At 35.4% G+C, this 115,343-nt stretch carries 90 protein-coding genes, 10 tRNA genes and 1 pseudogene (2 of these 101 cut by a window edge); 73 read left to right on the top strand and 28 right to left on the bottom strand.

Going from position 1 to position 115,343, the window contains the following annotated elements; genetic code table 11:
- The 15 genes from WHC90_RS04705 to WHC90_RS04635 form a co-directional block, all read left to right on the top strand.
- Positions 1-34, top strand: a tRNA-Thr gene (locus WHC90_RS04705) (it extends 40 nt beyond the left edge of the window).
- A gap of 46 nt (positions 35-80) precedes the next feature.
- Positions 81-162: transfer RNA gene (locus WHC90_RS04700), tRNA-Tyr, on the top strand.
- Positions 163-214: 52 nt separating this feature from the next.
- Positions 215-287: transfer RNA gene (locus WHC90_RS04695), tRNA-Gly, on the top strand.
- An 89-nt stretch (positions 288-376) separates the two neighbouring features.
- Positions 377-449 (top strand) — tRNA-Thr (locus tag WHC90_RS04690).
- 168 nt (positions 450-617) lie between these two features.
- The gene (gene tuf, locus WHC90_RS04685; RefSeq protein ID WP_188597338.1) at positions 618-1,802 is read left to right on the top strand and encodes an elongation factor Tu; all 1,185 of its coding nucleotides are present in this window, start codon (positions 618-620) and stop codon (positions 1,800-1,802) included.
- A 60-nt stretch (positions 1,803-1,862) separates the two neighbouring features.
- A tRNA-Trp gene (locus WHC90_RS04680) sits at positions 1,863-1,935 on the top strand.
- 15 nt (positions 1,936-1,950) lie between these two features.
- Entirely contained in the window at positions 1,951-2,139 is a 189-nt protein-coding gene (gene secE / locus WHC90_RS04675; protein ID WP_188597337.1) for a preprotein translocase subunit SecE, read from the top strand.
- 2 nt (positions 2,140-2,141) lie between these two features.
- Positions 2,142-2,693, top strand: a complete 552-nt coding sequence (nusG, locus tag WHC90_RS04670; RefSeq protein ID WP_188597336.1) for a transcription termination/antitermination protein NusG — start codon at positions 2,142-2,144, stop codon at positions 2,691-2,693.
- 70 nt (positions 2,694-2,763) lie between these two features.
- A complete protein-coding gene (gene rplK / locus WHC90_RS04665) occupies positions 2,764-3,201 on the top strand; it encodes a 50S ribosomal protein L11 (RefSeq protein WP_188597335.1) in 438 nt (145 codons plus the stop codon).
- A 19-nt stretch (positions 3,202-3,220) separates the two neighbouring features.
- The gene (gene rplA / locus WHC90_RS04660) at positions 3,221-3,910 is read left to right on the top strand and encodes a 50S ribosomal protein L1 (RefSeq protein ID WP_188597334.1); all 690 of its coding nucleotides are present in this window, start codon (positions 3,221-3,223) and stop codon (positions 3,908-3,910) included.
- A gap of 23 nt (positions 3,911-3,933) precedes the next feature.
- Positions 3,934-4,449: a 50S ribosomal protein L10 gene (gene rplJ, locus WHC90_RS04655; protein WP_188597333.1), complete on the top strand. Its 516-nt coding sequence runs from the start codon at positions 3,934-3,936 to the stop codon at positions 4,447-4,449.
- 49 nt (positions 4,450-4,498) lie between these two features.
- Positions 4,499-4,876: a 50S ribosomal protein L7/L12 gene (gene rplL / locus WHC90_RS04650; protein WP_188597332.1), complete on the top strand. Its 378-nt coding sequence runs from the start codon at positions 4,499-4,501 to the stop codon at positions 4,874-4,876.
- Positions 4,877-5,001: 125 nt separating this feature from the next.
- Positions 5,002-8,817: a DNA-directed RNA polymerase subunit beta gene (rpoB, locus tag WHC90_RS04645; RefSeq protein ID WP_188597331.1), complete on the top strand. Its 3,816-nt coding sequence runs from the start codon at positions 5,002-5,004 to the stop codon at positions 8,815-8,817.
- A 100-nt stretch (positions 8,818-8,917) separates the two neighbouring features.
- Entirely contained in the window at positions 8,918-13,192 is a 4,275-nt protein-coding gene (gene rpoC / locus WHC90_RS04640; protein ID WP_188597330.1) for a DNA-directed RNA polymerase subunit beta', read from the top strand.
- Between the two features lie 50 nt (positions 13,193-13,242).
- Positions 13,243-13,554, top strand: coding sequence for a DUF3467 domain-containing protein (locus WHC90_RS04635; RefSeq protein WP_188597329.1), 312 nt, complete (start codon positions 13,243-13,245; stop codon positions 13,552-13,554).
- A gap of 407 nt (positions 13,555-13,961) precedes the next feature.
- Here WHC90_RS04635 and aroC read toward each other — a convergent pair whose 3' ends face one another.
- Both aroC and WHC90_RS04625 read right to left on the bottom strand, forming a co-directional pair.
- Positions 13,962-15,026 carry a chorismate synthase gene (gene aroC, locus WHC90_RS04630; protein WP_188597328.1) on the bottom strand — a complete coding sequence of 355 codons (1,065 nt, stop codon included), beginning with the start codon at positions 15,024-15,026 and terminating at the stop codon, positions 13,962-13,964.
- 46 nt (positions 15,027-15,072) lie between these two features.
- Positions 15,073-15,816 carry a sulfite exporter TauE/SafE family protein gene (locus WHC90_RS04625; RefSeq protein WP_188597327.1) on the bottom strand — a complete coding sequence of 248 codons (744 nt, stop codon included), beginning with the start codon at positions 15,814-15,816 and terminating at the stop codon, positions 15,073-15,075.
- Positions 15,817-15,964: 148 nt separating this feature from the next.
- On the opposite strand from WHC90_RS04625, the gene WHC90_RS04620 reads away from it, so the two are divergent.
- The 28 genes and pseudogenes from WHC90_RS04620 to WHC90_RS04490 all read left to right on the top strand — a co-directional run bounded on the left by WHC90_RS04620 (position 15,965) and on the right by WHC90_RS04490 (position 46,237).
- Positions 15,965-16,049 (top strand) — tRNA-Ser (locus WHC90_RS04620).
- 555 nt (positions 16,050-16,604) lie between these two features.
- Positions 16,605-16,679: transfer RNA gene (locus WHC90_RS04615), tRNA-Val, on the top strand.
- Positions 16,680-17,274: 595 nt separating this feature from the next.
- Complete coding sequence (locus WHC90_RS04610) at positions 17,275-17,706, top strand: hypothetical protein (RefSeq protein ID WP_188597326.1); 432 nt, start codon at positions 17,275-17,277, stop codon at positions 17,704-17,706.
- Positions 17,707-17,915: 209 nt separating this feature from the next.
- On the top strand, positions 17,916-18,215 hold the full coding sequence (locus tag WHC90_RS04605) for a hypothetical protein (RefSeq protein ID WP_188597325.1): 300 nt from the start codon (positions 17,916-17,918) through the stop codon (positions 18,213-18,215).
- A gap of 13 nt (positions 18,216-18,228) precedes the next feature.
- Entirely contained in the window at positions 18,229-20,142 is a 1,914-nt protein-coding gene (locus WHC90_RS04600; protein ID WP_188597324.1) for a KAP family P-loop NTPase fold protein, read from the top strand.
- A complete protein-coding gene (locus tag WHC90_RS04595; RefSeq protein WP_188597323.1) occupies positions 20,139-20,639 on the top strand; it encodes a 3'-5' exonuclease in 501 nt (166 codons plus the stop codon). Before WHC90_RS04600 ends, WHC90_RS04595 begins: the two co-directional genes overlap by 4 nt.
- Before the next feature lie 8 nt (positions 20,640-20,647).
- A complete protein-coding gene (locus tag WHC90_RS04590; RefSeq protein ID WP_188597322.1) occupies positions 20,648-21,694 on the top strand; it encodes a restriction endonuclease in 1,047 nt (348 codons plus the stop codon).
- 143 nt (positions 21,695-21,837) lie between these two features.
- A complete protein-coding gene (locus WHC90_RS04585) occupies positions 21,838-22,548 on the top strand; it encodes a hypothetical protein (RefSeq protein ID WP_188597321.1) in 711 nt (236 codons plus the stop codon).
- 191 nt (positions 22,549-22,739) lie between these two features.
- Positions 22,740-23,744: a helix-turn-helix transcriptional regulator gene (locus WHC90_RS04580; protein ID WP_188597320.1), complete on the top strand. Its 1,005-nt coding sequence runs from the start codon at positions 22,740-22,742 to the stop codon at positions 23,742-23,744.
- Between the two features lie 65 nt (positions 23,745-23,809).
- Positions 23,810-25,078, top strand: coding sequence for a DUF2130 domain-containing protein (locus WHC90_RS04575; RefSeq protein ID WP_188597319.1), 1,269 nt, complete (start codon positions 23,810-23,812; stop codon positions 25,076-25,078).
- Positions 25,079-25,087: 9 nt separating this feature from the next.
- Complete coding sequence (locus tag WHC90_RS04570; RefSeq protein ID WP_188597318.1) at positions 25,088-25,438, top strand: hypothetical protein; 351 nt, start codon at positions 25,088-25,090, stop codon at positions 25,436-25,438.
- A gap of 49 nt (positions 25,439-25,487) precedes the next feature.
- Positions 25,488-26,999 carry a type I restriction-modification system subunit M gene (locus WHC90_RS04565; protein ID WP_188597317.1) on the top strand — a complete coding sequence of 504 codons (1,512 nt, stop codon included), beginning with the start codon at positions 25,488-25,490 and terminating at the stop codon, positions 26,997-26,999.
- Positions 26,996-28,126, top strand: a complete 1,131-nt coding sequence (locus tag WHC90_RS04560; RefSeq protein WP_188597316.1) for a restriction endonuclease subunit S — start codon at positions 26,996-26,998, stop codon at positions 28,124-28,126. The genes WHC90_RS04565 and WHC90_RS04560 overlap by 4 nt, the downstream gene beginning before the upstream one ends.
- Positions 28,123-28,473, top strand: coding sequence for a hypothetical protein (locus WHC90_RS04555; RefSeq protein WP_188597315.1), 351 nt, complete (start codon positions 28,123-28,125; stop codon positions 28,471-28,473). The genes WHC90_RS04560 and WHC90_RS04555 overlap by 4 nt, the downstream gene beginning before the upstream one ends.
- 88 nt (positions 28,474-28,561) lie before the next feature.
- On the top strand, positions 28,562-29,212 hold the full coding sequence (locus WHC90_RS04550; RefSeq protein ID WP_188597314.1) for a hypothetical protein: 651 nt from the start codon (positions 28,562-28,564) through the stop codon (positions 29,210-29,212).
- A 72-nt stretch (positions 29,213-29,284) separates the two neighbouring features.
- Positions 29,285-29,707 carry a hypothetical protein gene (locus tag WHC90_RS04545; RefSeq protein WP_188597313.1) on the top strand — a complete coding sequence of 141 codons (423 nt, stop codon included), beginning with the start codon at positions 29,285-29,287 and terminating at the stop codon, positions 29,705-29,707.
- A gap of 37 nt (positions 29,708-29,744) precedes the next feature.
- A complete protein-coding gene (locus WHC90_RS04540; protein WP_188597312.1) occupies positions 29,745-31,541 on the top strand; it encodes a GmrSD restriction endonuclease domain-containing protein in 1,797 nt (598 codons plus the stop codon).
- The gene (locus WHC90_RS04535; RefSeq protein ID WP_188597311.1) at positions 31,541-34,987 is read left to right on the top strand and encodes a DEAD/DEAH box helicase family protein; all 3,447 of its coding nucleotides are present in this window, start codon (positions 31,541-31,543) and stop codon (positions 34,985-34,987) included. The genes WHC90_RS04540 and WHC90_RS04535 overlap by 1 nt, the downstream gene beginning before the upstream one ends.
- 78 nt (positions 34,988-35,065) lie before the next feature.
- Complete coding sequence (locus tag WHC90_RS04530; protein WP_188597310.1) at positions 35,066-35,293, top strand: hypothetical protein; 228 nt, start codon at positions 35,066-35,068, stop codon at positions 35,291-35,293.
- Between the two features lie 3 nt (positions 35,294-35,296).
- A pseudogene (locus WHC90_RS12380) lies at positions 35,297-35,668 on the top strand (DUF1998 domain-containing protein); the annotation flags it as partial.
- A gap of 117 nt (positions 35,669-35,785) precedes the next feature.
- Positions 35,786-36,085, top strand: a complete 300-nt coding sequence (locus tag WHC90_RS04525; RefSeq protein ID WP_229664859.1) for a hypothetical protein — start codon at positions 35,786-35,788, stop codon at positions 36,083-36,085.
- Positions 36,086-36,470: 385 nt separating this feature from the next.
- The gene (locus tag WHC90_RS04520) at positions 36,471-37,916 is read left to right on the top strand and encodes a reverse transcriptase domain-containing protein (RefSeq protein WP_188597309.1); all 1,446 of its coding nucleotides are present in this window, start codon (positions 36,471-36,473) and stop codon (positions 37,914-37,916) included.
- Complete coding sequence (locus WHC90_RS04515; RefSeq protein WP_188597308.1) at positions 37,903-39,144, top strand: hypothetical protein; 1,242 nt, start codon at positions 37,903-37,905, stop codon at positions 39,142-39,144. Before WHC90_RS04520 ends, WHC90_RS04515 begins: the two co-directional genes overlap by 14 nt.
- A complete protein-coding gene (locus WHC90_RS04510) occupies positions 39,141-41,354 on the top strand; it encodes a response regulator (RefSeq protein ID WP_188597307.1) in 2,214 nt (737 codons plus the stop codon). Before WHC90_RS04515 ends, WHC90_RS04510 begins: the two co-directional genes overlap by 4 nt.
- A 68-nt stretch (positions 41,355-41,422) precedes the next feature.
- The gene (locus WHC90_RS04505; protein ID WP_188597306.1) at positions 41,423-43,549 is read left to right on the top strand and encodes an ATP-dependent DNA helicase; all 2,127 of its coding nucleotides are present in this window, start codon (positions 41,423-41,425) and stop codon (positions 43,547-43,549) included.
- Positions 43,539-45,095, top strand: coding sequence for a DUF7017 domain-containing protein (locus WHC90_RS04500; protein ID WP_188597305.1), 1,557 nt, complete (start codon positions 43,539-43,541; stop codon positions 45,093-45,095). The genes WHC90_RS04505 and WHC90_RS04500 overlap by 11 nt, the downstream gene beginning before the upstream one ends.
- 18 nt (positions 45,096-45,113) lie before the next feature.
- Positions 45,114-45,617 (top strand): hypothetical protein, encoded by a 504-nt coding sequence (locus WHC90_RS04495; protein ID WP_188597304.1) that lies wholly within the window; start codon positions 45,114-45,116, stop codon positions 45,615-45,617.
- Positions 45,617-46,237: a hypothetical protein gene (locus tag WHC90_RS04490; RefSeq protein ID WP_188597303.1), complete on the top strand. Its 621-nt coding sequence runs from the start codon at positions 45,617-45,619 to the stop codon at positions 46,235-46,237. Before WHC90_RS04495 ends, WHC90_RS04490 begins: the two co-directional genes overlap by 1 nt.
- A gap of 436 nt (positions 46,238-46,673) precedes the next feature.
- Here WHC90_RS04490 and WHC90_RS04485 read toward each other — a convergent pair whose 3' ends face one another.
- From WHC90_RS04485 to WHC90_RS04465, 5 genes are all read right to left on the bottom strand, one after another.
- Positions 46,674-48,293 carry a sodium:solute symporter gene (locus WHC90_RS04485; RefSeq protein WP_188597302.1) on the bottom strand — a complete coding sequence of 540 codons (1,620 nt, stop codon included), beginning with the start codon at positions 48,291-48,293 and terminating at the stop codon, positions 46,674-46,676.
- A gap of 2 nt (positions 48,294-48,295) precedes the next feature.
- The gene (locus tag WHC90_RS04480) at positions 48,296-49,375 is read right to left on the bottom strand and encodes an aldose epimerase family protein (RefSeq protein ID WP_229664858.1); all 1,080 of its coding nucleotides are present in this window, start codon (positions 49,373-49,375) and stop codon (positions 48,296-48,298) included.
- 118 nt (positions 49,376-49,493) lie between these two features.
- The gene (araA, locus tag WHC90_RS04475; protein ID WP_188597300.1) at positions 49,494-51,002 is read right to left on the bottom strand and encodes an L-arabinose isomerase; all 1,509 of its coding nucleotides are present in this window, start codon (positions 51,000-51,002) and stop codon (positions 49,494-49,496) included.
- 18 nt (positions 51,003-51,020) lie between these two features.
- Positions 51,021-51,722 (bottom strand): L-ribulose-5-phosphate 4-epimerase, encoded by a 702-nt coding sequence (locus WHC90_RS04470; RefSeq protein ID WP_188597299.1) that lies wholly within the window; start codon positions 51,720-51,722, stop codon positions 51,021-51,023.
- A complete protein-coding gene (locus tag WHC90_RS04465; protein WP_188597298.1) occupies positions 51,715-53,397 on the bottom strand; it encodes a ribulokinase in 1,683 nt (560 codons plus the stop codon). The genes WHC90_RS04470 and WHC90_RS04465 overlap by 8 nt, the downstream gene beginning before the upstream one ends.
- Before the next feature lie 123 nt (positions 53,398-53,520).
- Between WHC90_RS04465 and WHC90_RS04460 the strand changes: the two genes are divergently transcribed.
- Positions 53,521-54,210: an NUDIX hydrolase gene (locus tag WHC90_RS04460; RefSeq protein WP_188597297.1), complete on the top strand. Its 690-nt coding sequence runs from the start codon at positions 53,521-53,523 to the stop codon at positions 54,208-54,210.
- Between the two features lies 1 nt (position 54,211).
- Here WHC90_RS04460 and WHC90_RS04455 read toward each other — a convergent pair whose 3' ends face one another.
- Both WHC90_RS04455 and WHC90_RS04450 read right to left on the bottom strand, forming a co-directional pair.
- Positions 54,212-56,365, bottom strand: a complete 2,154-nt coding sequence (locus WHC90_RS04455; RefSeq protein ID WP_188597296.1) for a family 43 glycosylhydrolase — start codon at positions 56,363-56,365, stop codon at positions 54,212-54,214.
- An 18-nt stretch (positions 56,366-56,383) separates the two neighbouring features.
- The gene (locus WHC90_RS04450; RefSeq protein WP_188597295.1) at positions 56,384-59,071 is read right to left on the bottom strand and encodes a DUF5695 domain-containing protein; all 2,688 of its coding nucleotides are present in this window, start codon (positions 59,069-59,071) and stop codon (positions 56,384-56,386) included.
- Positions 59,072-59,577: 506 nt separating this feature from the next.
- On the opposite strand from WHC90_RS04450, the gene WHC90_RS04445 reads away from it, so the two are divergent.
- From WHC90_RS04445 to WHC90_RS04415, 7 genes are all read left to right on the top strand, one after another.
- Positions 59,578-59,997 carry an HYC_CC_PP family protein gene (locus WHC90_RS04445; RefSeq protein ID WP_188597294.1) on the top strand — a complete coding sequence of 140 codons (420 nt, stop codon included), beginning with the start codon at positions 59,578-59,580 and terminating at the stop codon, positions 59,995-59,997.
- A 93-nt stretch (positions 59,998-60,090) separates the two neighbouring features.
- Entirely contained in the window at positions 60,091-63,807 is a 3,717-nt protein-coding gene (locus WHC90_RS04440; protein ID WP_188597293.1) for an efflux RND transporter permease subunit, read from the top strand.
- Positions 63,797-65,014, top strand: a complete 1,218-nt coding sequence (locus tag WHC90_RS04435) for a TolC family protein (RefSeq protein ID WP_188597292.1) — start codon at positions 63,797-63,799, stop codon at positions 65,012-65,014. Before WHC90_RS04440 ends, WHC90_RS04435 begins: the two co-directional genes overlap by 11 nt.
- A gap of 3 nt (positions 65,015-65,017) precedes the next feature.
- Complete coding sequence (locus WHC90_RS04430; protein ID WP_188597291.1) at positions 65,018-66,745, top strand: efflux RND transporter periplasmic adaptor subunit; 1,728 nt, start codon at positions 65,018-65,020, stop codon at positions 66,743-66,745.
- A 44-nt stretch (positions 66,746-66,789) separates the two neighbouring features.
- Positions 66,790-67,212 (top strand): heavy-metal-associated domain-containing protein, encoded by a 423-nt coding sequence (locus WHC90_RS04425; RefSeq protein WP_188597290.1) that lies wholly within the window; start codon positions 66,790-66,792, stop codon positions 67,210-67,212.
- Between the two features lie 124 nt (positions 67,213-67,336).
- A complete protein-coding gene (locus tag WHC90_RS04420) occupies positions 67,337-69,226 on the top strand; it encodes an ATP-binding protein (protein ID WP_188597289.1) in 1,890 nt (629 codons plus the stop codon).
- The gene (locus WHC90_RS04415; RefSeq protein WP_188597288.1) at positions 69,219-69,863 is read left to right on the top strand and encodes a response regulator transcription factor; all 645 of its coding nucleotides are present in this window, start codon (positions 69,219-69,221) and stop codon (positions 69,861-69,863) included. Before WHC90_RS04420 ends, WHC90_RS04415 begins: the two co-directional genes overlap by 8 nt.
- Before the next feature lie 308 nt (positions 69,864-70,171).
- Here the strand turns inward: WHC90_RS04415 and WHC90_RS04410 are convergent, their stop codons facing one another.
- Positions 70,172-72,574, bottom strand: a complete 2,403-nt coding sequence (locus WHC90_RS04410) for an outer membrane beta-barrel family protein (protein WP_188597287.1) — start codon at positions 72,572-72,574, stop codon at positions 70,172-70,174.
- 204 nt (positions 72,575-72,778) lie between these two features.
- Between WHC90_RS04410 and WHC90_RS04405 the strand changes: the two genes are divergently transcribed.
- The 8 genes from WHC90_RS04405 (at position 72,779) to WHC90_RS04370 (ending at position 80,354) form a co-directional block, all read left to right on the top strand.
- Positions 72,779-73,825, top strand: a complete 1,047-nt coding sequence (locus WHC90_RS04405; RefSeq protein ID WP_188597286.1) for a sensor histidine kinase — start codon at positions 72,779-72,781, stop codon at positions 73,823-73,825.
- A 4-nt stretch (positions 73,826-73,829) separates the two neighbouring features.
- The gene (locus WHC90_RS04400; protein WP_188597285.1) at positions 73,830-74,543 is read left to right on the top strand and encodes a LytR/AlgR family response regulator transcription factor; all 714 of its coding nucleotides are present in this window, start codon (positions 73,830-73,832) and stop codon (positions 74,541-74,543) included.
- A gap of 45 nt (positions 74,544-74,588) precedes the next feature.
- Positions 74,589-75,191: an alpha-ketoglutarate-dependent dioxygenase AlkB family protein gene (locus tag WHC90_RS04395; RefSeq protein WP_188597284.1), complete on the top strand. Its 603-nt coding sequence runs from the start codon at positions 74,589-74,591 to the stop codon at positions 75,189-75,191.
- A gap of 33 nt (positions 75,192-75,224) precedes the next feature.
- Complete coding sequence (gene rluF, locus WHC90_RS04390; protein WP_188597283.1) at positions 75,225-76,115, top strand: 23S rRNA pseudouridine(2604) synthase RluF; 891 nt, start codon at positions 75,225-75,227, stop codon at positions 76,113-76,115.
- Between the two features lie 54 nt (positions 76,116-76,169).
- Positions 76,170-77,300, top strand: coding sequence for a tRNA guanosine(34) transglycosylase Tgt (gene tgt / locus WHC90_RS04385; protein ID WP_188597282.1), 1,131 nt, complete (start codon positions 76,170-76,172; stop codon positions 77,298-77,300).
- 1 nt (position 77,301) lies between these two features.
- Positions 77,302-78,390, top strand: coding sequence for an LptF/LptG family permease (locus WHC90_RS04380; protein ID WP_188597281.1), 1,089 nt, complete (start codon positions 77,302-77,304; stop codon positions 78,388-78,390).
- Positions 78,377-79,279 (top strand): DMT family transporter, encoded by a 903-nt coding sequence (locus WHC90_RS04375; RefSeq protein WP_188597280.1) that lies wholly within the window; start codon positions 78,377-78,379, stop codon positions 79,277-79,279. The genes WHC90_RS04380 and WHC90_RS04375 overlap by 14 nt, the downstream gene beginning before the upstream one ends.
- Before the next feature lie 121 nt (positions 79,280-79,400).
- Positions 79,401-80,354 (top strand): acetyl-CoA carboxylase carboxyltransferase subunit alpha, encoded by a 954-nt coding sequence (locus WHC90_RS04370; RefSeq protein WP_188597279.1) that lies wholly within the window; start codon positions 79,401-79,403, stop codon positions 80,352-80,354.
- A gap of 70 nt (positions 80,355-80,424) precedes the next feature.
- Here WHC90_RS04370 and WHC90_RS04365 read toward each other — a convergent pair whose 3' ends face one another.
- Entirely contained in the window at positions 80,425-81,477 is a 1,053-nt protein-coding gene (locus WHC90_RS04365; RefSeq protein WP_188597278.1) for a TlpA family protein disulfide reductase, read from the bottom strand.
- A 110-nt stretch (positions 81,478-81,587) separates the two neighbouring features.
- The gene (locus WHC90_RS04360) at positions 81,588-84,143 is read right to left on the bottom strand and encodes an ATP-dependent Clp protease ATP-binding subunit (protein ID WP_188597277.1); all 2,556 of its coding nucleotides are present in this window, start codon (positions 84,141-84,143) and stop codon (positions 81,588-81,590) included.
- A 260-nt stretch (positions 84,144-84,403) separates the two neighbouring features.
- On the opposite strand from WHC90_RS04360, the gene gyrA reads away from it, so the two are divergent.
- On the top strand, positions 84,404-86,911 hold the full coding sequence (gene gyrA / locus WHC90_RS04355) for a DNA gyrase subunit A (protein ID WP_188597276.1): 2,508 nt from the start codon (positions 84,404-84,406) through the stop codon (positions 86,909-86,911).
- A gap of 38 nt (positions 86,912-86,949) precedes the next feature.
- Positions 86,950-88,191: a tetratricopeptide repeat protein gene (locus tag WHC90_RS04350; RefSeq protein ID WP_188597275.1), complete on the top strand. Its 1,242-nt coding sequence runs from the start codon at positions 86,950-86,952 to the stop codon at positions 88,189-88,191.
- A gap of 51 nt (positions 88,192-88,242) precedes the next feature.
- Here WHC90_RS04350 and WHC90_RS04345 read toward each other — a convergent pair whose 3' ends face one another.
- Both WHC90_RS04345 and WHC90_RS04340 read right to left on the bottom strand, forming a co-directional pair.
- A complete protein-coding gene (locus tag WHC90_RS04345) occupies positions 88,243-89,013 on the bottom strand; it encodes a C40 family peptidase (RefSeq protein WP_188597274.1) in 771 nt (256 codons plus the stop codon).
- Positions 89,014-89,057: 44 nt separating this feature from the next.
- Positions 89,058-90,233, bottom strand: a complete 1,176-nt coding sequence (locus WHC90_RS04340; protein ID WP_188597273.1) for an acetyl-CoA C-acyltransferase — start codon at positions 90,231-90,233, stop codon at positions 89,058-89,060.
- A 165-nt stretch (positions 90,234-90,398) separates the two neighbouring features.
- Here WHC90_RS04340 and WHC90_RS04335 point away from each other — a divergent pair, with 165 nt between their 5' ends.
- From WHC90_RS04335 to WHC90_RS04320, 4 genes are all read left to right on the top strand, one after another.
- Positions 90,399-92,462: an HD family phosphohydrolase gene (locus WHC90_RS04335; protein WP_188597272.1), complete on the top strand. Its 2,064-nt coding sequence runs from the start codon at positions 90,399-90,401 to the stop codon at positions 92,460-92,462.
- 102 nt (positions 92,463-92,564) lie between these two features.
- Positions 92,565-92,648 (top strand) — tRNA-Ser (locus WHC90_RS04330).
- Between the two features lie 75 nt (positions 92,649-92,723).
- Positions 92,724-92,798: transfer RNA gene (locus tag WHC90_RS04325), tRNA-Pro, on the top strand.
- Between the two features lie 190 nt (positions 92,799-92,988).
- Positions 92,989-93,062, top strand: a tRNA-Arg gene (locus WHC90_RS04320).
- Between the two features lie 328 nt (positions 93,063-93,390).
- Here WHC90_RS04320 and WHC90_RS04315 read toward each other — a convergent pair.
- The 3 genes from WHC90_RS04315 to WHC90_RS04305 form a co-directional block, all read right to left on the bottom strand.
- Positions 93,391-93,696 (bottom strand): hypothetical protein, encoded by a 306-nt coding sequence (locus WHC90_RS04315; protein ID WP_188597271.1) that lies wholly within the window; start codon positions 93,694-93,696, stop codon positions 93,391-93,393.
- 99 nt (positions 93,697-93,795) lie between these two features.
- Positions 93,796-94,242, bottom strand: a complete 447-nt coding sequence (locus tag WHC90_RS04310) for a hypothetical protein (RefSeq protein ID WP_340820319.1) — start codon at positions 94,240-94,242, stop codon at positions 93,796-93,798.
- A 79-nt stretch (positions 94,243-94,321) separates the two neighbouring features.
- Positions 94,322-94,717: a hypothetical protein gene (locus WHC90_RS04305; RefSeq protein ID WP_188597269.1), complete on the bottom strand. Its 396-nt coding sequence runs from the start codon at positions 94,715-94,717 to the stop codon at positions 94,322-94,324.
- 572 nt (positions 94,718-95,289) lie between these two features.
- Here WHC90_RS04305 and WHC90_RS04300 point away from each other — a divergent pair.
- The 7 genes from WHC90_RS04300 to WHC90_RS04270 all read left to right on the top strand — a co-directional run bounded on the left by WHC90_RS04300 (position 95,290) and on the right by WHC90_RS04270 (position 101,606).
- Positions 95,290-96,693, top strand: coding sequence for an arginine decarboxylase (locus WHC90_RS04300; protein WP_188597268.1), 1,404 nt, complete (start codon positions 95,290-95,292; stop codon positions 96,691-96,693).
- A gap of 60 nt (positions 96,694-96,753) precedes the next feature.
- On the top strand, positions 96,754-97,695 hold the full coding sequence (speB, locus tag WHC90_RS04295; RefSeq protein WP_188597267.1) for an agmatinase: 942 nt from the start codon (positions 96,754-96,756) through the stop codon (positions 97,693-97,695).
- Between the two features lie 143 nt (positions 97,696-97,838).
- Complete coding sequence (locus WHC90_RS04290) at positions 97,839-98,807, top strand: deoxyhypusine synthase family protein (protein WP_188597266.1); 969 nt, start codon at positions 97,839-97,841, stop codon at positions 98,805-98,807.
- Positions 98,808-98,809: 2 nt separating this feature from the next.
- Complete coding sequence (locus tag WHC90_RS04285) at positions 98,810-99,097, top strand: hypothetical protein (RefSeq protein ID WP_188597265.1); 288 nt, start codon at positions 98,810-98,812, stop codon at positions 99,095-99,097.
- Positions 99,098-99,231: 134 nt separating this feature from the next.
- Positions 99,232-99,558 carry a YegP family protein gene (locus tag WHC90_RS04280; protein ID WP_188597264.1) on the top strand — a complete coding sequence of 109 codons (327 nt, stop codon included), beginning with the start codon at positions 99,232-99,234 and terminating at the stop codon, positions 99,556-99,558.
- 3 nt (positions 99,559-99,561) lie between these two features.
- The gene (locus WHC90_RS04275) at positions 99,562-99,996 is read left to right on the top strand and encodes a hypothetical protein (RefSeq protein WP_188597263.1); all 435 of its coding nucleotides are present in this window, start codon (positions 99,562-99,564) and stop codon (positions 99,994-99,996) included.
- A gap of 74 nt (positions 99,997-100,070) precedes the next feature.
- On the top strand, positions 100,071-101,606 hold the full coding sequence (locus WHC90_RS04270; RefSeq protein ID WP_188597262.1) for a helicase HerA-like domain-containing protein: 1,536 nt from the start codon (positions 100,071-100,073) through the stop codon (positions 101,604-101,606).
- 65 nt (positions 101,607-101,671) lie between these two features.
- Here WHC90_RS04270 and WHC90_RS04265 read toward each other — a convergent pair whose 3' ends face one another.
- The 10 genes from WHC90_RS04265 to WHC90_RS04220 all read right to left on the bottom strand — a co-directional run bounded on the left by WHC90_RS04265 (position 101,672) and on the right by WHC90_RS04220 (position 113,010).
- Positions 101,672-102,985, bottom strand: a complete 1,314-nt coding sequence (locus WHC90_RS04265; RefSeq protein ID WP_188597261.1) for a dipeptidase — start codon at positions 102,983-102,985, stop codon at positions 101,672-101,674.
- 58 nt (positions 102,986-103,043) lie between these two features.
- Entirely contained in the window at positions 103,044-104,591 is a 1,548-nt protein-coding gene (locus WHC90_RS04260) for a hypothetical protein (RefSeq protein WP_229664856.1), read from the bottom strand.
- Between the two features lie 7 nt (positions 104,592-104,598).
- Complete coding sequence (locus WHC90_RS04255) at positions 104,599-106,893, bottom strand: FdhF/YdeP family oxidoreductase (protein WP_188597260.1); 2,295 nt, start codon at positions 106,891-106,893, stop codon at positions 104,599-104,601.
- On the bottom strand, positions 106,890-107,684 hold the full coding sequence (fdhD, locus tag WHC90_RS04250) for a formate dehydrogenase accessory sulfurtransferase FdhD (protein WP_188597259.1): 795 nt from the start codon (positions 107,682-107,684) through the stop codon (positions 106,890-106,892). The genes WHC90_RS04255 and fdhD overlap by 4 nt, the downstream gene beginning before the upstream one ends.
- Before the next feature lie 62 nt (positions 107,685-107,746).
- The gene (locus WHC90_RS04245; protein ID WP_188597258.1) at positions 107,747-108,922 is read right to left on the bottom strand and encodes a THUMP-like domain-containing protein; all 1,176 of its coding nucleotides are present in this window, start codon (positions 108,920-108,922) and stop codon (positions 107,747-107,749) included.
- 12 nt (positions 108,923-108,934) lie between these two features.
- Positions 108,935-110,017, bottom strand: a complete 1,083-nt coding sequence (locus WHC90_RS04240) for an AI-2E family transporter (RefSeq protein ID WP_188598557.1) — start codon at positions 110,015-110,017, stop codon at positions 108,935-108,937.
- A 3-nt stretch (positions 110,018-110,020) separates the two neighbouring features.
- On the bottom strand, positions 110,021-111,295 hold the full coding sequence (locus tag WHC90_RS04235; protein WP_188597257.1) for a hypothetical protein: 1,275 nt from the start codon (positions 111,293-111,295) through the stop codon (positions 110,021-110,023).
- Positions 111,296-111,327: 32 nt separating this feature from the next.
- Entirely contained in the window at positions 111,328-111,990 is a 663-nt protein-coding gene (locus WHC90_RS04230; RefSeq protein WP_188597256.1) for a pyridoxamine 5'-phosphate oxidase family protein, read from the bottom strand.
- A 1-nt stretch (position 111,991) separates the two neighbouring features.
- On the bottom strand, positions 111,992-112,510 hold the full coding sequence (locus tag WHC90_RS04225; RefSeq protein ID WP_188597255.1) for a DinB family protein: 519 nt from the start codon (positions 112,508-112,510) through the stop codon (positions 111,992-111,994).
- On the bottom strand, positions 112,507-113,010 hold the full coding sequence (locus WHC90_RS04220; protein ID WP_188597254.1) for a GNAT family N-acetyltransferase: 504 nt from the start codon (positions 113,008-113,010) through the stop codon (positions 112,507-112,509). Before WHC90_RS04220 ends, WHC90_RS04225 begins: the two co-directional genes overlap by 4 nt.
- An 84-nt stretch (positions 113,011-113,094) precedes the next feature.
- Between WHC90_RS04220 and WHC90_RS04215 the strand changes: the two genes are divergently transcribed.
- Entirely contained in the window at positions 113,095-114,585 is a 1,491-nt protein-coding gene (locus WHC90_RS04215; RefSeq protein ID WP_188597253.1) for a PLP-dependent aminotransferase family protein, read from the top strand.
- On the opposite strand, the gene WHC90_RS04210 is transcribed toward WHC90_RS04215, so the two are convergent.
- On the bottom strand, positions 114,554-115,343 hold the 3' portion of the coding sequence (locus tag WHC90_RS04210; protein WP_188597252.1) for an RluA family pseudouridine synthase. The gene runs 80 nt beyond the window's last position; the window shows 790 of its 870 coding nt (coding positions 81-870); its start codon lies beyond the right edge, outside the window; it ends in the stop codon at positions 114,554-114,556. The two genes, WHC90_RS04215 and WHC90_RS04210, sit on opposite strands and share 32 nt — an antisense overlap.

Here is a 115,343-nt window from a genome sequence, read left to right as displayed (position 1 = left end):
CAGCAGGTCGGGGGTTCGAGTCCCTTCATCGGCTCAAAAAACAATAAGGGCTAGAAATAGCTTAGGTTCATTGAAACTATGGTGAGATACTCAAGTGGCCAACGAGGGCGGACTGTAAATCCGCTGCATTATGCTTCGAAGGTTCGAATCCTTCTCTCACCACATTAAAAATTGTTTTTCAGAATAGAAAGACAATCGATTTAAAATGGATAATGCGAAAGTAGCTCAGTTGGTAGAGCGTCAGCCTTCCAAGCTGAATGTCGCCGGTTCGAACCCGGTCTTTCGCTCAAAGGGTAGATGTATTGCTTAGTGAATAAAGTAAAAAATCTATCAGGGGCAAAGTAAAGGAATGCCGGTCCTTTGCTCAAAGTTTTAAGCCGGTGTAGCTCAGATGGTAGAGCGCATCCTTGGTAGGGATGAGGTCACGGGTTCAACTCCCGTCGCTGGCTCAAAAAGAAATTGGCTGTGCCAAGGGAAAGAGTTAATGAGTAAATAAGGAGTGACCTAGGTCACGCCTGCCTGCCGAAGGCAGGGGTTCAACTCTCGTCGCTGGCTCAATAAAAAAAGTATAAAATAAACACTAAATATATTTAACTAAGAATTAAAATTTAACAATCATGGCAAAAGGAACTTTCGATCGTTCAAAACCACACTTAAACATAGGTACTATTGGACACGTAGATCACGGTAAAACAACTTTAACAGCTGCTATTACAAAAGTATTAGCTGATGCAGGTTTTTCAGAAGCAAGATCATTTGATCAAATTGATAATGCTCCAGAAGAAAAAGAAAGAGGTATTACAATTAATACATCTCACGTAGAGTATCAAACTGCTAATCGTCACTACGCTCACGTTGACTGTCCAGGTCACGCGGATTACGTAAAGAACATGGTAACTGGTGCTGCTCAAATGGACGGTGCTATCTTGGTGGTTGCTGCGACTGATGGTCCAATGCCACAAACTAGAGAGCATATCTTATTAGGTCGTCAGGTAGGTATTCCTAGAATCGTTGTTTTCTTGAATAAAGTAGACATGGTTGATGATGAAGAATTATTAGAATTAGTAGACATGGAAGTAAGAGACTTATTGTCTTTCTATGAATATGATGGTGATAATGGACCTGTAATTTCTGGATCTGCTTTAGGAGCATTGAACGGAGAACAAAAATGGGTTGATACTGTATTAGAATTAATGGAAGCTTGTGACAATTGGATCGAAGAGCCAAAAAGAGAAGTAGACAAAGATTTCTTAATGCCAATTGAGGATGTATTCTCTATTACTGGTCGTGGAACTGTTGCAACAGGTCGTATCGAAACTGGAATCGCTAACACAGGAGATCCTGTAGAGATTATCGGTATGGGTGCTGGAAAATTAACTTCTACTATTACTGGTATTGAAATGTTCCGTCAAATCTTAGATAGAGGTGAGGCTGGAGATAATGCAGGTATCTTATTAAGAGGTATTGATAAAGAGCAAATCAAAAGAGGAATGGTAATCTGTAAGCCAGGTTCTGTAACTCCACACGATAAATTCAAAGCTGAGGTTTATATCCTTAAGAAAGAAGAGGGTGGTCGTCATACTCCATTCCATAACAACTATCGTCCACAGTTCTACGTTAGAACAACAGACGTTACTGGAACAATTACTTTGCCTTCAGGTGTTGAAATGGTAATGCCAGGAGACAACTTAACTATTACTGTTGAATTACACTCTACAATTGCAATGAACGTAGGTTTACGTTTCGCAATCCGTGAAGGTGGTAGAACAGTAGGAGCTGGTCAGGTAACAGAAATTCTATAGTTAGAATTTTAGTATAAATTTTCAAGGTGCTTCTCTATTTCGAGGAAGCACCTTGTCTTTACGGGCGTAGCTCAGTTGGTAGAGCACTGGTCTCCAAAACCAGGTGTCGGGAGTTCGAGTCTCTCCGCCCGTGCAAATAACTAATAATATGATAAAATATATCAAAGAATCGTTTGAAGAACTAAGCAATCATGTAACATGGTTGTCTAGAGAAGAAGCTCAAAAATCAACCGTAGTTGTAGCAGTTTTCACTGTATTGTTCGCAATAGCTGTGTTTGCTGTAGATTATGTTTTTCAATTAGGTTTAGATAACTTTTTTACCATGTTTAATAATTAATTATGGCTGATTCTGTAAAAAAATGGTACGTTGTTAGAGCAATCGGAGGTCAAGAAAATAAAGTGAAAGCTTATATTGAAACTGAGATTTCTAGATTAGGCTTGTCTGACTATGTTGATCAAGTGCTTGTACCTAAAGAAAAAGTTATACAAATTAGAAACGGGAAGAAACTCAACAAAGAAAGAGTATATTTTCCTGGTTATATTATGGTTGAAGCTAATTTGGCTGGAGAAGTACCTCACGTAATCAAATCGGTTACTGGAGTAATTGGCTTCTTAGGAGAAACTAAAGGAGGATCTCCGGTGCCTTTGCGTAAATCAGAAGTAAACAGAATGCTAGGTAAAGTTGATGAACTTTCTGTTCAGAATGAAAACGTAGCGATTCCTTACACTATTGGTGAAACTGTAAAAGTTGTAGACGGACCATTTAATGGATTCGACGGAACTGTAGAGAAGGTAAATGAAGAGAAGCGTAAATTAGAAGTAATGGTGAAAATCTTTGGACGTAAGACTCCATTAGAATTGAGCTATATGCAAGTAGAAAAAATTTCATAATTGTTACATAATAGGAATTGTTTTTTTAGTGAGCTTCCAAGAACTAAAAAACTAAACTAAAGTTTAAAAAATGGCAAAAGAGGTAAGTAAGGTTGTAAAATTACAAGTGCGAGGAGGATCTGCAAATCCTTCACCACCAGTTGGACCTGCTCTAGGTGCTGCCGGAGTAAACATCATGGAGTTCTGTAAGCAGTTTAATGCTAGAACTCAAGACAAACAAGGAAAAGTTTTACCAGTAGCAATTACTGTGTTTAAAGACAAATCTTTTGATTTTGTTGTGAAAACTCCACCAGCTGCAGTACAATTATTAGAAGCAGCAAAAATTAAAAAAGGTTCTGGAGAGCCTAACCGTAAGAAAGTTGCAAAAGTTTCTTGGGATCAAATTCGTGTAATTGCAGAAGACAAAATGGTAGACTTAAATGCCTTTACCGTTGAATCAGCAATGCGAATGGTTGCAGGAACTGCACGTTCAATGGGATTAACAGTAACAGGAGACGCTCCAGCTTAACTTTATAACATTTACAAAAATGGCAAAATTAACAAAAAAGCAAAAAGAAGCGAATGCTAAGTTAGACGCAACACATGTGTATGGCTTAAACGAAGCTTCTGCTTTAATAAAAGAAATTACCAATGTAAAGTTTGATGCATCAATTGATCTAGCGATACGTTTAGGAGTAGATCCTCGTAAAGCAAATCAAATGGTTCGTGGTGTAGTAACATTACCTCACGGAACAGGAAAAGATGTAAAAGTACTTGCATTAGTAACTCCAGACAAAGAAGCTGAAGCTACAGAAGCAGGAGCTGATTATGTTGGATTGGATGAGTACCTTCAAAAAATTAAAGGAGGTTGGACAGACGTTGATGTGATTATTACCATGCCAAGTGTGATGGGTAAATTAGGTCCTTTAGGTCGTGTTTTAGGACCAAGAGGTTTAATGCCTAACCCAAAAACAGGTACGGTAACAATGGATGTTGCAAAAGCTGTTGCAGATGTAAAAGCTGGTAAAATTGACTTTAAAGTTGATAAAACTGGTATTGTACACGCAGCGATTGGAAAAGCATCTTTTGACGCTGAAAAAATTGCAGAAAATGCAAATGAATTAATTCAAACAATTGTTAAACTAAAACCAACTACCGCAAAAGGTATATACATTAAGAGTGTATTTATGTCTAGTACTATGAGTCCTAGTATTGCAGTAGATGTTAAATCGGTTTAATACGCAGTTAAAACTTAGAAATTATGACTAGAGAAGAAAAATCACAAGTGATTCAAGATTTAACAGCGAAGTTAGCAGAGAATAACACCATCTATTTAGCAGACATCTCAGGTTTAGACGCAGTTGCGACTTCAAACCTACGTAGAGCCTGTTTTAAAGCAGATGTTAGACTAGCAGTTGTTAAAAATACCTTGCTTGCAAAAGCAATGGAAGCTTCTGATAAAGATTTTGGTGAGTTACCAAATGTTTTAAAAGGAAATACATCTATCATGATTGCTGAAGCATCTAATGCACCAGCAAAAGTGATCAAAGAATTCAGAAAAAAGTCTAAAAAGCCTGTATTAAAAGGTGCATTTATCGAAGAGGCTATCTACATTGGCGATGATCAATTAGATGCTCTGGTAAATATCAAGTCTAAAGAAGAATTACTTGGAGAGATTATTACCTTGTTACAATCGCCAGCTAAGAATGTTATTTCAGCATTGCAATCAGGTGGTAACAAATTATCAGGTATCTTAACTACCTTATCAGAAAAATAATTACGCGCACTAATAAACTAAATAAATAAAATTTTTAAAAACAATTAAAATGGCAGATTTAAAAGATTTCGCAGAGCAATTAGTTAACTTAACAGTAAAAGAAGTTAATGAGTTGGCTACTATTTTAAAAGACGAGTATGGTATCGAACCAGCAGCAGCAGCAGTAGTAGCTGGACCTGCAGCAGGTGGTGGTGCAGATGCTGGTGAAGAAGAAAAATCAGAATTTGATGTAATCTTAAAAGCAGCAGGTGGTTCTAAATTAGCAGTTGTAAAACTAGTTAAAGAATTAACTGGATTAGGATTGAAAGAAGCAAAAGCTATCGTTGATAGCGCGCCTGCACCAATTAAAGAAGGTGTATCTAAAGATGAGGCTGAAGGTCTTAAAGCATCTTTGGAAGAAGCAGGAGCTGAGGTTGAGCTTAAATAAGCTTTAAAAGCTTAAACAAACTTAGGTTTAGGTCTTTAGAACACGCGTTCTAAGACCTAAACCATTTTGTGTATATATTCGTTCTATATTAGAACATCGATTTTAATCAAAAAAAAATTTCTCTTTTGACAACGATAAACACTACTGAAAGAATAAACTTCGCGTCAGCAAAATTGGGAACTGATTATCCAGACTTTTTAGATATTCAGGTAAAATCTTTTCAAGATTTTTTCCAATTACAAACAAAGGCTGAAGAGCGTGGAGAAGAAGGTTTGTACAAAACTTTCATGGATAATTTCCCAATTACAGATACACGTAATAATTTTGTGCTTGAATTCTTAGACTACTTTGTAGACCCACCGAGATATAGCATTCAAGAATGTATCGAAAGAGGATTGACATATAGCGTACCGCTTAAAGCACGCCTTAAATTATTTTGTACAGATCCAGAACACGAAGATTTCGAAACGATCGTACAAGATGTGTATTTAGGAACGATTCCTTATATGACCAATTCTGGTACTTTTGTAATTAATGGAGCAGAACGCGTTGTCGTTTCTCAGTTACACAGATCTCCAGGGGTGTTCTTTGGACAATCATTCCACGCAAACGGAACCAAGTTATACTCTGCTAGAGTAATTCCTTTTAAAGGATCTTGGATAGAATTTGCAACAGATATCAATCAAGTAATGTATGCTTATATTGATAGAAAGAAAAAATTACCTGTAACTACTTTATTCAGAGCCATTGGTTTTGAAAGAGATAAAGACATCTTGGAAATTTTTGATTTAGCAGAAGAAATTAAAGTTTCTAAAGCTGGATTGAAAAAAGTACTAGGACGTAAATTGGCTGCTAGAGTTTTAAAAACGTGGCATGAAGATTTCGTTGATGAAGATACAGGAGAAGTTGTTTCAATAGAAAGAAATGAAATTATCTTTGATCGTGACACGATCATAGAAAAAGATTATATCGATGAGATTATTGAATCGGGTGTAAAAACAGTGTTGTTACACAAAGAAGATAATCAAATGGCAGATTATGCAATTATTCATAATACGCTACAAAAAGACCCTACAAACTCAGAAAAAGAGGCTGTAGAGCACATTTACCGTCAATTGCGTAACGCGGAGCCGCCAGATGAGGAAACTGCACGTGGTATTATTGACAAATTGTTCTTCTCTGAGCAACGTTACAATTTAGGTGAGGTTGGTCGTTTTAGAATGAATACCAAATTAGGTTTGGATATTGATATCGATCAAAAGGTATTGACCAAACTTGATATTATTACCATTATCAAATACTTGATCGAATTGATCAATTCTAAAGCAGAAGTAGATGATATTGATCACTTGTCTAACCGTCGTGTAAGAACCGTTGGTGAGCAATTAGCTGGTCAGTTTGGTGTAGGTTTAGCAAGAATGGCACGTACCATCCGTGAGCGAATGAATGTTCGTGACAACGAGGTATTTACCCCTATTGACTTGATCAACGCAAAAACATTATCTTCTGTAATTAACTCATTCTTCGGAACCAACCAGTTATCTCAATTTATGGATCAAACCAATCCATTAGCAGAGATTACGCATAAGCGTCGTTTATCGGCACTTGGACCAGGTGGTTTATCAAGAGAAAGAGCAGGATTTGAGGTTCGTGATGTTCACTATACACACTACGGACGTTTGTGTCCAATTGAAACACCAGAGGGACCAAACATTGGTTTGATTTCTTCGTTATCTGTGTTTGCAAAAGTTAACAACCTTGGATTTATAGAAACTCCATATGTAAAAGTTGTTGAAGGAAACGTAGATGCTAAGAAAGAGCACATTTATTTAAGTGCAGAGGAAGAAGAAGGAATGAAATTTGCGCAATCTAATATTGAGGTTGATGCAGATAGAAATATTGTTGGAGATAAAGTTATTTCACGTGAAGGTGGTGATTTTCCAGTAGTAACTCCAACTGAGATAGACTATATGGACGTTGCTCCAAATCAGATAGCTTCTATATCAGCTTCTTTAATTCCGTTCTTAGAGCATGATGATGCCAACCGTGCATTGATGGGATCAAACATGATGCGTCAAGCAGTACCTTTATTGCGTCCAGAGTCTCCAATTGTTGGAACAGGATTAGAGCGTAGAGTTGCAAAAGACTCTCGTATCTTAATCAACGCAGAAGGAACAGGTGTTGTTGAGTATGTAGATGCCAACAAAATTACCATTAAGTACGATAGAACCGATGAAGAGAGAATGGTTAGTTTTGATACTGATGAGGTTTCTTACAACTTAATTAAATTTAGAAAAACCAACCAAGGGACTTGTATTAACCTAAAACCGATTGTAAAAAGAGGTGATAGAGTAACAGAAGGACAAGTACTTTGTGAAGGATATGCAACTCAAAAAGGAGAGTTGGCTTTAGGTAGAAACATGAAAGTAGCCTTTATGCCTTGGAAAGGGTATAACTTTGAGGATGCGATTGTGATTTCTGAAAAAGTAGTTCGTGAAGATATCTTTACCTCTATCCACATTGATGAGTATTCATTAGATGTTAGAGACACCAAATTAGGAACAGAAGAATTGACTAACGATATTCCAAACGTTTCTGAAGAGGCTACAAAAGACTTAGACGAAAACGGAATGATCCGTATTGGTGCAGAAGTAAAACCTGGTGATATCTTAATCGGGAAAATTACACCAAAAGGAGAATCAGACCCTACACCTGAAGAAAAATTATTACGCGCAATCTTTGGTGACAAAGCAGGAGATGTAAAAGATGCATCTTTAAAAGCTTCGCCATCGTTAAGAGGAGTTGTGATTGATAAAAAATTATTTAGAAGAGCAGTAAAAGACAAATCAAAAAGAGCTAAAGATAAGGATGCTATTGCAGGCTTAGAAGCTTCTTTTGTTTCGAAATTTGCCGAATTGAAAGATCAATTGGTAGAGAAATTATTTGCTTTGGTAAGTGGAAAAACTTCTCAAGGAGTTTTCAATGATTTAGGAGAAGAAGTATTGCCTAAGGGTAAGAAATTCACCTTAAAAATGTTGAACTCTGTAGAAGACTATGCTCACTTAACTCAAGGTTCTTGGACCACTGATAAAGAATTGAATGATCTCGTTGGAGAATTGGTTCACAACTACAAGATTAAAGTAAATGACTTGCAAGGAAACTTGCGTCGTGAGAAGTTTACCATTTCTGTAGGAGATGAATTACCAGCAGGAATTTTAAAACTTGCCAAAATTTATGTTGCTAAAAAACGTAAGTTAAAAGTAGGGGATAAAATGGCTGGACGTCACGGTAACAAAGGTATTGTTGCACGTATCGTTAGAGCAGAAGACATGCCATTCTTAGAAGATGGAACACCTGTAGATATCGTATTGAACCCATTAGGGGTACCTTCTCGTATGAACATTGGTCAGATTTATGAAACAGTTCTTGGATGGGCTGGTCAAAAATTAGACACTAAATATGCAACACCAATTTTTGATGGAGCATCTTTAGATCAAATCAATGAATATACAGACAAGGCTGGTGTACCAAGATTTGGACACACCTACTTATATGATGGTGGTACCGGTAAGCGTTTTGACCAACCTGCAACAGTAGGGGTTATTTATATGATCAAACTAGGCCATATGATTGAAGATAAAATGCACGCGCGTTCTATCGGACCTTACTCATTGATTACGCAACAACCATTAGGAGGTAAAGCTCAATTTGGAGGTCAGCGTTTTGGAGAGATGGAAGTTTGGGCATTAGAGGCTTATGGTGCATCTAGTATCTTAAGAGAAATCTTAACAGTAAAATCGGATGACGTATTAGGAAGAGCTAAAACGTACGAGGCTATTGTTAAAGGTGACGAAATGCCAGAACCAGGATTGCCTGAATCATTTAATGTTTTGATGCACGAACTAAAAGGTTTGGGCTTAAACATTCAATTAGAAGAATAAAAACAGTGAGTTGTCATCGAGCTTTCGGGCTCGATGGCCTTCATGATCATTATAAGCCTCGTCGAGGTCATTTTTACAATTTAAATTCGAATCCATTACCATGGCAAGAAATAACGAGAAATACACTGTAAAAAAGTTTAATAAAATCTCAATCGGATTAGCATCTCCAGAATCTATTTTAGAAGCATCTAAAGGAGAGGTGTTAAAGCCAGAAACTATCAACTACCGTACACATAAACCAGAAAGAGATGGGTTGTTTTGTGAGCGTATCTTTGGTCCTGTAAAAGACTTTGAATGTGCGTGTGGTAAATATAAAAGAATTCGTTACAAGGGGATCGTTTGTGATCGATGTGGAGTAGAAGTAACAGAAAAGAAAGTACGTAGAGACAGAGTAGGACACATTAATTTGGTAGTTCCTGTTGCTCATATTTGGTACTTTAGATCTTTGCCTAATAAAATGGGGTACCTTTTAGGATTGCCTTCTAAAAAATTAGACATGATCATTTACTACGAAAGATACGTAGTAATACAACCAGGGATTGCTAAGAACGCCGAAGGTGAGCCATTGCAAAAAATGGACTTCTTAACAGAAGAAGAATACTTAGATATTTTAGAAACCATCCCTGCAGAAAATCAATATTTAGATGATTCAGATCCAAACAAATTCATCGCTAAGATGGGTGCAGAATGTTTGATTGATTTGTTGGCTAGAATTGATTTAGATGCTTTGTCTTATGAATTGAGACACAAAGCAAACACAGAAACCTCTAAACAACGTAAGACAGAAGCCTTAAAACGTTTAAATGTTGTAGAAGCGTTTAGAGATTCTAACAAAGAAAGAGACAATAAGCCAGAGTGGATGATAATGAAAGTAGTTCCGGTGATTCCACCAGAATTACGTCCATTAGTTCCTTTAGATGGAGGTCGTTTTGCAACTTCTGATTTAAATGACTTATACCGTAGAGTAATTATCAGAAACAATCGTTTAAAGCGATTGGTAGAGATCAAAGCTCCAGAAGTTATTTTGCGTAATGAAAAACGTATGTTACAAGAATCAGTAGATTCATTGTTTGATAACACACGTAAATCATCAGCAGTAAAAACAGAATCAAACAGACCATTAAAATCACTTTCTGATTCATTAAAAGGTAAGCAAGGACGTTTCCGTCAAAACTTACTTGGTAAACGTGTTGATTATTCTGCACGTTCTGTAATTGTTGTTGGACCAGAATTAAAGTTGTTCGAGTGTGGTATCCCTAAAGAGATGGCAGCCGAATTGTACAAGCCTTTTGTGATTCGTAAATTAATCGAAAGAGGAATTGTAAAAACTGTAAAATCTGCAAAGAAAATTATAGACAGAAAAGAGCCTGTAGTATGGGATATTTTAGAGAATGTTTTAAAAGGACATCCTGTATTATTAAACCGTGCTCCAACGCTTCACCGTTTGGGTATCCAAGCTTTCCAACCAAAATTAATTGAAGGAAAAGCGATTCAATTACACCCATTAGTGTGTACGGCATTTAACGCCGATTTTGATGGGGATCAAATGGCAGTACATTTACCATTAGGACCAGAGGCTATTTTAGAAGCACAATTATTAATGTTGGCTTCTCACAATATCTTGAATCCTGCCAATGGTGCTCCGGTAACCGTTCCTTCTCAGGATATGGTACTTGGATTGTACTATATGACCAAAGAAAGAGTTTCTACACCAGAAGTTCCGATTAAAGGAGAAGGTTTAACCTTTTACTCACCAGAAGAAGTAAACATTGCTTTTAACGAAGAAATGGTTGATCTGAATGCGGGTATTAAAGTAAGAACTTTTGATGTTGATGAAAACGGAGAACAGGTTCAGAGAATTATTAAAACAACAGTAGGTAGAGTATTATTTAATGAAGTAGTACCTGCTAAAGCTGGATATATTAACGACGTATTGACTAAAAAATCTTTACGTGGTATTATTGGTAATATCTTAAAGTCAACAGACATTCCTACTACAGGAGAGTTCTTGGATAATATCAAAAACATGGGATACAAATTTGCATTCCAAGGAGGTTTGTCATTTAGTTTAGGGGATATCATTATTCCAGAAGAAAAAACAAAAATGATTGCTGACGCCAATGAAGAAGTAGATGTGATCATCGCCAACTATAACATGGGGATGTTAACCAATAAAGAGCGTTACAACCAGGTAATTGATATTTGGGGATCTACAAACAACCGTTTGACAGAATTGTCTATGAAACGTTTGCGTGAAGACCAACAAGGATTTAACTCAGTATATATGATGTTAGATTCTGGAGCTCGTGGATCTAAAGAGCAGATCCGTCAGTTAACCGGTATGCGTGGATTGATGGCAAAACCTAAAAAATCGACAGCAGGTGGTGGAGAGATTATTGAAAACCCGATTCTATCGAACTTTAAGGAAGGATTATCAATTTTAGAATACTTTATCTCAACGCACGGTGCTCGTAAAGGTTTGGCCGATACAGCATTAAAAACAGCCGATGCAGGGTACTTAACTCGTCGTTTGGTAGATGTCTCTCAAGACGTTATTATCAACGAAGAAGATTGTGGTACTTTAAGAGGATTAGAAGTAATGCCATTGAAGAAAAATGATGAGATTGTAGAATCTTTATCAGAAAGAATCGAAGGGCGTGTTTCTTTACAAGATGTATATGACCCAATAACTGATGAATTATTAGCCTCTGCAGGACAGGAGATTTCTTCTAAAATTGCAGCAGCGATTGAAAAATCAGCTATTGATAGAGTTCAAGTACGTTCTGCTTTGACTTGTGAGTCTGATCGTGGAATTTGTGCTAAATGTTACGGACAGAGTTTATCAACTCGTAACAAGGTTCAAATTGGTGAGGCAGTAGGAGTTATTGCAGCACAGTCTATTGGAGAGCCAGGAACACAGTTAACCTTAAGAACGTTCCACGTTGGAGGGGTTGCTGGAAACATTTCTGAAGCCAATAAATTAACAGCTAATTTCTCTGGTAAAGTAGCCATTGAAGATTTGCGTACTGTAAAAGGTAAAGGAGCTAACGGAGAAGAAGTAGATATCGTTATTTCTAGAACTGCAGAGATTAAAATTATAGACAAGAAAACAGGAATCACCCTAAGTACTAATAATATTCCTTATGGATCTTTCGTATTTGATATGGATAGAACCACAATTAACAAAGGAGATGTTGTATGTCAATGGGATCCATTTAACGGTGTGATTGTTTCTGAATTTGCTGGTAAAGTTCGTTTTGATGACTTAGAGCAAGGAATCAACTTCCAAGTAGAGATTGATGAGCAAACAGGTTTCCAAGAAAAAGTAATTACTGATTCTAAGAACAAAAAGATGATTCCTTCGTTAATCATTGAAGACAAGGATGGAAACGCATTGCGTTCTTACAGTTTACCAGTTGGCGCTCACTTGATGATCGAAAACGGAGAAGCTGTTGAATCTGGAAAAACTTTGGTAAAAATTCCTCGTAAGTCTGGTAAAGCAGGTGATATTACAGGAGGTCTACCACGTGTAACAGAATTGTTTGAAGCGCGTAACCCATCTAACCCAGCTGTAGTAGCAGAGATTGATGGAGTAGTAACCTTTGGAAAAATAAAACGTGGTAACAGAGAGATCATCGTAGAGTCTAAGACTGGAGATGTTCGTAAATATTTGATCAAGTTATCTAACCAAATTTTGGTACAAGAAAATGACTTTATCAAAGCTGGAATGCCATTGTCTGACGGAGCGATAACGCCTATTGATATTCTTAAGATTCAAGGGCCGTCTGCGGTACAAGAATACTTGGTAAATGAAATTCAAGAGGTATACCGTTTACAAGGGGTAAAAATTAACGATAAGCACTTTGAGGTAGTTGTACGTCAAATGATGCGTAAAGTTAGAATTATTGATTCTGGAGATACTTTATTCTTAGAAAATCAATTGGTTCATAAGAACGAATTTATTCAAGAGAATGACGCTATCTACGGTATGAAAGTAGTAGAAGATGCTGGAGATTCTGAGAATCTTAAACCAGGTCAGATTATTAGCTCTCGTCAATTGAGAGATGAGAACTCTATCTTGCGTAGAACAGATAAGAACTTAGCAACTGCTAGAGATGCACAACCTGCAACTGCTGAGCAAGTATTGCAAGGTATTACAAGAGCTTCGCTACAGACTAAGTCATTTATTTCTGCTGCATCGTTCCAGGAAACAACCAAAGTATTGAACGAGGCTGCCGTTAACGGTAAAATCGATGAATTAGAAGGCTTGAAAGAGAATGTTATTGTTGGTAAGCGAATCCCTGCTGGTACAGGAATGCGCAAGTACGACAACATCATTGTTGGACCGAAAGAAGAAATAGAAGAAAATCTATAACAACCAAAAAGCCTACAATTTATTTGTAGGCTTTTTTTATACACATAAGTATGGAAGATCAAAAAGCACAAGACGGACAGATCAATATTGAGTTGGATGAGAGTGTGGCAGAAGGAACCTATTCTAATCTAGCCATCATTAACCATTCAGTATCTGAGTTTATTGTTGATTTTATCAACATTATGCCAGGGGTACCAAAAGCCAAAGTAAAATCAAGAATTATATTAACACCTCAGCACGCCAAGAGATTGGCTAAGGCCTTGTTAGATAATGTACAAAGATTTGAACAAGCGCATGGTGAAATCAAAGATTACGAGCAACCGCCGATTCCGATGAATTTTGGGCCGACCGGTGAAGCCTAGGGCCAAAAGGTAATTGGATGTTGCTCGAAATGTCGTGCTCTCCAACCGCCGATTCCGATGAATTTTGGGCCGACCGGCGAAGCCTAGGGCCAAAAGGTAATTGGATGTTGCTCGAAATGCGTTGCATTCCAACCGCCGATTCCGATGAATTTTGGGCCGACCGGTGAAGCCTAGGGCCAAAAGGTAATTGGATGTTGCTCGAAATGTCGTGCTCTCCAACCGCCGATTCCGATGAATTTTGGGCCGACCGGCGAAGCCTAGGGCCAAAAGGTAATTGGATGTTGCTCGAAATGCGTTGCATTCCAACCGCCGATTCCGATGAATTTTGGGCCGACTGGTGAAGCCTAAGAATAAAAAAAACCGAAACTGATTAGTTTCGGTTTTTTTATGGATTATCGTTTTATTGCTTAAAAAGCACGTCTGGTTTTGTTTAGCAAATAGAAATCAGCAAGCACAAGCGCAGTAAGCGCCTCTACAATAGGAATAGCTCTCGGAACCACACATGGGTCATGACGTCCTTTTCCTTGAATCTGAGTGGCGTTTCCGTCAGCATCTATGGTGTCTTGATTTTGCATAATGGTGGCAACCGGTTTAAAGGCAACTCTAAAATAGATGTCCATACCGTTGCTGATACCGCCTTGTATTCCTCCAGACAGATTGCTTTGGGTACTGCCATCAGGATTAAAAATATCATTGTGCTCACTACCTTGCATTTTGGCGCCACAAAAACCGCTACCAAATTCAAAACCTTTAACGGCATTGATAGACAGCATAGCAGCTCCTAGAGCAGCGTGTAATTTTTTAAAGATGGGTTCACCCAAACCAACGGGTACTCCTTGTGCAACACAGGTTATGGTACCACCAATGGTATCACCTGCTTTTTTAATAACTTTAATTTTTTCGATCATCTTTTCTGCCACAGCGGCATCAGGACAACGTACCACATTGTCTTCTGTTTTCGAAAAATCAAGATCTTGGTAAGGCTTTTCTAAAAATAGATCACCAACCGATGAAGTATAAGCATTGATCTTTATCTGACCGATGAGTTGTTTAGCCAAGGCACCAGCAACCACCCAATTGGCAGTTTCTCTGGCAGAAGTTCTACCACCACCTCGGTAATCTCTGGTTCCGTATTTTTTATCATAGGTATAATCAGCATGAGAAGGCCTGTATACATTGGTATTGTGTGCGTAATCTTTTGATTTTTGATTGGTGTTTACAATCTGAAAACCAATAGAAGTTCCTGTGGTAACCCCTTCAAAGATCCCAGATAAAAAGACCACTGTATCGGGCTCTTTTCTTTGGGTAACAATGTTGGATTGCCCAGGTTTACGACGGTCTAACTCTTGTTGAATCGCTTGGAAATCAACAGTGATACCTGCTGGGAAACCATCGATGATTCCTCCAATAGCAGGGCCGTGAGATTCTCCAAAAGTGGTGAGTTTTAAAAGGTTTCCAAAGCTGTTAAACATGCCGTTAAAATTTTAAAAGATTGTAAAGCGAAGTTACTTTATTTTATTAGAAAAACCACAATTTAACCGCCATAAAACTAACGGCAATCACCAAGAATAGCTTAATAAAACCATCCCCTTTTTTAACAGAATACCGACTGGCTACCCAACCACCTAAAGAAGTTCCGATGGCCATGGTTAGCCCCATAGTCCAATCAATTTTATCATTTAAAACAAAGACCAGCAAGGCCGCTGACATATAGATGCTAATGACAACTGCTTTGGTTGCATTTGATTTGACTAATGAAAAACGATTAAAATGATGCAAAAATAAAATCAAAATAAAGCCCAATCCCGCATTGAGAAATCCGCCGTAAATACCAAAAAGAAAAAAGGCTATACAGCTAATCCACAGATGTTTTCCGGTAGTTCTTTCGGCTAGGTTTTGCAGCGATAATTTGGGCTTAAATACGATGATTAAGACCACTGCAATCATCACAAAAGAAAGAATTTTGGTAAAAGTTTCTCCTTTAATATCAATGGCTATTTGCGCGCCGATGATGGCACCCAGCAAAGCTGATATACCCAAATAGATGCTAAAAGGAAAACTAACCACGCCCTTACTTTTAAAACCAGCAGTACCTGCCAACATTTGCAAAACAATGCCAACTCTGTTGGTTCCGTTTGCCACACTAGGAGGGAGGCCCATAAAAATAAGCAAGGGTAGGGTAAGCAGCGAACCACCTCCGGCTAAGGTGTTGATAAACCCAGCAATAAAACCCACTACAATTAATAAAAGACTGTCTAGCATGTCTGTTTTTTTGGAGGATCAAAAGTAAGAGAAATGGGTTAGATAGCCTCAATAAAAATTATTTGAAAAAATGTAAAAAAAACTTTTCTGAAACAGAAAAAGGTTACTATATTTGCATCCGCATTCAGGGAATACCTGATGAGACCCTGGAGAATTGGCAGAGTGGTCGAATGCGGCAGTCTTGAAAACTGTTGACTGTAACAGGTCCGGGGGTTCGAATCCCTCATTCTCCGCAAAAGGAAACCCACAACGAACGTTGTGGGTTTTTTGTTTTTAAGCCCACGACAAGAGCTCGCTCTTGTAAGTGGGCGTAAAACAAAAAACCCAGCGCACCTGAAAGGTGCGCTTGAGGTTGCCCTACCTACGGCAGGCAGGTATGCTTGCTCAGGATACCTTTTTGGGATGCCCGACTGGGGCCGTTAGGCCCGAAGGGAATCCCGTTTATCACCCCGAAGGACAGCGAAGCGCCTCCTTCGAACCTGCGCATCCTGCCTGCAATATTTTAACCTTGGGTTAAAATATTGCCACCCACAACCCGCCCACAAATTTTAATAGAAACCCCGAGCAACAGCAAAGCGCCTTCCCGAATCCATCCTTTGAAGAACTACCAACCACCTTTTTGATAGATGGAGAAGGAGGTGGTAGCTAAGCTATTCATTTTTAGAAGGTTTGCTGTTTTATGATTGAGAGCAGGAGCTAGGGAGACAAGAAGCCCTAAAAAAAGTAGAAATAAAAAATAAAAAATTATTGTTAGAAGCAAAAAGTATATTATATTTGCAACCGCTTAAGGGCAATTAGCTCAGTTGGTTCAGAGCACCTCGTTTACACCGAGGGGGTCGGGGGTTCGAATCCCTCATTGCCCACATCACTCACAATCCTGATGAATTTCGATTCATCAGGATTTTTTTTGCCCCAAAATGCGGCATGCTCGCATGCTGGCATTTTGGGACAAAAAAATCCAAGCAGAGCGACTAGCTCTGCAGGATTGTAATTGCAGCCGTGGTCTCCAAGGGATGCCCGCAGGGAATCCCGCTTATTACTCCCGAGCAACAGCGAAGCGCCTTGCTCGTTTTCCTCGAATCCGTCCTCGAAGGACAGCAAAGCGCCTCCTTCGAACACGCGAATCCTGCCTCCAAACAACAGCAAAGCGCCTTGCTCGCCCAAACGCATCCTGCCACCCGCATCCTTCCCCCCGAGGAAGAGCAAAGCGATTTCCGAGCCTCCCCGCATCCTTCCTTGAAGGAAAGCAAAGCGTCTCCTTCAAGCACCCCGCATCCTGCCACCCAAACCCATCACTCAAAGCAAAGCACCCTCACCAAAGAAACCCCATCATAGCAGCAGCCCAGGAAAAGCAAAGCGCCTTCCGACTTTAGAACCACAAATTAACTTCCTTGCTCGCCCACCCACCCCCCTCACCCAAATAAAATCCCTATATTAGTAACACAACTATAAAAGAATATGCGTCGAATACTCTACTTACTATGCATGCTACTAGGAACTTCTGCATTTGCGCAGACAGCCAAATTTGAACGTAAATTGGAGTTTGTATTTACAATACTGCAAAAAGAGACAAAGACCCTAATGCCAGGCTCAATCGTTGAAGTATTTTCTGGGGATAAAAGAATTGATGTCGGAATCTCAGACTATTCAGGACGTCAATTTGCCTACCTACATCCAAAAGATATTATAGATAACAAAATCCGAATAAAAGTTTATGGGATCAAGTGCAAACCTCATGAGCAAAGCATCATTGTAAAGCCGGGCCTAGCTAGGACTATTTATTTAAGCTATGGCAACACCGAGTATACCAAAGCTTCAGATATTGGAAAATTGATTAAAAAGTTCAATTTTCCAGCGCCTCCTCCTTTTTTCTGTGGAACGGTTGATTGATGCAAGACGCTACGTACTAAAAATAAATTTTTAGTGCTGTGATGCCAAGGCAGCTAACCATTTCTCTCTTTCTGTTTAACCACAAACCATATTTGTAGAACATTCAGAACATAAGCTTCCTTATTATCGAAAAAGATTGTTACATTTAGGAATTGTGAAAGGAGTTTAATTATTACGACTAGAACAAATTCTTACAAAAAATAAAAATTATGATTGCAAGAGTTAAAGTTGATGGAAATTATCTTGAGACAATTGATAGTAAAGGGAAAAGAATTAAAAGAGCATACATCAATGGAGTTTTTTTAGGTAATTCTTCAGAAATAGTAATAATTCAAGAGAGAAGTTATATTGAAGTGTTAGACGAGAACCTTAAAAGATTATCAAAATTTTATAAAAAAACGGATAGCTTTCTAGGTGCTTCTGGTGATACTTTTTCGATCCAAGATGGAAATTATGCGGAAACCTTAGATTCAAAAGGAAAACGAATTAATAGAAAATTTTCAAAATAGTTCTTCTGAAATTATGATAAAATCGAGTATAACTGATAGCCCAAGAAATATATCAAAAGGAGAAAAAGACAATTTTGGAATTGAACCATTTGAAAACGGATTAACTAAGTTTATTAATAATAGCAATACGCCCATAACGATAGCGCTTCAAGGAGAATGGGGAAGTGGAAAAACTTCCTTGATGAATAGTCTTAAAAGAAATTTAAGCGATTTAGAAGAATCAAAATATCATTCTATTTGGTTAAATACATGGGAATATGCTTTAATGAAAGATGCTCAATCAACATTAATAGATATTATTACGGGATTAATACAAGAAACTTCAAAAATCGCAAAGGTTGATGAAACCAAAATAAACAAGTTGTTAAATACGCTTTGGTCTGGAGTTAAAGAAACATCAAAAGTAGTAGCTAAAAATGCATTAAATAAAGGGTTTGACGGTGCAGGAGAAATTGTTAATACTTTTTCTTCAAACGGGAAATCTTCAATTGGGGAAATTAGAAACGAGCTTGAAGTAATTATAGAAAATTGTATAATAAAAGACAATAAACAAGGCTTTATTTTTTTTATAGATGATTTAGATAGAATTGATCCACCAGTAGCCGTTCAACTTTTAGAATTACTTAAAAACATCTTTACATTAAACAATTGCGTTTTTATTCTAGCAATAGATTATGATGTTGTGATAAAAGGACTTGAGCCGAAATTTGGAAAGTTGTCAGAATCCAATGAAAGAGAATTTAGGTCATTTTTTGACAAAATTATACAAGTCCCTTTTTCTATGCCAGTTTCTGGATATGAAACAGATAAGTTTTTAAAAGAAAGTCTGTTGTCAACTAATTACTTAGATGTAGAGAGTTCAAACAATATTGACTTAATCAGTAAGTTTTCTGAAATTTCAAATTTATCAGTAGGTAAAAACCCAAGAGCCTTAAAAAGATTAATGAATTCACTTTCATTAATAAGTTGTATAAATTCTGCAAAAAACCAAACAGATGAAAATGACCAATTAAATAGTGAATTAGAGTTGTTGGTAAATTTTGCTTTGGTAAGTATTCAAATTGCTTATCCACCTGTCTACAGGCTTTTGTCACTTTATGCTGGGTTTGATAAATGGAATGAAAATATTGCTCTTCAAATGAATTTAAAACCACTTGATCAGCAGAGTATAGAAAAGTTAAATAAAACGGAAGAATTTGATGAAGAATGGGAAAAAGTTTTATTTAGGCTTTGTGAAAATGATTTTTATTTAAAAAAACGAGCACTAAATATATCTAGACTTCTCAATAGTTTAAAAGAAACAATCACGAACAGCAAAGAAGAGATTGAAGATGTTATAGGTGCGGTAATTTCACTATCGTCAGTAACAAATCTTGAAGCATTTGATAAGCCTGTTGTTGACTATCACAGAGGTTGTTTACTAAAAGAGATAAGGGAAAGGCTCTTTCCGGTTTTAAAAAACAAACTACCTGATCAAGAAATTTCACAGATAGGTAAAAAGGTTGTTACCAATTTAAACTTTCATTTGTCTCAAGACGTGCAATTTAAATTCACTTCGTTTCCAAAAGATGGAAAAATTAATCTTTATATGAATACAAATGTTTGGTATGGTAATGATATTGGTGATTTTAGAAAAGATTTAAAAGATCATAATTTATTTTCAGAATTTGAAACAATTGTAAATGAATATGATGCTCATTTTAAAACGGAAAGCAGTATAATTACCCATAATCTTTTTGATGTTGGAGAATGGAAATATAAAAAGATTAACCATTTTCATGTGAATTTTCATAGTGATTTACTATTGCCAAAACCTGAAGATTTTTATACAGAAGATTCAATTGAGAAAATTAGCGAGCATATTATAAAATTGAGCGAGTTTAGAAGCAGGGTTCAAGAAATTTCAAATAAAAGAAATAGCAAATGATAGATTCTTTTGTAGCCATTGATTTTGAAACGGCAACCAAACATCATATTTGTTCCGTTGGTATTGTAACTGTTGAAAATGGTGAAATTATTGATGAATATCATGCATTGATCAAACCGCCAAACAATATTTATAATTGGCATAATATTCAAGTACATGGGATTACAGAAAAAGACACAGTAAATGGACCTGCTTTTTCGGATGTATTTCCCGAAATTAAGAAACGTGTTTTTGGTAAAATTCTAGTAGCTCATAATGAGAGTTTTGATAGAAATGTATTGTCTAAAACAATGCAAGATTATAATATTTCTTATTCAGAATTGAACATTTCTAATCGATGGGAATGCACGTTGAAAATATATAGAACAAAAGGATATAAGCCTGCAAAACTAAACGCTTGTTGTGCTATTCATAACATTGAGCTTAAACATCATGAGGCCTTGTCTGATGCTCGTGCCTGTGCAAAATTGTTTTTAATCGCGCAACAAAATAATTAAAAATAATAATGAATTATTGGTTACATAGAATATCACATCACGCAGAAGTTTCATACCCTCTTTTAGAGAAAAATATTTTAACCATAGGTTTTTCAGATTTTGCAAATCAAAAATTTATTGATGATTTGCTGAAAGATGAATCTTGGGAAAAAAGATGGAATGTAATAGAAGAATATTTTCAGACCCTTTGGGGTAATAAACCACGAACAAGGCATAATTTATGGAGATTTGTTGAAGGTTTTAAAAAAGGAGACAGGATTATAGTTCCTAGTTGGGGAGTTTTTTCAATTTATGAAATTGTTTCGAATAAGCCACAACCAATTTCAAATTTGGAAATTAAAAACTTAAAAGATTGGAATGAAAAGACTGTCACTTTAAAAAATGGTTTGCTTCATCGAGGGGAACAGGGAATTGATTTAGGGTTTTATTGGCAAGTAATGCCATTAGCAAGAAATATGTCACGTAAGGACTTTGCAGATGCACCCTTAACTGCACGAATGAAAATAAGAACAACTAATGCTAATATTTTTAATTTAAAAGATAGTGTTGAGAAAGCAATGAGCTCGTTTAAAAACAATAGACCTATTAATTTATATGGAGAAATTATTGAGAAAATTGCGCCGCAAGTTTTAAAATCTCTAAAAACAAATCTTAACCCAGATAAATTTGAGAGTCTTGTTAAGTTCTATTTTGAACGAAATGGTGCTACAGAAGTGTTTATTCCTTCGAAGAATGAAAGAGGAAAAGAAGGGGATGCAGATATAGTAGCGATATTTGAGCCAATCAAGACAATTATTTATGCTCAAGTAAAGTTTCATAAAATCCAATCAGAAACTAATCGATGGGCAGTTGATCAAATAAAAGAATATCGCAATAACAGGGAGCTTTTGGATGATGATTATTCGAAAATCGGTTGGGTTATTACTACTGCAAATAGCTTTACTCAGACATGTAAAAAAATAGCCCAAGAAGAAAAAGTACAATTGATAGATGGTAATAGATTTTCGGAAATGTTAATTGAAGCAGGGATACTGGATTTGAATAAAGCCATTTGAAAAATTGAAAAGCAAAATAAAAGTTTAAAATTAATACTTAGTTCTAAACTTCTTTAAGAATCTTATTGGGAATTTTCAATGTGAATACATTTGCAAAATGAAATTCTTAAATCACTCTGGCAGTAATTAATAAATGTTCATCTATGAAATTTGAATTAAGTGAAATTGAAAATATAATAATTAAAAATGAAAGGCTACTAAGCCATAGAATTGGTTGGAGATTCATCAATTCTTCCATAGAAACAGTTTTAGATAACAGCGGAATAGCAATTATAACGCTTAACCCAGGTGGAAATATATACGAACAACCAGTCTTTGCTTTAAATAATAGGAAAAATGCTTATTTAGATGAAAATTGGGGTGATTTTCCTAAAGGACAAGATCCTATACAAATCCAAATCAAAGCTCTATTCAAGGAAATAAACAAACGATGGTCTTATAATTCAGATTACAAAGAATTAATTAGGGATTCATTTATGGCTCATTTAATCCCCTATAGATCTAATTCTTATGATGATTTAAGTAATAAAAAGGAAACTATTTTTTTATCAAAATATATTTGGTCTTCCTTTATTAATTCCAAATTCTTTGATTTTAAAATTATAATATGCATTGGGAAAATACAATTTGAGATACTTGAGGAAATTCTAACGAATGAGACTAATTTTGAAAAATTGGATAGCAAACTTATTTCAACAGGGTGGGGTAATTATAAATCTGAAATAATTACATTTTCAAATATAACAAAAAAGTTTAAACTTGTTTATTTGCAACACTTATCCAGATTTAAAATATTCAACAGAAAGGAAGGGGAAGATAGTGTTAAAAAATTAATTGATTATATTTCAGATTAATTACTGTCTTTTACATGGTGTAAAAAAAAACCAAGAAAACCTTTCGTCGAGAATCTTAACTTTTCATTCAACCAAACTCTCATTTAGGCATGAAATTACTTTTCCAATAAAAACTTAGCTAAAAATATTATTTTTATGCAAAAGAAAAAAAACTCTAGTACAAATCTCTATTATCAATTCAATCCAACTATATGGCAAACAGTAAACATGCACATCTAAGATATAATATACTAGATTATTGTTTTAAAAACAAAGCTTTTACTTTTAATCAATTGTTAGAGTTTGTCAATAATAAAATTGAAGAACTTTACCCAGCAGAAGGAATATCTATTAGAACATTAAGAGAAGACCTTAAATTATTTAGAGATCCAGTAAATGGATTCGGAGCACCTCTGGTTGAAATGTCCAGAACTTATCGATATACAGACCCAAAATTTTCTATAGCACAAAAACCTTTATTAGAATATGAACAATATCTAATTTACGCTTCACAGCAACTTTTAGAGCGTTTTGAGAATCATCCTAAGTATGATAAATTGGCAGAGGCCTTGATTAAATTTCAAGATGAAGAAAACCAAGACGATTCTGAACAAGAGCAAATTTTGTTCTATGATCATAATGAAGAATACAAAGGAATCAAGTATTTAAAGCCCCTTTATTTAGCCATCCAAAAAAAGCAAGTGCTTCAGATTTCCTATAAAGGGTTTAAGGATGGAGCGACCAGTGTTTATGAATTTCATCCTTATGTGTTGAAACAATATAACAGAAGGTGGTTTGTGTTTGGATTGAATAAAGATCAAAACAATTATGAGTGGAGTATCCCATTAGATGAAAGACTTTTAGATTTTCAGATTATAGAAGACAAAGAATACTTAAAAACCCAAACGGATTGGTCTGCCTTTTTTAGAGCTTTAGTTGGTGTGGTAAAACCTCCTAAAGCAGAAGTGGTAAAAGTTGTATTACGTTTCTATAATGGAAGAGAACATTACTTTAAAACGAAACCATTTCAGCCAGATTATGAGGAGTTTTTTGAACAGGAAAAACAAGACCAAGTTTGGTTTGAAACAATAATCAATAAAGAATTGGTGCAACAAATATTGTCTTTTGGCGGAGATGTTGAGGTTATGGAGCCAAAACAGTTAAAAGTAGCATTAAAAGTGCATACAAATATAATGAATGAGTTTTACAAAAATTAAAATATATGCAATTATATCGCACACATTAAATTTACATTTGTAGCATAATCATTAAAAAGAAAGTTATGAAAGACAATACTGTAAAATGCCCAAACTGTAAAGAAGTTTTTAAAGTAGACGATTCTGTATATACAGATATCGTAAAACAAGTGCGTGACCAGCAATTTCAAGACGAATTAAATAATCGTTTAGAATCAGCTAAAAAAGAAAGGGAAAATGCGATCGCTTTAGCGGAGTCAAATCTAAAAAGAACTTTTCAAGAAGAACTGGCACAAAAACAGCGTGAAATAGATGCTTTAGAGGCAAAAAGTAAATCAGAGTTGATTGTAGAGGTTTCTAAAAAAGAAACCACAATTAGTGAGTTGGAGTCTAAATTACAACAGGCTGAAAATGAAAAGAAAATAGCCTTACAAGATGCTATTAGAGATATTGAAAAACAACGAGATCAATTAGTGAATGATGTTAAACTTAAAGAAGCTGAAAAAGAAAACATAGAAAAATCATTAAAAGAAGATTTTCGTCGTGAATTCGATCACGTAGCCAAAGATTTAAAGCTAAAAGACGAAGAAATCGAACGCTTAAAAGATTACAAACAAAAGCTTTCTACAAAAATGCTAGGTGAAACTCTTGAACAGCATTGTGAAAATGAATTTAACAAATTAAGAGCAACCGCTTTCCAAAATGCGTATTTCGAAAAAGACAACGATGCTTCTGGTGGCACAAAAGGAGATTATATTTACAGAGAAGAGGATAACAATGGAAATGAAATCATTTCTATCATGTTTGAGATGAAAAATGAAAATGACCAGACAGCTTCTAAAAAGAAAAATGAAGACTTCTTTGCTAAGCTCGATAAAGACCGAACCGCAAAAGGTTGTGAATATGCTGTATTGGTAACTATGTTAGAAGCTGATAACGAGTTTTACAATACCGGTATTGTAGATGTGTCTTATAAATATGAAAAAATGTATGTTATTCGACCACAATTTTTCATACCAATTATTACCTTGCTAAGAAATGCAGGAATGAAATCTTTAGAGTACAAAGCTGAGTTAAGCATTATAAGAAATCAAAATATTGATATTATTAATTTTGAAGACAAAATTAATGACTTTAAAACAGGTTTTGCAAGGAATTATGATTTGGCAAGCCGTCAGTTTGGAGATGCAATCAAAGAAATTGATAAAACGATGACTCATCTTCAAAAGACCAAAGAAGCTTTATTGTCCTCTGTAAATAATTTACGTCTAGCAAACAACAAAGCAGAGGATTTAACCATTAAAAAGTTAACCTATAACAATCCGACGATGAAAGAAAAATTTGATAATCTTTAAAAATTAATCATGGCAAATTATCCTGAAACAGAACAAACATATCAAGCACTTATAAACCTTAGAGCCGTTAATAGTTTTGTGTCTTTTAAAATGATATTTGAAGAAGTGCAACAAATTCGACGGTCAAGAAATTTAAAGCCAAACCCTTCTAATTTAATTGGAAGGGTCAGAAGAAGTTTAATTAACAATGAAGAAACTTTTAAAGTCAACTCTTCAGAACAAAGCAATAAATTATCAATTGCAAAACAATTTCCAAACTATGCTGTAAAGCCTAAAAGGACAATCCCAGTCAATGAAAAAAGATTGGCTATAAGTACAAAAGATATTGAAGAAAACAGTTTTTGTTTGATTCAAAAATAATACGATTTTAAATTAAAAATATAACCGATTATCAAAAGTAAATTAATCAATGATCACAGGAGAATTAAAATCACAAGTAGATAAAATTTGGGATGCCTTTTGGACAGGCGGAATTTCGAATCCCTTATCTGTTATAGAACAGTTTACCTACTTACTATTTATAAGAAGGTTGGACGAGCGCCAACTTCTAGAGGAGAAAAAAGCGAATACCGTTGGTATTCCTATTCAGAATGAGATATTCTCACCTGCACAAAAAGAATTAAGATGGAGCTCTTTTAAGAACAAAGACCCACAAAGCATGTTTGATGTATTTACCAAACCTATGGTAGATGAAATGACAGTCTTTGACCACATGAAACAAGTAGGAAATACAGGAGGTGTCTTTGCTGAGTTTATGAGTAAAGCCAACTTTATAATTGCTACTCCAAGATTGTTAGACCAAGTGGTTCAGTTGATTGATAAAATCAACATGAACGATAGGGATACTAAAGGAGATTTGTACGAGTACATGCTCTCTAAAATTGCATCTGCAGGTACTAACGGACAGTTTAGAACACCAAGACACATCATTAAAATGATGGTAGACATGACACAACCTAAAAAGGATGATGTTATTTGCGATCCTTCTTCTGGTACAGCAGGTTTTTTAGTTGCAGCAGGAGAATACTTTAGAGAAAACCATGAAGACTGGTTTCTAGATAAAACCTTTAGAGATCATTTTAATAACGAAATGTTTAATGGTGTAGAAATAGATGATACCATGATTCGTATTGGAGCGATGAACTTGCAATTGCACGGTATAGAAAGCCCTAATTTAATGAAGAATGATGCACTAAGTGAAAGTGCCGGAGATATCAGAAACAAATACTCTCTAATCCTTGCTAATCCGCCTTTTAAAGGAAGCTTAGACTATGATGCTGTTGAGAACTCGATACTTAAAACAGTGAAGTCTAAGAAGACAGAGCTGCTCTTTTTAGGTCTAATGCTTAGGATGCTAAAATCTGGTGGTAGATGCGCTGTAATTGTGCCAGATGGTGTTTTGTTTGGTAGCTCTAACGCTCACAAACAAATTAGAAAGGAAATTATAGAAAAGCACAAATTAGATGCTGTTATTTCTATGCCAAGTGGGGTTTTTAAACCCTATGCAGGGGTAAGTACTGCAGTGCTCTTTTTTACCAAAACTGGAACAGGAGGTACAGATACGGTTTGGTTCTATGATATGCAAGCAGATGGTTATAGTTTAGATGATAAGCGTAACGATATAAAGGACAATGATATCCCTGATATTTTAACACGCTACACGTCATTGCGTGAGCCTGCATTGAGCGCAGTCGAAATGAAGCAATCTCAAGAACAAAACCGCAAAAGAACAGATAAAAGTTTCTTAGTGCCTTTTGATGAAATTAAAGAAAACGACTGGGATTTATCTATAAACCGATACAAGGAAATTATCTATGAAGAAATAGTATATGAAGCTCCTACGGATATTATAAAAAATATTGAAACATTAGATACAGAGCGTAACCAAGCATTGGCAGCTTTAAAAGAGATGTTGAGATGATGTTGGAAGTTAAATTTAAAGATACTTTTGATTTTCAAAAAAAGTCAAAAATAAAAGCAGGGGATGGTTTGAAATTTGATGAAGGTGAATATCCTTTTTATACATCAAGTAATACATTGACAAAATCTATTAATGAATATTTATTTAAAAAGGAAAGTTTAATTTTTGGAACTGGTGGTTTAGCGAGTATTCATTATTGTGATGAGAAATTTGCCGTATCAACAGATTGCTTTGTAATACAACCAAAAAATCGTGAAGAAGTATTTTTAAAATATGTCTACTACTATTTAAGTGGAAATATCCATATTTTAGAAAATGGTTTTAAAGGTGCTGGATTAAAACATATCTCTAAAGGTTACATATCAGATATAAAAATCCCTCTCCCACCAATAGAACAACAAAAAAAGATTGCAGCAATTTTAGATGCAGCAGATACCTACAGACAAAAAACAAAAGCACTCATTACTAAGTATGATGAGTTGACACAAAGTTTGTTTCTTGATATGTTTGGGGATCCTGTTAGGAATCCTATGAAGTGGAAAGTTAAGAGTTTGGGAAATTTAACCAATCTTGTTACTGATGGTAAACATGGTAATTGTAATGATGAAATAGACTCAGGGTATTATTTTGTAAGTGCAAAGAATATTAAAAATAACAAAATCTACTTTGAAGAGTCAAGGCAAATCCCTAAAGAAGAGTTTGAAGAAGTTGATAAAAGAACCAATTTACAAGCTGGTGATTTAGTTATGATTAATACTGGTGCTACAATTGGTAGAATGGCTATTGCGGAAAATATTCCCGAAACAAGAAGATGTACTTTTCAGAAAAGTGTAGCCATTATTAAAGTTAAACCTGAATATTTAACTAGTGTATTTTTGATGTATGTTTTTGAATTAAGGTTAGCTTCATTTGCAAGTAAAGGTTCTGGATCAGCAATAAAAAACTTATTATTATCAGCAATGAAAAGGTTTAAGATTATTATACCTCCAATTGACCAACAAAACCAATTCGCAGAAAGAGTAAAAGCTATAGAAACACAAAAAGCACAAGCGCAAGCCAGTTTAGTACAAGCAGAAAATTTGTTTCACAGCCTTTTACAAAGAGCGTTTAAAGGAGAGTTGGTATGAGAAGTAAAAAGGAATTAGAAGATTTGGTAAAATTGCTTCCTAAGGAGCTGAGTTATACTGTTGCTGCAAGTGGTGATTATATTTACTCCGGAATTAATTTACCAATATCATTTGAGCTCTTTATTTCAGAAAATAGTTTAGGTCTTAAATATCCAATAGGGAATCTTAATATTTCTAAGATTGACGCTATTAATACAATTCTTGAGAACATTCCTTTCGGTGAGTTTAAACATAGAACTTATGGAATCAATACTACAAAATGGTCTATTTGGGAGTTAAGTTTAAAAGGAGTATCTAAAGAAGAGATTCCTAATGTTGTTCAACAACTTAAAAAGGTAGTGTTATAAATAGAGTAACAAGTAAATAAAATTTGTTTAACAGCCTTTTACAAAGGGCATTCCTGCCTGCCGGCAGGCAAGGTAAATGTGAGTTGGTATGAGTTCTGTAATTTTTAAATACAAAAAGCAAATTGAAACATTAAATCCTTTGCAAGATTCGTGTTTTTTATATGACAGTAAGAGATGGAGTAAATTAAATACTGAATCCAAAAAGTTAGTAGCTGTTTATGAAAACAAGGTAATAAATAGAAAAGATGTTATTGATGCATTTATAAAATACTATCAAGGAGAAAAAGAGTATTTGTATCCTTTTATCTTGACAATGATTTGGGGTTTTGCCGATACAGGGTATGGAACTTACAGAACAAATAAATACTTAAGCTCCCATGAAAATAAAAACCTTATAGAAGATGCCTTTGGTGCAATAAGAGATAAGGACATTGAAAAAGCTTACAAGCTATTGATGAAAATTAAGGGTTTAAACATTAGCTATGTATCAAAACTTCTTTATTTTGGTACTAGAGCGAGAGGATATAAAGACCATGCCCTCATTTTTGATATTAGAGTAGCTAGGTCATTGGTAAAATTATTAGATGTAGATGGCGACATTTCAGGTCTTTTAGACATTACTCCATCTAATAAGTATAAAGATTTTGACAACTACAATAAGTTAATTCATCGTTGGGCTAAAGAACTAGATGTAGCAGCTGAGAATGTTGAAATGTTTTTGTTTGACGGGAAGTTTTAGTATTGAGTATTATTTTTTAAGCAGCTCATTATATCTATTATTTAAAATGAAGTAGTTTTAGGTTAAATTATTATGAAAAGAAACACCGTATTACCAAAACTTGTAATCTATAAAAATGAACAACATTTGTATAGGCATACCTTTAAGTTATTAAAGTTCTTGTTTCCGAGTGCAACAATTACTGAAAATACTATAGCGTTTCAAGATTCCAAACATAAAGGAATTTCTATTAGTGTTTCTTCGGGTTCTTTGTATCCTTTTTTAAGTGAATCTTTTAGAAAAGAACACCCAACTTTTTTTAAAAATGGTTTTATTAAATTTGAAAAAACAAATACTCCTTTTCAATGGACAGGAAGTACAGGTAAAGGATATATGTCTCCCTGGGATAGAGATACCTTTGAAGATACAGAAATGGGTATGGAGCAAAAAGCTTATTATTTTATTGTAATTATACAAGTATTGTTGCACTATTTAACGACTGAAGAAAGCTTATAAAAAAACGTGTTTAAAAGGGTTGTCAAAAGCATAAATTATGGATATACAAAAATACAGTGTTAACCAACATCTTATAGAAACCCTATTAGCATGGGTAAAAAGTGGTGAAATTGCAATACCAGAGATTCAAAGGCCTTTTGTTTGGGATGCATCAAAAGTGAGAGATCTTATGGATAGTTTGTACCAAGGCTATCCAATAGGTTATATTATAACATGGTTAAACCCAAACGTTCGATTAAAGGATGGAACTACAGCTACTGGTAAAAAAGTATTAATAGATGGCCAACAAAGAGTTACTGCTTTAACCGCTGCAATTTTAGGCCAATATGTTGTCAATAAAGATTATAAGAGGGTTCGTATTAAAATAGCCTTCAATCCTATTGCTGAGAAATTTGACGTTCAAACACCTGTTATTGTAAAGGATAAAACGTGGATTCCAGATATTTCTGAAATATTGGATGGAAAGTCAAATTCATTCAGTTATATCAATACCTATTTAGCCACAAATCCTGAAATTGACCAAGAGCATGCCGTTAAATCGATTTCTAAATTATTTGACTTAACAAAAAAGCAAGTAGGCTTAATTGATCTAGCAGCAGATCTAGATATAGAAACCGTTACAGAGATTTTTATTAGAATTAATTCACAAGGAGTCGTACTAAGCCAAGCAGATTTTGTGATGAGTAAAATTGCTGCGAATGAAGAATATGGAGGTCAGGAGTTAAGAAAGGCAATTGATTATTTTAGTCATTTAGCAGTCGCTCCAGAATTCTTCCAGTTTATCGCAGACAATGACAAGGATTTTGCGAAAACAGATTTCTTTCATAAAATGACTTGGTTAAAAAATGAAAATGAAGATTTGTATGATCCAAAATATACAGATGTTTTGCGTGTTGCCTTTTCAACGCAATTTAATAGAGGTAAACTTTCTGATTTAGTAAGTTTACTCTCTGGAAGAAATTTTGAAACCAGAACTTTTGAAGCAGAAATTGCAGAATCATCCTTTCAAAAATTATCTGATGGAATTCATCAATTCATTAATGAAACCAATTTTAAGCGTTTTTTAATGATTATAAAGTCTGCAGGTTTTATCCATAATAAGATGATTCGCTCTCAGAATGCAATCAACTTTGCTTACATCGTTTATTTAAGATTAAGAGCAAAAGGAGAAAATCAAGCAAACATAGAAAGTTATGTGCGTAGATGGTTTGTTTTTTCAGTGTTAACAGGAAGGTATTCTGGATCACCTGAATCTATGTTTGATTTTGACGTAAGACAAATGGATTCAAGGCCATTTGCAGAATATCTTCAAGAAAAAGAAGAAGCTGAATTGTCAGAGGCTTTTTGGAACGCTTCGCTGGTTCAGAGTTTAAATTCCTCTGTTTCTAGTAGCCCTTATTTCCATGCATATTTAGCCAGTCAAGTAAAAGCAAATGACAAGGGCTTTTTATCCAAAGAAATTACAATAGGTGATTTAATTACCTATAGAGGAGACATACATCATATCTTTCCAAGAAACTATTTAAAGAAAAATGGATTGCCAAGAGGAAAGTACAATCAAATAGCCAATTACGTATACATGCAGCAAGAGGTAAATATCCAGATTGGTGATAAGGCTCCAGAGGTCTATTTTTGTGAAATGTTAGAGCAGTGCAATGGGCAAGAATTAAAATATGGCGCCATTGATAGTGTTTCTGAGTTGCATAGAAACTTGAAAAGTAATTGCATACCAGAATCTGTATTTACAATGAATATTGAAAATTATGATGAATTTCTTTTGGAAAGGAGAAAATTGATGGCAGAAAAAATGAAACTTTATTATTTTAGCCTATAATGAGTAACTTCCATTTTCTACATAAAGAGTGGCCTGCCATATACAAAGAAGCCCAAGAAGCAGAAAAGCTTACGCTCACTTCTCCAAAAGCCGCTGCCATGATTGCCAGATCTGCCTTGGAAAAAACTGTTCAGTGGTTGTATCAAAACGATGAGGAATTAGAATGGCCTTATGATACCAAGCTCGCGAGTTTGATACACGAACAATGTTTTAGAGAAATTATTAAACCCTCTATGTTTAGAGAGGTAAATTTAATCCGCTTAAACGGGAATGCAGCTGCCCATGGGAAATCCATTTCTCATGATCAATCCATTGCCAGTATTAAAAACCTATTCCGCTTTTTAAGTTTCTTAAGTATTTATTACAGTGAAGAAGAGGTGATGATTCCATGCTTTAACATGGAATTAATTCCAGATGGAAATGAACAAAAAGAAAGCCTAAAAGCACTTCAAGAACTAGAGAGACAATTAGATGAAAGAAGAGAAAAAGAGAATGAAGAGCGTTTAAAATTAGAAGCACAGGCAGCAGAAATTGCCCTGTTGAAGAAACAATTAGAAACGCAACAAAAGGCAACTACTCAAAGAAGAGTAGCGAGAGAAAAAGTAAAAGATCCTAATAAAACGATTCCTATTTTAATACCAGAATCTGTTACTAGAAAACTGTACATAGATGTATTATTGAAAGATGCTGGCTGGGAGCATTTATCTGAAGGAAGAGATTTAGAATACGAAGTTACAGGTATGCCAAAAAGCACCAACCCTTCAGGTATTGGTTATGTAGATTATGTGCTTTGGGGTAAAGACGGTAAACCCTTGGCAGCGGTGGAAGCTAAAAAAACCATGGCAGATGCCAGAGAGGGTAGACATCAGGCAGAATTATATGCAGATTGTCTAGCGCAAATGCACGGGCAGCGGCCGGTTATTTTTTATACCAACGGTTTTGAAACCTTTATCTGGGATGATGCAATTTATACAGACAGAGAAATCTCAGGTTTTTATTCCCAAGATGAGTTACAACTCCTCATTGATAGAAGAAGCACCAGAAAAGATCTTCGAAAATTTAAAGTAAATACAGAAATTGCCGGAAGAGATTATCAGATAGAAGCTATTAATAGGGTTGCCGAAAATTTAACAATTACTGATAAAAAAGGAAAACTTAGAGGGGCAAAAAGAGAAAGTCTCTTAGTCATGGCAACGGGGAGCGGTAAAACCAGAACCGCTGCTGCAATTGTAGACATGCTTACCAAATGCAATTGGGCAAAGAGAGTCTTGTTTTTAGCAGATAGAAATTCCTTAGTAACACAAGCTAAAAATGCCTTTAAGGAACATTTAGAGCATTTGTCGGGCATAGATTTAACCAAAGAAAAAGAAGATGGCAATACACGGTTGGTATTTTCAACCTATCCTACCATTATTAATAAAATAGATAAGGTAAAAACAAATGACAATCGTTTTTATGGTGTGGGTCATTTCGATCTTATTATTATTGATGAAGCCCACCGTTCGGTATATCAAAAATACAAAGCCATTTTTGAGTATTTCGATGCCATGTTAATTGGATTAACAGCCACTCCTAAAAAGGAAATTGATCACAATACCTATGGTTTGTTTGGCATAGAGGATGATAATCCAACTTTTGCATATGAATTAAATGACGCCGTTAAACAAGGATATTTAGTACCACCAAAATCGATAAGTGTACCCTTGAAGTTTCAAAGAGAAGGCATAAAATACAAGGATTTGTCGGCATCGGAAAAGCAAGAATATGAAGAAAAATTTGGCGATCCAACCAATGAAGAGAATCCAGATGAAATAGGGAGTGCTGCTTTAAATAAATGGTTGTTCAATACCGATACCGTAGATAAAGTGTTGGAGCATTTAATGAATGATGGGATTAAAGTTGATGGAGGAGACAAATTAGGTAAAACCATCATTTTTGCGAAAAATCACAAACACGCTGTTTTTATTGAGGAGCGTTTCAATTTGAATTACCCTGAATATGGAGGTAAATTCCTTAGGGTGATAGACAACTACGAAACCAAAGCACAGAGTCTTTTAGAAAAATTTACAGATCATTTTGTAGAGCAAGATCCACAAATAGCGGTTTCTGTTGACATGATGGATACAGGGGTTGATGCTCCTAGAGTGGTAAATTTGGTGTTTTTTAAAATGGTAAAGAGCTCTTCAAAATTTTGGCAAATGATTGGTAGAGGTACACGTTTGTGTCCAAATTTATTTGGTCCAGATGAAGATAAAAAAGAATTTTTGATTTTTGATTATTGTCAAAATTTTGAGTTTTTTGATGAATTTCCTGACGGAGCTTCAAGTAATAACTCTAAGCCACTAATGCAACAAATTTTTGAAGCAAAATTACAAATCACACAACTCATAGTCAACTTACCGAGCAAAAATGAAGAAGAAGTTGAAGTAAGAGATTTATATCTTACAGAGTTGCATAAAATTGTACAAAATCTTGATAAAAAAAGATTCATGGTTCGAAAAGAATTGCGATATGTAAAAGAGTTTAGTAACAAAAGTAAATGGAACAACCTTTCTAAGAGTGATGTTTTGGAAATAAACACACATCTTTCTCATTTGCAAACTCCCATTAAAGGAGATGATGAACTAGCAAGAAGGTTTGATATGTTGGTCTTAGTGTATCAAATTGTATTGTTAACAGGGAGTGGAAACCCTGTTAAGTACAGAGATCGTATTTACCGCACTGCAATGGCTTTAGAAAAAAAGGATGCCATACCAGAAGTGGCAACACAGATACCATTTCTTAAAAAATTGCAAACAGATCATTATTGGGAAAAAATAAATATTAAAAAGTTAGAGGACGTCCGTTTAGCATTAAGAGAGCTAATCAAATATTTAGAAATAGAAAAGCAAGCACCAGTATATACTCATTTTGAAGATTTTATTGACTATGACAATATTGTTGTTAGAGAACCGGTGAAAAGTTATGTAAGTCTGCAATCTTATAAAGATCGTGTTGAAAGTTACATACGGAAAAATAAAAACCACTTAACAATTCATAAGCTTTCCAATAATATTGCAATTACAAAACAAGAATTAGATAGTTTAGAAAAAATATTATTTACCGAAAGTGTTGCTGGTACAAAAGAAGAATTTTATAAAGAATATGGTCAAAGACCCCTGGGTAGCTTCATTAGGAGTATTACAGGTCTTGAAAAACCTGCATTAAATGAAGCTTTTGCAGAATTTTTGCAAGTGGGTAATCTTAGAGCAGATCAAATGACCTTTGTAAAAACCATTATTTCTTATTTATCTAAAAATGGAACGATTGATAAATCCATGTTGTATGAACCTCCTTTTACTGATTTAAACGACCAAGGAATTAGTGGTGTTTTTGAGAACGATGCTGATTTAATTAAAGTGGTAAGAATTATAGATATTATAAATCAGAATGCGGATGTGGGGTAAAACCGTGTAGTTTGATTGCATAGTTTAAGTGTAGTTTTGTTTTTATTAAAAATTGCTATTAAAAAAAGATAGAGAAATATGAATTCAAAACCAGAAGTATCATGTAACTCACAAAATTATGTGAAATGGAATGAAGCTTTCGTTCGTCATTTTTTTAATGAAGGAAACTTTGGCAAAGAAGTTATTTTATATAATGAAAGAACTTCTATTAATAGATTAAACGGCGTTAATACAGAAGGAATTGAATTTCAACCTAATTTTATTTTAACGAGGTATTTATCCGATTTTGATCATGAAAGCGTTTAGAATATCGCAATTAGAGCGCAAAAGTCAACAGAAATAATAAAAATTCAGCTCTCAAATATTCCAGCAGAATTAAATATAAACTTTGCTACTGGTAATGTTCCTGCAATAAAATCAGCATTTTATTCAGCAGCTTTTATACTCCAAAGAGTTACTGCCGACATTTTAGATGTTGAACCTCAAGAAATAGAAGTCAGCGAACTGAAATCAGAAAATGGTAATCCCTATTTATTTTTAAGTGATGCTGCACCTAACGGTTCAGGTTTTGTAAATTATTTATATGAGAATTTTGACCAGATATTAAATCAAATATTAAATTTTGACCATAAATTTATTAAATCAATTATTGATCACAAAGACTCATGCTATTCATCTTGTCAAAAATGTTTAAACTCATATAAAAATTCTGGTTATCATCATGTGTTAGATTGGAGATTAGGTCTAGGTTTATTAAGGTTAATGAGAGAAAAGGAATATACTTTTGGTTTAAAACATATGAATCCAGATCATAAAGAAATCACTGATGTGTTTGAAATTATTAATAAATGTGTAGAAACCTATTCAAAAGTTGATACTAATACTGAAATGGTTATTGGAGATAAAATAAATTATTTAAAAACAGTAAAAGGTGATCCATTGGTTGGAAAAAGAACTGAATACAAATTGATAAAACATCCTTTTTGGCATGAAGAGCAAACTATGAGAGAGTCAGAAACACTTTTCGGTGAAAATAGTATTAATTCATTTCATAAAACTGAATCAATTTTCGATACGTTAAGAATCGTTAAATTATAATTTCTTAATATAACTGATGAATTTTGAATTTTTCATTTTATATTAGATGAATAGCTTTTTATTATTAAATTATATAAAATATGCAATTACATTGCACATAAGCAAATTATATTTGCATAGTTCTTTGAAAAACCTGCTGTACAATATTGATTTTTGCTAACTGGAAACTGATTTTTATTTGTTTCAATGATCGGTTGGTGTTCCAAATTTATTTGGAATGAATGTTTTTAAGGTTATTCTTTAGAGTTTTTTCTGAAGTTTTAACTTTGAATATAATCTCTTTTGAGACTTTTTTTTAAAAGATAACATTTTTGAATTATTTTATTATATCAAGATTATCATACACAAAGAATACAGCAGCGGGTTTTAGAAGAATATATAAGTTATGAAAATAGAAAAAGAACATATTAATTATATTCAAGATGAGTTTGCCTTAATGCAATCTCGTCAAGATTTTTTAGACCTATTAAATTATACCAAACCTTTAATTTATGGCAAAGAAGCGATCCCTTTTGCTTTAAAGCAAATTACCTATTACGCCAACCCAAAGCGTTCTAAAAAAGCATACAAAGAATTTCAAATAAAAAAGAAATCTGGAGGTACAAGAACTATTTATGCTCCAGAAAATGGCTTAAAAGCAATACAAAAGACAATCGCTTTTATTTTACAATGTGTTTTTGAACCCCATAATGCTGTAACAGGTTTTGTAATAGGGAAATCTATTGTAGATAATGCAAAAGTACATACCAATCAAAATTATGTTTTTAATATAGATTTAAAAGATTTTTTTCCGAGTATAGAGCAAGCTAGGGTTTGGACCTGTTTAAGGTTAAAACCTTTTAATTTAATAGAGGTTACAGAGGTTATAGAATTTGATTACTTAAAACTTCAAACGGGTATTAGAAAATTTACCACAGAGCTTAATGAACAAATCTTCTATAAACTAGATAAAGGAACATTCTCTATTGTAAATGATAAAAAGGGTAATTATAAAGCATACAAGAAAAGACTAACTAGTTTAGGAATAGATATTTTTAAAGATGCTGTAAATTATATAACTACAGATTCAAATTTAAAAGAATTAGAGAATCTGATAATAAATAGAGGAAAAATCGCAAATATCATAGCTGCAATTTCATGTACAGAAATGTTAGTAGAGCGGGAAAAAAATGGCAATTGGCAGAAAGTAAAAAGAAATGTGTTACCACAAGGAGCACCAACTTCGCCAGTATTTTCTAATATTATATGTCAGAAATTAGATAGAAGGTTATCTGGTGTTGCCAAAAGATTTAATTTAAATTACACAAGGTATGCAGACGATATTACCTTTAGTTCTATGCATAATGTGTATCAAGAAAATAGCGAGTTTTTAAAAGAACTAACAAGGATTATCAAAGATCAGAACTTTGAAATCAAAGCAAGTAAAACGCGTTTACAAAAAACAGGTTACAAACAAGAGGTAACAGGTTTGGTTGTTAATGAAAAAGTAAATGTTCGAAAACGCTATATCAAGCAAATTAGAATGTGGTTATATTATTGGGAAAAGTATGGCTACAACAAAGCTGAGTCTATTTTCTTAAGGGATTATTTTATTGATAAAGGTCATGTTAAAAAAGCAAAGCCTAATTTTAAAAATGTTCTCTCAGGGAAGTTAGAATATTTAAAAATGGTAAAAGGGTTTGAAAACACTACCTATTTATCTTTGAATAAGCGTTTTGATAAATTAATTGGCTTTAAAAATCCTTTGAATACTATTTTAACGGAGTGGGAAAATAAAGGAATAGAAAGTGCTATGGAAATATATAATTTTAAAGAAAATGAACAAGTTTAAATTTATTCAACATCTTCTCGAAAATGAAAAATTTGATTTCAATCAAAAAGAAAGGTTTTTTAAGTTGGTTTCTAAAGAGTTAGAGAAACCTTCTGAACTTGACATATTAAACCTTAAACAAGACATTGATGATATAAAAAAAAAATTAGGGATTAGTAATTTACCAAAAAAAGAAGAAACAGAAAAAAGTAATGGTCTTAAAATTTTTGAAGAGGCCTTGAAAAATGAAAAGGAGACTAATATCCCGAAATATATAGATCCTTTTTCCGAAAAAGGAATTTCAAAATTCTTAAAAGCATATAACGAAAATCCTATACTTAAAACAACATGTCATGAGATTGACAGTGAAAGTAGTTTAAAAATAATTTTGGAGTATTGTAAAGAAGATGAGTATAATTTTTCTACACACCTTCAATTTATAAAGTTTGAATTTGATAAATTAACAAAAGAGTATAATATTAATAAGAAATTATACTCTTTAATTAGGGCGTATATTTATGGTGGTATTAAATGGTCAACAGATAAATTACAGATGTCATGGTCTGATAAGGAGCTACTAGATTGGTCTGATAATAACCCGAAAATAATTCCTAACCCTGGATTTAACTTAATAGAAAAGTATGAGACAGAAGGTTATAGTTTATCAACTCCTTTCAGATCAACACTTACAGGTAAGAATATTATTACTTTCTCTGATTTTGTTTTATTATTTAAATCAATGTTTCATATTAATTCTAATAATTCTCTCAAGAAGCATTTAGTTAGGGTTATTAGAAAAATGGAGTTTAAGGAATGGTTTGATATTGAAATTAATGAAAATAAGTTTGGTGAGAATATTCATATATATACTGATGTAGATAAACTAATACAATCTTTTGTAAAGATTGTTGAACTTGTTAAATCAATCAATAAAGAGTACAGTGTGGTTGAAAGACCTCAATTATTAATTTCTTTTTTTGAGCAAGAAAATGACGTTATATTTTCAATACATCATTTAAATTCAATATACAAAAAAAGTTTGATGTCAACATTAAGTCATCCCTTTGGTGAATCTACGACTCCAATTATAGAAAAACAAATAAATGGGTTATGTAATTTAGAGTTAATAGCAAATTTTGATAATAATGATTTTGCAAGAATAAATTTATGGAACGGTTCAAAAGTAAAAATTTTGGAAAAGTTTGAAAGTTTTGAAGGAGTAGAATATGTTTTAAAGTTTAAAAGATGATATACTTAATAGATGATAAAAGTGATCGGCAAAATGATTTTGGCTGGGACAAAAATAAAATAGATTTTTTTAAGGATATTTTTATTTCAATAACTAGTTATAGCCAAATTGAAAAAAGAGAAGAAAGAGAATTAATATTTTCTGATGGGAACATGGTGTTATTTCATGAATCTTTTTTTGACAATGTAGAAAATAAGCACAAGAAAGATGGTAATGAAATAAGAAATGCTTTAGTTAAGAATAGTGAAGAAAAACAAAATTTTAAAGTCGTTTTTTTTAGTGGTAGTTATAATTCAAGAGAATTAAATGAAACAGGAGGAAGTATGCCAGTTTCTATCCTTTACCAAAATTTAGATTTTTTTTTAAATAACTTTAAGGATAATAACTTAGTTGACTTGAACTATCTTTTTTATGGTGAAAACCCTAACATTGAAAATGAATTACTTCAGAGTCAAGAAAGATCAAATTCACTATTAATTGATGAAATATTTAATGATAAAATTGAATCTTGTTCTAGTAATTTATTAATTGCTGGAAATGGACAAGGCTTTCCAAATCCTTTCAAAAGTTCAATTAATTTTACTTTTTACAATAAGAATATTAGCGACTCTGGTATGAGTTCTAAAATTGAAGAATGGTTTTCAGAAAAGGAATATGATAATATTTTTATTCCTCTTTGTTTTGGTTCAACTTTGTCTGATTTTAATGGCCTTAGATTAGTTTTACATATTCGTTGCTCGGACTCAATCAATAGCTTAAAAAACATTTTCTTATATAGTTTTATTGAAGATAAATCTATGCTTTGGGGCAATGAGTATTTTGATGTTTTAAAAACAAAGAATATACAGATTATAGATTATAAGAAAGTTGATTTTCAAAAAGCAGTGGACAACGAATTAAATGATTTATCAATAGAAGAACTTCCCTTTGAGATTAAAAAAGTTAAACTAAATCCACCCAAAAATTATATAGACTCTCATAGTATTGCAAATGAGTGGGCCATAAATCGTTGGTCTAAAACGATAAACGTATCTGATGATAGAATTGAGGCTATTGAAAACAAGATTGAAAGTAACTTGTACTTTAAATATTTAAATACAATATACCCAATAATTAAATCCGATGTTATTACTGATGACAAACTAAAAATCACATATTCAGGAACACCTAAAGTATTATATATAGATGATGAAGTTGAGAAAGGATGGGGTGAGATTTTTGCACACTTTTTTGATGATATAAATGAAATATATTTTGACTATTTGGTTGAAGATTTTAAGAATATTAATCAAGAGCAATTAATAAAATCTGCAATTCAAAAAATAAAAGACGATGATATAGATTTGGTTTTGTTAGATTTTCGATTATTACCAGGTGATTTCAATAAGAAAAATATTAAAGAAATTACAGGTGTTAAAATACTAAATGAAATAAAGGAGTTAAACCCTGGTATTCAGGTGATAATCTTTTCAGCAACTAATAAAATTTGGAATTTACAAAACCTTCAAGATGCTGGCGCTGATGGTTTCATTTTGAAAGAATCTCCAGAAAATAGTGTTGAAGATGGATTTACTGTAAAATCTATTGAAAATATGGTTCACGTATTCAATAGTTGTTTTGAACGCAACTTTTTAAAAGCTTTTCACCTAAAGATAGATGAGTTAAAAACTGAATTATTGCCGCGAAAAAACTTCAAAAAAGTTTCTAACCCACTAGATATTAATTTTGTTGATGAGGTTTTAAAATGGTTGCAGTTAAGTTGTGAATTACTAGCAAAAAATTTAAATACAGCATCAAAAACAAGTTCTTTTTTATTCTTGTTTTCGGTTTTAGAAAATTTATCAAATCAGATTGTTAGTTCAGAGCCAATAAAAATAGATAACCGTTCTGATGTTTATTTTGAATTCGAGTTTTCCAGAGTAAATAATAGATTAGTTTTTTTTAATGAAAATAAAGAAACAGGTTTATATTCAAAAACAAATAATAACCTAAGAAAAGCTAAAAGAGGTATTCCTTGGGCTCAAAAAATATTAAATACGCTTAATTATTTAAATACAAGTGTTGAATCTGAATTAGATTTAAATGAAATTATAGGTAAAAGAAATGATATTATTCATGCAAACTCATCTCTTAAAGGTAAACTAGAAATTTCCAATGAGGAATTAATTAACTTGTTTAATACAGTTTATAATGGATTAAAAAAAATATAATCTATTATTAAACTATGTAAAAACCTTGCACACCTCAATTATACATTTGTATCAAATAAAAAACAGATATGATGCACAATCACTTTCAACATATAAAAATAAATAAAGATCAACAATCTGCTGTAGGTCAAATAAATGATTTCTTAAAAAGTAACAAAAACATTTTTATTCTTCAAGGATATGCAGGTACTGGTAAAACTACTTTAATTAAAGGGATTGCAAAATATTTAGAAGAAAAAAAACAGGTATTTAATATAATGGCGCCTACTGGTAGAGCAGCCAAAGTGCTAAGAGATAAAACAGGTTTTGGAAGAACCATACACAGTAGTATTTATAAATTAGAAGATTTAAAGTCAATCAATTCAGAATCTGAAGAATTAGCAGACCATAGTGTTCGTTATTTTTTTCCTATTGATTTAGAATCAAAAGATCAAAGAGTGCTAATTGTCGATGAAGCTTCTATGATTTCTTCAAGAGAATCTAAAAATGAATTATTCGATTTTGGGACGAATTTTCTTTTGAATGATTTGTTAACACATACTTTCACTACAAATAAAAATAACAAAATTATTTTTGTGGGTGACCCTGCACAGTTGCCTCCTGTGGGTGACAATCAATCCAAAGCTTTAGAAATTAATTATTTTAATGGATTAGGATATAATTGTGGTTTTTCTGAGCTAAAGCATGTAATGAGGCAAGATGATAATTTAATTTTAGAGAATGCAAATAACCTAAGAGAACTGTTAAAGCAGCCATCTAGAAATACAATTGAATTAAAGTATGACGATGACAGTTTTGTGAAATTAGATACTTATGATGTGGTAAATAAGTTTACCAATTTATATCCAAATCCAGAAATTGGAGATGGTGTAGTTATCTCTTTTTCAAACGCTCAAAGTTATCATTATAATTTTGCAATCAGAGATATTTTGTTCCCTCAGAATAAAGAAATTGTTCCAGGAGATATCATCATGATTAATAACAATAATCAGTATTCTTATAAAACAGAATTATTTAATGGCGATTTAGCAAAAGTGGTGAATGTTTCTGAACATACAATAGAACAATCTGCTCCTGTATATGTAAAACGTAATGATAAAAGCATTCAAGAAATCATCAAATTAAAATTCAGAAAAATTGCTTTTAGGGTTCCTCATTTTGAGGAAGATATTACTTGTTATATCGTCGATGATTTATTAAATAGTATCGACAGAGATTTAACTCTAGACATGACAAAAGCATTATACATCAATTTTGTAATGCGTTTCAATCAAGAGCAAGAAAAAAGAAAAGCATCCGGAGAAGAAAAATTTAAAGTAGGTTCAAAAGAATTCAAAGACCTACTCATTAAAGATCCATTTTACAATGCGTTAAGAGTAAAATATGGGTATGCAATCACTTGCCATAAATCTCAAGGTGGAGAATGGGATAAAGTTTTTGTAGATTATTCGGGTAGGGCAGGGGTAAGTAATGATGCGTTAAGATGGTCTTACACAGCTACAACAAGAGGTGTACATACTGTGTATGCTATTAATCCTCCTCATTTAACTACATTTAGTAAATTAAAAATTTCTGAGACTACAAGCGTTGGGAGAATTCCGAACAATGCACTTAGTTTAGAAAATGTGAATGCATCTCCTTTTCACAATCCAGCACATCACAAAGCAAAAAGTTTAAAGTATTGGGAAGTAAAGGAAAAACTGGAAGCCACCAACTATAAAATTATCAATGTTGAGTCTAGAGAATATCTAGAAAGATATACCGTTAGTAATAATGCAAATGAAGAATTTATATTACAAGCAAGTCACAAAGGGTCAGGTCATTTTGTAGATCAGTTTGAAGTGGCAAATAAAAAAGGGATAATTGAAGAAAAAGAATTAGAAGAAATATTTAATCTAAACTATTCGTCAAAACTTTCATTAGACTATAGCCCAAGTCTTGAGTTTTTAGAGTCATTGTATTTTAGAATGAGAACATATTGCCAAGAATTAGAGATTACAATTACGAATATCGATGAACAGGTAGATAAGTTTTTTGTAAATTATTTTTTAAGAACGGATAGTATTTGCTCAAATATTCAGTTTTATTTCAAAAAAAATGGAAGTTTTTCAAGAGCGATGCCAAAGACTTTTGATTGTGAAAATGATAATAAATTGCAATTATTAATTGAAAAATTAGAAAAAGATGCCAGCTAAAGAAATCAAAGAACTTAGAGAATCTGGAAAATTAGAGGAAGCTTTAGCAATGGCTCAAAATGAGTTAGAAACGAACCCAGAGAATGTTTGGGGCAAAAGAAATTTAGCTTGGGTCTATTATGCTTTCTTAAAAAAAGAGCAGGGAAATCAAAACGAATTTATTACAATTTTAAATAAAGTAATTGAATTAAAAATGCCTGAAAATGAAAACTTGTTTTTCGAACAGTTTTGTTGGGCAATTGGCGGACATATTTTTAAAATATCAAAAAGTGAGTTGAGTAATTCTGATAAATTCAACGCAGTAAATTTGATTTTTGAAATCATAAAGACTCTAAAACTAGAGCAATCAAAAGGACATAGTTTTTTATTGAAATCATTCCACAACGCATTCAAAGAACTTCCTTCGGATGGGAAATTTAATACAGATAATTTTGTAGATAATTCAAAAAGTTATTCGGCAGTATTTCAATGGGCTGGATTTGATAGTTTTTTAGAAGAAGATTTTGAACCTTTTGAAATAAATGGCAGAAAAATAATGTCTTTTGTAGAACAAGTTATTATTGCGTATGCTAAAGTGTTATTAAAAGGAGAACGCCTTCAAGGTGGGGGGCTGTCTGCTAAAATAAATGAAGAAAAAACAGAGTTATTTTTAAAATTCATTGATATTGTTATAGATGAACATCCTGATTTTCAGTATTCACTTTATTATAAATCAAAGTTACTCTTGGGGTTAGAAAGGTTTGAACGTGCAAAAAAATCTTTGATTCCATTTGTGAAAAAGAAAAAAAATGATTTTTGGGTTTGGGATTTATTGGGAGAGGCATACACTGATGATGTAGAGATGCAAATGGCTTGTTTATGTAAAGCCTTAACTTTAAATACAAAAGAGAGCTTTTTGGTGAAAGTGCATCAAAAACTAGCGGATCTTTTAATTGGTAAAGAATTATACAAAGAAGCTTCGGTAGAGGTTTTAAATTCAATTACAATTAGAAAAAAGAATGATTGGAAAATTAATAATGAATTAATTAAATATACTCACTTAGATTGGTTTGAAAAAGAACTAAATATAAAAGATAATAAAAAGTTTTATGAAGAACAAGCTCTTTTAGCGGAAGAACTGTTATATAATAATCATGAAGAAATTGTTATTGTGATAGACTTTGTAAATACAAACAAAAAGGTTGTAAACTTTATAAAAGACAAAAATATAACAGGTTTTTTTAGCTATAAGCATTTAAAAATGAATCCTAAAACAGGAGATATTTATAAAGCAAGATTAAATCCTATTGGTGTAGATGGTTTTTATAAAGTGTTGACTTTTAAAAATAGCCCAAATCTAGAATCAGATGTGATAAAAAAAGTTTCAGGAAATTTAAATATCACAACAAATCGAGAATTTGGTTTTATAAATGATAATTTTGTTTCACCAGATTTGATAAAAAAATATCAATTAAAAGATGGTGATAGTGTTATTTGTAATACAATTTTATCCTTTAATAAAAAGAAAAACGAATGGGGCTTTAAAGTTTTTGAAATTTGTAGATAAGTCCTTAAAATGTAATTTATGACATTCCAAATAAGAGATATTATTACTTATAAGGGGGAGGAGAACTATATGACAACTTTACCTTTAGATCAATATTTGAAAAATAAAAAAGACATTAATTTTATTTTTCAAAATACTGCCTGTTGGCATTGCTATCAGTGCAAATGGGAACTTAGTGACAAAATGTTATTTTTAACTAATTTTTCTGCAAAAATAGATGGAGGTAAAGATGTGGGGTTAAATTATTTGTTCCCCAATAAAAAGATTGTTTTTGCTAATTGGTTTACGGGAGAAATTAGAATCCAAATGGGAGAAGTGTTGGAATATAGAAACTTTAATGTTATACATGAAAAGGATCTAATCATTCAATTTAAGAAAGGAGTATTAATTTCAGAAAGAGAAACCAACAATGAAGAAGACGTAAAAAAAAGAAAAATTGAACACTCTGAAATAGTTGAAAAAAAGCTTCAAAAAAAATCAACAATTTGGGGAAGGTTTTTTGGTAAAAAAAATAAAAAGTAATGGCTACTTCACTTTACACAGGTTTAAAAGAAAACATTTTAGAAGAATTTAAACAAGTTACAGCTGTTTTAGAGCATTGCGAGTTAACAAGTCCTAAAACATTTCTAAAACCTTTTACAATAGATTCAGTCAGTTTATTAAACACCAACGAGGCTACTGTTAAATCACTTTTAAAAGAACAATTTAGCAAATTATCAAAAGATGTTATTTATAAAGTTGAGGTAATTAATGTAATTGATAAAGATGAAATTATCTCTAGTTTTAAAAAAGCAAAAGAAACAAAGCATCAAGGAAGAGCGTATTCTAAATTTAATGAAGAAAATGTTGATTTTATAAAAGAAAATAAGAGTCAAAATATAACACTATATATAGGTTCAAGTAAAGCAAAAAGCGTTTTAAACAGAATAAGATGTCATTTAGGTTTAGGCGCTAAAGGAACTTATTCTATGCATTTAAAAAGTTGGTTGCCAGCATCACAAAAGTGTATGGTAAGAATTACTTTATTAGAGTTGTCTTGTCCTTCAGAAGGCAGTCATTCTATCAATATTTTAGAATTAATAGAGCAAGCACTTTGGAATAAAGAAAAACCGCTTTTAGGTAAACAAAGTGGGTTGTTATAAAAAGTCAGAGATTAGCTTCATAAGCACTCTCCTCTCTACTCTCTTTTCTCTATTCTTCACCCTACTTAAGCAAGACAGGTTTGTACCTCTGTACCTTTGTCGCTTTGCCCCTTTGAGCCTCAACTTGAGATAGACAATTTTACCCCAAACCCATAACATTCCCCGCTACCACTTCAAAACAACCCCAACCACATTTAAATACTCAAGTTAGATTCACTCTCACAAATAAAACGAGCAGACTTCTGAATATGAGATTCCCCGCTGCGCTTCGAAATGACACCCTCCCAAGTCTCGTTTCTCTTTTCTCTTCTCTCTTCTCTCTATTCTTTACCAAGTTTTACACTAAACTCATAAGATTTCTCGCTACCACTTCGAAATGACACCAACCACCGTTCACCCATCACACATCACCGTTCACCCATCACCAACCACCAACTTACTTTCCATTAAAAAACACCATCACACCCACAACAATAGCAACCACCACAATAGAAATTGTGATATCTACCCAGCTGTAACTGCTTTTGTTTGCTGCTTTTTCTTCGGCGGTAATGGTACCAAAAGTAAGATTGACCACCTTTTCTTTAGAAGGCGCTTTGCTTAGCAAGCTCACCACCACGGTTAAGACTATACAGAACAAGAAGAACCAGGCTCCAAAGTTTAAGAAGTTCATGTCTCCTAAATAAAACAACAGGCCATTAGGGTCTAAAGAACCTTTGACCAGTTCTAAGACGATTCTAAAAGCGGCTACGATGATTCCAACCACCAAGGTTACATAAGCACCCTGTGCGTTGATGCGTTTGTGGAAGATTCCCAATAAGAACACGGCTGTAATAGGCGGTGCGATATAGGATTGTACTTTTTGCAAGTACTCGTATAAGACGCCAGAAATATTTGCCATAATCGGAATCCAAATGATTCCGATAATCACCACAATTACGGTGGCAATTTGTCCTGTTTTTACCAGTTGTTTTTCTGGAGCATTTGGACGTAATTTTTTATAAATATCCACCGTAAAAAGGGTAGATACAGAGTTAAATACCGATGCTAAAGAGCTCATTAATGCGGCAAGCAATCCTGCTGCTACCAGGCCTCGAAGTCCAGAAGGAAGCAAGTTGCTCATCAAAACCGGAAAGGCCTGATCTGGGCTGTCGTACTCCAATTGACCACGCATTTTTAAGGTTAGGGCAATCACCCCAGGAATTAAAAATAAGAAAACCGGCAAGAGCTTTAACAGGGCACCAAAAATGGTACCTCTACGGCCTTCTTTAATGTTTTTTGCGGTTAGGGTCCGCTGTACGATGTACTGATCTGTACACCAATACCAAACCCCCACAATGGTTGAGGTAATAAACAGGGCAGGCCACGGAAAATCTGGATCTGAGGATGAACGCCACATGTTTAGGTATTCAGGTCCTACCGTTTCTGTCATGCTTTCCCAGCCACCCACATGTTGCAAACCAATGACGGTAAGCACACCTGCACCTATGACTAAAATAATGGCCTGTAAGGTCTCGGTATAGACCACAGCTCTCATACCTCCAAAAACAGTATAGATCCCCGTAAGCACCACCGTAGCGATGGCTCCTGTCCAGAAATCAATCCCTAGCAAGGCAGCAACTACGATTCCACCGGCATAGATGGTTACTGATATTTTGGTTAGCACATAAGCGATGATCGAAAAGACGGATAAGATCCAACGAGAGCGCGCATCAAAACGTTTTTCTAAAAACTCTGGCATGGTAAAGACTCCACTTCGGGCATAAAAGGGCAAGAACACCCAGCCCAAGAGCAAGACCACCCAAGCTTGAATTTCATAAATCAACATTGGTAGCTTGTTTCCGGCACCGGCACCTGCCAAGCCCACCACGTGTTCTGAACCAATGTTTGAGGCAAAGATCGAAGCTCCAACCACAAACCATCCGATATTTCTACCGGCTAAAAAATAATCTTCTGTATTGTTTTGCTTTTTTTTGACTACCCAAATTACGATTCCAATGAGGACTAAAAAATACAGGCCTATAGAGACCCAGTCAAAAGTATCTAATGTTTTCATGCTTACTTGGTTGAGAATTTAAAACGGGTTTGCGTATGGTACGTTTCTCCAGGATTTAAAACCGTTGTTGGGAAACTCTGTTGATTAGGGCTGTCTGGATAATGTTGGGTTTCCAAGCAAAATCCTGTGCGGTGCTCATAGTTGCCACCTTGTTTGTTGGGCAGGGTGCCGTCTAAAAAATTACCAGTGTACAATTGGATCCCAGGTTGGTCTGTAAACACCTCTAAAACTCGACCACTTTCTGGGTGGTAGGCAGTTGCTGCCAAACGCTGCCCTTGGTTTTGATCGTTTAAAACCCAGCAGTGATCATAACCCAAACCTCTTTCTAATTGTAGGTCTTTGGTATTGATATCTCTACCGATGGTTTTTGCCGTTCTAAAATCAAAAGGCGTATTGTTTACACTAGCCAAAGTTCCTGTAGGAATCAGGCCTCCATCTACAGGTAAATAGGCATCAGCATTGATGCTTAATTGATGGTCTAAAATGGTGTTAGAAAAATCTCCCGATAAGTTAAAATAGGAGTGTTGGGTTAAATTAACTACGGTGCTTTTGTCTGTAGTTGCGGTATAATCTACCGTAAGGGTATTGTCATCAGAAAGCGTATAAACAACCTGTGTATTTAGGGTGCCAGGATAACCTTCTTCTAGGTCTTTGCTGATGTAGTTAAGCGTTAAAGAAACTGTTGTATCAGTAGTTGCAGGACTGGCGGTCCAAACCACCTTGTCAAAACCTTTAGTACCTCCATGCAAATGATTTTTGCCATTGTTGGTGGCTAAGCTATACGTCTTGCCTTTGAGTTTAAATGTTCCGTTGGCAATTCGATTGCCATATCGGCCGATTATGGCTCCAAAATAGGTAGGGTTGGCCAAATAAGGTTCTAAGTTAGGATAGCCCAAAACGATGTCTTGGTACTCCTGGTTTTTGTTGGGCGCTTTTAAAGAAGTAATAATGCCTCCAAAAGTAATAATGCTTAGCTGCATTCCTTTGGCGTTGCTCAGTGTGTATTGATCTACCACAATCCCATCTGGGGTTACCCCAAAAACAGTTTTGCTAATGTTGGGCTGTTGGGTATTTGCGTTCATCTGTACTGGTTTTTTTTTCGGATCTGTTTTGCATTGGATGCACACCAAACTTAGTCCAAGTAGGCAAAAAAGTAAGGTTGTTTTTTTAATGAGTTTCATAATTGATAAAGTTAAGTCATTATAAACGATGCTGAAACAAATGGTAATAGGCTTCGTTTGCATTCATGGTGTTTTTAAATTCACGTACTTTGGTATCGGCATCGATGACCAACAATTCTATTCCTGCAATGTCTGCAAAATCTTCCATATATTCACTAGTCAATGCTTGGCTATAAACGGTATGATGTGCTCCACCTGCTAAAATCCAGGCAGTTGCAGCGACTTCTAAATTGGGTTGGGGTTCCCAAAGCACTCGTGCTACTGGCAGGTTTGGTAAATCGGCAAGTGGCTCTACGGCAATCACCTCATTAACGATCAATCGAAAACGCGTGCCCATATCTACCAAAGAGGCATTAATGGCAGGACCCGCAGGTGCGTTAAACACCAAACGAACAGGGTCTTCTTTGCCGCCGATTCCCAAAGGATGTACTTGGCAAGACACCGGTTGGCTTGCAATGGATGGACAAATTTCTAACATGTGAGAGCCCAAAACATAGGCTTTTTGTGGGCTAAAATGATAGGTGTAATCTTCCATAAAAGAAGTTCCTGCATCCAAGCCTACAGCCATCACTTTCATTACCCGAACCAGTGCTGCGGTTTTCCAATCGCCTTCGCCACCAAAGCCATATCCATCAGCCATCAAACGCTGTACGGCAATGCCTGGCAACTGTTTAAAAGCGCCTAGATTTTCAAAAGTATCGGTAAAGGCTTTAAAACCACCGTCTTCTAAAAAAGCTCTGAGGCCCAGTTCAATTCTGGCAGCTTCTACCAAAGAAGCTCTTTGCGCTCCTCCTTCTTTTAAAGATTCAGTAAGCGCATAGCTGTTGGCATACTCGGTTAAAAGGGCATCCAATTCTGCTTGGCTAACCTTGTTTACAAAGGCCATGACATCAGATGAGTCATACCCATTAACTGCAACACCAAAACGTATTTGGGCTTCTACTTTATCACCTTCGGTAACGGCTACTTGACGCATATTATCACCGATTCTGGCCACTTTTAACTGCTGCATTTCATTCCAACCTAAAGCTACTCGGGTCCAAATACCTAGTTTTTTTTGTACGGCTTCGGTTTGCCAATGACCAACCACTACCTTGCGTTTGATCCGCATTCGAGACATCAGGTAGCCAAACTCACGATCGCCATGTGCCGATTGGTTAAGGTTCATAAAATCCATATCAATCTGCTCCCAAGGGATCTCTGCATTGTATTGGGTATGCAAATGACAGATGGGCTTGTTTAAGAGGTTTAATCCTGCAATCCACATTTTTGCCGGCGAAAAAGTATGCATCCAAGTAATCAATCCAATACAATTTGGATGGTTGTTGGCCTCTTGACAAAGGGCAGTAATTTCACTAGGTGTTTTTACGGTGGGCTTGCAAATTATCTGCACAGGAATCTTTGCCGAAGCATCCAAACCTGCTACTATTTGTTTTGAGTTGTTGGCCACCTGTTGCAGGGTTTCATCCCCATACAAATGCTGACTTCCAGTAACAAACCAAACTTCTTTTTTTAAACTAGTTATCATGAGTATTCTTGCTATAAGTTATTGACCGTAATACGAGTTTTTCCCGTGCTTGCGTTCATAGTGTTTTTTAATAAGTGATTCTTTAAGCCTTGGGGCATCAGGGTTAATCTGCAGGGTTAGCACAGCCATTTCTGCAATGACTTCTAACACTTTGCTGTTGTATACCGCTTTTGCTGCGGATGCACCCCAAGTAAAAGGGCCGTGGTTGCCAATTAAGACCATTTCTACCTCTTGATAAGACAGTTGCTTTTCTTTAAAACAATCCAAAATTTGGATGCCCGTATTGTGCTCATAATTGCCCGCAATTAATTGATCTTGCATGGGAGGGGCACAGGGAATGTCTGTGGTTAAATGATCTGCATGGGTGGTTCCAAAAATGGGAATGTCTCTTTGTGCTTGTGCCCAGGCTACTGAATATTTGGCGTGGGTATGTGCAATGCCGCCAATATCTGGCCAATGTTTGTACAAATAGGCATGAGTTTTGGTATCTGATGATGGGCGTAAATTGCCCTCGATACTATTGTTGTCAAAATCTACGATAACCATGTCTTGAGGTTTGAGTTGCTCATAAGGGACACCGCTAGGCTTAATGGCAAACACCTGTTCTTTTCTGTCTACGGCACTAACATTGCCAAAGGTGTATACCACCAAATTTAAAGCGTTGAGCTCCATATTGGCATCGTAACATTCTTGTTTTAGTTGATCGAATTTGCTAGACATGGCTTTGGGTTGTTAAGTTGTTTTCTATAAAATTACCTAAAGTTTTATAGGCTTCTATTTCTTTTTCAAAATGCAAAACGGCAGCTGGCTCAGGAGTATAGATGGCTTCAAAATCGCTTCCCATCTGTTTACTGGCTTCTAGCACATTTGGATAGATTCCTGCTGCTGTGGCTGCATAAATAGCTGCGCCCAAAGCAGGCGCCTGCTCAGACTTTGCTACTTTAATGGGTTTGTTTAAGACATTGGCCAAGCTTTGCATAATTAAAGGAGATTTGATGGCCACGCCACCAATCCCAATAACGGTTTTAATAGCAACACCTTCAGTTTCAAAGCGGTCTACAATCATTTTAGAACCATAACAAATGGCGTGTACCAAGGCTTTAAAAATATGGGGAGCCTTGGTACCTAATGAAAGACCGATAAGAGAACTTTTTAAATCTTGATTGGCATCGGGCGTACGTCGTCCGTTGATCCAATCAAGTGCCACGGGGATGGCTTCACTGAGGGGGATCTCAATAGCTTGATCTGATAATTTTTGTATAAAATTGGCTTCAATTTCTTGAGCTAAGGCCTCTTTTTGTGCTGTGGATAAGATTTTAGACGGCATCACTAACTGTTCTACTGGCCACATTAATAGTTCTTTAAACCAGGCTAATAAATCACCAAAGGCAGATTGCCCAGCCTCTAAACCAATGAGTCCAGGAAGTACTGATCCATCAACTTGTCCACAAATTCCTTTGATGGTTCGCTGGCCGATAATTTCGGGTTTTGAAACCATGATATCACAGGTTGAGGTACCCATAACACGAACCAATGCCTCTTCTTCAATTTTTGCACCCACCGCACCGGCGTGAGCGTCAAAAGTTCCTACGGCAATAATGGTTTCTGTGCTGAGCCCTAGACGGGCTGCCCAGGTTTTGTTTAAGCAACCTGCAACCTCATTTGAGCTGTATGTTTTTTGATAGAGCCGATCTCTAAGTTGTGCTAAATATGGGTCTAATTGAGTTAAAAATTGAGTGGGAGGTAAGCCACCCCAGCTTTCATGCCACATGGCTTTATGACCTGCAGCACAACGACTGCGTTTAAAGCTTTTTAAATCTTTTTGATCAGCCAAAACATAGCTTAGATAATCACAGTGTTCCATCCAGGTATAGGCTGCTTCTTTAACAGCTGCATCTGCTCTTACTACATGTAAAATTTTTGCCCAAAACCATTCGGATGAATATATGCCTCCTTCGTATTTGGTAAAGTCTTCGCCGCCCCATTCTTTAGCCAGTGTGTTTATTTCTGCTGCCTCTTTAATGGCAGTATGATCTTTCCACAAGACCATCATGGCGTTGGGATTGTCTTCAAAGCCCTTGGTTAGGGCCAAGGCGGTTCCATCTTCTGTTAGAGGTAGCGGTGATGAACCCGTGGTATCTATACAGATTGCTTTGATGTTTTTGGCAGCGATCTTGCTTTTTACTAAGATTCCTTTAATGCTGTGTTCTAAGCCTTCTAGGTGATCTAAAGGATGCTGGCGAAATTGATTTCGCGAAGCAGCACAAAAAAAACCGTTTTTCCAGCGTTCATACCAATGTACCTGCGCTGCAATTTCATTTCCATTGTCAGAATCTATCAGTACCGCTCGAACAGAATCCGAGCCATAATCCAATCCGATAACATATTTTTTCATGAGTTACATACTTGTGAGACTCAAATATACTAATAAAAAATTTATAAATGTAATTTTAACACTTATTGATTGTGATTTCAATCCTAGTAATTTTTTTTCTATCTTCGAACCAAAATTGAGTGTATGAGCGGAGCCTATAATTCTGATGATAAAATTTTAGTAGCCATTGATTGTATCATTTTTGGGTTTGACAAAGAGAGTTTAAAAATTTTATTGATTAAAAGAGATTTTGAACCCCAAAAAGGACACTGGTCTTTGATGGGTGGTTTTTTAAAAAAGAATGAAACCTTAGATCAGGCTGCTAACAGAACTTTGTTATCTCTTACAGGAGTTCAAGATATTTATATGGAGCAGTTGTACGCCTTTAGTGAGGTAGATAGAGACCCGGTAGAACGAACCCTTTCTGTATCGTATTACGCATTAATCAATATTGAAGATCACAACGAGAAGTTGACAAAAAAGTACAATGCCCAATGGTTTGATATTGCGGATGCTCCTTCTTTAATTTTTGATCACGATTTAATGCTGCAAAAAGCCATCAGACGTCTTAGAAGAAGAACCGCTATTAAGCCTGTTGGTTTTGATCTATTGCCAGAAAAATTTACCATGCGTCAATTGCAAAAATTGTATGAGGCTATTTTAGACAAAGAAGTAGACAAACGAAACTTTATCAATAAAATTAATTCTTTAGATATTTTAATCAAGCTCAATGAAAAAGACATGACATCATCTACTAAAGGGTCTTTTTTATACAAGTTTAGTCAAGAAAAATACGACGATAAACTAAAGAATAACTTTTACATTAAATTGTAAACTAATTCCCTTTTTTGGGTTGAGTTTCTTTGAGTAGGGCGGTAATTTCTTCTGCGGTTAAGGCATAATCATACAAACGCATAGAGCTCATCAAGCCAGAATAGTGCTCGCCAACATCAGAGGCACCAATGCTAATTTTTGCTTTGTCAATGGCCGATGCCAAGGTCATGTTTTGTGCATTGTCTAAAACACCATCCACATATACTTTTTCTACAACACCATCAAAAGTCAATACAATATGATGCCAAGTATTTGACGTTGGAAGTTGGTTGTATTTCATATCAAAATGACCATCGAGATGCGCGGCAGCTCCATAATTTGAGCTGTTGTAAAACAAGGCATTGTAAGAGTTGGCCAAGTAAAATTCTGTGCGATCACACCAAGAGAGCAGGCACTCGCCTTGTTTTCCTATCTCTGGATTTTTTACCCAGGTTGCAACGGTATAGGATCCGTTCCATTCCAAACTTTTTGGTACCGGCTGCTCCAAGCTAAACGATCCTTTGCTAAAATCAAAGGCTTTGATACCATCAGAAGCATTGGTCAAAATACCTACCTCATTGTTTTTGGTAAATGTTCCACCCATAGATCCGGTGTTGGGAATGCTGTTGAGGTTTGTTTTACTGCTGTTTTTAATGTCTAAATTGACCAATAAATTTTTAGTGCTTGGGCTTGCGGGCCCTGCCAGAGAAGGACTGTTTTTTAATTCTAAAGGGAGTTCAAACAAAGAACCATACACTGCGACGTTCCAAACGGCTGCATACAGACCCGTTTTTTCGGTATTTAAAATTTGCAGTCTTAAATAACGTGCCTCTACAGCTTTGTCATCAATCATGGGGCTGCCTGCTGTTCGGTTTTTTGATTGATCTGCATAGATTTCCCAATGTTTTCCATCGGTAGAATACTCAATTTTATATTGGTAGTAATAACTGGCAAACTCAAACTGAGTAAAGACCCGAGCAACTTTTTGGATTTTGCCCAAATCAATCTTTAGTTCTTGTGGGAAACTCGCTGAGGCTGCTTTCCACATAGTGGCATTGTTGTCATCATTGGCAAAATAGGCCTGGTAGGTATAATCGTATTCCAGACTTTTTAAATGATAGGCAGACGAGGCTGTGATGCTTGCTTTTAGAGCCAAATCTTTAGGGACCTTAGTACTTGCAAAATCAATGATTCCATCTTTAGAGGGCACTACTGCTTTAAGAGTTGAGTCGTTTTCAAAAATCAATTTATCAATACAGATCTGTCTAGACAATCCGCCTCGAGTCATCGGGTAATCGTGTTTGTGATAGACAATATAATAGTCGTCATTTTCTTCTAAGACAGAGTGATGTCCTGGACCGTGAACGCTGTGGTCCTCTGTACTTTTTAAAATGGCATTATTGGCTCCTGGGGTAAAAGGGCCCATGGGGCTTTTTGAATAGGAATAGCGAACATTGTAGGTTTCATCATGGCAAGAACCTCCAGAATACATGAGCAAATAGGTATCATTCTTTTTTAGCATATAAGGAGCTTCAAATGGATTGGGCGTCTGCTCTAAAGGAATGTTTTGAGCGTTTTTCATGCTTTTCATGGTCTGCGTATCCAATTCTCCAACCGCATACCCTCCGTTATAATGCACCCAGGTTCCCCAATAAGCGTAAACTTTTTGATCTGTGTCTGTAAAAAATTGTGCATCCAAAGACGGAAATCCTTCTCTGGGATAACTGTGAGGTATTACAGGAGTATCATCTTCATTGAGTTTGGTCCAAGGACCTACAGGAGTGTCAGAAACATAGCCATAAATATTACAACCCGCCTGACAGTTTCCAAAGTACAAATAGTATTTCCCATCGGTATGCTCAATAATATCAGGAGCCCAAAAATTGCGCAGATTTACCGAAGCTAAGGATGGAATTTCCATAGTATAATTGTACCAGTGCTTAAAATCTTTGCTATACCAAACGGTGGGCGCACCCGATGCCAACATCTCATTGTCTGTGGTTGCGTAGATATAATAAATGTCTCCAAATTTTTTAATCGTTGGGTCAGCAAAATATCCAGGAATGATCGGGTTTCTAAACGATTGATCCAGCTGTGGCTCAGCACATTGAGCTAGACTAAAAAGAACAAAAGCTGTCAGAAAAAATCGCTTGATAAATTGCTTGGTACCTTTCATGTTTACTCGCTAAACCTCTTAAAATTTTATACTGATTGATCTAGTTTCTAAAGGGATTTTATATGCGCCTCGAACTTTTGGATACGGAAGCTCAATATTTTCTGGAACTCTTAAATAGGCAAAGGGCGCTGTGCTGCTTTTTGCTCCTAAGATAAGTTCTGTGCTTTTTGTTTTGCTATTATAGCGCACCTTTTCAAAACTCCCTGCGTCTAAGGTACACCACAATTGTATTGGAGCGATGTATACCTTATTTTTAGCTGCCGTGGTGATACTGGTTTCTATGAGGTCTCCTTTTTTAACCAAGTTTCCGCCAAAGGCCAACCAGCCCAATTGTTTGTCATGCGTAATAAAAGAAGCTGTGTTTACTGCATAACCGTAAAAACCAGATCCGTAATCCCCAGAGAGGTAATCGATCTCTAAAGTCGATGGAAAAGAATGAAAAGCAGCAGGACCAAAACCATCTTGCGTAATATTAGAAATACCACCTAAAAGACCACCATATCCTACGCGTAATAAATAAAGGTCATCACCTTTTTTTCTATAGGCTTGCAAAACAGGAATGGCATTTAAAGAAGACCCATAATGATGAATTTGTCGTTCTACACGAGAGAGTTTTCCTCCGTATAAGAAATCCCAATAACGACGAGCGTTTCCGTTGTAAGCCCAGTGTGGCATTGTAGGCATATAAGCCAAAATAGCATGCAAAGTTACTTGAGCTTTGTAATCGTAACCAAAATAATCTGACCACATATACACCTCTTCTTGCCCGGTTGAATCCCATGGCATTTCACTTCCAAAAGGATAATCAAGTGCCCGCCAATGATCGGCTCTTTTACGCATTCTAGCTTCTAGATCAATAGCCATTACTGTAAGTCCTTCGTTTTTTAAATCTTCAAGAATCTTTAAAAACACCGAGCCTTCCATCTGACCAAATTGAGCATAATACGGAGCCTGATCTACCATGGCAACTGCTGTTTGGTAAGCATTTTTTAAATACCAATCCCAGGTTTTATTTTCTACCAAACCTTGATGGTATCTTGACAGTCGATATAAGGTCCAGTAGGCCGCAGCAACATGTGGATAATTGTAAGATCTACCTCGGTCATTGGCGTGTTTGTGGTTCCAAGCAGCCCAAGTTTTGTAATTAATTTTATCGCTGTAAGTTCCTTTAGGAAGTGAATCAGGTTCGTAGTAAAAAATACTCTTTTTAACTCCGTACTTGAAGTCACCTTCACTGTATTGAATTTGTCCCCAAAGTGTTTGGTCTACAAACTGTTCTAATTTTTTTATTTCTGATTTGTCAGGCTGAATCAATTGTTTCATGATGGCTGCAAGCCAACCACCAGCACCACCTTCATCACTTAATCCACTAATCCAAGCTCTACTATCTTGCGTAACCTGTTGCTTGGTTTCATAGTCATAACTAATCACAGATGGATTTCTTTTAAAGGGATCATTAGGGGTGTCAAACCATTGCTTGGTAGTTAAAAAATGTCCAAAATCTTTGATAACTTCGGTTTCTGCTTTAATAATCTTATAATTTACAGTCTGTGTTTTTCCATCTTTGTATTGGATGGTCAATCGAGCTCTTCCCCATTTTTTTCCGTGGATACGGTATTTTTGAAAGCCATTGGTTTTAGAGCCTTCTGCCTCAATGGTCAAAGCTCCTTTTGGACTGATCTCAAAAGCGGCAACCTCACTTTGAGCATTTAAAAATAAGTGTGCATTAACATCCATTGGAATCACATAACCAGGAACTCCTATTGCTACGGGTTGCTTTTCTTCAATTAGGGTTTCTTGAATTTTTTTAATTCCTTCACTCAACACAAATTTTAAAGAAAAGTTTTTAGAAGCTCCTGCAGCCAAAGTCAAAGAACGTGGTTGGTTCCATTGTTGAGCGCCTTTCCACTCATTATCAGCATAAGCCTTGCTGTAGGACATCCATTCATGAAATCCTTCAAAGACGATGCTTCTTGGAGTAGGATCATCTAAAAGTGGTCTGTAGGCTTCAAAAGCCATATTTTCTTTAGGTAAAACCAATAGGGCCGGCCCTTCACCGTTTAAACGTTTTACTTCTAAATAGCCAGCATCCATCCCAATATAAGGATCAAAAAATACATTTTGGGCATGGGTTTCTACTAATGATTTTCCTTCAAGTATGTTGTTAAAGATCATCGGAATTCCAAGGGCGCCAATTTCTATAGGTTGAGATGTTTTGTTTGTGATTTCGAAACGCATCACCAAGTGCGCACCGTCCATTTCATAATAGCGTTTTATTTGTACAGGAATATCTCTGGGCAAGGTGTTGGCTAAGTCTGCAGCCGCCAAGGTGTTTTTAGAGGTGCCTATTGGAGTTACTTTGCCGCGTTTGCTTGCTGTAGAATAGCTTTTCCAGTGGGCATTGGTTTCTCTGATGCGTAAATTGATATCGCCCAAATGATAAAGGCCATCCTTGTCTCTAATCTCTAAACGATCACTAGGTGTAAAATCAAAATTTGTGTTTTTACTGGGTCTCAAGCCTGCAACAGTTTGTGATTCTTTTACCAGTTTTAATTGAAAATGAGTGGTGTTAAATTTCTGATATACTTGAGCAATTCCCAAAGTCGGCTCTTGTTTTTCTATTCGTCCCCAATAACCTTGCGCTTGCAAACTAGCAAAGCTGCTTAGTAAAATAATTAAAATTCCATACTGTTTAAAAATCTTCATGCTGTCTGTTTTATGCGCGATTAATAGGTTGATTATATTTTTTTCTGTTGCCCTTCTAAACCCAGAAATATGAATCAGTCAGGTTTTTTGTAACTGATTCTTTTTTTAAAGTTAAGATAATTTTATTCTTACTATCAGTAATTTGTATATAGGAGTCTACGTAGCACAATGCAGTACTGATTAGAATAAGGTAAATACTAATGTCTTTAAGTCGTTTCATCGTAAACGGTTGTTGTTTTTTCTGAAGCGAAAGATACAAAAAAATCTATTAGTGTAAAATATACACTTATATTTTTGAGCACAAGCGCCCACAAAAATTAAAAGATAAAACTAGCCAATAACTCTCAAATCAATTGGTGTAATATTATCTAAAGCTAATAGTATCTTATCTTTGTTTTGTTTAATGAGGTCATTTAGTGGTGATTTTAATATAATGTTCAGCCATTTTTGATCTTGTATGTATTTTTATATACTGTATCTCAATCAATTTTTGTAATTTTGTTTTTATGTTAAAAGGCTTGGTAAAAAATATGGTTTCTATGGGATTGGCACTTTTGGTGCTGTTCTCTACCTTGTCATTTACCATTAACGAGCATTATTGTGGCGATGAGCTACAAGATGTGGCTTGGTTTGTAAAAGCAGACACTTGCATGATGGGGATGGATACAGCCATGCCTCAGGGCGTTTGTGCCACTGTCAAAGATTCTTGCTGTACCGATGTGGTGCAAATTGTTCAAGGACAGGATGATCTCCAAGCAAGTTTTAGCCAATTTACCCTAGAACAGCAAGACTTTGTTGCTGCTTTTTTCTTAAGCTATATAGCTGCTTTTAAGTTAGAAGCGAAAGACCCAATTCTTACCACAGCATACCGTCCGCCCTTATTGGTCAGGGACATCCAGTTATTGGATGACGTTTTTTTAATTTGATTTTAAACCGATTTTTCTTTTGGCTTTGCCATGAGAACCTAAAGGCTTCTGTCTAGCACAGGAGTATTGTATCGTGTTTAAAATTGTTTTTTTATGCTTCATAAATGCATTAAATTTTTAATAGAAAATAAAGTCGTCGCAGCCCTGCTATTGGTTCTTTTTTTAGCTTGGGGAACTGTACACGCACCTTTTCAATGGGATACAGGTTTCTTGCCTAGAAACCCCGTAGCCGTTGATGCAATTCCAGATATTGGTGAGAACCAACAGATAGTTTTTACCAAGTGGGCTGGTCGCTCACCACAAGATATTGAAGATCAGATTAGCTATCCGTTAACCAGTGCCTTGCTGGGGATTCCTGGGGTTAAAACCATCAGAAGCTCTTCTATGTTTGGGCTGTCTAGCATCTATATCATATTTGAAGAAGACATTGAGTTTTATTGGAGTCGCAGTCGAATTTTAGAAAAGCTAAACTCGCTGCCCAGTGGTTTATTGCCCGCAGAGGTACAACCCGCTTTAGGTCCTGATGCCACAGGTTTGGGTCAGATATTTTGGTATACCCTAGAAGGTAGAGATGCCCAAGGACAGGTAACCGGCGGTTGGGATCTGCAAGAGCTGAGAAGCATTCAGGATTACTATGTAAAATATGCGCTGTCTTCTGCTAGTGGCGTTGCCGAAGTGGCCTCTATTGGTGGCTATGTACAGGAGTATCAGATTGATGTAGATCCAGAGCTGATGCGTCAGTATAAAGTATCATTAGATGAGATAGTCAAAGCGGTTAAAGAGAGCAATACAGATATTGGAGCACAGACCATAGAGATTAATAAGGTAGAGTATTTGGTGCGAGGTTTGGGCTATGTAAAATCTATTTCAGATTTAGAAGATGCGGTGGTTACTGCCACAGATTTTACGGCCATCCGCATCAAAGATTTGGCAAAGGTATCTTTAGGACCAGCAGAGCGAAGAGGTATCTTAGACAAAGAAGGAGCTGAGGTGGTTGGTGCTGTTGTGGTTGCCAGGTACGGAGCTAATCCCATGGAAGTTATAGGCAATGTAAAAGAAAAAATTGCAGAGCTCAGTGCAGGCTTGCCCTCTAAACTTTTGTCTGATGGTCGAACTTCACAGTTAACCATTGTTCCTTTTTATGATCGGACAGTCTTGATAAATGAAACCCTAGGAACGTTAAACGAGGCGCTTAGTTTGGAGATTTTAATCACCATGTTGGTTATTGTGGTTATGGTCTTTAATTTAAGAGCCTCCATGCTTATTGCAGGACTGTTGCCTGTGGCGGTGCTAATGGTTTTTATTGCCATGCACTTTTTTAAGGTCGATGCAAACATCGTTGCCTTATCTGGGATCGCCATTGCCATTGGAACCATGGTAGATGTGGGCGTCATCCTCTCTGAAAATATTTTAAGGCATTTGGATGCATCAAAAAAGCAGCAGCCAAAACCATCAGTAAACAACATCGTTTATACAGCAACCACAGAAGTATCAGGAGCCATTATTACGGCGGTGCTCACCACCATTATTAGTTTTATTCCTGTCTTTACATTATTAGGAGCAGAAGGAAAACTCTTTAGACCTTTGGCCTTTACCAAAACCTTTGCGCTGATTGCAGCCATCTTGGTGGCCCTGTTTTTGATTCCTCCTTTTGCAGCCTTTTTATTTCAGAAAAAATCACTTAAAAAAACCAGTCAATACCTGCTGCAAATAGCACTAATACTCATTGGGATTACAGGACTTGTTTTTGGTTACTGGTTGGGCTTGGTGCTTCTTATTTTTGGCATCATTGCACTGTTAAAACTTCAAGGAAAACTCTCCGCATTTTGGGCCAATCGCAGTCAAAATTCTGCCATTGCCATTGCCATCGTATTTTTATTAGCCAATTATTGGAGACCACTGGGCTTAGAACAGCATTTTGTTTGGAACCTGCTCTTTGTGGCCCTTATTTGTTTTGGATTGCTGGCAGTCTTTACCTTGTTTAGACAGTATTATGTACGGATTTTACAGTGGGCACTAGCCAATAAGATCCTCTTTTTAAGCCTGCCGTTTGCCATAGTAATTGCCGGTTTTTTAATCATGAAAAACACAGGAAAAGAATTTATGCCTTCTTTAAATGAAGGATCCTTTTTGTTGATGCCAACATCGATGCCGCATGCAGGTGTCGAAGAAAACAAACGCGTCTTGCAGCAATTGGATATGGCGGTAGCTGGGATACCAGAAATTGAAACCGTAGTAGGAAAAGCAGGCCGAACAGAATCAGCCTTAGATCCTGCTCCCTTATCCATGTATGAGAATATTATTCAATACAAATCAGAATACAGGCTTCATACAGCAGGGCACAAACAACGCTATAAGGTTAACGCCGATGGGCATTTTGTCTTAAAAAATGGAGGGACACTAGACCCAACAAATTGGGAGCGTAGAAAGGCCATCAATTTAGATGTTCAGTTGCAAGAGGATGCTTCTGGTGAGTTTTTTAGAAACTGGCGACCAGAGATCAAATCACCCGATGATATTTGGACAGCTATTGTAAATGCCACCAAATTGCCAGGGGTTACTTCTGCACCGAAACTACAGCCCATAGAAACTCGCTTGGTGATGTTGCAAACTGGAATGAGAGCACCCATGGGAATCAAAGTAAAAGGGCAAGATCTTAAAAAAATAGAAGCTTTTGGAGTGCAATTAGAAGGCATTTTAAAAGAGGTAGAAGGGGTAAAGGTATCGGCTGTTTTTGCCGATAGAATTGTGGGGAAACCCTATTTACTCATCGATATAGATAGAGAGAAAATTGCCCGCTATGGCATTCGAATCCAAGATGTGCAAAACGTCTTAAAAGTTGCCGTAGGAGGGATGGCCCTTACGCAAACGGTAGAAGGAAGAGAACGCTATGCAGTAAGGGTTCGATACCCAAGAGAACTAAGAGCCAACCCAGCAGATCTAGGAAAGATTTACATTCCTGTAGCCCAGGGCAATCCTGTGCCACTTTCTGATTTGGCAAGCATTAGATATGAGCAAGGACCTCAAGTAATCAAGAGCGAGGACACTTTTTTAGTGGGCTATGTGCTGTTTGATAAGTTGGATGGCTATGCAGAGGTCTCTGTTGTAGAGGCGGCTCAAGAAAAGATTCAAGCTGCCATAGATTCTGGTAAACTTGCGGTTCCGAAAGGGATTAATTATCAATTTACAGGGACCTATGAAAATCAGTTACGAGCAGAAAAGACTTTGGTAATTGTAGTGCCTTTGGCTTTGAGCATCATCTTTTTGATCCTGTATTTTCAGTTTAAATCTGTGGCCACTTCATTGATGGTTTTCTCAGGAATCGCGGTGGCATTCTCTGGAGGATTTATCCTTTTGTGGCTCTATGGTCAGGATTGGTTTTTAAACCTAGATTTCTTTGGGGCTAACCTTCGAGAGATTTTCCAAATGCACACTGTTAATTTAAGTGTGGCGGTTTGGGTTGGTTTTATAGCCCTGTTTGGAATAGCAACCGATGATGGTGTAGTCATGGCTACCTATCTAACACAGACCTTCGATAAAAACAAACCAAGCTCTGTAAAAGAGATTAGAGCGGCCATTGTAGAAGCGGGAGAAAAAAGAATCAGACCTTGTTTAATGACTACGGCGACCACCATCTTGGCTTTATTGCCTGTATTGACATCAACCGGAAGAGGGAGTGATATTATGATCCCCATGGCCATTCCAAGTTTTGGAGGAATGCTGGTAGCGCTCATTAGCTTGTTTGTGGTTCCTGTACTGTACAGTTTTAGACAAGAAATAAAACTTAAAAAAGACATCCATGAAAACTAAAATCATTTTATTATGTTGCCTGTTTGCACTTCAAATTGTGCAGGGGCAAGACTTGGAAAGCCTCCTAAAGATTGGGGTAGAAAACAGTCCGAGCTTGCAAAAATTTGAACTAAAGTATTTAGGTGTTTCTGAGAAAAAGAACGAGGCAAACAGCCTGCCCAATACAGAATTTGGCTTTGGTTATTTTGTAAGTGAACCAGAAACCAAAACAGGGCCTCAGCGCCTTAAGGTTTCTGTTAAACAAATGATACCGTGGTTTGGATCTATTAGTTCTAGAGAGGCCTATAGCCAGTCTTTGGCCGAAGTGAGTTATGAGGATATTCAGATAGCCAAAAGAAAACTGATAGCCAGTATTTCTGAGCAGTACTATACCTTGTTAGCCATTAAAGCCAAGCAGAAAGTTGTCAAAGAAAACAAGGCCTTATTAGTCATTTATGAAAAATTGGCGCTCAAAGCCATAGAAGTTTCTAAAGCATCGGCGGTAGATGTTCTGCGTTTGCAAATGCGACAAAATGAGCTACAGCAGTTGGCCTTGGTTTTGGATCAGAATTTTAGGGCTCAACAAGCGGCTTTAAATTTATTGCTAAACAGAGCTAAAGAAACTCCGATACAAATTCCAGAAGTGATGGAGTTGCCCAAAGAAGAGGTACTACTCACCAATAAAAAATTAGGGGTACATCCAGAGTTGTTAAAGTATGATAAGCTGTATCAATCTGTCATAAAATCAGAGCTGGTCAATCAAAAAGAAAACAAACCCATGATTGGTTTTGGGCTCGATTATATTGCCATTTCTAAGCTGCCAGTTGCCAACCTAAATGACAACGGAAAAGATGTTTTTATGCCGATGGTTTCGCTTTCGATTCCGATTTTTAATAAAAAATACCATTCTAAAACGCTGCAAAATGAGTTAAAACAGCATGAAATTATATCAGAAAAACAAGAGCGCTTAAATGCCTTAAAAACCTTGTTAGAAACGGCAAAAACCAATCGAGTAGTCGCTAGAATACGCTATGAGACCCAGGTAAAAAACAGCGAACAGGCAAAAAGTGCCGAAAAACTATTGCTGCAAAATTACGAAACAGGAACGGTCAATTTTAAAGAGGTCTTGGAGATTCAAGAACTGCAATTGCAGTTTCAGACCAATCAGATAGAAGCGGTCAAAAGCTTTTTTGTGCAAACGACCATTATTAATTATTTAAGCAAATAAATCATGAAAAAATATAGTACGTATATAGCCATACTAGCCTTTGGACTTTTGTTGGGTTGGTGGTTTTTTGGAAGCTCATCAAGCAATCAAACGCATCCAGATCACGAGGAAGCCACTGCTAAAAATGAATTCTGGACCTGCTCCATGCATCCACAGATTATGCAGCCAGAAGCTGGCGATTGCCCAATTTGTGGTATGGATCTTATTGTTGCAGAGGCAAACGCTGATGGACTGTCTATCCATCAATTTAAATTGACAAACAACGCCATGGCCTTGGCCAATATTCAAACGAGTGTGGTTGGGCAAAACGCCGAGCAATCGAACTCCTTAAAAATTACAGGAAAGATTGTAGAAAACGAAGAGACCACTGAGACGCTTTCTGCTCATTACAATGGACGGGTAGAAAAACTATTTATCAATTTTGTGGGCGAGAAAATTAAAAAAGGGCAGGCAGTGGCTGAGGTCTATTCTGCAGAGTTGGTCAATGCACAGCAGGAACTTTTAACCGCTTATGCCCTTAGAGCAGAACAGCCAAATTTATATAAGGCAGTGCAAAACAAGTTTAAGAATTGGGAAATTCATCAAAATCAATTGGATGAAATTATTAGAACCGGTGTTATTAAAAACAGTTTTACGCTGTATGCACATGCCTCTGGAACGGTTTCAGAAATTTTTGTAAATCAAGGAGGCCATATTGCCAATGGAATGCCCATTTTTAAGCTGGCCAAATTGCAAAGCGTTTGGGCAGTATTTGATCTGTATGAGCGTCAATTAGGGCAGTTTAGTGTAGGCCAAAAAATAGCGGTCGGGACTCAGGCATTTCCAAACAAGACCTATCAGGCAAGCATTGCATTTATTCAACCTGCTTTAGATAGCAAAACCCGAACCGTTGCCATGAGAGTGGTCTTGCAAAATAAAGATGAACTATTAAAACCAGGCATGTTTGTAGAAGGAGTTGCGCTTTTAGATACCTCAAAAAACACTGAAATCAGCATACCTACCACCGCAGTTCTATGGACAGGAAAGCGCTCTGTGGTCTATTTAAAAACCGCAGCAGAAACACCTGTGTTTGAGTTGAGAGAAGTGCAATTGGGGCTGCAATCAGGCAATAGTTATCCCGTAATCTCTGGTTTAAATACTGGTGATGAGATTGTAACCAACGGAACTTTTACCGTAGATGCAGCAGCTCAGTTACAGGGCAAAAAATCTATGATGAATCAGCAAGAGAACAGTGCAGCTGTCAACAGCAAGGACAGCCCTATAGCAGGATTAGAGCGCAAAGAGGTTTCGGCTGAATTTCAACAGCAGTTAGCAGTTGCTTTTAACGCATACATACAACTTAAAGATGCGTTGGTTTTAGACAAGGCGGTAACGGCAGTAGAAGCAGAACCTTTCTTAAATGCGCTTTCTAAAGTGTCTATGAATTTACTGACCAGCTCCAGTGATCATACCCAATGGATGGGCTATGCCAAACACATGAAAACGGCTGCCAATCTTATTTTAAACAGCGATGATCTTGGGGTGCAACGAAATGAATTTAGACAGTTGTCTAACAATATGATCAATGCAGTTCAGCTGTTTGGCATTCAGAAAAAAGTTTACAAACAATTTTGCCCCATGGCAAACAATGACAAAGGTGCCTATTGGTTAAGTCTAGATGCCGCCGTTAAGAATCCTTATTATGGAGCTGCCATGTTAAACTGTGGGGAAGTAAAAGAAATCATTAATTAAGAATAAGAGTACCATTATAATTTTAACCAGTAAATAATTAAATCATGAGAAAATTAGTACTAAGTGCAGCCTTGATTGCTGCGATTGGATTTACAGCTTGTAAATCAGAAAAAAAAGAAACAGAGAATACTCCTGTTAAAACGGAAGTTATTGCAAACGCAACGGCCAATTTTGGAGTAAGAGGAAACTGTGGTATGTGTAAGACTACCATTGAGAAAGCTGCCAATGCAGTGCCAGGAGTTGCCAAAGCTACTTGGGATGTTGATAAAAAGAAGGTTGAGCTTTCTTTTGATTCAAGCAAAACCGATGCCATGGCTGTACAAAAAGCAATTGCAGCAGCTGGCTATGATACAGAAAGTATGCAAGGGAGTTTAGACTCATATAACAACTTGCCTGCTTGTTGTAAATACGATCACAGCATGGAGATGAGTTTAACTGCTGATGCTACAAATACAGATACTCACTAGAACTCTAAATGAGTTTTATAAATTAATATTTAGTTTAAAAAGCGCTGTTTTTCAGCGCTTTTTTATATTATTTTCTCATTTATCCATTAAAAAATTATAAGTTTATGCTTTAAAATTTTATGGAGTGAAACAACTATTCTTCATTGTTCTTTTTTTTATGATTGAGGTTATGCCTGCTCAAGACAAAGCTCAATCCCAAAATAATGATCAGGCTACCCAAATAGAGGCCTTGTATATTGATGGGCAAAAATTGTATGCAGAAAATGATTATGAACAAGGATTTGACTTGATCAATAAGGGTTTTAAAAAAGCCCAAGAACTTAAAGATGAGTCTTTAATTGCATACGGCTACTTATACAAAGGCGCGTATTATCAAAAAAAGAGCGAGCCTTCTCTTGGGGTGATCGTTTTGCAAAAAGCCCTATCCATTTTTACTTCTTTAAACAATCAAAAGGCCATTACCCAGAGCTATTTTAACTTAGGAGACTGCTATGCATCTCTTTCTCAATTTGATAAGGCTTTTGAGAGTTTTTTTAAGGCATTAGCGTTTGAAGAAAGCATTCAGAATGCAAAAGGCATCGGAGACAATTTGTCAAGAATTGGCGAGTTGTACTTGTTAACTGCTGATTATAAAAAGGCGAGAGCCAACTTTAATCAGGCAATGGAAATTTATATCGATTTAAAGAGTGAGCGCGATATTATGTTTACCCTTACAAATTTAGGAGCCTGTTATCAGAAAGAGGGGAGTTCTAGCGATGACAATACCCTAATTTTGAAGGCTATCGAGACTTTTAAAATAGGCTTAGAAAAGGCCAGAAATTTAGGAATCAGAAGAAGTGAATCTGTTTTTTTAGGGAATATCGGTTCATCGTATCGAAGATTGGGCAACTACCAAGAGTCTCTAGAATATTTATTTATGGCATTGCCCATAAAAATTGAGCAAAATAGATACACCAGTGCTGCACATACCTGCAACGATATTTCTGAGACCTATATCTCAATGAATAAGCTAGCCAAAGCCAAGGAGTATGCCTTAAAAGCCATAAGTTTTGCTAACGGATATAGCATTCATCAGGAGCGATATGCCTATTATATCTTATCGGATATCGAATCAAAATTAGGCAACTACAAAAGTGCGATGGTCAGTTTAAAAAAATACCAAAAACTAGAGGATAGTATCTTTTCTATCGAAAAAATAAAGAGTATTAATGAGCTTGCCATAGCGTACGAAACAGAAAAGAAAAACCTAACCATACAAGCCCAAGAAAGTGACATTGCTCTTTTAGATTCTAAAAATAAACTAAAGAGCCAATGGATGATTTTTGGAGGTCTAGGGCTCTTGTCTTTCTTTAGTATTTTTGTCTTATATCGCTCTAAAAAAACAACCCAAAAAGAAAAATTACTACAGGAGCAATTTTCTCAAAACCTGTTGGTGTCTCAAGAGGATGAGCGTGTTCGGATTGCCAGAGAACTGCACGATAGTGTTGGGCAGCAACTAACGCTGATCAAAAAGAAATCGCAGAATCTTAACCAAGACGAGATTACCAAACTAACCAATGCCACTTTAGAAGAGGTTAGAAGCATTTCTAGAGGACTATATCCTGCCTTGTTAAATCAATTGGGTTTAACAGAGAGTATAGAACAGTTGATTAATGATTATGATGAAGAGTCTGAGCTGTTTTTCTCTATGGATATAGACAATATTGATGCCTATTTTACAGACAATACTAGCTTAAATTACTACAGGCTTATCCAGGAGTGTTTAACCAACATCGTAAAGCATGCAAAGGCAAAATCTGTGACTGTTAATATTAAAAAAGAAGGGACGCAGATTGTGAGTTTAATTTCTGATAATGGAAAGGGCTTTGATGTAAATGACAGTAAAAAGAAGAATAGTTTGGGGTTAAAAACTATTTTTGAACGAATTAAAATAATGAACGGTAATCTTTCTATTGATAGCCGATTAAATAATGGAACCAGTTTTCTGTTTTCGATACCGATAAAAAATGAATAATAACATACGTATACTTGTTGCTGATGACCATCCTTTGCTTTTAAAAGGATTGATCACAGAATTATTGGATTTGAAATATGAAGTGCTTGAGGGCGCCACAAATGGAGCTCAGGCCTTAGAAGCCATCGTTGCTAAAAAACCGACGATTGCCATTCTAGATATTAACATGCCCATTTTAACAGGTTTTGAAGTGATCAAAAAATGTCAGAATGAATCCTTGGATACAAAGTTTATAGTACTTACTTCTTACAAAGAAAAGGGCTTTATTTTAAAGGCAAAAAAGCTCAATATTTCTGGTTATTTATTAAAAGATGAGCCTTTTAGTGAAATTAAAAAATGCATCAAAGCTGTTTTAAAAGATAAATTTTACGCCAGCCCAATTTTTGATGAGGTCTTTAGAAATGAAGTTTCTCCTCAGATAGAAAAAATTAAATTTTTATCACCATCAGAAAGAACCATCGTACGATTGATTGCCTTAGATAAATCAACCAAAGAAATTGCAGAAACCTTATCAATTTCTACTAGAACTGTAGAAAAACACCGATCTAATATTATTGCAAAATTAGAGCTGCCAACTGGCGCTGACCCTTTGACTGTTTGGATTAAAGAAAATCAAGATTTGCTAGAGTCTATCTGAATTTTTTATAAAAATAAGAGCTAGCACTATTACGTAACCCTACGTAGTAATTGTTTTTCCTACGTATTTCAGAAGCCAAGTAAAGAGGATACATTTACCCAACAAAATTGCATAACAAAATTGCTATTGAAAAATTAGATATCAGACCAAAAGTTAGCATAGGGAAACTATTTAGAATATTTTTAACTGTATTTTAAACATCAATGGGGGTATTATTGATCTTACTTATGCAACCTAAAGAAATTCCCCTAGACTTCTTTTAGTCGTTACCTCACAACGTAATGTTGTGAGGTTTTTTTTGACTAATACTACAGCCTGTTTTGCTCATTAGCTAAGTTGGCAGACTTTATTTTTTTCTTTTTTCCAGCTCCAAAATTATAAGTTAAAGCAAGTGTAAATTTTCTGGTTTCCCATTGGTTGGTCCAATTTGTACTTACATTGTTTTGGGTGGTAATTTGTCTCCACTGATTTTCTTTTAAAACGTCTTGAGCAGTGATGTTTAAAATAAGTTGCTTGTTTAAAAATTCTTTTCTCATTCCAAAAGACATATCGTAGGCTGGTAAAAATTCACTGTTCCCGTAGTTCCCGTTTTTTGAGTAAAAACTGGTCCAAGTAAAGCTTAAATCATTTTTAAAACGAAACGATTGACTGAGGTTTCCATAAAAATTTGCACCGCTTTCATTAAAGGCATAGCCCGGTATCGTAGAGGTTGCTTGTGCATAAGAAACTTCTGTGTTTACCTGTAGCTCCCACCAATCAGTTGGGCTAAAGCTGGTGTTAAAAGAAAGACCTATGCTTTTTGATTTTCCTATATTATCTACATACAAGGTGGTGATTTTTGTAGCCTCATCATACGATACAATTTGATACATTTCTCCCTGAGTTAAATTGGCAAATACAGAAAGTGCCGTTTTGTATTTTCGAACCCAGGTTAGCTCAAAAGCATCTGTAAAAGCTGGTTGTAGGTTTGGGTTACCCACTTGCACATTGTAGGTGTCTATATACTCAAAAAATGGATTTAAGTTTAGGTAACGAGGCCTTTCTATTCGTTTGCTATATGAAAATTTGTATTGGTTGTCATCTGCATTTCTGTTGATGCTAAACGAAGGAAACCAAGAGGTGTACGAATCTTTGTTTGTGGTGTTTGCTGTTTTAGAAAAGGCATCGTAAGCCATGTGTTCTGCTCTTAGTCCTAGTTGAAAGTTCCAGTTGTTACGGCTAAGATTTGCGATTCCATATCCTGCAAAAATCGATTCCTTATAGATTAAATGATTGCTGCGATTGGTGTTGGGTACAAAGATGCCTGCATTGTTTTTATCTTCTAAACGCAGATCATAATCATTGTGAACATAACTGTATTTTAGCCCTGTTTCTAGGTTAAAGTTAGGGTTTATTTTTTTCTCCAAATCAACAGTTGTGTTTACAATCTGTACCTGAGTAGGATTGCTGTTTCTAATTACAGACGCTGGTTGGTATTGATTGTTGCTGTTTGCCAAGTAATATTGATTGCTGGTGATTCTGTTTCCTTGCTTGTTGTAGTTGGCAAGGTTTATTTGAGCATCTAGTTTTGTGTCTAAACTATCAGAAACAAAGCTATAGTAAAGATTTCCTGTTAATCGTTTGTTCTTTTGGTACTCACTGGTCTCTAAAAGTGTATAACGCAAAAACTGATCATTTTCTATTTCATTGGTTTTTCCTTCTGTGATGGCATCACTTAGATAGCTATTGTAATTAAATGAGCTTCCTAACTGACTGTTTTTAGTTAATGCATATGAGACACCAAAAGTACCGGTATAGCTATTGCTTTTTGGATACCAATCATTAAACTGCTCTAAAACAGTTGTTTTACCTGGCTCATTAATGGTTTGGACCACTTTTCTGTGGTTGGTGCTTTCATTGTAATTTGAATTCAATCCCAGATTGAGGTTCCATTTTTCTGAATTGTGATAGAGGTTTAGTCCGTTGCTGTTTTTAATAAACTCTGCATAGCCCACTGAGCTTCTAATATTTCCTGTTAAGCCTGTATTGACTCCTTTTTTTAATTTGATGTTTAAGATTCCACCACTTCCTGCAGCACTGTATTTGGCAGATGGGTTGGCAATAAGTTCTACTGATTTGATATTGTCTCCACTGAGCGTTTTAAGAAATAGTTTTAGATCCCCTCCGCTAAAAAGTGAAGGCTTGCCATCTATTAATATCTGAAGATTTGAGTTGCCTCTAAAAACAATGTTCTCATCTTTGTCTAAACGAATTCCTGGTAGCTTGGTTAAGGTTTGTAACCCATCATTCCCGATTCCTAAACCAGCTCTCTCAATATTAATAGTCATTTTATCACCACTCATTTTTAGAGTTCTTTGTTTTTGTAAGATAACTACTTCTTCAAGTTCTGTACGATCTTCTTGCATGCGGATTGCGTGCTCTATAACAGAAGTTGTTGGGTTGATAGGTTTTGAGATATAGGTTTTGTATCCCAATAAATCTGCTTTGATATAAAAAGCAGTTTTTTCTATACGAAGTTCATAATTACCAGCTTCATCTGCGTAAGCGTAGTGTATAAAAGCATCAGTTTTAGCGTTAAACACAGTAATGGCTGCGGCCATAAGAGTTTCATTGTCTTCTGCTGAGACAACAGTTCCTTTAACGGTGATTTTTTGTGCTTGAACTTGATAAGCTACGAAAAAGCAAATAAGCATAATGTGTAATTTTTTCATGGGTGTCGTTTTTTATTTTCAGCTAAAGTATTTGTAAAGGAGTTCTTAAAAATAGAGACTACATCAACGCCTTATTTTATTCCATCAACCCTAAAAAAGCCAATACTTTTTAATGATATTGCTGTTTTTATCTGTTTGTGTAAAGAAATGGGCGGTTGATACAAAATTCTGGGATACTGTATTATTAATGTATATTTTTACCTCATGAATTTGAAACAACAACAGTGGAAGATACACCTCCTAATCGCACTCATTATTATTGGGATGGATTTTTATGGAGATTATGTATACAATGGTTTGGATGGATTTCTTAAAAATTTTAAGTATCCGTCTAACCTTCGTATTTTGGCGCTTTATATTCCTTTTTTTAGTATTTACAGTCTTAATTATTTACTAGTCTGTAAGCAGACGCTCTCAAAAAAGAAACTGTTTTTGTTTGCGATTGCTGTACTGGGGATGACCTTTGTTTTTGCAGGGCTTCGCTATGTGTTTGATGAGGTGATTATTTATAAAATAACTGGATTGCACAATTATTTTGACGATTCTAGGAACTTTATCTACTATACTTTTGACAACTCTTATTTTGCCATCAAGGCAATCATGTTTAGCACTTCTTTATATCTGCTTTTTGAGTATATAGAGAATAAAAACAAGTTGCATTTATTAGAAATTGAGCAAAAGAAAGCAGAGTTAAGCTTCTTAAAATCTCAATTAGAACCGCATTTCTTGTTTAATACACTTAATTCTTTTTATACTGATCTTGTAGATACCCAACCCAAAACAGCAAAAGACATTTATCGTTTGTCAGAGCTTTTGCGCTATGTAACTTATGAAGCGCAACATGATTTTATGCCCTTGCAAAAAGAGATTCAATTTATAGAAGACTATCTTTATTTTTACAAAAAGAGGTATGAAGATGCGCTCTTTTTAGAGTTTAACTTAGAAGGGATTATTGCAGATCAACAGATTCCATCTTTGGTATTGATTCATTTTGTAGAAAACATGTTTAAACATGGGGTTACTTATAAAAAAGAAACACCTGCCAAGCTGAGTATACAGATTACGCAAGATCATTTAATCTTGACCACTCATAATGAGCTTTCTAAGGCCGAGAAATACACCAATACGGGGATCGGAAAAGAGAACTTAGACAAACGATTAAAGGCCATTTACAATACGGGTTATGAGTTTACCTATCAGCAAAAAGGAACTACTTATCATGCCTATTTAAAACTCTCATTTAAAAAATAAGACCATGCAAAAGATTAAATGTTTACTGGTTGATGATGAGCCGCCAGCAATTCGATTGCTAGAAAAATACATCAGCAAAATAGATTTCTTAGACCTGGTCTATGCCACCAAAAGCTCTTTAGATGCACTTAGCTATATAGAACAAGAAGGTGTTGATTTGGTTTTTTTAGACATTCAGATGCCAGAGTTAACGGGCATTCAACTCTCTAAAATTATCCAAGGGAAAACAAAAATCATCTTTACCACTGCATATCCGCAGTTTGCTATAGAAAGTTATAATGTCAATGCCGTCGATTATTTGTTAAAGCCCTTTGAGTTTGAACGTTTTTATCAGGCTGTGTTAAAAGTAAAAGAGAATGCACAAGCTATAGAAATTAAAGAACAGCCCAACAAAGACCCTTTTTTGTTTGTTAAAACCGATGGGAAAAACAATTTTGAAAAGGTCTACGTAAAAGACATTTGTTATATAGAAGGTTTAAAAAATTATGTGGCCATACATCTGATAGATAAGCAAATAATCACCAACAATACCTTAAAAAGTATTGATGAGTTTTTGCCCAGCCAAGAGTTTGTAAAGGTGCACAAATCATATATCGTTTCTTTGGCACATATTCAAAGAACAGATTCGCTGTCTGTGTATATCAACAACAAAGCTTTGCCTATCGGCGATTCTCATAAAAAACTGTTTTTTGAGACCATTCAGAAGATGAAATTATAATGGGTTTTCTGAGTTTTTGGGATTGATTTCTTAGCTTTGAGGTCTATGGATTTATTTAATCAAGATCGTATTAGAAATATTCTTCCTTATGATGGAGTAGCTGATTATCACGGTACAATTCTATCGGTTGAGCGCTCTAGGTATTACTATGAGCAGCTGCTAGAAAATATTTTATGGAAACCCGATGAGGCGGTTATTTTTGGAAAGCATATCCAAACCAAACGAAAAGTAGCCTGGTATGCAGATGACAATTTTGAGTATACTTACTCAAACAGTACCAAGCAAGCCTTGCCTTGGACTGATGCATTAATCGCTCTAAAAAAGATTGTAGAGCAGGAGAGCAATCAACAGTATAACTCTTGCCTTCTCAATCTGTATCACAGTGGAGAAGAAGGGATGGCTTGGCACTCAGATAGTGAAAAAATGTTGAAAAAAAATGGAGCTATTGCCTCCTTAACACTTGGGGCTGCCCGAAAATTTTCTTTTAAGCATAAAGAGCGCAAACAAAAAGTAGATATACTCTTAGAAAGCGGAAGTTTATTGGTCATGAAAGGGAGCACTCAGACCCATTGGTTGCACAGATTACCTCCCACAAAAAAAGTTCAAACCCCCAGAATAAACTTAACCTTTAGAACTATAGTTCGTTAAATTTTCTATTTCTTTGCAGTAAATTTTTTTTCATTGGATCGGAATAGTCAAACATCGATAAATCTTAACAAATACATCAGTAGCACCGGGATTTGTTCTCGAAGAGAGGCCGAAAAACTGATTGTAGCCGGAAGGGTCACCATTAATGGCAATCTTACACAGCTTGGTAACCGAGTGTTTCCTGGAGATGTTGTTAAAATTGACGGGCGCCCTTTACAGGCAAAACCACCAACCTTGTATTTGGCATTTAACAAACCCGTGGGCATTGTTTGCACCACAGATTTGAGAGAGAGAGACAATATCATTCGCTATATCAATCACCCAGAAAGACTTTTTCCTATTGGTCGTTTAGACAAACCTTCTGAAGGTTTAATTTTCTTGACCAATGATGGAGATATTGTCAATAAAATATTGAGAGCGGGTAACAATCATGAAAAGGATTATGTGGTTACTGTAGATAAGCCTATCACCGATGATTTCTTGCAACAAATGAGCAATGGAATTCCGATTTTAGGAACCATTACCAAAAAGTGTGTGCTAAAAAAATTGGCTTCTCATAGCTTTCAAATCGTATTGACCCAAGGTTTAAATCGTCAGATTAGAAGAATGTGTGAGTATTTGGGCTATGAGGTGCTTAGCTTAAAACGCACGCGAATAATGAATGTCCATCTTGATAAGCTTGCTATTGGAGATTGGAGAGAGCTTACAGAACAAGAGCTTTCTGAGATTAACAAAATGGTGGCCAGCTCTTCAAAAACAGAAGAAGCTTCTAAAGACAATACGGTTAAGACCAAAAAGAAAACCAGCACAAAAAAGGAAGCGCCAAAGCCAAATGCTTTTACAAAGAAGAGTGCAGCTTTTAGAAAAAACTCACCCAAGAATAACAGAAACTCGACATCATCCAACAGAAAAAGAAAACGTTAAAGAGCCCATATCTTTTAACGTTTCAATTCTTACAATAACTGTATCTTTGCAACAATGAAATTTGACTTAAAAATAACAGACCCTAAGACCAAGGCAAGAGCCGGTGTTATTACCACAGATCACGGAACCATAGAAACTCCTATTTTTATGCCCGTAGGAACTGTTGGAACTGTAAAAGGAGTACATCAATCCGAACTAAAAAACGAAATCAATCCCGATATTATTTTGGGGAATACCTACCACTTGTATTTACGTCCTAAGACGGATATTTTAGAGCAGGCTGGAGGTCTTCATAAATTTATGAACTGGGATCGTAATATCTTAACAGATTCTGGAGGTTACCAAGTGTACTCACTTTCTGGAAGAAGAAAAATAAAAGAAGAAGGCGTAAAGTTTAAGAGTCATATAGACGGTTCTTACCATGTTTTTACACCAGAAAACGTGATGGAAATTCAACGAAAGATTGGAGCTGATATCATCATGGCATTTGATGAGTGTACACCCTATCCTTGTGATTATAATTATGCAAAGCGATCGATGCATATGACGCATCGCTGGTTAAAACGCTGTATAACTCACTTAGAAAAAACACCATTACGTTACGATTACGATCAGGCATTTTTTCCGATTGTACAAGGAAGTACTTATAAAGATTTAAGAAAGCAATCTGCAGAATTCATTGCCTCTGTTGGTGCTGAAGGAAATGCAATTGGTGGACTTTCTGTTGGTGAGCCAGCAGAAGAACTCTATGCAATGACAGAAGTTGTTTGTGAGATTTTACCAGAAGACAAGCCGCGTTATTTAATGGGGGTAGGGACTCCTATCAATATTTTAGAGAACATCGCTTTGGGTGTTGATATGTTTGATTGTGTAATGCCTACAAGAAATGCTAGAAACGGTATGTTGTTTACAGCGCATGGTACCATCAATATTAAAAATAAAAAGTGGGAGAATGACTTTTCTGCACTAGATCCTATGGATATTACTTTTGTAGATACTCTGTATTCTAAAGCCTATTTAAGACATTTGTTTGCGTCTAATGAACTGCTTGGAAAACAGATTGCATCCATTCACAACCTTGGTTTTTACCTTTGGTTAACTCGTGAAGCAAGAAAACATATCTTAGCAGGAGATTTTGCCGAATGGAAAAACACCATGGTCAATCAAATGAACAAACGATTGTAATTTGAAAATAATTGATTCTTACATATTAAAACGGTATCTGGTAACTTTTGTATTTACCTTACTTATCTTGATACCCATAGCTGTGGCTATTGATATTGCTGAGAAAATTGATAAATTTTTAAATTCTGATACCATTACTTTGGTAGAAATCGTTTATGATTACTACCTGAATTTTATCATCTACTACGTCAATACTTTTATGCCATTGGCGCTGTTTGTGGCCGTCATCTTTTTTACTTCTAAGCTGTCTAACAACACCGAGATTATTGCCATTAACAATGCAAAAATTTCATTTACTCGATTTTTATATCCGTATATGCTTGGTGCAACCATGGTGACGCTTCTAGCTTTGCTGATGAATCATTTTGTGGTTCCTAATTCTAGTAAGGTTAGAAAGGGTTTTGAAAATACCTACTTGGTCAAAAAAAAATACAGTGACAATCAGGTCAAGCAATTTAGTTTGCAGTTGAGTGATAGTACTTATATGTATTTGCAGACCTATGATTTAAGGAATAACAGCGGGTATAATTTTTCTACAGAAGTATACGACGGCTTAACGCTGTCTTATAAGCTAACTGCAGATCTGATTAAATGGATTGATAAAGACAGCCTGTTTAGACTTTCAAATTACCAGATTAGACGAATCAATAAGAACGCAAAAGACAGTGTTTTTAAGGGGGCTACTTTAGATACTGTTTTCCCTTTTACGCCCAAAGATTTTGTTTACAAAGCTGCTTTGGCACAAGAAATGCCATCAGATGAGTTGATTGAGTTTATCAATACCTCTAAAAAAAGAGGCGTAAAAAACCTCAATGCCTATTTGGTTGAGCTGCACAAAAGAACCAGTTTGCCAGTAGCCTCTTATTTTTTAACCATCATTGCCGTAGCCTTGGCTTTTAGAAAAAGAAGAGGCGGAACAGGAGTTAATTTGGCTGTTGGATTTGGGTTGATGTTTGTTTATATTTTCTTTTTAAAAGTATCTGAAGTCTTAGGTGCCGTTGCTGGTGCAAATTCATTGCTTTCAGTTTGGGTGCCAAATATGGTCTTTGGATTGTTGGCTTTATTTCTATATATCAATGCAAGAAAATAAATTACAGAACTATGCCTTGCTGCATTTTATCGTTTTTATTTGGGGCTTTACAGCCATATTAGGTGCGCTTATTAGTATCGATGCAATCCCCTTGGTTTGGTATAGGATGTTGTTGGCAGCTGTTTTTATTTTGATTTATTTTATCATCAAAAAGAAACGCTTTAGGGTTGAGCGAAAGGCCTTGTTTAAATTTGCCTTGATTGGTGCTATCATTGCGCTGCATTGGATCACTTTTTTTAAATCAGTAAAAGTCTCTACCGTATCAATTGCCCTAGTAACCATGAGTACGGGTGCTTTTTTTACCTCTTTAATAGAGCCCTTTTTTTACAAACGCAGAATTAAAAGTGTAGAGTTAATCCTTGGCCTAATTGTGGTCATAGGCTTGTACATTATTTTTAATTTTGAATCTCAATATACCTTAGGTATCGTACTTGCCTTGATTTCTGCATCCTTATCAGCAACATTTTCTGTTTTAAATGGTTTGGCTGTTAAAACTCATGAGCCAGATGTGATTTCATTTTACCAACTGCTTTTTGGCGCTGGTTTTATAAGTATTTACCTGCTGTTTTCTGGTGGGTTTGATGCTCAGTTTTTTGATATCTCGGGCTTAGATTGGTTTTATTTATTGGTCTTAAGTAGTATTTGTACCGCCTATGCATTTATTGTTTCTGTTAAGGTGATGAAGTATTTAACGCCTTATACAGTTATGCTAACCGTAAACCTTGAACCGGTATACGCAATTGTTTTTGCTCTGTTAATTTTTGGAGAAAAAGAGCAAATGAATCCGGGCTTCTACTTAGGAGGTTCTATTGTGATCTTTGTAGTTTTGCTCAACGGTTTATTAAAAAACAAAACATATTTAAAGAAGAAGTTAAGGGGTTCTAAATAAGAGTAACCCCAATAAAAAAATAACTAGTTTTTGTACTCACAAACAAATTTTATAGTAAGTTTGTAAGTAGAAAACCTCAATCAATATTAAAAAGATTGTAGACAATCAAAGCAACTAGAACATGGAATATTTAGATTTTGAACTGCCTATTAAAGAGCTTGAAGACCAGTTGGATAAGTGCCAAATAATTGGAGAAGAAAGTGACGTGGATGTTACGGCAACTTGTAAGAAAATAGAAAAGAAGCTAGAAAAAACAAAAAAAGAAATTTATAAGAATTTGACTGCTTGGCAACGAGTACAACTGTCTCGTCACCCAAATAGACCCTATACCTTAGATTATATCAAAGCGATTGCTGGAGATACTTTTATGGAGTTTCACGGAGACCGTACGGTTAAAGATGACAAAGCCATGATTGGTGGTTTGGGTAAGATTGGTGATCAATCGTATATGTTTATCGGTCAGCAAAAAGGATACAATACCAAAACGCGTCAGTATCGTAATTTTGGAATGTCAAATCCAGAGGGATACAGAAAAGCTTTGCGCTTGATGAAGATGGCTGAGAAGTTTGGAATTCCTGTGGTTACCCTTATTGATACTCCGGGAGCTTATCCAGGTTTAGAAGCTGAAGAGCGCGGACAAGGTGAGGCTATTGCGAGAAATATATTAGAAATGACTCGATTAAAAACTCCTATTATTGCTGTAGTTATTGGTGAAGGAGCTTCTGGTGGAGCTTTAGGGATAGGTGTTGGAGACCGTGTGCTGATGTTAGAGAATTCTTGGTATTCTGTAATTTCTCCAGAAAACTGTTCTTCTATTTTATGGAGAAGCTGGGCGCATAAAGAGCAGGCAGCAGAGTCTTTAAAATTGACAGCCATTGACGGAAAAAAGCTTAAAATTGTAGATGATATTATTCAAGAGCCTTTAGGAGGTGCTCACTCTGATAGAGAGACTACTTTTAAAGAAGTAGAAAAAGCGATCGTTGCAGTTTATGAAGACTTAAAGAAGTTAAATCACACTGATTTAGTCGCAAAAAGAATGGATAAGTATTCTAAAATGGGTGTCTTTAAAGAGTAGTCCTTAGATATATAACATAAAAAAAGCAGGAGAATTATTCTCCTGCTTTTTTTATGCTTTTGTTTTAAGTTTATAGACCTAACTTTTTAAACATGTTTTTTAAATTTGGATTAGAGGGTCTTGGCGCGTTTGCGTCAACGATGTTTCCTTTAGGGTCGATAAGAATAAATCGAGGAATGCCGTTTACTTGATAGGCTTGTAAAAAGTCTAAATCTTGATCGGCAAACAATTGGATACCTGATAAGCTTTTGTCTTTAACCATTGCTCTCCATTTGTTTTGCGCATTTTCCCAACTCCCAGCAGTTCTTTTGTCATCGATAGAGATACTCACAAATTTAATATTCTTATTGTGGAATTCTTTTTCCAGACTTTTTAAGGCAGGGATTTCTGCAATACAAGGATTACACCAAGTTGCCCAAAGGTCTATGTAAACATAGCTTCCTTTTAAGTGGTCTAAAGAAGTTTTTCCGCCTTTATAATTGATATAGTTCTTAAATTTTGGAGATGGTTTTCCTTTGGCGATCGCTTCCATGGCTTTTGCAGCTTCTTTAGCTTTTGCATGTTGGCTCTCGTAATTGTTTTCTAAATAATTAAAGAAATCTGTATTTTGTTTTGTGTTCTCTGCAATAAAATCAGTATCGAGTCCTTTAAACTGCTTTTGAATATTGTCAAAATTACTGCGGATTTCTTTTAGTTTCTCAGTAAAGACTTCTTTGTCAAGTGCAAATAAATTTCTTGGATCTCCAATGCTACTTCCATACTTGTTCTGAGCTAACAAAAAGTTAGAATTTTCTGAACCTGTTCCTTCAAATTGTAAGCTTTCAAAAAAAGAATTGTTGTCTGCACTTAAGCTAAGGTCAAAACCATTTGCTATATAGGCAAAACCTACATTGGTGTTGTTGAGTGCGATATTAAAATAATCAGGGTTTTTTAATTGGATGGTATCGCTAAAACTTCCATCGGCATTCAGGCTTATTTCTTTGTTGTATAAACCATTGGTAAATACAATTGTTTTGGCATCTGTATTTGCTATTTTACCAGAAATACTTGCGAATTCTTTGTTCTCTTCTGTACATGCTTGCAAGCTAAGTAGTGCTAATGCAAGCCCTAAAATTTTTCTCATAATAGATTGTCTAAATTTAACAGCAAAGGTACTAAATCAAGCAATTTGCTGTATGAGTTCTTTCGTTAATTTTTTTAAAAAAAGCCCAAATGTACATTTGGGCTTTTTAATTATTCTTCTTGTTTTTGTTCAGGTTTCTTTTTGGGCTTTTTAATCTTAATGGTCAACTCATTTTTAGCGGAATCTAAGTCCATAAGTATGGTGTCTCCTTCTGCTAATTTAGAGCTTACAATTTCTTCGGCCAGAGCATCTTCTATGTATTTTTGAATCGCTCTTTTTAAAGGTCTTGCGCCATATTTTTTATCAAAGCCTTTGTCTGCAATATAATCTTTTGCCTTTTCTGTTAGTTTTAGGGTGTAACCCAAATCAGAAATTCGATCTAATAATTTATTTAATTCGATATCGATAATTAGATGAATATCTGCTCTTTCTAAAGCATTGAAAACGATGATGTCATCAATTCTGTTTAAAAACTCAGGAGCAAATGATTTTTTAAGGGCAGATTCTATAATTCCCTTTGCGTGTTCATCAGCTTGTGCTGTTTTAGAAGCAGTTCCAAAACCAACGCCTGCGCCAAAATCTTTTAGCTGTCTTGCGCCAATATTAGATGTCATAATGATAATAGTGTTTCTAAAATCAATACGTCTTCCTAAGCTGTCAGTAATAAATCCATCGTCTAAAATTTGTAAAAGCATATTAAAGACATCAGGGTGCGCTTTCTCTATTTCATCAAGTAGAATTACAGAGTATGGTTTTCTTCTAACTTTTTCTGTTAGCTGTCCGCCTTCTTCATAGCCTACATATCCCGGAGGTGCACCAATCAGTCTTGAGATGGCAAATTTCTCCATGTACTCACTCATGTCTACGCGAATAAGTGAATCATCAGAATCAAAAAGCTCTCTGGCTAAGACCTTCGCTAATTGAGTTTTCCCAACCCCAGTTTGTCCTAAAAAGATAAATGACCCTATGGGCTTATTTGGATCTTTAAGTCCAACACGGTTTCTCTGAATAGCCTTAACTACTTTGGTAACTGCTTCGTCTTGACCGATAACTTTTCCTTTAATCAAGTTTGGAAGCTCACTCAGTCTGCTACTTTCTGCTTCGGCAACTCTATTCACTGGAATCCCAGTCATCATAGATACCACTTCGGCCACATTGTCTTCCGTAACTATCTCTCGGTTGAGTTTAGAATCTTCTTCCCATTGCTTTTGTGCAGAGTCTAAGGCAGCTTCTATGTTTTTTTCATCGTCTCTAAGTTTTGCAGCTTCCTCATATTTTTGGCCGTTTACTGCCAGTGATTTTTTGCTGCGAATGCTTTCAAGCTCTGCTTCTAAAGCTAGGACTTGTTTTGGGACAACTATATTTGTGATATGAATTCTAGAGCCGGCTTCATCCATCGCGTCAATCGCTTTGTCTGGTAAGTAGCGGTCTGTCATATATCTATTGGTTAATTTTACACAAGCTTCAATAGCATCGTCTGTAAAATCTACATGATGGTGCTCTTCGTATTTTTCTTTGATATTGTGTAAAATCTGAATGGTTTCTTCTACAGTTGTCGGTTCTACAATCACCTTTTGAAAGCGTCTTTCTAGTGCACCGTCTTTTTCTATATTGGTTCTAAACTCATCAAGAGTGGTAGCTCCAATACATTGAATTTCTCCTCTTGCCAATGCTGGTTTTAGCATGTTTGAGGCATCTAAAGATCCTGTAGCTCCTCCAGCTCCAACAATGGTGTGGATCTCATCGATAAACAAAATAATGTCATCGTTTTTTTCCAGCTCATTCATTAGGGCCTTCATGCGTTCTTCAAACTGACCACGGTATTTGGTTCCTGCAACTAAGCTGGCCAAATCTAAAGAAACAATACGCTTGTCAAATAAGATTCGAGATACCTTTCTGTTGATAATTTGAATGGCTAGGCCTTCTGCGATGGCAGATTTTCCAACACCAGGTTCTCCAATTAACATTGGGTTGTTTTTTTTACGTCTGCTTAGAATCTGTGAAACACGCTCGATTTCTTTTTGACGACCAACAACAGGGTCTAACTTGCCCGCTTCTGCTAAGGCTGTTAAGTCTCTTCCGAAGTTGTCTAAAACAGGTGTTTTTGATTTCTTCTCAGTTCTTGCTTTTGGTTGTTCAAAAGGATTGTTCTTCTCGGTGCTAAACTCATCATCTGATGGAGTTTCTGCAATAGGAGAACTTGGCAAGTCTAGAGACTCGTCGGTATGTAATTGTTTGTATAGTGCTTTGGCCTGATCGTAATCAACATATAAATTGTTTAGCAATTTTGTTGTAGGATCATTTTCATTGCGTAAAATGCACAGCAATAAATGCGCTGTGTCTATTGATTCGCTTTGATATAATTTGGCTTCTAAAAAAGTTGTTTTTAAGGCTTTTTCAGCTTGTCGTGTAAGGTGTAAACTCTTTTTAAGGTCTCCGCTATTTTGAAAACTGGCAGAAGCAGGGTTTAATTTTTCGATTTTCTTGCGCACCAATTCTAAATCGATATCAAAGGTGTTTAAAATTTCGATTGCTTTTCCTTCTCCTTTTCGAATCAACCCCAATAGCAAATGTTCGGTCCCGATAAAATCATGACCTAAACGCAAAGCTTCGTCTTTGCTATATGTGATTACATCTCTTACTTTTGGTGAAAAATTATCGTCCATATGTTTTGTGTCTATTACTGTAAATTTAGTAGAAATTTTATGAAAAAATTACAAAAAAGATGCCACAATGTTTTATTTGTCAAAATGACGCTTTTTTAACGCTTTGAAACTCTTGAAAATCAAATAGATATGCCTTGTTAAAAAATACAAAAAAATGTTGATAACTCTAGCGAGTAAAAAGTGATAATTCTTTGACAAAAAAGGGATTTATTGTATCTTGCTCGTTTAAGTTAACGATTAAATATTAATATAAAACATATATGACAGACGGAGAAAAATTGATCCCAATTAATATTGAGGAACAAATGAAATCTGCTTACATTGATTATTCAATGTCAGTAATTGTTTCGAGAGCATTGCCAGATGTTAGAGACGGCTTAAAACCAGTCCACAGAAGAGTACTTTTTGGGATGCATGAATTGGGAATAAAAGCAACAGGTTCTTATAAGAAATCCGCAAGAATTGTTGGAGAGGTATTAGGAAAGTATCACCCACATGGAGATACTTCGGTATACGATTCAATGGTTCGAATGGCTCAAAACTGGAGTGTTCGTTATATGATGGTTGATGGACAAGGTAACTTTGGTTCTGTAGATGGCGATAGCCCTGCAGCCATGCGTTATACTGAGGTTCGTATGCAAAAAATATCTGAGGACATGTTGTCAGATATAGAGAAAGAAACCGTTGACTATAGATTAAACTTTGACGATACTTTACAAGAGCCAACTGTATTGCCTACTCGTATTCCAAACTTATTGGTAAACGGAGCTTCGGGTATTGCTGTTGGGATGGCTACAAACATGGCGCCTCACAACTTAACAGAAGTGATTAATGGTACCTTGGCTTATATCAATAATAGAGATATTGAGATTGATGAATTGATGGAGCATATAAAAGCCCCTGATTTTCCAACCGGAGGAACCATTTATGGTTATGAAGGAGTTAAAGAAGCTTTTCATACAGGTAGAGGACGTATAGTAATGCGTGCAAAAGCCAATATAGAAGAGGTGAAAGGACGTGAGTGTATCATTGTTACTGAGATTCCTTATCAGGTTAACAAAGCAGAAATGATTAAGAAAACTGCAGAGTTGGTCAACGATAAAAAACTTGAAGGGATTGCGAATATTCGCGATGAGTCTGATAGAAACGGAATGCGAATTGTATATATATTAAAAAGAGATGCGGTATCTAATGTCGTATTAAATAAATTGTATAAATATACTCAGTTGCAAACTTCATTTAGCGTTAATAATATCGCATTGGTTAATGGGCGTCCAGAGCAATTGAATTTAAAACAACTAATTCATTATTTTGTAGAGCACAGACACGATGTGGTTGTGAGAAGAACAAAATTTGAATTGGCAAAAGCAGAAGCAAGAGCTCATATCTTAGAAGGATTGATCATTGCCTCTGATAATATTGATGAGGTAATTAAAATTATTAGAGCTTCTGGAAATGCAGATTTAGCAAGAGAAAGCTTAATGGCTCGTTTTGAACTTTCTGAGATCCAAGCTAAGGCTATTGTAGAAATGCGTTTACGTCAGTTAACTGGCTTAGAGCAAGACAAGTTAAGAGCTGAGTTTGATGAGATTGTAAAAACCATTGCAGACTTAAAAGATATATTAGAAAACGAAGACAGACGTTATCAGATTATTACTGATGAGTTAATTGTTGTTCGTGATAAATACGGTGATGAGCGTAGATCAGTTATTGAGTATGCTGGTGGCGATATGAGAATGGAAGATATGATTCCTGATCATCAAGTAGTGGTTACCATTTCTAATGCTGGGTATTTAAAACGTACCAATTTAGATGAATACAAAGTACAAAATAGAGGAGGACGTGGTCAAAAAGGTGCTACTACAAGAAATGAAGATTTCTTAGAGCACTTGTTTGTGGGTACAAACCACCAATACATGTTGTTCTTTACACAAAAAGGAAAAGTATTTTGGATGCGTGTGTATGAAATACCTGAAGGTGGTAAAAACACCAAAGGTCGCGCTATTCAGAACTTGATCAATATAGAGCAAGATGATAAGGTTAAAGCCTTCTTAGTTACCCAAGATTTAAAAGATGAGGATTATGTAAATAGTCATTATGTAATCATGGCAACCAAAAAAGGCCAAGTTAAAAAGACTTCTTTAGAGCAGTATTCACGTCCTAGAACTAATGGAATTAATGCCATTACTATTAAGGATGATGATGAGTTGCTTGAAGCTAAATTAACTTCTGGAGATAGTCAAGTAATGCTTGCCTTAAAATCTGGGAAAACCATTCGTTTTGAAGAAGAAAAAACCAGACCTATGGGAAGAACAGCTTCTGGGGTTAGGGGGATTACCTTACAAAATGACCAAGATGAGGTTGTTGGAATGATTGCTGTAGATGATGCAGAAAGTAATATTTTAGTTGTTTCAGAAAAGGGCTATGGTAAGCGTTCTAATTTAGAGGATTACAGAATAACCAATAGAGGTGGAAAAGGTGTTAAGACCTTAAATATTACAGAGAAAACCGGAGGTTTAGTTGCTATTAAAAATGTAACTGATGAAGACGATTTGATGATTATCAATAAGTCTGGAATCACTATTAGAATGGCGGTTTCTGATTTAAGAGTGATGGGTAGAGCTACGCAAGGTGTTCGACTAATCAATATTAAAGATTCAGATAGTATTGCTGCTGTGGCAAAAGTACAGCACGAAGATGAATCTGAAGATGAACAAAATGAAAATGGCACGGATGTTGAAAGTACTTCAACGGAGACCCAAGAATAAATTAAGAAGATTATTAGACTATTAAAATTAAGAAAACCATGAAAAAACAAATATTAGCGCTAACCATTGGCTTGGCATCAGTTGCCTCTTTTGCGCAAAAAAACGAATTAAAAGCAGCTGAGAAAGCTCTTAAAAAAAATGACTTTGCTGCGGCGGTAGCTGCAATTTCATCAGCGGAAGCTTTAATAGCAAACGCAGATGAAAAAACAAAATCAAAATTTTATTTCTTAAAAGGGAATGCTTATGCAGGAAAAAAAGATTTAAAAACTGCAGGGAATGCTTATAATGAATTGTTAGATTTTGAAAAAAAATCAGGTAAAAAAAGATATTCAGATAAAGTACAACCTATTTTAAGTGGTTTGATCAAAACTGTTTCTGAAAAAGCAATTAACCAATACAATGCTAAAGATTATAAAGGAGCGACTGAAAATTTTGAGTTGACGTATAATTTAAGTCCTAAGGATACAGCTTTTTTGTTTAATGCAGCAGTAAGTGCTAGTATTGCTAAAGATCATGAGGCTTCTTTAAAGCACTATAATTCGCTTAGAAAATTAGGGTATACTGGGATTACTACGCAATACATGGCGACTAGTAAAGAAACTAATGAATTAGAAGATTTAGGTTCTAAACAACAAAGAGATTTGATGGTAAGAACAGGAGCATATATCAACCCTGTTGACAAAAACAGTGAGTCTAAGGCTGCAGGAATCATTAAGAGTATTGCAAATATCTTGTCAGAACAAGGGAAATACGAAGAAGCTGTAGCGACTATTAAAGAAGCTAGAGCTATGAATCCAGAAGATTTAAGTTTGTTGCTAACAGAAGCAGATTTTTACATCAAATTAAATAAGATGGATGAGTTTGCAACTTTGATGAAAGAAGCAGTTGTAAAAGACCCAAACAATGCGATGTTGTTTTACAATTTAGGAGTAGTTACTTTTGGACAAGGTCAAATCGAAGAAGCTAAAAAGTATTACAAAAAAGCAATCGAAATTGATCCTAATTATTCTGACGCTTATTTAAACTTATCGATTGCAATTTTGGCAAAAGATAAAGCGATTGTAGAAGAAATGAATAAAAGCTTAAGTGATTTTAAAAAGTATGATGAATTAGAAAAGCAACAAAAAGCAGTTTATAAAGAAGCTTTACCTTATTTAGAAAAAGGAGATGCTTTAAAAAGAACCAATGAAACGGTTAAAACACTTTTAAATATTTATCAAATTTTAGAGAACGAAGCTAAGGCAAAAGAGTATGCAGAATTGTATAAGAAAATGCAATAGTTTTAAACTAGAACAAAAAAAACCGAAACGTAAGTTTCGGTTTTTTTTTGTTTATATAATTTTCTTAATGACTCTTAATTTGTGCGTATGTCGCTTGATATCTGCATTGTAAATGCCACTGTGATCTAAGCGATCGATTCTAACTTTTCCGTAGGCATGAATGATATAATTGTCTTTCATGATGATTCCAACATGGGTAATTACGCCTTCTTGATTGTCAAAAAAAGCCAAATCACCAGGCTCACTTTCTTCTATAAAACTAAGAACTTCACCTTGAGTTGCTTGTTGTTTTGCTTCTCTTAATAAATTGTAGCCACAAAGTTTGTAAACCAGTTGCGTAAAACCAGAACAGTCCATTCCAAAAGGAGTTTTACCTCCCCAAAGATACGGGCTGTTTAAAAATTGAAATGATTTTTGTATCAATTCATCTTTAGGTAAAGGGCTGTTGTAGCTCAATCCATCATAACTATATGCATCTGATTGAATATAACAATGACTGCCATCAAATAGAGGTAGTTGACTCCCGATGGGTATGGTAATCAATTGGTTGTTTTCTCCACAGATAAAATCAATCAACTCTCCAGTTACACAGGGGGTTTCACTTGTTAATTTGGTATAGAGTTCTTCTGTAATTTCTACATACTGTTTGTTGTCTATAAAGCCTTCATAACCATCAGAAAAGAGCCTTACTTTACTCCAATCTTTTCGTTGCTCCAAAACTTTAAAGTGCTCACCAAACAATACTTGAGAAAGCATTTCTGATTGGTGCGCTGGCTCTAGTCGCAATGAAACAATACTGAGATTACAAATGCCGTAGCGCATGAATTATTGAATTACAAATTATCAATTAATCGTATTGCTAAAAATTAGCATTTTTCTATGACCATGGCACTAGCACCACCACCACCATTACAGATAGCAGCTGCACCAATTTTGGCATTGTTTTGTTTTAAGATAGAAGTTAAAGCAATAATGATTCTAGCTCCAGAAACTCCAAGAGGATGTCCTAAAGAGACAGCACCACCGTTTACATTTACTTTGCTAGGGTCTAAATCTAAAATTTTCATATTAGCAAGTCCAACAACAGCAAAAGCTTCGTTTAGCTCAAAGAAATCAACTTCACTTAAATTGATATTTGCCTTAGCCAATGCTTTTGGTAATGCTTTAGCTGGTGCAGTCGTAAACCATTTTGGTTCGTGTGCAGCATCGGCATAACCTTTAATTTTAGCAAGTGGAGTAAGGTTTAATTCTTTCGCTTTTTCTGCAGACATTAAAACCAATGCAGCTCCTCCATCATTAATGGTAGATGCATTTGCAGCAGTAACAGTTCCTTCTTTAGTAAAGGCAGGGCGCAAATTAGGAATTTTGTTTATAAAAACATTTTTGTATTCTTCATCTTCAGAAAAAATAACTGGTTCCCCACGTCTTTGAGGAATCTCTACAGGGACTATTTCATCACTGTATTTTCCTTCTTTCCAGGCTTGAGCTGATCGCTCGTATGATTGAATTGCAAAAGCATCTTGATCTTCTCTAGAAAACTCATAAGTAGTTGCACACTCATCTGCGCAAACTCCCATAGCTACTTGCTCATAGGCGTCTACCAATCCGTCTTTTTGTATACCATCTTCCATGCTGATAGGCCCAAATTTAGAACCTTTTCTAGCATGTTGGTAATGTGGAATCATACTCATATTTTCCATTCCTCCCGCAACAACGATCTCTGCATCACCCAAGGCAATCGTTTGTGCAGCTAACATAATAGATTTCATACCAGAAGAACATACTTTGTTTACAGTAGTACAAGGCACCGTGTTTGGGATTCCTGCAAAAATTGCAGCCTGTCTAGCTGGTGCTTGACCTAAGCCAGCAGAAACAACATTACCCATAAAAACTTCTTGAACAAGAGCAGGGTCTAATTGAATTTTTTCTAAAGCACCTTTAATGGCGATTGCACCTAATTTTGGTGCTGGAATTGTAGATAAACTCCCCATAAAACTCCCTATAGGTGTTCTTGCAACTGATACAATAACGACTTCTTTCATATGATAGATATATTATTTTGTATATTAGATTTGATCATGCGAAAATAACCAAATTATTGTGAGCAATAAAATTTCTAAAGCATCAATTCTTACTCCCTTAGAAAATAGTAAGCGATTTTTTGAGCTCTTTAATAATTTAAAGTAATTTTGTATTCAAATCATCTTATGAGCCAACTGATTAATAAAATATACAAAAACAACGCGATAGTATATAAAATCTTATTGTTTTTAGTCGCTGTTGTTGCGATTGTTTACTTATTTCCAAAAGGGGGGCAGTTTAAATATACCTTTAGCAAAGGAAAGCCATGGCAGTATGATAATTTGTATGCCACTTTTGATTTTTCAATTCAAAAAACAGAAGAAGAGCTGGCTGCAGAAAAGCAAGATCTAATTGGCAATAGCAAGCAGTATTTTATCTATGATGTTAATAAGGTAACTCAAGTAAAGCAAGATTTTACAGCAAAAATTAATTCGGTTCAATCTACAGATTCTATCCCTAAGTCAGAGTTGATGGGTTTGGTTTCTGTAGGGAATTATGTGGTGGATTTGGTCTATAAAAATGGCTATCTCTCAGAAAATACGCAACATAAAAATTTAAAATCTAATGACATGGTTTACCTGATTACCGGGAGCCAAGTAGAAGGTGTTAATTTTGGTCGGTTTTTGGTGTCTAGAGATGTGTTTCAGTTAATTACTGATAATATTGGTGAGACGCCTTATAATCACGGTCAAAATGTGTTGCTAAATATTTTATCCGAAGTTTTAAAGCCCAATGTTTTCTTTGATGCTAATTTTACTCAGAAATCACTTGATGAATCTCTGAATAATATCTCCTACACAAAGGGTTTAATAACCGCTGGTGAGTTAATCATCTTAAAAGGTGATATCGTAGAGGGAAAAAAATTAGCGGTCTTACAATCGTTAAAATTAGAATCCGAATCTAAAGTTTGGACAGAATCAAATTACAATTGGATAATTTTTGGCTATACCATCTTAGTGTCTTTAGCTTTGTTAATGCTTTTGTTGTTTTTGCATAAGTATCGACCAGAAATTTTTATAAACAATAACAAGGTAACTTTTATCTTTTTTAATGTTTTCTTGATGATCTTGATTCAGACGCTGGTCATTAAATACAATGTGGATTATTTGTATGTGGTTCCTTTGAGTATACTTCCAATTGTTTTAAAAACTTTTTTTGATGCCAGATTAGGCTTGTTTACACATGTGCTAACGGTTTTACTATTGGGCTTTATAGTGCCTAATAGTTTTGAGTTTATTTATCTGCATATCATTGCAGGAATCGTAACTATTTTAACCGTATCAGAGCTGTATAAAAGAGCCAATTTGTTTATTTCGATTGCGCAGATTACCTTAATTTATATGATTACGTATTTTTCTTTTTCGATTATAAAAGAAGGAAATGCATCTCAGATAAATTGGGGCTATTTTATGTTGTTTTCTGCCAATGGACTTTTGTCTTTCTTATCGTTGTTCTTTATCTATATGTATGAAAAGATTTTTGGACTGGTTTCTGATGTAACTTTACTAGAGTTGTCAAACACCAATACAAAACTGCTAAGAGAGCTAAATGAAAAGGCGCCAGGTACCTTTCAGCATTCTATGCAGGTGGCTAATTTAGCAGAAGCAGCAGCCAATGAAATAGGTGCCAACTCTATGTTGGTTAGAACTGGAGCCTTGTATCATGATATTGGTAAAATGCTCAATCCGATGTATTTTATAGAAAATCAAAGCACCGGAGTAAATCCTCATAATGATTTATCGCCCAAAGACAGTGCTTTTATTATTATCTCACATGTGATTAAAGGAATCGAATTGGCAAAAGAGCACCGTTTGCCTGATCGAATTATTGATTTTATAAGAACGCATCACGGAACGAGCTTGGTCTATTATTTTTACAAGAAGGAGCAGGATTTAAACCCAGATGAAGAGATAAATCCATCAAAGTTCCAATATCCAGGGCCGATTCCGTTTTCAAAAGAAACCGCTATACTAATGATTTGTGATGCCGCTGAAGCAGCGTCAAAAAGCTTAAAAAATCCAACAGCTCAGTCTATAGAAAGATTGATTGATAAAATTGTTGAGAAACAAAAATCTGATAATCAATTCATTAATTCTGATATCACATTTAGAGAAATTGAGAAAATTAAAAAAGTCATTAAAAAGAAGTTAATGAATATATACCATCTGCGAATTGAATATCCAGATTAGGTTCAAATTTTTGAAAAAAATACAAAAAAAAGGTTGTGAAATTGTATTTGTAATATTACATTTGCACTCGCAATTTTTAATTAATACCTCGGTGTTATTAAAGGAGAGGTGCCAGAGTGGTAATGGAGCAGATTGCTAATCTGTCGACGGGTAACTGTCGCCAGGGTTCGAGTCCCTGTCTCTCCGCAAAATTTGCAAACAGTATTTGTACTTCGGTATAAAACTGAAAGGGCAATCGATTAACAGTGAAAACTGTTTTTTCGGGGTGTAGCGTAGCCCGGTCATCGCGCCTCGTTTGGGACGAGGAGGTCGCAGGTTCGAATCCTGCCACCCCGACAATAAAAGTGTGGAATTTTCGTAGAAAGCTTGCTTTCTTAAGAAAACGGAGGAGTTTTATTTTAAATTAAAGTCTTACTTTAATTTGCAGCAACCCCTCTTCAGGATCAACAACGTTAATCCTGCCACCCCGACAAATAAATTGTGGAGTTTTTGCAGAAAACTTCCACCGAGAGTATATCATGAGTTAGGGCTCTTAGCTCAGCTGGATAGAGCACCTCCCTTCTAAGGAGGCGGTCGAAGGTTCGAATCCTTCAGGGCTCACATAAAGCTTCACTAGCAATAGTGAGGCTTTTTTGTTTTTATAAGTTTTATAAGGGTTTAGCTAGGTTATTACATCTTCAATAATATTTCATTCTATTATTTTTACAATCAAGATATGCCTTTTTTAGATGCTAAAACGGAATGATTATAAATATTTAATACTATAATTAGAAATTGTTTCTGGATTGCTTGGGCATTCTAATATGAATGTAACGCAGTCTCATTATGGAAAGTAGTACAGAAGAAGGTGAGTGAGGAGCTTAGTAAGCTTAATAAAGGTTAAAAGAATGGATATGATTGGTTATTTTAACCATATCCATATTATTAATCATCCTAAAACCTGAAGTATTTTGACAGGGATAATCTCGTATTTCTCTCCTCTCTTAATAACTAGGAAGATATTGATTTTTGTTGGGTTAGTGTATTTGAAAAATTCATCTTTAGATTTCAAGTTTAAGTTATTTAAACGTTCTTTAAATACAATCGGCTGCTCACTAATTTTTTTAAAAAAATATAAATTACCTTTTTTGTTGCAAATAGGGAAGTCTGTTATTTGATATCCAATTTTGTATTTACAATCAGCAATGCTGGTATTATATAAAATGTAAACATTTTCTTTTTTAAAATATTTCAAAAAAACAATTATAGAAATAATTAGTATTGAAATTATTGTCATTATGAAATTATTCCTTTTGTTCAGAAATTTCATCATTTACTCCTGCGTTTTAACGTTTTATAAAGGTTCATCACTTTCTGAAAAAGGTTGATAAACTTCTTGAATCTTTACCTTGTTGTTCAGAGAATCAACCTCAATGATAAACATTCTAATTTTTTTTAATCGATCTAGTTTATTTTTGTCCCAATTATAGGTGTCATATTCAGAAAAAGGTACAATTTTAGAAAGACTATCAATTGTAATAATGTTTAAATTCTTTATTTTTTGAAGTTTTTTTGCTACCGTATTTTTACTTTTAAGACGAGCTAGTTCTAAAACCCTCCCTTCTTTTACATAATAGTAGATGTCTTTGTTGTTTTCATTCTTATAAAAAACATCATTTTTTTTGAATATAATATATACCTTTTCTGTAATATAAATTGAGTCCTTGTAAATAAGAAGTAAACCAATTATAAAAAAGAGTATTAAACTAAACCAATATTTATTCTTCATAATTAATTGCATTCTTCACTTTCTGCATAGTTGTCTACTAAAAGTCTAAAGGATGTGCTATTTAAATGTATAAAGTTAACATACTTGGTGTCTATTCTTTTTTAATCCAAATATAATCAACAAGATTATTGTTGTTTTCGTCAATAAAAGCGACCCCGTTAAAAATTATCATCTGCCCCAAATGTCCAATAGTAATCGATCCCTTAGCTATTTTTAATTCGTTTCTTATCGTTTTACTTTTCTTTTCAATATCTGACATGTTAGATCCAACACGAAAACCTTGTTTAGTTTTATAAAGATTGGATCTGGTTATTATGGATGTCACTATCTGATTACTTACAGTGATGTCAAAATCATCATCTTTTATTTCAATTTTAGGAAGCTCTTTGTTTAAATGGAACACATCAATATTATTTTTTGTAATTGATGGCTTCTGTGTTTTACAAGAAATTAAAAGGAGCCCAAAAAGTAGAATTATTTTTTTCAAAGTGATTTAAAATTAGAGATTATTATTTAATTCATTACAGTCTTTCAGTATTTTTTTTAAACTAGTGTGCTGATTTTATAAAAACAGTAGTTGATAATTTATTGTTATTGAGGTATTAACATCCAGCCATATGGGGCTTAAAAGTATTGGAAGTATCGTGTTAATTTATAAAAAAAAATCTAGGAACATATATAGCCATGAGAACTCAGTAAAGTTATATTGGTTATAATGAGGCTTTTTTGTGTTTTTGATATTTTTTTTAATTTTTATTTTTTATATCAAAAAATAAATTACATTTGAAAACTTTTTAGTAAGTAAAATGTTGTGTTTTTCTTATTTCGTGAACAGTTATTTTAAAGGGAAAAGTGATTGTTCTGCATTTTGGAAATGCATCGAAAAAATTAAGTTTATCCCTTCTTCTACGCTTACAGATAGACAGCAGTTTAATAAACTACATGTTGTGTATCTGAATATAAGACAGTGATTCAATATTTTTTTTAGGTTATCTACTATCAGGACATTCAAAGAATGTACCTCAGATAGGATTATTGTATAATTTTTTAAAAAAATAAATGAACACTAAATATAAAGATTTAATAGAGCAAACTTTTGATTTTCCACAAGAAGAGTTTAAAACAGAAAACAATAACCTCCAATTTCACGGCATAGATTTAATGTCTTTGGTAGAAGAATACGGTACCCCTTTAAAGTTTACCTATTTGCCAAAAATTACTGAGAACATTAACAAAGCTAAGGGATGGTTTAAAAAATCAATCAAAGATCACGATTATAAAGGACGTTATTATTATAGCTACTGTACCAAAAGCTCTCATTTTAAGTATGTGCTTAATGAGGCTTTAACAAATGATATTCATATAGAGACTTCATCTGCTTTTGATTTAGACATCGTTGCCAATTTAAAGGCAGAGGGAAAAATTAAAGATGAAACCTTTATTATTTGTAATGGTTTTAAAAGAGATCAATACATAAAAAATATCGGAGCACTCATCAACTCTGGACACAAGAACTGTGTGCCAATCATAGACAACTATGAAGAGCTACCACTTATTCAAGAACAGACTAAGAAAAAATTTAAAGTAGGTATCCGAATTGCATCTGAGGAGGAACCAAAGTTTGAGTTTTACACCAGTCGTTTAGGGATTGGGTATAAAAACATTGTTTCTTTTTACGAAAGAGAAATAGCAAACAATCCGAAGGTTGAGCTTAAGATGCTGCACTTTTTTATCAATACAGGGATTAGAGACAATGCCTATTATTGGAATGAGTTGCTCAAGTGTATTAGCGTATATATCAAATTAAAAAAGGCCTGTCCAACTTTGGATAGTTTAAACATTGGAGGTGGTTTTCCTATCAAAAACTCCTTGGCTTTTGATTATGATTATCAATATATGATTGATGAAATTATCAATCAAATTAATGAGGCGTGTAAAAGTGCAAATGTAGCTGTCCCACATATATTTACTGAGTTTGGTAGCTTTACTGTTGGAGAAGCCAGCGGTGCTATTTATGAAGTGCTCTATCAAAAGAAACAGAACGATCGTGAAAAATGGAACATGATCAACTCTTCTTTTATTACCACTCTGCCAGATTCTTGGGCCATTAATAAGCGATTTATTATGCTGCCTATTAACAAGTGGAACCACAGGTATGAACGTGTCTTATTAGGAGGTCTAACTTGTGATAGTGATGATTATTACAATTCTGAACAGCATATTAATGCCATCTATTTGCCTGTATATGAAAAAGAAAATCCTTTGTATATTGGATTCTTTAATACAGGTGCTTATCAAGAAAGTATCGGTGGATTTGGAGGGCTTCAACACTGTTTGATTCCGCATCCAAAACATATCTTAATAGATAGGGATGAAGAGGGTAATACCATAACAAAAGTGTTTAAAGAACAACAAAAGAGTCAAGAATTATTGTCTATTTTAGGATATGACAAGAGCTCTTAGGAACGAGAATTTTTACAAATATTAAAACAGCAAAAGCAAATTACCAACAAATTAAAAAAAATGAAAACTAGTAAAACGTACGCGGGAATTCCTGAAAATTTTTCAAAAATTGAGCAGTCTAAGATTGTGTTAATTCCGGTTCCATATGATGGGACTAGTACCTGGCAAAAAGGAGCAGACAAAGGGCCAGAAGCCTTTTTAGACGCTTCTGAGAACATGGAGTTGTATGATATAGAAACCGATTCTGAAGTATACAAAGAGGGTGTGTTTTTAGCAGATGCAATTACTGAGAGCTCATCGCCTGAAGCTATGGTTGATGCGGTACATCAAGCAACTAAGAAATACATCAACAAAAACAAGTTTGTGACTGTATTTGGAGGTGAACATTCCATTTCTATTGGGACTATTAGAGCGTTTAATGAATGTTTTAATGATTTGACCGTATTGCATATTGATGCGCATGCTGATTTGAGAAAATCTTATGAAGGCTCTGCTTGCAATCACGCTTGTGCAGTTTATGAAGCTAGCCAAAATACCAATTTGGTACAAGTTGGGATACGAAGCATGGATGTTACAGAAAAAACAATCATGAATCCAGACAAAACATTTTTTGCACATGAAATGGCTGTAAATGAATATTGGATGGATGATGTAATTGATCAGCTAACTAAAAACGTCTTTATTACATTTGATTTGGATGCATTAGATCCATCGATTTTGCCATCAACAGGAACTCCTGAACCAGGAGGTCTGTTTTATTATGAAACCCTGGAGTTTTTAAAGAAGGTATTTGAGGCTAAGAATGTAGTTGGTTTTGACATCGTAGAACTGTGTCCTAATCCTACTGAAAAAGCATCTGATTTTTTAGCGGCCAAGTTGTATTACAAAATGTTGAGCTATAAATTTTCATCAAATGATGATACCTATGATGTAGATGAATTGATTGATGAGAGCCCATTTAGCAAGTTGTCTAAATTTAAAAACGATGACGACGATTATTAATTAAACTATATTAATTATCTTTCTGTCAGTTAATTAGTAAATAAAATAAACTAAAAAATTAATTAAAAATAAAAATGAGCGCATGTATTCTTTTCATAAAACACAGTTTTGTTTAGAGATATTGCATCAAAATAAATCATAAAATGAGTAAACCAATTACCGAATTTATTGAGAAATATTTTTTGCATTTCAACGCCGCGAGTCTTGTAGATGCGGCAAAAGGCTATGAAGCCCAATTAAATAAAGGATCAAAAATGCTAGTATCTTTAGCTGGGGCGATGAGCACCGCAGAATTAGGAAAGATATTTGCAGAAATGATTCGTCAAGACAAGGTTCAAATTGTTTCTTGTACAGGAGCAAATTTAGAAGAAGACATCATGAATTTAGTGGCGCATTCACATTATAAACGTGTGCCTAATTACCGTGATCTAACTCCTCAAGATGAATGGGATTTGTTAGAGAAAGGGCTAAATCGTGTTACAGATACCTGTATTCCAGAAGAAGAAGCTTTTAGAAGAATTCAACAACATATTGTTAAAATATGGAAAGATGCCGAAGCAAATGGAGAACGCTATTTGCCACATGAGTATATGTATAAGTTGTTGCTTTCTGGTGTGTTAGAAGAGTATTATGAGATTGATTTAAAAGATTCTTGGATGTACGCTGCAGCAGAAAAAAACCTTCCTATTATTTGCCCAGGTTGGGAAGATAGTACTATGGGGAACATCTTTGCTAGTTATGTTTTAAAAGGAGAGTTAAAAGCCAGTACCATGAAATCGGGTATCGAGTATATGACCTTTTTAGCAGATTGGTATACCGATAATTCACAAAATGGAATAGGTTTCTTCCAGATTGGTGGAGGAATCGCTGGAGATTTCCCTATCTGTGTGGTGCCGATGTTATACCAAGATATGGAAAGACCAGAAACTCCTTTTTGGAGCTATTTCTGTCAAATTTCTGATTCAACAACTAGTTATGGGTCGTACTCAGGTGCTGTACCTAATGAGAAAATCACTTGGGGTAAATTAGATATAGACACCCCTAAGTTTATCATAGAAAGCGATGCAACAATTGTTGCTCCATTAATCTTTGCTTACCTTTTAAACATGTAATTATGAAACGCGTTATTGTAGATTATTCTAAGCTCACAACTGATATTTTAGATATGTTAGTTGAAAAGTACCCCGATGGTTATGATTATGGTGATGTAATTTCTTTTAAAAATGCAAAAGGAGAAACAATTAAAGCTGTTGAGGTTAAAACTGAAGACACCATTTATCTGGTAAAAATTAGTTCTAGATTAGAACAAACCATGGAAGATTATGCAGAAGATGAAGATTCATTTGATTCTGATGATTTTGATTTGAATGACGATATAGAAGAAGGAGATGAAGATTTTTAATTAAAGTTGTTGAAATTCAGTCAATAAGCAAAATAAAGAGTGTCAATATGTTTAAAAAAAAAATTTATTCATTTGACATTTTTTTTTATTATATTGATAGGATTAATGTACAGTAATAATATAAAGTAAAAAAAATGGGAAAATTTGAAATTAAAACAGACAAAGCAGGTAAGTTTAGATTTAACTTAAAAGCGGGAAATGGACAAGTTATTTTAGCGAGTCAAGGTTACTCATCAAAAGCAGGATGTGAAAACGGTATTGATTCTGTTAGAAAAAACTCACAGAATGATGCAATGTTTGAGCGTTGTACAGCAAAAGACGGAAGTCCGTATTTCAATTTAAAATCATCTAATGGTCAAGTGATTGGAAACAGTGAAATGTATTCAAACAATGCTGCTATGGAAAATGGGGTTGCTTCTGTAAAAAAGAATGCACCAGATGCTAAAGTAGAAGAAGTTTAATAGATGTTTGATTCTATATTAGATTCTCTAAAAGGAGAAGTAGGAAATACCCTAATGAGTAAATTAGGACTAAGTGAAGCAGAGGTAGATAAGACTATGCAAGGGTCTAAAGAGGCTATGGAAACCACCATAACCAATGAGGCAAAAAACAATGGCATGGATACTTTGGTAAATTTGTTTTCAGACAAAACCAATACATCAGGAGCTAGTAATTTATTAGGGACCTTGGGTTCAAATCTTATTTCTAGTCTAACTTCTAAAGGTTTTGATTCATCAAAATCTTCATCTATAGCAACAATAATCTTACCAGTGATTACCAATCTTTTATCAAGTAAAATTGGTGGAGATTCATCAAACCTAACGTCAATTTTAGGATCTGATGGAATTTCTGATATGATTGAGGATAAAGCAAAAGGATTTTTAAAAGGCTTGTTTTAAACAAGCCATTTTTATTGTAATGTTTATAAGGAGAATTCATTTCTCCTTTTTTTATTAAAAAGAGTGATATAATTATGTCAAAGTTAAGTTTTAGTGAGCATATTCAATCAGGCTACACTTTTAAAAAAGATTTCATCACATTAGGGACAGCAATGCTAGAAGGTGAAGGTATCACTGGCGCTCATGTTAAAATCCCATTAAAAACACTCAATAGGCACGGTTTAATTGCAGGTGCTACCGGTACAGGAAAAACAAAGACCCTTCAGCTTATTGTAGAACAATTGTCTTTAAAAGGGATTCCTTCATTAATGATGGATATTAAAGGTGATTTAAGTGGATTGGCAATGCCAGGTAGTTTAAATGATCACATAACTTGGAGGCACAATACCATTGGTTTGGCTTATGAGCCCACAGCAATCCCTGTAGAGTTGATGACCATTTCAAATGGTGATGGCGTTCGATTGCGTGCTACAGTCTCTGAATTTGGTCCTGTTTTACTCTCTAAAATTTTGATGCTAAATGATACCCAATCTGGTATCGTATCACTGCTCTTTAAATATTGTGACGATCATAAGTTGCCACTTTTAGATTTGGAAGATTTAAAAAAGATACTTCAGTATTTAATCGGTGAGGGTAAAGAAGAGATTAAGAAAGAATACGGGAGTGTTTCTAGTGCTTCTGTAAACAAAATATTGCGCAATGTTATAGAATTGGAACAGCAGCGAGCAGATTTGTTTTTTGGAGAAAAGTCTTTTGAGATTAAAGACCTGCTTCGTAAAAAAGAGGGTCGAGGTGTTGCTTCTATTATTCGTTTAAATGATATTCAAGACAAGCCTAAGTTGTTTTCAACATTTATGTTAAGTCTACTCTCTGAAGTCTATCACGATTTACCAGAAGAGGGCGATGCTGATGTCCCTAAATTGGCAATTTTTATTGATGAAGCTCATTTAATTTTTGATCATGCCTCGCGTGTATTGTTAGATCAAATAGAAACCATGGTAAAACTTATTCGATCAAAAGGAGTTGGTTTGTTTTTTGTGACACAAAACCCTACAGATGTTCCCGAAGAAATTTTAAGTCAATTGGGATTAAAAGTACAGCATGCTTTGCGTGCATTTACTGCCAAGGATAGAAGAAATATTAGAAAAACTGCTGAGAATTATCCTATTTCGGAGTTTTATAAAACTGATGTGGTCCTTACCTCTATGGGAATAGGAGAAGCCCTGGTTACAGCCTTAGATGAAAAAGGGAGACCAACTCCTTTGGCACACACCTTATTAAGAGCGCCAGTATCTAGAATGGATGTATTAACCGCCAAAGAAATTAAAACGCTGGTAAGCAATTCTGATTTGGTTCGTGTCTATAATGAGACCATCAACAGAGAAAGTGCCTATGAAATGCTATCAGAGAAGATAGAAATCGCTCAGCGAGAAGAAAATCAAGAAAAATTAAGAGAGGTACAGAAAAAGAGCAAACGAACTAGAACCAAAGAAGAAGATTCTACTCTTGAGAGTTTGTCTAAAAACACCATGGTTAGGCAATTAGGTAGAACCATTCTTAGAGAGGTAACCCGAGGTTTATTAGGGATTCTGGGTGTAAAAAAGCGCTAAGTTTTTAAATCTTTTCATAAAAAAAACCGTATCAATTGATACGGTTTTTTAGTTGTAAAAAGCGTTTAGACCGCTTCACCATTTTGTATTTTTTTAGCGATTGCCTCTACTTCATCTAAAACTCTTAATAAGTTTCCACTCCAAAGTTTTTCAATTTCAGCTTCAGTATAGCCTCTCTTTACCAATTCTATAGTAACATTTAAGGTTTCAGAAGCATCATTCCATCCTTCTACACCACCACCACCATCAAAATCAGAACTGATTCCAACATGGTCAATACCGATCTTCTTAACCATATAATCAATATGATCTACAAAGTCAGCAACATTTACAGGGTCAAACTTGTCAGGGTTTTCAGCCATTTTTGCTTGAGCCTGAGTTCTAATCTTCATGTATTTCTCATAATACGATTGTTGCTCTTCTTGAGGTAATTTTCTAGCCTCAGCTCTTGACATAATTGTAAAACCTTGCTCTTTAGCAAAGTCAGCCATAAACTCTTGAACCACTTTATTATAAGCGTTGTTTTTCTCTGTGTTTACATAAGAGTTAAAAGCAACGGTTTGTACAACACCCCCGTTTTTCTTTAACCATTCTAACTGCTCATCATCTAAGTTTCTACTGTGATCACATAGAGCTCTAGCAGAAGAGTGAGAAGCAATGATAGGAGCTTTAGACAATTCAATCATGTCTTTCATGGCTTGTTTAGATGGGTGAGATACATCGATCATGATTCCCCATTTGTTCATTTCTTTAAGTACTTCTTTACCTAAGTCGCTTACACCATTGTGCAACCAAGTGTCATCTGCTTCACCAGTGTTTGAATCACAAAGTTGACTATGTCCATTGTGAGAAAGTGACATATAACGAGCACCCAAGTCATAAAATTCTTTTACTCTATTGATATCAGTTCCAACAGGGTATCCATTTTCTATTCCAATCATGGCTACTTTTTTTCCAGAAGCATAGATGCGTTTTGCATCTGCAGAGCTAAGGGCTAATTCAATGTCATTAGGAGCAATCTCTTCTGTTAAACGGTGAATCGCATTAAACTTATCCATTGCATTTTTATATGCTTTGTCATAGCCTTCTGGAGTTAAATCACCTTGACCTGTATAGACGATAAACCAAGAAACATCCAAACCACCTTTTTTCATTTTAGGTAAGTTTACTTGATTGTCTAATTCTTGGGTATAGTTTACCTCTTCTGTAAAGTTTCTAACATTGATATCGTTGTGTGTATCTAAAGTCATTACTCTTTGGTGAATGGCTTTCGCTTTTGCTAGCATTTCTGGACTAAGCTCCGAAGTCGCTTTCTTTTCTTCTGGTTTACAGGCTGTAAATAAGATAAGAGCTGCCGCTAATAATCGAATGGTTTTCATGTTGTTGTGTAATTAGTTAGTGATTGTTTGTGTAAATAAAAATCTAAAATACGTGTTTTTATTTAGCTGTTAAAATACCCAAGCTATAATTTATCCCAAGAGAAATGCTTGGACTACTTAAAAGGCCTCCTCTAGCTTTTACATAGCCAAAGGCAGTTCGTAAACTAAGTTGATTGTTTAGCTTGTAATCAAGACCGGCACTTGGTTTTACAATGAGTCCTTGACCTGTACCAATATCTCCACCACCAGCTGCTCCAAGCAATACCTGTCCAAACAGGCTTGCGTTTGTCTTACCGAGTTTTTTTGATCGATATCCCGCACCGACCAAACCTTCTGCATAAGCACCTGCGTTTCCGAAATCTGCAAATGAGGTATGGCCAGCCAAATACAAATGTTTGTTCATAAAAATATTTACCTGTAAGGCAAATTGATGCAAATGCTCTGTGGGTTCTATCATTCTATCGGCATTCAAATACATTTCTTGCCCTAAAATAAATTGAACTCCTTTAATTTTTACGTCTTCTAGTTGACTGCCATCAGTACTGCTAAGTCCTTGTTGATGTACATAGTACTTAAGTCCAAAACCAAGAGTAGTAGCCGAAAAATGATTGTTTAAACTCATCAAATAGCCTTTGTTAATGGCTAGATAGACTTCATCAAAAAGTCGTTGTTCAATTGAGAGGTCTGGATAGATAAAAAAACCACCGCCACTATCAACGCCGCCGCCACCTCCAGCTCCAAGACCAAATTTGGCTAAGATGTTGGTTCTATCTTTGTTCATAGAAAAATGATAGCCTCCTCCTAAGAAAAGATCCATATAGCCACCTTGGATTCCGTGATAGGCTCCATCTGCCTTAAAAAAAGCAAACCATTGATCGTTAAAATACGAGTTAATTTCAAAACCAGCCAATTGAATTGTTTTGCCTTTTAATAAAGAGCCGTCTGTTAATTTTGAATCGCCATACGGGCTTAAATTGTTGAGATGTAAGAGTAGAGAAATTCTTTTAGAAGGTTGGTTCCAAGAGCTTTTTACTAAGTCGGTTACTGTATAAGACTGCTCACGTTCTTTAAATAAGCTGTAATCAAAAGAGACAGGAATCTGTACTCCAAAATTTAATTGTTGGCTGCTAATGTTTCCCTTGTCAAAAAAATTGATAGCACTATAGCCTGCGGTTACAGAAAAGTTGTTTAAAGCATAGCCCAAGTTTAGATGAGGTAATAGAAAGGCTCCACCACCGTCAGGTGCACTTGCTCCGCCGCCGCCGCCAAAATGAATACCAGCATCAACAAACCAATGCTTGCTTAACTCTTTTTTTATACCAACATTAAGGCCTAAGGTAAACAAGCCACCTCTTATTCCGTTAACAGAACCGTAAAAACCAGCACCTGCATAGATTGATTTGTTAAGCCATAGATTGTAGTGGATTCCAGTTAAACCCATATTGTCTTCTGGCAGCCCTAAGATGGCATCAAATGGCATTTTAACCGAGAGGTAATCCAAGCCAATAAAAGCTTTTTGATGTGTTTTGCTTGGGAAACCTAATTCTTGTCCAGAACTAAAATGGATAGAGCCTCCTAATATGAGTAGTAGTGCTAATTTTTTCAAAATAAATTTAGTGTTTGTGTAAACTAATAATTACTGTCTTAGAGGTTGGGGTATTGCTGATGGTGGCCGTACTATTTAACGGAACCAATACATTGGTTTCTGGAAAATACGTAGCGGTACATTGTTTAGGAATATCATAAGGGATGGCTAAAAACCCTTTTGCTGTTCTTTCTTCGCCATTAAAATGACTAGTTAAATCTAGCAAATCAAGTTTTTTAATCCCTAAGTTTTTCATGTCTTCTGGATTCATAAAGATAACCCTACGCTCATTCAAAACCCCTCGATAACGATCATCCAAGCCATAAATAGTGGTATTGTATTGATCATGTGTACGTATGGTCATCATTAAAAATTGATCCTTTTTTAATTGTATATCAGAGGGCTTGTTGGCTGTGAAATTTGCTTTACCTGTGTGTGTTGGAGAGAAATCATTTGCTCTTGCATTGTTAGGTAAATAAAATCCTCCAGGCTGTCTTACTCTTGTGTTGTAATTTTCAAAACCAGGGATACTCGCTTCTATGGCATTTCTAATAAGATCATAGTTTGCAACCATCTCAGACCAATTGGTGGTACTGCTTTTTAAGGTGGCATTTGCCATGCCTGCAACAATAGCAGGTTCACTAAGCAAATGAGATGAAAGCGCTTTTAAATCGCCATGTGATTGGTGTACCACTCCCATCGAATTTTCTACTGTAACAAATTGTGCTCCACTGGCTTGTAGGTCTTCTTCTGATCTTCCTAAACAAGGTAAAATAAGCGCTTGTTTTCCATGGATCAAATGACTTCTGTTTAGTTTTGTTGAGATTTGTACCGTAAGGGAACAGTTGCGTAAAGCATCTGCCGTAAATTCAGTATCGGGTGTTGCAGAAATAAAATTACCACCCATTCCTATAAATACTGTTGCTTTTTTTGCATGCATTGCTTTGATGGCATCGACCACATCAAAACCGTGTTTTCTAGGAGCAGTAAAATTGAATTCTTTTTCCAAACGATCTAAAAAATCATCCTTGGGTTTTTCCCAAATCCCCATGGTTCTATCTCCTTGTACATTAGAGTGTCCTCTCACCGGACAGGTTCCTGCGCCAGGTTTACCAATACTACCTTTTAAGAGCAGTATATTAACCAACTCTCTAATATTATCAACCGCATTTTTATGTTGAGTTAGACCCATGGCCCAACAGATAATAATTTTATTATTGTTAGCGATAAGGTCTGCTGCTTTTTCTATTTCAGAAAATTCTATCCCTGTTTGTGGTACTAAGTCTTCTATGCTATACTGCTCTAAATCAGCAAGGAATTCATCCAGTCCTGCTGTTTTTTCTGCAATAAATTCATGGTCAAAAACACTGTTTGGTACTGCTTTTTCTTTGGCGACTAAAAGTTTTAAAATAATTTTTAGCAAAGCCACGTCTCCGTTAATTTTTACTTGTAAAAACAAATCGGTAAGGTCTTGACCTTCACCAAACCATTTAAGCGGATTTTGAGGGTCTTTATAATTAAGCAAGCCGACTTCTGGAAGCGGATTGATGGTAATAATCTTTCCACCATGCTTTTTGGTGTCACCAAGAGCTGTAAGCATTCTCGGATGGTTCGTTCCAGGGTTTTGCCCCATGACGATAACCAAATCAGCCTCATTAAAATCTTCTAAAGTAACAGATCCTTTTCCTATTCCTAAGGTTTCTGATAGTGCAGAACCACTGCTCTCATGGCACATATTAGAACAGTCTGGTAAGTTGTTGGTTCCAAACTGGCGTACAAACAATTGGTATAAAAAAGCGGCTTCATTACTGGTTCTTCCAGAAGTATAGAAAACGGCCTCATCTGGTGATTTTAGTCCGTTTAATTCTGTTCCGATCATTTGAAATGCTGCATCCCAAGAAATTTCTTGGTAATGCGTGGCTCCTTCTGCTAAGTACATCGGGTGAGTGATTCGACCACTTTTTCCAATCTCATAGTCAGAGAGTAAAGACAATTCACGTACGGAGTGACTGGCAAAAAACAAGGGAGATACTCTCTTTTTTGTAGCTTCTTCAGCTACTGCTTTTGCACCATTCTCACAATATTCTGCTAAAAAGGCTCTTTTTTCATCTGGATCTGGCCAAGCACAACCAGGACAATCAAAACCATTTTTTTGATTTAATCTTGCTAGCAAACCAATTCCTTTAATCAGACCCACTTCATTTTTAACATGACTTAAGGCAGATTGTATTGCCTTTGCACCTACCGCAGAGGTTGGTACTTTTGTTAGTTTAATTCCTGTTAAAGTTTCTGGGGCTTGTGCCTCTGGTTTTTTTGTACTCATAAGTTTATATACTGAGGATTTGCATAGATAGTCATTTTCTCATCTCTGCTAAATCCAATTAAACAAATTCCGAATTCTTTTGCAAAATCAATGGCTAGTGAAGAGCAGGCAGAAACAGCTACCACAACCGGAATTTTAGCAAAAAAAGCTTTGGATATAATTTCATAAGAGACTCTTCCGCTCACCATAAGGTATTTGCCTTGGGCCAGCTGAGATTCTTGTAATAATGCGCCTATACACTTGTCTACGGCATTGTGTCTTCCGATATCTTCTTGTGCCGTGAGCATACTCAAACTCTCATCAAAAATAGCTGCTGCATGACTACCGCCAGATTTATGGAACGTAGCTTGGGCCTCTTGCATATTTGCTTGCATGACTTGGATATTGGCATTGCTGATGGTCTTGCTATGGCTGAGTGCTGCTCCAGAAAGTTCTATATCTTTGAGCTCTTGTTTGCCGCAAATACCACATGAAGAAACAGAGAGTAGTGTTCTTTTATTAAGGTAGCCTTTGCCCAATAGTTCTTTTGGAATGCTGCAATTAATGATGCTGTTTATTGCATTTTCTTTTTGAACGATTGTATAGTTTAGGGCTTCTTTTTTTTTATAGATATCTTCTGCAAAGAGCAAACCTCTAATCAAAAAAAAATCACTACCGGGAGTTCTCATAACCACGGTATATGGGGTTTCGTTAATATTTATTTGCAGGGGAGCTTCTACAACTACAGTATCGTCTACAAAGCTTTGTTGCTTGGCAATGGTTTTGATAGATTGATATTGTAAGGTGTCCATAGGTACTCTAAATACTAGCTTTACAAATTTAAAGAAAACTTGTGGTTTTTAAGACAATAGAGCTAAAGCTTTTTGCAAATGATCACTTGGAGCTGTTTGTTTAGGTTGGTTGTAAAAAACAAGTAGTGATCTCCACCGTCTTTGAGTTTGGTTTTTTTTCTGATCTGTGCTACAGTTTCAGGAAAATTACGCGTGGTAATATTGGCTTTAGAATTGGGTATCGCTTTCTTTAGAGCTTTCTTGTCATAAGGCAAAACATCTTCTACAACAAAGGTTCTTCCCGGGAAGGCGATCAGCTGATCAGCGGTATATAGGTGTGAATGCTGTTGAAGTTTCTCTAGTTTGAGTTGTTGGCTAATTTGATGAAACCCACCTGATTTTAAGATTGCAGCGTTGGGTTCATATAGATAAGCTTTGGGCAATGCATATTGAGAGTCCGCCGTTTCATCTAAAGAAAACTCAAATAGCTCAAGCTGTTCTTTGCTGTGATTTACTGTTTTAATTTGGATAGATCCGGTATGGTCTTTAGCCAACAAAAACAACAATTCTTTTACCTCGTTTTCTACAGCGATTATGTGGATTTCTTTAACAAATTTTAATTCGTTAATACTGCTGGTAAGGTCTAAAATTGGTGAACTTTTAATGAGGATGTTTTTAGCTTTTTTAAATAAAAAATCTAAATGATCCGGTACATTGGGCAGGCAGTCTGCCATTAAAAAAACTTTGCCTTTGTGGGCAACTCTTCTTGAGGGATCTATATAAATCCAATCAAAAGTTGTTGTGGTATTTTTAAGGTATTCAAGTCCATCTCCAAGTACAAAATTACAGTTGTCACAGGCTAACTGATTAAAATTATGACTAGCAATTTTAGAGAGTTCTTCATTGATCTCGCAATGGGTAACTTGTGTTGTGTTTTTAGAAAATGCCCAGCTGTCAACCCCAAAACCACCAGTAAGATCTATTAAGCTTTTGCCGCTCACCAATTTTGCTTTGTAATTAGCAGTAATTTCAGATGAAGTTTGCTCAAGGTTGAGTTTGGGTGGATAGTAAATGCCTTGGGTGGCAAACCAACTTGGCAACTTGCTCTTCGCCTTTTTTTTTGCAGCAATCTGCGTGGCAATTTCTTGAATGCTCACTTCTTTAAATGGACTTCCTTTAAAGATTAACTTAGAGAGATCTGTTTGTAAATGTTCATCAATATACTGCTGAACTTCTGGATGTAAAAGTTTGGTGTTCAAACGAAAAACAGATTAAAGGTCTTTGGTTAGTGATTTTACGATCCTGTTTTCTGATAAAAACTCTTTTAAAATAACCTTAATGGCCGTATAGGTTGGAACTGCTGTTATCATGCCAACAACGCCAAATAAAAGGCCTCCAATGATAATAATTAAGAAAATTTCTAATGGATGTGATTTTGTGGTTTTTGAAAAGATATACGGTTGGCTGAAAAAATTATCGACCAACTGTGCTATCAAATACCCTAACATCACATAGAGTGTTGTAGGTAAAATCACAGTTTGAAAATCGTTACCAAGATTGCTAGTCATCGAAAGGAAAAACATCAATACAGCACCAATCATAGGGCCAATATATGGGATCAAATTTAATAAGGCGCATAAAAATGCAATGACAACCGCATTAGAAATTCCGCAAATTAATAAGGTAATCGTATACAAAACAAAGAGGATGCTTATTTGCAAAAACAAACCGATAAAATAACGAGACAACAGATCGTTGATTTTTTCTATAGAAACAGAAAACTTATTTTCACTTTTTTCTGGAATGATGGTTAGTACCGCATTTTTTAATAAATCACTGTCTTTCATAAAGAAAAAACTGATAAATAACACGGAGAATAAGCCCACACTTAGGGTGCCTAAAACCCCTACAAATGAGTTGAGTAAGTTGGGTATTGCTTGGAAACTTGAGCTAAAGTCGAAGTTTTTTAATTCATTTAAAAGATTGATGTCTTTTGATTTAAAATACTGAGTAACCTGTTGGAGTACGTTTTGTAAGTTTTGCTGTAGTTTGTCGGTTTGGAGCAAAGACAAGCTCTCACCTTGCTCAATAATCAGTGGAATAAACATGCCAATCAAACCAGCCAATAAGCTTACAAAAAGCAGCATGGTAATAATTACAGCCACCGTATTAGGAATCTTTAACTTGAGCTTTAAAAATCGAATGATAGGCCTGGCAATTAAGGTAAGTACAGAGGCGATTATAATGTAAACGATAACGGATTCTACCGCATATAAAAAATAGCCGAGTAGGGCAATTCCAAGAAGAATTGCAACGGCTCTTAAAATACCTTTTGAAATATCTTTTGAAGTCATCATTTAATTATATGCTTTTACAGTTCCCATACTCAATTGTCTATTGCCTATGCTGTGATTTTGTGGTAATAAGGCACCAGATTCTGTGGTAATCCATTCATCCCAAGTGGCTTCTAAACCATTCATTCTCATGCTTGGAACATACATTTTAAAACGGATAGGTAGATAGTCTTCATTTACAATCCAAACGTATGAATCTCCAGGAGTACTCCCTCCGGTAGTGTATTTTACTTTTAAACGAGGCTCACCATCAACCATTTCTAGCGTTCTGATAATCCCATCTTCAAAAAGTTTATGTGGAGCGACTAGCCAAAAACTATCGTTGTTAAAAATATCTAAGGCGCGTTGTATAGTGCTTTCTTTGTTGTTGACTACTTCTGTCTCATTGATAAACAGTCTGCTTTTTTCTAGTTCATTTGGATGCAATATAACAGTGTTTTCATCCCATTTAACTTCTACGATATGCTCTTGTTTGTCCCATTTAAAAAAACGAGCTCCTCTAAAACTCCACTCAATATAGCGAGTTTTGGTATACGCATCATGCTTGATTGTTTTTAAAATCTTATGAGCCAAGGCATCGGCTTTTTCATTGTAGGCTTTTACTTTGCCTAAATCTAGTTGCATGCCAAATAAGGAGAGGCTGTGTTTTGTTGGGAGTTTTATCCCAGTATCTGTATTGGTCCAATCGCTCCAAGTAGCAGAAACACCACCTAAAGGAATAATACCAACCCACATTTTATATTCTGTTGGCATGCCGTTTTTGTCAAGGATCCACAAATAAGAATCCCCAGGAGTTGATCCACCACTAGTGTAGGTAACCAATAAGGCAGCTTTATCATTGTATTGAACCAAACGTCTTTCTACACCTGGATCCATTACTTTATAGGGTGCCATTAGCCAGAAGCTATCGTTGTTAAAAAAGTTGGTCGCTTGTTCTATGTGTTTTTTATTTTCTGCTTTGTTCTTGCTTTTAAGTACCTTGCTTTTACTCGGTTCTTTGGTGTGCAGCTCAACTTGGATGTCATTCCATGAAACCATCACGACATCTTTTTGATGATACCACTTGTAAAAATGCTCGCCTCTAAAACTCCATTCGATTACTTCGGTTTCTGCTAGATACTTCTGGTTAAGTGCTGTAAGCATTTTTTGAGCCAGTGCATCTGCTTCTTTTCCTTGAACCCCTGTAGGGAGTTCTTCGTTATTTTTATAATAAAATACAGCCGCAATAATGGCAAGGATAAGGATGAGAATCCCTAGGAATTTTAAAAACTTTTTCATGGACACTTAGGCTAGATTGAAATGCTAATTTACTATAATTTATTGGCATTGTAAAAGTCTAAAACATGAGCGGGGATTTCTACATCTTTGGCTAGTTTGTCATCAGAAATTGGGTGTAATGCCACCTGTTGCAACGGGACAAGTCCAGCCCAAACCGGTAGGGCATAATCTTCAGGCTCATCGGCTACACCGACGTCTCTAATTTTTGCCGAGGCGGTTTCTATGGTAAACTTAACCACCAAGGTTCTTTCTAGTTCTTCTGGATGCATGGGTCTAATACCATCCCAACGGCCTTTCATCATATGTTCCATAAAACAAAACAAAGCCGCATCTTTCTCTAGGGGTTCGCTAAGTTCTTCTACGCTGCCAAACAAGGTGGCAGAGCGGTAATTAACTGAGTGGTGTAGGCCAGAGCGCGCTAAGACTAAGGCATCTAAATGCATCACAGTCATGCTCATTTCTTTTGCGTCTAAAAGGCTGGTAAGCATTCTGTTGGCTCTTGATCCGTGCAGGTAGATTTCTTGTCCTTTACGACCGTAAGCCATGGGCAAACTAATGGCTTTTCCTTTGTAGATATAGCTAACATAACCTATAAACCCAGCATCTAAAATATTGTTTATTTTGTCTACATCATAGCTGGCTCTGTTATGGCCTCGTTTTACCCTGTTTAATTTTGATTGACTGTATTCTTTCATCTTATAAATAACGTTCTTGAATAATTTTTGTGTGCCAAATATCATGGCCTAAAATAATAAATGCTGCTGCTCTTGCAGAAACTGGAGAGCCATTTGCACTGCCCATAAAGGCAAAGTTTTTTTCAGAAATACTTTTTAATAAAGAAATAGAATTGTCTCTGTTGATGGTGAATTCTTCTAGCATTTGTGCTTTGCTTTTTAAATCAGCTTCTGATGGGATGATATAATCATCTTGATCAAATCCAGCCAAATTAGTTTTGTCATTTCTAGCAATTCTAAAACAGCGATACATGAAAACACGTTCAGTGTCTATTAAATGCTGAAATACTTCTAAAATGCTCCATTTTTCTGGTTGATATCGATGCAATAGCTTATCATCTGGAATGCTAAGAATAAAATCTTGAATCATTTTTTTGCCTTTGACATAGCCTTCTATTAGTTCTGTGTCATTTGCTAACAAACCTACGTAGTTGTTGTAGTACTCGTGAAATTCTGTTGGTTTTAAATCTGCTTTTATCATCTGTTGTTTTTTAAGATACTCATATTATAAGTTGACCAATATTGGTTTTTAAACTTACAGTTTTCTTTTAAGATTCCTTCCATTTTAAAGCCACATTTTTTATAACATCTGATGGCTTGTTTGTTAAAATCATAGACTCCTAAATCTAAACGATGTAGCTGTAAATCTTCAAATCCAATTCTTATCAGCTCTTTAATTATTAATGTGCCATAGCCTTTGTTTCTAGAATTGTTATTGCCAACCAATACTCTGCAAATTCTGGCAGAATCATTTTTGTAATCAATAGTATTGAGCTCTGCATGACCAATTACTTCTTGCGTTTTGATGTCTGTAACTTTATAAACCAGTCGATTTGGAGCAGCTGTGTATATTGCTAGTTGTTGAGGTGTAATTGGGTACTCAAAAATATGTGCGCCAAATACAACCATTAAGCGTTCAGAATCAATCCAATTTATAAGCCTATTGTAATCTGATTTTTCAAATTTCTCAAGTTTTATCATGAAAATATCCGTTTGAATAATCAAAATTACTATTTTTATGGACTGCTGTTGTCGTCCATAATAAAAATACTTAGTAGTCCAGTTATGTTTCCATATAAAACAAGTATCACTTTTGATCGAAAAAGCAATCAACCCTTGTATTTGCAATTGTCAAATCAGTTGATTGCATTAATCAATGCAAATAGATTGCCTTCTAAAACAAAATTACCAGGTAGTAGAACGCTTGCCGCGTTGTTAGAGGTGCATAGAAAAACTATTGTTGCTTGTTATGATGAGTTGCTTTTACAAGGATGGATAGAAACAATCCCTCAAAGAGGAACTTTTGTACACAGCGATTTGCCTGAATTGCAGCAGCAAGATTTTAGTGAGGATTCTATAATAAAGGATAAGAATACTACGGGTTTTCAATTTTACAAGAGAGATCACCTACAAAAGAACACAGCAATAGTCTCAACTGGTTTTATCACATTAAACGATGGTGTTTCTGATGCGCGCTTAACCCCCATAAATGATATAGCACGGATATACAGAAGAATAACAAGCAAAAAAAATGCATCTGAGCATCTGTCTTACGGCTCAGTTTACGGAAACGAAACTTTGAGGGTAATATTGGCTTCTTATTTGAGCCAGACTAGAGGTCTAGATATTAGCAAAGAGCAAATTTTAATTACTAGAGGTAGTCAAAATGGGATTTATCTGGCTTCACAACTGCTTTTTAAAAAAGGGGATTGCGTACTCGTTGGCGATACAAACTATGCTTCAGCAGATACTACATTTAAAAATCAAGAGGCCAAGCTTATTAGGGTTGATGTTGATGTCTTTGGATTAAATACCAATCAGATAGAAGAAATCTGTCAAAAACAAAATATAAAAGGTGTTTATGTAACCTCTCACCATCATCATCCAACCACAGTAACCCTATCTGCAGAAAGAAGGATTCATTTGTTAAATCTTGCTCAGAAATACAATTTTGCAATTATAGAAGATGATTATGACTATGATTTTAATTATAATCATTCACCTATTCTGCCTTTGGCAAGTCATGATGTAAACGGAAATGTCATTTATATAGGATCGGTATGTAAAACGGTGGCCCCAGTTTTTAGAGTTGGGTATTTGGTGGCTCCAAAAGCATTTGTTGATGAGGCTGCGGCCTACCGAAAAATTGTTGATCGTCAGGGCGATGCCTTATTAGAGTTAACCTTTGCAAGTTTTATCAAATCTGGTGATTTGGATCGGCATATTAAAAAGGTCTTAAAAATTTACAAAGTTAGACGTGATCTGATGTGTAGTTTACTCACTGAAAAATTGGCAGCTTATTTTGAGTTTGAAATTCCAAAAGGAGGGATGGCAATCTGGCTGTCACTTACTAAAAAACTGACTTGGAAAAGGGTTGCCGAAGCAGCTTTACTACAGCAGTTAGAAATTGGTGATTGGACTCGCTATGATCCAGAAAACTTAGGGCATAATGCCATTCGATTGGGTTTTGCTAGCTATAACGAAGCAGAAATATACCAGTTAATTGAGAAGTTTGAATTGACTTTTAAAGCGATTGAAGAGGAAAAATCTTCTTAAATTTTTTGGGGATCTCTTTATGTATACAAAGCGGTTCTTTAGTAAGGGGATGGATAAAGTCTAAGCTAGCGGCATGCAGGTAGAGGCCTTTTCCTTTTAAAAAATGCCTAGGCTCTCCGTGTTCTTGATCGCCTAAAATTTGATTTCTGATAGAAGCAAGATGGATTCTTAATTGATGCTTTCTACCGGTGCTAGGAGATAGCTTTACAAAATTTAAAAAACCAAATCGTTTAGAGCTTACTGTTTCTAAAACTTCATAGTGAGTTTCGGCATTTTTGCCATCGATAGCCTCATTGATATGCCCAGTAACTTGCATCTGACCAATGCATACGGCGTAATAGGTTTTTTTGATTTTTTTATCCTTAAATAAATCGCTTAAAGCGACAATAGCAGCACTGGTTTTTCCGACGAGTAAAACACCGCTGGTAGGATAGTCTAAGCGATGCACTGGCTGTGGTTTTACAGCATCAGCCTTCGTGCTTTTTTGTAAGTTTTGAGGCAGTCCGTTTGCAATGGTCACAAATTTATTGCCACTGACTAAAATTCCTGAAGGTTTGTAAATGACGGCCAAATAATGATCTTCATGCAACACCTCAAGTGGTAAGACTAAACGTTTAAAAGCCTCTTCGGTTTTGTTTGAATACAATTCAATACGTTCACCTCCATGAATATAGGTTGCTGTAGTTGCAGGGGTATCGTTTATAAAAATCAACACTTTTTTAATGGCCTTTTTGATACCTGATTTGCTGGGGATGCTA

This window comes from Polaribacter pacificus, assembly GCF_038024035.1.
Taxonomy (GTDB): domain Bacteria; phylum Bacteroidota; class Bacteroidia; order Flavobacteriales; family Flavobacteriaceae; genus Polaribacter; species Polaribacter pacificus.
The sequence above is the reverse complement of the archived record's forward strand: the minus strand, read 5'-3'. Positions and strand labels throughout refer to the sequence as shown.

Bases quoted from the DNA above. Each gene is read 5' to 3' on its own strand.
- WHC90_RS04510 (WP_188597307.1), top strand. From the start codon at position 39,141: ATGATATACTTAATAGATGATAAAAGTGATCGGCAAAATGATTTTGGC.
- WHC90_RS04400 (WP_188597285.1), top strand. From the start codon at position 73,830: ATGCAAAAGATTAAATGTTTACTGGTTGATGATGAGCCGCCAGCAATT.
- speB (WP_188597267.1), top strand. From the start codon at position 96,754: ATGAAAACTAGTAAAACGTACGCGGGAATTCCTGAAAATTTTTCAAAA.
- rplL (WP_188597332.1), top strand. From the start codon at position 4,499: ATGGCAGATTTAAAAGATTTCGCAGAGCAATTAGTTAACTTAACAGTA.
- WHC90_RS04290 (WP_188597266.1), top strand. From the start codon at position 97,839: ATGAGTAAACCAATTACCGAATTTATTGAGAAATATTTTTTGCATTTC.
- WHC90_RS04255 (WP_188597260.1), bottom strand. From the start codon at position 106,893: ATGAGTACAAAAAAACCAGAGGCACAAGCCCCAGAAACTTTAACAGGA.
- WHC90_RS04360 (WP_188597277.1), bottom strand. From the start codon at position 84,143: ATGGACGATAATTTTTCACCAAAAGTAAGAGATGTAATCACATATAGC.
- WHC90_RS04350 (WP_188597275.1), top strand. From the start codon at position 86,950: ATGAAAAAACAAATATTAGCGCTAACCATTGGCTTGGCATCAGTTGCC.
- WHC90_RS04240 (WP_188598557.1), bottom strand. From the start codon at position 110,017: ATGACTTCAAAAGATATTTCAAAAGGTATTTTAAGAGCCGTTGCAATT.
- WHC90_RS04595 (WP_188597323.1), top strand. From the start codon at position 20,139: ATGATAGATTCTTTTGTAGCCATTGATTTTGAAACGGCAACCAAACAT.
- rplJ (WP_188597333.1), top strand. From the start codon at position 3,934: ATGACTAGAGAAGAAAAATCACAAGTGATTCAAGATTTAACAGCGAAG.
- WHC90_RS04515 (WP_188597308.1), top strand. From the start codon at position 37,903: ATGAACAAGTTTAAATTTATTCAACATCTTCTCGAAAATGAAAAATTT.
- WHC90_RS04265 (WP_188597261.1), bottom strand. From the start codon at position 102,985: ATGAAAACCATTCGATTATTAGCGGCAGCTCTTATCTTATTTACAGCC.
- WHC90_RS04635 (WP_188597329.1), top strand. From the start codon at position 13,243: ATGGAAGATCAAAAAGCACAAGACGGACAGATCAATATTGAGTTGGAT.
- WHC90_RS04520 (WP_188597309.1), top strand. From the start codon at position 36,471: ATGAAAATAGAAAAAGAACATATTAATTATATTCAAGATGAGTTTGCC.
- WHC90_RS04545 (WP_188597313.1), top strand. From the start codon at position 29,285: ATGAAAAGAAACACCGTATTACCAAAACTTGTAATCTATAAAAATGAA.
- WHC90_RS04445 (WP_188597294.1), top strand. From the start codon at position 59,578: ATGTTAAAAGGCTTGGTAAAAAATATGGTTTCTATGGGATTGGCACTT.
- rplA (WP_188597334.1), top strand. From the start codon at position 3,221: ATGGCAAAATTAACAAAAAAGCAAAAAGAAGCGAATGCTAAGTTAGAC.
- WHC90_RS04565 (WP_188597317.1), top strand. From the start codon at position 25,488: ATGATCACAGGAGAATTAAAATCACAAGTAGATAAAATTTGGGATGCC.
- WHC90_RS04460 (WP_188597297.1), top strand. From the start codon at position 53,521: ATGAGCGGAGCCTATAATTCTGATGATAAAATTTTAGTAGCCATTGAT.
- WHC90_RS04470 (WP_188597299.1), bottom strand. From the start codon at position 51,722: ATGTCTAGCAAATTCGATCAACTAAAACAAGAATGTTACGATGCCAAT.
- WHC90_RS04550 (WP_188597314.1), top strand. From the start codon at position 28,562: ATGAGTTCTGTAATTTTTAAATACAAAAAGCAAATTGAAACATTAAAT.
- WHC90_RS04345 (WP_188597274.1), bottom strand. From the start codon at position 89,013: ATGCGCTACGGCATTTGTAATCTCAGTATTGTTTCATTGCGACTAGAG.
- rpoC (WP_188597330.1), top strand. From the start codon at position 8,918: ATGGCAAGAAATAACGAGAAATACACTGTAAAAAAGTTTAATAAAATC.
- WHC90_RS04365 (WP_188597278.1), bottom strand. From the start codon at position 81,477: ATGAGAAAAATTTTAGGGCTTGCATTAGCACTACTTAGCTTGCAAGCA.
- WHC90_RS04340 (WP_188597273.1), bottom strand. From the start codon at position 90,233: ATGAAAGAAGTCGTTATTGTATCAGTTGCAAGAACACCTATAGGGAGT.
- WHC90_RS04480 (WP_229664858.1), bottom strand. From the start codon at position 49,375: ATGAACGCAAATACCCAACAGCCCAACATTAGCAAAACTGTTTTTGGG.
- WHC90_RS04375 (WP_188597280.1), top strand. From the start codon at position 78,377: ATGCAAGAAAATAAATTACAGAACTATGCCTTGCTGCATTTTATCGTT.
- WHC90_RS04575 (WP_188597319.1), top strand. From the start codon at position 23,810: ATGAAAGACAATACTGTAAAATGCCCAAACTGTAAAGAAGTTTTTAAA.
- WHC90_RS04500 (WP_188597305.1), top strand. From the start codon at position 43,539: ATGCCAGCTAAAGAAATCAAAGAACTTAGAGAATCTGGAAAATTAGAG.
- WHC90_RS04220 (WP_188597254.1), bottom strand. From the start codon at position 113,010: ATGATAAAACTTGAGAAATTTGAAAAATCAGATTACAATAGGCTTATA.
- WHC90_RS04270 (WP_188597262.1), top strand. From the start codon at position 100,071: ATGTCAAAGTTAAGTTTTAGTGAGCATATTCAATCAGGCTACACTTTT.
- WHC90_RS04430 (WP_188597291.1), top strand. From the start codon at position 65,018: ATGAAAAAATATAGTACGTATATAGCCATACTAGCCTTTGGACTTTTG.
- tuf (WP_188597338.1), top strand. From the start codon at position 618: ATGGCAAAAGGAACTTTCGATCGTTCAAAACCACACTTAAACATAGGT.
- WHC90_RS04505 (WP_188597306.1), top strand. From the start codon at position 41,423: ATGATGCACAATCACTTTCAACATATAAAAATAAATAAAGATCAACAA.
- WHC90_RS04590 (WP_188597322.1), top strand. From the start codon at position 20,648: ATGAATTATTGGTTACATAGAATATCACATCACGCAGAAGTTTCATAC.
- WHC90_RS04490 (WP_188597303.1), top strand. From the start codon at position 45,617: ATGGCTACTTCACTTTACACAGGTTTAAAAGAAAACATTTTAGAAGAA.
- WHC90_RS04370 (WP_188597279.1), top strand. From the start codon at position 79,401: ATGGAATATTTAGATTTTGAACTGCCTATTAAAGAGCTTGAAGACCAG.
- WHC90_RS04405 (WP_188597286.1), top strand. From the start codon at position 72,779: ATGAATTTGAAACAACAACAGTGGAAGATACACCTCCTAATCGCACTC.
- WHC90_RS04455 (WP_188597296.1), bottom strand. From the start codon at position 56,365: ATGAAAGGTACCAAGCAATTTATCAAGCGATTTTTTCTGACAGCTTTT.
- WHC90_RS04395 (WP_188597284.1), top strand. From the start codon at position 74,589: ATGGATTTATTTAATCAAGATCGTATTAGAAATATTCTTCCTTATGAT.
- WHC90_RS04535 (WP_188597311.1), top strand. From the start codon at position 31,541: ATGAGTAACTTCCATTTTCTACATAAAGAGTGGCCTGCCATATACAAA.
- WHC90_RS04465 (WP_188597298.1), bottom strand. From the start codon at position 53,397: ATGAAAAAATATGTTATCGGATTGGATTATGGCTCGGATTCTGTTCGA.
- WHC90_RS04285 (WP_188597265.1), top strand. From the start codon at position 98,810: ATGAAACGCGTTATTGTAGATTATTCTAAGCTCACAACTGATATTTTA.
- araA (WP_188597300.1), bottom strand. From the start codon at position 51,002: ATGATAACTAGTTTAAAAAAAGAAGTTTGGTTTGTTACTGGAAGTCAG.
- WHC90_RS04610 (WP_188597326.1), top strand. From the start codon at position 17,275: ATGCGTCGAATACTCTACTTACTATGCATGCTACTAGGAACTTCTGCA.
- WHC90_RS04275 (WP_188597263.1), top strand. From the start codon at position 99,562: ATGTTTGATTCTATATTAGATTCTCTAAAAGGAGAAGTAGGAAATACC.
- WHC90_RS04525 (WP_229664859.1), top strand. From the start codon at position 35,786: ATGAATCCAGATCATAAAGAAATCACTGATGTGTTTGAAATTATTAAT.
- WHC90_RS04410 (WP_188597287.1), bottom strand. From the start codon at position 72,574: ATGAAAAAATTACACATTATGCTTATTTGCTTTTTCGTAGCTTATCAA.
- WHC90_RS04625 (WP_188597327.1), bottom strand. From the start codon at position 15,816: ATGCTAGACAGTCTTTTATTAATTGTAGTGGGTTTTATTGCTGGGTTT.
- WHC90_RS04485 (WP_188597302.1), bottom strand. From the start codon at position 48,293: ATGAAAACATTAGATACTTTTGACTGGGTCTCTATAGGCCTGTATTTT.
- rplK (WP_188597335.1), top strand. From the start codon at position 2,764: ATGGCAAAAGAGGTAAGTAAGGTTGTAAAATTACAAGTGCGAGGAGGA.
- WHC90_RS04415 (WP_188597288.1), top strand. From the start codon at position 69,219: ATGAATAATAACATACGTATACTTGTTGCTGATGACCATCCTTTGCTT.
- WHC90_RS04435 (WP_188597292.1), top strand. From the start codon at position 63,797: ATGAAAACTAAAATCATTTTATTATGTTGCCTGTTTGCACTTCAAATT.
- WHC90_RS04235 (WP_188597257.1), bottom strand. From the start codon at position 111,295: ATGAAAAAGTTTTTAAAATTCCTAGGGATTCTCATCCTTATCCTTGCC.
- WHC90_RS04425 (WP_188597290.1), top strand. From the start codon at position 66,790: ATGAGAAAATTAGTACTAAGTGCAGCCTTGATTGCTGCGATTGGATTT.
- aroC (WP_188597328.1), bottom strand. From the start codon at position 15,026: ATGTTTAACAGCTTTGGAAACCTTTTAAAACTCACCACTTTTGGAGAA.
- WHC90_RS04495 (WP_188597304.1), top strand. From the start codon at position 45,114: ATGACATTCCAAATAAGAGATATTATTACTTATAAGGGGGAGGAGAAC.
- WHC90_RS04530 (WP_188597310.1), top strand. From the start codon at position 35,066: ATGAATTCAAAACCAGAAGTATCATGTAACTCACAAAATTATGTGAAA.
- WHC90_RS04555 (WP_188597315.1), top strand. From the start codon at position 28,123: ATGAGAAGTAAAAAGGAATTAGAAGATTTGGTAAAATTGCTTCCTAAG.
- WHC90_RS04230 (WP_188597256.1), bottom strand. From the start codon at position 111,990: ATGAAAGAATACAGTCAATCAAAATTAAACAGGGTAAAACGAGGCCAT.
- WHC90_RS04605 (WP_188597325.1), top strand. From the start codon at position 17,916: ATGATTGCAAGAGTTAAAGTTGATGGAAATTATCTTGAGACAATTGAT.
- gyrA (WP_188597276.1), top strand. From the start codon at position 84,404: ATGACAGACGGAGAAAAATTGATCCCAATTAATATTGAGGAACAAATG.
- tgt (WP_188597282.1), top strand. From the start codon at position 76,170: ATGAAATTTGACTTAAAAATAACAGACCCTAAGACCAAGGCAAGAGCC.
- WHC90_RS04540 (WP_188597312.1), top strand. From the start codon at position 29,745: ATGGATATACAAAAATACAGTGTTAACCAACATCTTATAGAAACCCTA.
- WHC90_RS04560 (WP_188597316.1), top strand. From the start codon at position 26,996: ATGATGTTGGAAGTTAAATTTAAAGATACTTTTGATTTTCAAAAAAAG.
- WHC90_RS04440 (WP_188597293.1), top strand. From the start codon at position 60,091: ATGCTTCATAAATGCATTAAATTTTTAATAGAAAATAAAGTCGTCGCA.
- WHC90_RS04585 (WP_188597321.1), top strand. From the start codon at position 21,838: ATGAAATTTGAATTAAGTGAAATTGAAAATATAATAATTAAAAATGAA.
- WHC90_RS04450 (WP_188597295.1), bottom strand. From the start codon at position 59,071: ATGAAGATTTTTAAACAGTATGGAATTTTAATTATTTTACTAAGCAGC.
- nusG (WP_188597336.1), top strand. From the start codon at position 2,142: ATGGCTGATTCTGTAAAAAAATGGTACGTTGTTAGAGCAATCGGAGGT.
- WHC90_RS04280 (WP_188597264.1), top strand. From the start codon at position 99,232: ATGGGAAAATTTGAAATTAAAACAGACAAAGCAGGTAAGTTTAGATTT.
- fdhD (WP_188597259.1), bottom strand. From the start codon at position 107,684: ATGGACACCTTACAATATCAATCTATCAAAACCATTGCCAAGCAACAA.
- WHC90_RS04215 (WP_188597253.1), top strand. From the start codon at position 113,095: ATGTTTCCATATAAAACAAGTATCACTTTTGATCGAAAAAGCAATCAA.
- WHC90_RS04225 (WP_188597255.1), bottom strand. From the start codon at position 112,510: ATGATAAAAGCAGATTTAAAACCAACAGAATTTCACGAGTACTACAAC.
- WHC90_RS04335 (WP_188597272.1), top strand. From the start codon at position 90,399: ATGAGCCAACTGATTAATAAAATATACAAAAACAACGCGATAGTATAT.
- WHC90_RS04300 (WP_188597268.1), top strand. From the start codon at position 95,290: ATGAACACTAAATATAAAGATTTAATAGAGCAAACTTTTGATTTTCCA.
- WHC90_RS04570 (WP_188597318.1), top strand. From the start codon at position 25,088: ATGGCAAATTATCCTGAAACAGAACAAACATATCAAGCACTTATAAAC.
- WHC90_RS04600 (WP_188597324.1), top strand. From the start codon at position 18,229: ATGATAAAATCGAGTATAACTGATAGCCCAAGAAATATATCAAAAGGA.
- WHC90_RS04310 (WP_340820319.1), bottom strand. From the start codon at position 94,242: ATGCAATTAATTATGAAGAATAAATATTGGTTTAGTTTAATACTCTTT.
- secE (WP_188597337.1), top strand. From the start codon at position 1,951: ATGATAAAATATATCAAAGAATCGTTTGAAGAACTAAGCAATCATGTA.
- WHC90_RS04580 (WP_188597320.1), top strand. From the start codon at position 22,740: ATGGCAAACAGTAAACATGCACATCTAAGATATAATATACTAGATTAT.